Genomic DNA, 115,343 nt, shown 5'->3' on the forward strand with positions numbered 1-115,343 from the left:
AGCTGATCCGACCACTTCTTCAAAGAATTTGCGATCTTTCATCAGCTCACCATACGCCTTATAGCCAATTAATATTTTTTCAGGTGTTTGATTTTTTGAGACCATATCACCAATAAGTTTATCTAATTTTTTTACATTGATATTTGGCATTTGAATTGAACCCAAACATTAAAAAAACATCATACTTTAATTTTATGAATATCTCATATCAAAAAAGCCCACCATTTGGCGAGCCCTTAAATTTAACTCTTTGGCTTCCGTATATACACTTCAGCCTGATCTGTAGCATCGCACAACTTCATATCTTTGGATATCCAAAATCTGTACTCAGCATCACCAACAATATATCTCTGCTTATAGTATTCCGAGGTCTTATTTTCTTCGATTTCCTTCGCATTAAAGAATCGTTTGTCAAATTCAACTACTTGACCGGATAAGTCACCACCAATACATATGTTCAATTCAATTGCCTTATGAATTAATAAATCCGCCATAAAAAAACCCAGTCTGGATAGACTGGGCTATAAACTTTGAATCTTTTTCGTTGGTAGCGGGAGCTGGATTTGAACCAACGACCTTCGGGTTATGAGCCCGACGAGCTACCAGACTGCTCCATCCCGCATCAACGAGTTAGCTTTATACGCTTTAACAACCAGTAATGCAAACTTTATTAGAAATATAGTCACTTACAGAAGCAATTAGATTAATTAATACCTTAACCAATACTCGACTCAGTCTTAAACAGCGGATGAGAAGCCCTATAAAGGCTCAATCTTCTTCTCTCATCTTCTAAAAAAGCCGTTGGCTCTTCCAACCATGTTGATACTCGTGAATCAAAATCTGAATTACCTAACACCCAATCAGAAATTGAGCCATATATAAAAGTATTATCGGCAAATACCAATTTTGCTTTATTAGGAATGTTACTTATAAGCACTTTGTGTGTTGGTAATGAGCCAAATACACTTATTTGAGTGTATCGGTATTTATAAAATTCTGACATAAAAAAAATTACTGAGTTGGTAGCCCACTATACCATCTACAATATGAAAAAACCCCGCATTTGCGAGGCTTTTAAATCGATCTAGTGCTTTAACGTACACTTCGGTCACTATAGCTGAAATATGCCATATCCCTTGCGCAAGGTCAATATCTCCACATTGCCTTTAATTTCATCGTTGTATACTATTTTCACTAATAATTTAGGCATTTCCTTGTTTATGTCAGATTTACAGCTTTCGCTAAGTGATTACCTTGCAACAGTCCAGGAAGTTATACGAATAACTTTTGATGAACCGGTATGGGTCAAAGCTGAAATTCGCAACCTGAGTATAAAAGGTGGCCACTACTATTTAGAGCTGGCAGAAAAAGAAGAAGATACAGATAAAGTCATCGCCAGTTGTAAAGCGACAATCTGGAAATCTGCTGCAGCAAAAATGGTATTGAGGTTTGAGCGAGAAAGTGGGATTGAATTATCCCGAGACCTGAATGTTCTGATTAAGGTTAAAGCTACTTTCAGCCCTCAATACGGTTTCTCAGTCAATGTTGAAGATATTGATTCGAGTTATACCTTAGGGGATATTGCACGGCGTTATCAGCAGATACTAGAACGCCTTACTAAAGAAGGTCTAGCCAATAAAAATAAACTTCTCCCTACTCCATTTGATATTCAAAATGTCCTGGTGATTGCACCTGAAAATGCAGCGGGTCTTGGTGACTTCAAGAAAGATGCCGATGCTTTAGATAAAGCCGGTGTTTGCCATTTCGTTTATCACAACGCGACCTTTCAGGGAAATACAGCTGCAGTTTCTATCATTAGTTCTCTGGGTGATGGTTTACGTCAATGGGCTAAAGACTTTAAAGCTGCACCAGATCTGATTGTAATCATTCGTGGTGGCGGTGCCGTGAATGATCTGGCTTATTTAAATGACTATGAATTGGCAGCTCTACTATGCAAACGCTCAGTTCCAATCTGGGTCGGTATTGGCCATGAAAAGGATCGGACCATCCTGGATGAAGTTGCACACCGGTCGTTTGATACACCCAGTAAAGTGATCGGGGGTATTCGTAATCTGATTGTTGAGCGCACTCAGGAAGTACTCGAGTCTTTCCACACGATCAAGCTTTTATCTCAGCACCAGATCACATCGTATCAAAGCCAGAATGACCACTTAATCAAAGTGATTAAGACCCATGCTCAAAACCAGATTAATGAAGCCAGCCGGTCTATAGAACTGATTAAAGACACAACACGATATTTGGCTCATCAGCAAATTAAATTAGCCTCTAACCAGATTGAGTCATTGATGCGTGAAACCCTATTACAAAATCCCCGGAATGTGATGGCCAAAGGTTACGGTATTGTCCGCAGCCAGAGCAAAGCTATCCGTTCCATCCATCAAATTTCAGGTGACAGCATCCAGGTAGAATTACAGGATGGTACCATTGAAGCCAACGTGATCCAGGTATTAAGCAATGACTAAAAAAGAATTAACGTTTAAAGAAGGCTATGAGGTTCTTAAGAAGAATGCTGAATTGCTTGAGTCGCAAGAAGAACCTGATATTGATAATTTAATGAAAATCGTTGAAGAGTCTATGTCCGCCTACAAAGCCTGTAAGTCACGTGTAGATGCAGTGCAACAGGCTTTGAATGAGACATTTAAGGAATAAAAAGTTTCATTCAAAGCTTATACATTTTGCTTTATTTGAATTTTCATCGCACAAAGTGAAAACCCAGATTTTTCTTAGCGTTTTTTACAAACAAAATTAGCTAAATCACTTTTGCTCGAACCTGGAACCAAATCAAACCATTTTGTAGAATTTGGCTTTATATATTTAACTGAAACATCACTTCCGCCAATTTCGCGCATTTTCATTTTTGTGCAGTTCGTTTCTGTCTTGGTGTAATAAGTATCATTTGGTCCTACACGTTTATGAATAGCAGTCACAATATTTCCATTACGCATTGATGCGAGCAAATAGTATTGACCTTTATCGCCAGATACGCTTCTCGGTATTAGGGTGTCTGCATGGCTAGTATGCACAACACCACATAAAGCTAAACCTATTAAAATTAGTTTATTCATGACTTCACCCATCTTTTATGAATCTTTAAATAAACCATTTTAAAATACTCAAATTAAAGTTTTATGAAATAAATCATATACTAAACAAAAATAAATCCTGCTTATGATGATATTGGCATTTTAAAACAGACTGTTTTAAAACTTAAATGTATTCAATAAACCCATACCGACTATGCAACGCAGCCAACCCACACTTCACATCCATCCGGGCATCTAACTGACTGCGTTCATCTGTCACCATCTCCGACCATGAGCAGCTGTAAAAATAACGGCTAATGATGGCATCCATCCAATCATCCAGTACTTCTGATTGCCCCTGCAGATCCAGGACCAGACGCTGGACTGCCCGAGCTTCGTTATCATCAATTTCACAGGTCATTTTCGTTTTACGTGGTTTAGGCGGTAAATAGTCACCTGTAAGATAATCCGCAATAATTTGCAGCTGCTGATCGGTATTAAGCTTTTTAGATTTCTTCACCTTCACAGCATTGTCCATAGCCACGGCGATAGGATTCACAGTGCGACCGCTTGAACTTGTGTTCGTATATAACCATGCCCCAAACTGCTGTAACCAGCCTTCTAAATCAAAACGTGACCAATCCACCGACTGTAAAATATGTTGCTTTGCTACTGCAGTACTCATCGTTATAAATCCCCAACCATCTTCTCTATTTGCTGAACCGCTAAACCTGACTTCACTTGCTCTGTACTAAACCGTATTACCTGGTAACCCATCATTACTGCAGCGTTGTATTTCTCCATATCCCCAATGTATCCCTTACCTCTCGTATGCCTACCACCACTCCAGATCCCACCCTCAACTTCAACCAATATCTTTTTACCTATCAGGTGAAAATCAGCTCTCCATTTCCGTTTTGGATGAAACTGATATTCCTGTTCAAAGTTGATTTTTAAGGCCCTTAACTCTCTGGCCAACTTTGCTTCAAACTCATTCGGTACTTTCTCACCCTTGACCTTAGGATGCTTAGAGCCTCGTTTAGGTTTAGGTACCCCAATCATTTTCTTGTATTCAGCAATTGAGTAGCTGGTCATGCATCTGTCCCACTGGCCAACTCTGCAAAAAGCTGTTTTGCGTGATCAGTTAGAGTAAATCCCTGTGGTGTTTCACCATCCTTTGCCACCAATCCCCAGTGAACCAGGCCATTGAGATAACGCTGCAGGCTGCGAATTGAAATCCCCATGTTTGGCTCTATCGCTGCATGTATTTGCTTAACAGAGATACGGCCTTTGGTTGACGCCATGGTTTTGAAGATCATCAGGTTTGTGTAGGTGCGCTCTGCATCCGTCATGCTGCAGCTCCCGGGAGTGATCCATTGAACCCAACCTGTTTCAAATACGGTTCCCATTTTTTGGCTTGTGCTGGATCTTCAAGTTTCACGGCAATACGAGCAGCGAGTTTTTCATAGGACTCACCCGGTTCAGAGAACTTGCTTGAGAACTCAGGATGTTGTGAAAGTTTCTGAGCAAAGGTTTGAATCTGTTTTTCAGAAAGCTGCTGAGATTTACCGCCGGTACCTGCAGGTTTTCCAGAAGTTGGATTTTGAGTATTCGAATACTTGGTTCTGTAGGCGTTAATCAACCAGTCAGCAAAGTGATAAATCATCAGATCATCACTCATGGGTTTTTCAGCGTTGTAATTCTCGAATGCTCGTTTTTCACGTTCCGCCCATTTCGAATTCATGATGGATTCAAAATCGATGCTGTCATCAGCCAGATAAATTTCTTCACAAAGTTTTTTAAAACAAAACCAGTCTTTTTTATTTTTAGATTCTTCTGGTAGGTTCTTTGATAGATTCCGTGTCCCAACGTTGGGACCCTTTAACGGAATTGTTGGGACCCTTTCATGGAATTGTTGGAACTGTTCCGTTGTTGGTACTGTTCCATTGTTGGTACTCTTTAAATCGGCTTTTTGATCTTTTAAGGGTTCCATTGTTGGTACTGTTTCACGGCCATTTACCCCAACCAATTGATACACTTTGACCTGTTTGGTTTTCCCTTTTCGCTCACCAGTATCTGCAATTAATCCATCTTCAATCAGCTCATCGATGATCTTTAAAACCGTTTTGCGGTCCATTTCTGTATCATCCACCAATCTAGACATGCTTGGATAAGCACAGTGATCTTCACCAGCCCGGTCCGCAAGTGATAGCAGCACTAATTTCTTGAGCGGTTTCAAAGCCCCACCTTTTTTAGTGGGTACTTCTACACTCCATGCCCATTTGCTGGCATCTAAGCTCATATTTAAACCTCAACTGCTTTTGGCTTCACGTATCCACCAAATGATTCAACTGAATTCGACTTCACCAGGCTTGATATGATCTGATCAGCCAGAAAAATTGTGATGCGAAATCTCCGGGCCATTAACTGGGATAATTCAATTTTGGTAACGGCGGCGTTGTTTTCGTCATAGCCCTTTTTGCGAAGGCTTAATTTCTTTTGTTCATGGATTTCATTCAGCACACGTAAAGCAGGTTCATAAAATGATTGAATGCCCTGCTGTTGCTTAAAATCCGGTTGTTTCTGGAACTGTCTATTCATGGATCACTCCGAGACAAATAATGCAATGGGTTGATCCAGACGGCGTTTGGCCTTGAGTTCAGCTGGTGATGCGAGCTGAATGTCATCTTTGTGAATAATCTGCCCACCGTCCAATCTGTAGTATTCATCTAGGACAAAATCCTCTACGGTTTCCAGGCTGTTATCTGCAATTCGATGTGAATACACCACCACATCCCCTTTAATAAAATCGTATTGCACGTAGGCATCATCCGGTGCCAGTCCTAAATTGAATTCCCGTTTTTCAATTTGCTGGACTAAGCAGGTATTACACTGTTCTTCTTTGTAGTCAGTGCATTTACCAGCACATAGATGTTGTGTTAAATTTGATTCCATGTTCATTTTTCCTTCATAGACTTGTGAACACACTGAAAAGCCTGACCTTTCCCGTTAGGCTTTTTCTTTTTGTGGGTTTTCGATACATGCTTGAATCTCTGCATCAAGCTGCCCTAATTTGATATGCATCTGGTGAATGATCTTCGACATGTCTTTAGCCTCACCTGATGTAATACGGCCATCTGCCATCATTTCGCGAAACTTACTCATCACATCCCCACCTTTCGTGCCAATACATAAGATTGTGTCGGTAAGCGCCATATCACGACATTCAGGAATATCTGGCAGATCGATTGCTATCTTGTCGTGTTCAGCAGCTAATGCCTGCAAGATTCGATAGTCACCAGTTAAGGCCATAAGCTTTGATGCTTCAGCAAGTGTTAAGTGGTGAGTCTCTGTATTTGGATTCACTTTGCTGTTGAGTACAGCCGGACTTTTAATTCCCATACGGGTTGCTAAAGCACTTGAACCGCCTGGATAGTCATGAACCGTGTTATATGCAGCATCGATAATGTTCATGTGAAATTCCTTCGAACGTATTTATTAAACAGCTGCCTTATTACCATTATGGTTATTACCTTGCTGAGCAGGATATAACCCAAAATGCTGCAAAACTTCCATTTCAGAAACTTGTCCATCACTTGCAGATGCCAAAGCTTTTCTAAGATTTTTTCTTGGTTCTTTATAACCGTACAACAAATGAGACTTTAAATATCCCACTGTGGTACCAGCATTTTTTGCATATTTTGCTAAGTCCTCAGGACTTTGATTAAGTATGAAATCTCGAAAATTCATAGATTGATCCTCTCGTATCAATCTAAATATTACCTTTTAGGTAATGTAAATACAACCTTTTTTCTTGTTTACCTTTTTGGTGATAAAACTACAATTGATAAATGTGACTTGTCACAAAGAATTAGGAAAAATATGGACAGCAAATCAATCAGATATAAAAATACGCGCTTACTTGTTGATCAAGTTGGTGGAGTATCCAGTTTTGCTGAAAAAATTGGAAAAGGACAATCACAAACAAGTCAGTTTGCTGGTACCAATCCAATCAAAGGAATTGGAAATAAAGTTGCTCGTGAAATTGAAGAAGCTTTTGGCAAGCCCCATGGCTGGTTGGATATTCCACATGAGGCAGAAGTCCAAAAAATTGAACCAAACGTCACTGCACCCTTTCCTATTGCTGGTCGACTCGTTCCTGTCATTTCCTGGGTACAAGCTGGTTCATGGACTACTGTAGATGCTGTTCCAGCTGGAACACAATTTGATGAATGGTTACCACCAAATCCTAAATGTGGCAAAAATGGCTATGGTTTAGAAGTTGTTGGTGAATCAATGCTTCCAGACTTCCGCCCAAGTGACAAAATATATGTGAATCCAGACTTTCAACCAAGTGAGTTGAAAACTGGCGATCTGGTGATTGTGTCATGTGAAGGTGATGCTGAAGCTACGTTCAAGAAACTAATTGTTGAAAGCGGCAATATGTATTTACAACCACTTAATCCAAATTGGCCAGAACAAACCATTCCATTAATGGATGGATGTAAGTTGGTGGGTAAGGTTGTTGGGTTGTATCGGGATGTTTAAAAAGTAAGTTACCGGTGACTTGGGGCGTTATGAATGCAAACAATTGAAATAAATTCCCGCAAGATCAGCCATGTGCTTTATCAGCACTACTTATTAACAGTGGTGCTTAAAACCGGTGAAAGGTTTCTCTACCGACTTCTTGAATCAAGTACGTTTACTAAATTTATAGAAGCAGCTGATAGAGACAAATTTTATAAAATAGAAATTGAAGCGAATAAGAAGTTTAGGCGTATTCAGCTTTTTATTTAGTTGAATAGAAATTGGATCGGTAAAGTTTATGGGTTGTATAGGGGCGGTAAAAAGTAAGGAAAATTCACCCTTTAAAGAACCTTATTTTAAATTGTATAACAGGGAAAACATTTAAAAAATTCATTCTTAATGGGTTTTAATTATTTAGAATAGCTAAGATAAATTTTTAAAATTTCTAAATTTCACTTTAAATTTTCAAATAAAATTATTAAAATTAATCATTTAAATATAAAATATATTTAACATTAATTTAATTGAAAATTTCAGGGGTTAGTTTTGGATAGTAGTAATATTAAAGATATTTCACAAATGTTTTCCCAAGGCGTTTTTGAACCATATATTAAATTTATTGAATTCTCCAACTTTAAAAATTTTCAAGAAAAAACTAGATTGACATTAGATTTTCCTATTACTGTACTTGTTGGTGGAAATGGAACCAATAAAAGTTCAATACTAAAAGCGCTTGAATCTTGTTGTCCAGATAAAATTATTAGTAATCGATGGTTTTCTACAGACGTAGATGCTATTTCTCACGATCCAGTTCCTCAGTTTTGGTATGCACACAATTTAAAATCAGGTAAAGAAATTCAAGAAGCTCAAGTTTTAGTTGCAAAATATAAAAGAGACGGAAACCCCGATTATTGGGAAAAGGCTAGACCTCTTACAGGTTTAGGCATGGATAAACTACCTGATGATCCATCTTCTAAGAAGAAATGGGGGGTAACTACTAGATGGCCACAAATCGACAAAAAAGTTTCCTATCTTACATTTAGAGAAACTATTAGTGCTTTTGATAAGTTTTTTTATTATGGAGACACTGTTGAAAAATACAGTCAAACAGCTTCTAGAAAAAAACATATACGTAGATATTCAAAATATTTAAATAAAGTTATTGTTCAAAACTTACAAGAATATACTTTCCGAAATAAACAAAAAGTTATCTCAAATTATAATGTTAATAATATAGCTTTAAAATATATTTCTGAAATTCTTCAATCCAACTATACAAATATTCAAATTGTTGAGCATACCTTTTTTAATTGCACAGGTATAACTTGTAAAATTAAAAAAGATGAAGTCGAATATACCGAAGCTTTTGCAGGAAGTGGAGAGTTTGCGGTTATAAAAATTGTTCATGAAATCTTGAAAGCTGATCCAAAAAGTCTAATTTTATTAGATGAACCCGAAGTATCTTTACATCCTGGAGCTCAAACACGCTTAAAAAATTTTTTGCTCGAACAATGTAAACTTAAACAACTCCAAATTGTAATAGCTACTCACTCTCCAACATTTATTGAAGGATTACCTAATAAATCAATCAAAACATTACATTTAAATCCTTCAAGTAAGAAAATTGAAATTAATGATAAAGGCTGTAATGCTGAAGAGGCTTTTTTTCATTTAGGGCATATTACTAACAATAAAATTAGATTTATTGTTGAAGATAAACTTGCCAAATCTTTAATTGAATACGCTACAAATGAATTTACAGCAGCTCAAAAAAGTCTTTTTGAAGTTGAATTTTATAAAGGTGGAGCATTTGATATCCTTAATAATTTTGCAGTTGTATATGCTCTTGCAGAAAATTATCAAGTATTTCTTTATCTTGATGGGGATCAACGGCGTAATACCTTACCAGATTTAGCGGATTTAACAGAAAAAGATAAACTCCAACTTTCACATGATATTAATAAATTTTGTGATGGAAAATTAGAGATTCCACAAAATAGTAATATGTCTCAACAAGACAAGATCGAACTTAACATGAAAGTTATCAAATGGTTAAAAAGTCAGGTTATTTTTTTACCTACTAATGGAAATCCAGAAAGTTTGATTTGGGAAAAAATGATTTCCGATCATAAAGAACAAATTGATACTACTGTACATGATCCAAAACTTAAATTTAGAGAATTAGCAATTAAGACGTTGCCATTATCTACACTAGATAGTGATATGATTTATTTTACCCAGCTGCTCTCGCTTAAGACTATACCTCAAAATAATTCAGAACTAGAAGAAATTAGACAATCTATTTTAGAGAAGATAACAAGTTAAGTTGTTATCTTCTCTAATGAGTTTTTAATAGAAATTGCATGCTGTCTAATAAATTCTGGTGGAAGAGCATTACCAATCATTAAGGCAATTGCTCCTTGTGACACATTTGGAAATTTATAATCTTTAGGAAAGGTTTGCAAAAGGGAAGCCTCTCTTAAAGTAATACATCTATCCTCTTCAGGGTGCAAAAACCGCCCCTTTGAAGGTGAAGAACAGCCACCAGTAATTGTTGGAGAAACATCGTCCCATTTCATTCGACCATACACGTCAGCAAATTGATTTGGCTTTTTTTTATGGCATTCGAGGATCAAGTGATCTGGTAACTCCTTTCTACTTCCCCCATCTTTAGGTATAGCAGCGATTAATTCCATTACTTTTTTTGTTCTCTTTTGAGGATAATCATGAAGCCAATCACCTGATAGCCCTGCTGTACCTAAATTTGCTCTAGTAAAGCATTCTCTTAATGTAACTTTTTTATCTGATAAGGGGGTCTGTTCTATTTCTGTAATTCTTGATGATTTCACAATCATTCTTTTTCTGCGTTGTGGAACACCATAATCTGCCGCATTTTCTACTTGAACAGTTTTATCATTTACGATGTATCCTAAAGAAGATAATTTTTTAAGGAAAAACTCCATTCGATAATCGTTCACTAAGGCTGGAACATTTTCAAGCATAATAGCTTTAGGTTTAAGTCCTTCTATAAGTCTTAAAAATTCAAAAATAAGCTCATTTCTAACATCTTCTTGAGCTAACATTTTTTTTCGTGTTCTAAGTGTGGAAAATCCTTGACACGGTGGACAACCTGCAAGTAAGTCTAAGTCACCTTTTTTAATATTTAAATCTTTTAAAATTTTTTCGGCACTAAGCTCACGTATATCTGACTCAAAGCATATACTATCACTGTGATTTAGTCGGTATGTTTGAGCAGCTACTTTATTCAGCTCAATACCCGCCAATACATTAAATCCTGCCTGCTTCAAGCCTTCAGTCAACCCTCCAGCTCCACAAAATAAATCTATAGCAGTCAGTGATTTAAAAGCCATTTTCACATCCAAAAAAAAGATAAACCACCCGATAAAGGTGATTTAATATTAACCTAATACAGCTTATAATTGTATAGTGGTAAATCTAAAAGTGTTTTTTTTAAACACATCAATTGAATATATATGTAAATAATAAAAGAATAACTTAATGAAACAAATCACTACTCTTATTCCCCTACTCTTTTCCTTAGCCCTCATAGGCTGCCAAAAACAACCAGAGGAAGTAACTACAGCTGCTACGGGTAAAACTAATCTTGTAGCAAAAGCCGAATTTGAGAAGTCAGATGCAATTATAAATACCTACTTGGACAAGCTGGATAATGCTGAAACCCCACAAGCGGAAAGAACTCAAATACTCTGTAAGGACTACCCTACTGAATACAAAACCAATTACATGCCGGCCTTACTTAAGTTGTCACCCACTGAATATACGCGAGCACAACTATTGAAGGATCTGGACATAGCTTTGGACTACTACAAGAAAAAAGATAATATTGAATGCCAAAGTTAAGCCTATCTACATAAGCCAACTTCGGTGGGTTTCTTATTTCTGAAATATTAAATGGTTATTCTTTACTCAAGATCTCATACGAAGACGGGATCTGTAATGACAAAGCAATACCTATCTCGAACCCACTATATGTGGGTTTTCTTTTGTCTACTATAAAACAAAAACACCTTAAAGATAATAAAAAGATAATTTACCTATTGCAATAAATTACCTTTTAGGTAATATTTATATCACCAGATAACAAAAAAGTCCCAACACTTGCAGGCAGAGGGACTTTTACTCAAAGAGTGAGATAAGTATGAACCAAACACCTTCCCATAGTCAAACCCCAGAGTTTGGCCATATCCCGCAAACCGGGATTCTTTACCAGCAGCCGCCTTCTAGTGAGCAGATTGCTCGGGCAAATCGCTGGAACAAGTTCAAAGCTTTTATGCGTGATGCGATTGCAGTAGTGGTTTTTAGTTCGCCAATTTTAGCAACACCTTTCATGGTCCGCAGTTGTTCAGATGATGTGGATCGTCAGACCTTGCAGGCGGTTAAGTTTCAGATGGAGGTAAGCAAATGACTACTTCTACTCAAAAATTCTCTGAATACCTGGGCGGCTTTGAACAAAACAACATGTCCATGCGTCTTGGCCACACTGTTTATGTTGAACAAGGTAAAGACATCTTCGCTGAAGATCGTAAAACCGGTGAGCTTCAAAAAGTCACTCTTGAAGAACAAGTTGCCAAGCCTTGGATCCGTCAAAACTTTGACCGTGAACGTGCTTTCCAACGTCGTAAGGCTTTGGCCATGGGTTTGCAGAGTTCACATATTCCATTGCGTGAACGTCGTGCGTACAAAAAACGTATGGGCTGGGTTGGGGCTTAAGGGGAATTATCATGACTGTATTTTTTAAGAAAGCTGAACGCAAAAACGCGAAATTACGCCTTGCCCTTGCCGGTCCTACCGGTTCAGGTAAAACCTTAGGTGCACTCCTTTTAGCTAAAGGAATTGGGGGACGAATTGCTGTAGCTGATACAGAAAACAGTAGTGCTGAGCTGTATGAAGATGTTGTTGAATTTGAACATGCCAACATTCAACCGCCCTACACGCCTGAAAAATTTATTGATGCTATTCATGCTGCTGAGAAAGCAGGTTTTGATACCTTAATCCTGGACAGTATTACTCATGAATGGTCTGGCGTTGGCGGCTGTTTGGAGATTGTCGACAAACTTTCCGGTACCACTTTCAAAGGTAATAGCTGGGGTGCATGGAGTCAGGTTACACCACGTCATCGCAAGTTTATCGATGCAATGCTTCAGTCCAGCATCAATATCATTGTGACCATGCGCAGCAAAATGGATACCGTTCAGGTTGATGCAGGCAACGGTAAAAAGAAAGTCGAAAAAGTGGGCATGAAAGCTGAACAGCGCGATGGAATTGAATATGAATTCACTACCGTTCTGGATCTAACCCATGACAACTATGCGGTTAGAACAAAGGATCGTACCCGCATTTTTAGTGAGCCTATGGTTCTTTCTGAACAGGCTGGCATATTGCTCAAACAATGGCTTAGCTCTGGATCTGCTGATGCATGTATCAATGGTAATCAATTCTTAGAACTTGAAGCACTTATGCAACAAGCTGGGATTGATATTGAAAAGTATTGTGCCAAACGTGGACTAAATAGCCTTCACGATGTTCAACAGCAGAAGTTTGATGAGACATGTGCTGGTATTCACTCAATCATTCAACGTACTCAACAAGCACAACAAGCTAATGAACAGCAACTACATGCCGAGAATGAAGCACGTTTAGAAAATGATTATCAGGCTGCGTTAAAAGACATTCAAAATGCCAACCAGATTAATGATCTTAATCGTCCTGCTACCTACTTCAAAGGCACAAAGTACGAACAACAAATTTTAAATGCCTGCCAGGCTAAATCAGATATGGAGGGATGGTCAGCATGAATATCTTAAATAGTAATGAAGCTTTTGCAGCAATGATGGCGGGTCGGAATATCATGTGCCGCGCTATTGGTGAATTGATCGAATTCACTGATATCGATCAGTTCCCTGCCAACATCTTTGCTAAACCTGGTTATGAGTTTTGCATCAAAGTTGAAACCATGGAGTTGGCTGGTATTACATTCACCAAGCCTTTAACTCCTGATGATGTAGCGGAAGGTCAGGAAATATTCATTGTCTATCCCGACCATATTTCCCAGGTTAAATACAGCAAACAGTGCATGGAATACTTCGCATCTGTGCGTAATGGTTTCGCCCAGGCAGATAAAGGAAATGCAGAACTACAGCTGCAGGCAATTGGCGAGCTGTTTGGACGGAACATCTTTTATCCACCAACAATTGACAATACAGGTAAAACCAAAAAACGTCGTAGCCGTAAAACAGAAGAACCAGCTGCAAATGACCAAAACTCAACATCAAATGATGTAGAAGAAAAGACATTTGAAAGCCAGTCTAATATTCAGATTACCGAGCCAGGTCCAGTTACTGCAGTAGAAGAAAATTTAACAGAAGAATTTGTTGAAACTGATGTGGTGAAATTGGTTGAGAAGTTTACGGCTCAAATTGATGAATGCACAACAACACGGGATGTTTTGGCTCTACGCCATGTCTTTATGGCTAATGGCCATCTGGAGCGTGAAGATCAACAACACTTGTGCAAGCTGACTGAAGATAAATTACTTGAACTTGACCCTGAGCAATACACGCCTAAGGTTGAACTGGTTAATGATTTAAGCGTTGATGAACTTAAGCGACTGCAACAAGAGGCTGAAAGTCTCATTCAATCCCAAAAAGATGAGCATCTGGAACCGCCAGTTCAGGCCGATGTAGACAATATTCACCAGGTGTTACTAAATGAATTACTTGGAAATGTTGCCAATGCAGCTACACCAATAGAAGCCAATACTCAAATCAAGTACACCAAGCACTGGACCGAAGAACAGCGCAAGCCATTAATTAATGCAATCAATAAACGCCTGGTCGAGCTTAATCCCCCTAAGGCTCAATCATCACTCGCAGTTCGTATTCAGAAAGCTGAAGACCTGACTGAGTTGGATGCCCTAGAAATCGATGTATCGGCATGTGATCTGGAAATTCAACCAAGATTAATGGAACTGGTTGAGAAGCGTCGACTTGAATTGGATCCTTTTACTGCGGCAATTGGTGAGCCTTAATGAGCTACCAATATTCATCCATCACCCGTGTGCTGCTTGTGCAGCACAATGGCCGGGTTAAGACATACAAGAACATCAATCTTTTTGGTATTGAAGATTGTATTCAGGATTTTGTGAATAGTTGGGGGTATCGATGATCTTCCGTATCAAAAACAAACATGTAGCTGGCTTTAAATTATGGCTCGAAAAATTGGGCTACGTAAAGAAAGACCTTGCTGATGGTGGTGCAACTTTTAAAGGCAAAGGCACAAAACTGGATTATGTGCTGGTTGCAAAAGACTTAACTGGTAATCGAAATTGCCAGGTGCTTTATGAGGAATACCAGGTTCACCTGGTTAGTCCGTTAGATGTGAATTTAGAAAAGGTGGCGTGATGGGAGCTCTTAAGTACACCATTACTGTTGAGGCTGATGTAGAGCCTCAGCTTTATCTTGGTCAAAACATCTTTGGTGGGAAAATTGTTCAACTTAAGATGGAAGAATTGCCAGCTTTGGTTCCGGTATCTTGGCTGGTTGAAAAATACGGTTTAACCAAAACAACTATCATTAAAAAGCTTGAGGGCTACAATCAAGGTACTGATGGTAAGCATCTTTACGAAACCAAGACAGCTATGATGATTTTATCAAAGCCTCAGAAAAATAAACGCGGAGCAAAACGGGTCAATTAGACCCGTTCAGCATTTCACTTATTTCGCTTGCTGTAGGATTATAATAAGTATTAATCAAAATCCCTGCAGTCTTATGACCAGTAATTTTCATTAGAATCTCAATTGGTACCTTTCTTAATTTAACCAGTCTTGTAATTCCTTCATGCCGGGTATCATGGAAATGCAATTCTTTGATATTTGCTTTCTTTACCCTCTTACTGAACGTATTCTGAAAAGTGCTACTGCTTATCTCAAGCAAATTATCAGATCCGTTATCAGGTATGAGTTTTAATAGTTCTTTTGCACTATCCATTAATGGTACATCACGCGAATGACCATTCTTGGTGTCAGGCAAGTGAATATAGTCTTTATGGATATTCGACCTTTTAATGGAAAGTATCTCCCCTTGTCGCATTGTTGTCTCAATCGCAAAAAGAAAAGCCCAAGCTATAAAATGCTGTATCTCTGTTGGTACTTGTCCTCTCTCATAATTATGGGCTTTTAGTACCAGATCAATTTCAGCATCACTTATACGTCGATTTCTTGATTTTGGCTGAGATGGTTTGCTCACCATAGAAAACGGATTACTTTCAATGAGAAAAAGTTCTTTCTGTGCATAGGTAAAAATTGCTGAGAATAAAGATATGTCACGGAGTACAGTACCAATACTGACACTTTTTAATCTTGAGTTGCGCCAGTCCGTCAATATCTGAGGTGTAATATCGTGAACAGACATTTGCGAAATAACCGGATAGCTGTCAATAAACTGCTTGATTGAAATTCTAATAGTTCTGCTGGATTTCTTATGCCTGCCTATCTCTTCATAGTATTTATGCAGTAGTGCAGAAAATGGGTAGTGTTGCTTAACTTCGCTCTGATTCTTATTTTGCTCAGTCTTTAATTCTAGAAGTTTAAGCATAGCCCATTGCTCACACTCCTTTTCAGTATCTCGTGTAGCACTGATGCGTTTACCATTAAACATTAACTCAATACGGTATGATTCCCCACGCTTTCTTGCTTTTGGTAGTTTCATTTCTGGCGTAATCTTGGCGTAAATAATGTTTCATATTAACTTATTTTTTGTCAAAAACGTCCAATATGTTCAATTAAAAGAACTTTTAAGGGTGGTAATCTAAGGATTTAAAGCTAAATAAATTATCCTAATTAATTGTTTTATAATTATTTATTAATTATTTTTTAGAAAACCACTTATAATTCATCAATTTGGGATAGCACTTAACCATGGGGCTTTTTCATATCTAAAATAAAATATTTTAACTGCCTTTGCTTAAACTGCTTTCGTCTTTAAGGCATGCCATGAGCAATAATTCCATCAAATGATTCATTGCCATATCAACCACTGGTTCAAACATAATACCGTTTAAAAGGATATTTTCTGGCGTAATTAAATTCAATTTATCTGACACATTTGAAATAACGCCATCCAATCTGTTTTTTATACATAATTGATATAATTGACGATTTTTAAACTCGTCAATTAACAACAATACACCACCCACTTGTTGAATTGTGCAAGCTTTAAGGAACAATGGGAAGGAACAATGAGATAGCCAACTCACTGATATTATTCAGCAGCTTTTTCAAAATTATTCAATAATCATCTCTACATTGAAATAAATTTAACTATAATCATCATGATAATAAAAAAGGATATACTTTGTGCGCCATTCATATCATCTTGAAAAACATTATATCGAACGTGCCGGATGGTTACGTGCAGCTGTGCTGGGGGCAAATGACGGCATTATCTCCGTCACCAGTCTGGTGGTCGGAATCGCGGCCAGTGGCGCATCTACCCATACTTTACTTGTGACCTGTGTCGCCGGATTAATCTCTGGGGCGGCATCAATGGCTGCCGGCGAATATATCTCGGTTAAATCACAACAGGACATTGAAAAGAATGATCTGGAGATGGAACAGCGCGAACTGCAACGCCATCCTGAGCCAGAATTGCAAGAATTAAAGAACATTTATATACAACGCGGATTGCAACCCGCTTTAGCTGAAGAAGTTGCCCGCCAGCTGACTGTACACAATGCCTTAGATGCACATGCGCGTGATGAAATTGGCATTTCAGATCATACTTCTGCCCAGCCCTTTCGCGCGGCCTTCTCTTCAGCTGCTGCATTTACCATCGGCTCACTCTTTCCTTTAGTTTCAATTCTGCTGCTGCCCGAGCAATATTTAGAGAAAGGCGTGATGGTAATTGGGGTATTAAGTCTCGGCATTATGGGGGCATTAGCGAGTTATGCTGGTGGGGTCAGCATCTGGAGAGGCTCAATCCGGGTCATGCTTTGGGGGATTATCGCCATGTTATTCAGCGCCTGGATCGGATCATTATTTAATGTGAGTGTCGCATAAGACCGCTTTTGATATGTTTCCCAGTCTCTGCCCATGATGGACATAAATCCTCAGTCTATAGATAGAAATATGTGACATGCTTTATATTGATCAAGCATGTCATTTTAAGTTAAAAAGCATCTTTATTTTCAACGCATTCAGCTCCAGTGAAATCTTGCTCGTATCCCATCAGCATGAGGCCTGTCCAAGCAAAGCTATCTTTACGGGCCACTTAGCGCTATTTAAAAATACTGATATTTACCTGCCCCCCGGTTTTTCTTGCATATTCATATAAATGCTCAGGTCATGGTATGAATGGTATCTTTAAAGCGTTTCCAGGCCACATAGAAAAACAGCACGGCAATGCCAACCAGCCAGAGAAACGACGGCCAAACGATATTCAGTCCCGCATTTCGATACAGAATAGCCTGGGCCAGTTCAACAAAATGCGTGGTCGGGGCAATCAGCATCAGATACTGCAATACCTCCGGCATACTTTCACGCGGTGTCATCCCGCCTGAAAGCATTTCCATCGGGATCAGAATCAGCATCATCAATAAACCAAACTGCGGCATCGATTTCGACATGGTGGCCAGATAAATACCCATCGAAGTGGTGGCAAACAGGGTCAATAATGCCCCAAAGAAGAACAGCAGCAGGTTCCCTTCAACCGGAACCTGCAAGGCTAGCTGTACTACCAGTTTCAGCCCGGTAAAAGCTGCAATCAATACCACCAGGCTCATGGACCAGACCTTGGACATCATAATTTCAAACACCGTAACCGGCATCACCATCAGGTGTTCTACCGTACCGTGCTCACGCTCGCGGATTAACGCTGCTCCGGTCAGAATGATGGACAGCATCGCCACGTTATTGATGATTTCCATGACACTGCCGAACCATTTCTGGTCCAGCAACGGGTTAAAGCGGGCACGCATCTCCAGTTCAACCGGCATGCTGCTCACTTTCCTGTTGTGCAACACATATTCACTGACTTCCGACTGAATAATCTGCTGAATATAGCCAGCCCCGGTCATCGCCTGAGACATGCGCGTAGCATCGACATTGACCTGAACCGCAGCTGCTTTTCCTGCAAGCACATCTTCCTGAAAATTAACCGGAATATTCAGTGCGAAGGTAAATTCCCCGGCATCCATTCCGGCATCCATATAATTCAGCTCAGTGCTTTGCGGAATAAAATAAGGCGGGTAAAATGCCGAAGTGATTCGCTCGGACAAGGTCGAATGATCTTCATCCACAATCGCAATCGGCGCCATGTTCAGGCTGTCGGTCATGGCGGTCGCTGCCGTATAAATCGCCACGGTAAAGGTGTAGATGATCAGGATCAGCATGACCGGGTCACGCCATAGACTCCACAATTCCTTGCAACCGAGCTGGTAGATATTCTGTATTTTCTGACTGAACATCCTAAGACTCCTGTTTTTTTAGCGCAAGGATTGCCGCACACATAATGACCGGCACCGACAGCAAGATGACCCAAAGAGACTGATGCAAGTCCTGAAAACCTAAAGCCTTGTTAAACACGCCACGGCTGATGTTCACCATATGTGTAGCAGGATAAATCCCGCCAAACAAGCGGCCAAATCCTTCCAGTGAGGAAACCGGATTAATAATACCGGCAAACTGCATCACCGGAATCAGCGTACCCAGCATGACCAGAAACATCGAGGCAATCTGGCTTTTGGTCAGGGCGGAGGCCAGTAAACCCGTGCCCGTAGAAAAAATAATAAACAGGAATGAAGCCAGGGTCAGGGTCAGGAAACTGCCTTTGATCGGTACATCAAACATCAGCACAATAATCAGGCACATCAGGACATAGTTCAGCATGGCCAGCACCACGTAGGGAATCTGCTTGCCGATCAGGAATTCACTGCGGGTGACCGGAGTGACATACAGATTGACTATCGAACCCAGCTCTTTTTCCCGCACTACAGACAACGCCGTCAGCATGGCCGGAATCAGCAGGATGAGCAGCGGAAATAAGGCCGGTGCCATTGCCGGCAGGCTCTTGATATCCGGGTTATAGCGGAAGCGGGTTTCAACATTGACTGTACTTGATATTTTATACCCGCTTTGCTCCAGCGCCTGCTGCATCAACCAGTGTGCATGAATGCCCTGTACATAGCCCTGCACCGTTTCGGCACGCTGGGGCATGGCTCCATCAATCCAGGCGCCAATCTTGACATTTTCACCCCGGGCCACATCCCGGGCAAAACCCGGCGGAATCTCGATCGCTAAAGCAATATCGCCGCTGCGCATGCGCTGGTCCAGATCATCATAACTTTGCAAAGGTGCCTTTTCGACGAAATAAGGTGAACCGGCTATACTCATGTTGTAGTTCTGGCTCAGTCCGGTCTGATCCCGGTCCAGCACTGCAAAAGTCAGACCATCCACATCCATGGTAATGCCGTAACCCATCACAAACAGCAGGATAATCGAACCGACCAAGGCCATGGTGGCACGAATCGGATCACGGGCCAGCTCCAGTGATTCGCGCCAGGCATAACTGAGCAGCCGTTGCAGGCTGAATCGGCTGGATTTTCTTTGCTGCGTCTTGACGGGCGGATGATCGGCTGAACTGTTTTCCTCCTGCTCTTCCGCTGCAGCTTGGCTGCCCGCACCCGCATCTAATAGATAACCAATAAAGGCCTGTTCCAGAGTTTCGGCCTGCCGGTTCTGCATCAATTTGGCCGGTGCAGCACTGTCCAGCACCCGTCCGGCATGCATCAGCGACATGCGGTCACAGCGCTCGGCTTCATTCATAAAGTGGGTGGAAATAAAAATGGTAACCCCATCCTGTCGCGACAGGGTGATCAGATAATGCCAGAACTTGTCCCGGGCAATTGGGTCTACACCGGAAGTTGGCTCATCCAGAATCAGGATTTCAGGATTATGCACCAATGCTACCGCCAGTGACAGACGCTGCCTAATCCCCAGTGGCAAATCATCCGGCAATTTGTCTTTCAGCCCCATCAGGTCAAAACGCTGCAGCATTTCTTGCACACGTGACGCGATCTGCTCTGCCGGCACATGGAATAGTTTGGCATGTAGCACCAGGTTCTGAATGATGGTTAATTCACTATAAAGGGAAAAGGATTGCGACATGTAGCCGACACGCCGCCGCGTGGCAATATCACTGCCTTGCACCGATTGCCCAAACAGCCAGGCTTGCCCTTCCGAAGCCTCCAGCAATCCGGTCAAGACCTTCATGGTGGTCGATTTACCACAACCATTGGAGCCTAAGAATCCAAAAATTTCACCACGGCGAATCTGGAAATTGACATGATCTACTGCAGTAAAGTCGCCAAATTTAACCGTCAGGTTCTGGGCTTCCAGGGCATAGCCATCCGAACCATCATCCGCTAAAGGCGGAATCACCACCGGTTCATAGCCCTGTTTCTTTTCCTCCGGCAAAAGCTTGATGTAGGCTTCTTCCAGACTATGACTGTCAGTTTGTGCCAGCAACTCTTGCGGTGTACCCGTTTGCAGGATGCTGCCTGCATCCATCATCGCCAGCCAGTCAAAGCCCTGCGCTTCATCCATATACGCCGTGGCGACAATGACACTCATCTGTGGACGGACGCTACGGATACGGCGAATTAACTCCCAAAATTGCGCACGTGCCAAGGGGTCAACCCCGGTGGTGGGCTCATCCAGGATCAAAAAGTCCGGATCATGAATCAGAGAACAGCACAGGCCGAGCTTCTGTTTCATCCCACCAGAGAGTTTCCCGGCCGGACGATCCAAAAATTCATACAGTCCCGTACTTTTGGTCAGTGCATCAATACGTTTTCGGCTTTCTGCTGCATTGTGTCCGAATAAGCGGGCGACAAACTGCAGGTTTTCTTCAACCGAAAGAGTTTTGGACAGGTTTTTGCCGAGTCCCTGCGGCATATAGGCAATATGCGGACAGACTTTTCTACGATGCTTGGCATCGGCAATATCGCCACCAAGCACCATCAAGCGGCCTTGCTGAACCACCTTGGCACCGGCCAGTAATGCCAGCAGGCTGGATTTTCCCACGCCATCCGGACCGATCAGACCCATCATGCAACCCGCTGGCAACGACAGGGAAATGTCCTTTAAAGCCTGGGTCTTGCCGTATTTCAGACTGACCTGCTGAATGTCGGCAACAATCGTGCCCTGTGCAGATAAGGCTGTCATGATTTAACCAGATTGCTGAGAAAATCGGGCCAAGGAGCATTATCATCAATTTTGATATAGGCCACGCCCGGAAGGCCAGTTTTGACTTGCTGGATGTATTTTTGTAGCAGTATCGGGTCAATTTTTGCCTTGATCCGGAACATCAGCTTCTGACGTTCACTTTCAGTTTCCACCGTCTTTGGGGTGAACTGAGCTGTATCAGCGACAAAAGAAACGCGGGCGGGAATGACCACGTTTTTGGCTGCATCCAGCACAATACGGACTTCGCTGCCTATCGCAATCCGGCCGGCCACGGTTTCGGGCAAAAAGAACGTCATATAAACATCCGACAGATCGATCAGGTTCATGACCCGTCCGCCTGCGGCAATCATTTCACCCGGCTGTGCCACCAGAAACTGGACACGTGCCTTCAAGGGGGCCTTGAGCTGGGCATCTTCAATATCGAAATTGATCCGCTCTATGGTGGCCTTGATGGCGTCGACTTGCGAGCGTGCACTCGACACCTGACTGCGCGCTGCCACAATCGCACTTTGTGCACTGTCCACTTGTGCTCTTGCCGCACTCAGCACGGCTGCAACACTTTTGACATCGGCGCGCTCATCATCCAGCTGCTGTTTAGAGACTGCCCCGTCTTTGGCCAAAATTTCGGTTCGTGCCAGACGGTTCTTGGCAGCCACCAGTTCAGTTTCACGCTGCTCGACCATGGCTGTGGCTGCCGCTTTTTCACTGATGCGCATTGCCACCTGGGCTTCTGCGGTCGCAATGCCATCCTGGGCCTGACGCTGCTGGGCCTGAACTTCGCGCAGCTGTGCTTCCAGGGTAGAAACTTTAATCCGTGCCAAAACCTGACCAGCTTCGACAAAGTCACCTTCCTGCACAAGGATTTCTTCCAGCTGGCCAGACAATTTACTGGAGATATTGATTTCAGTCGCTTCAATCCGCCCATTGCCACTGACCAACGCCTGTGTATCCGGCTGATTCATGTTTTTCCAGACCATATAGGCCACCAACCCCAGCATCACAATTGCACCGACAACAGAGAGTTTCTTTATATTCATGTGCATTTACCCAAATTTTATTCTAAAGACATCTTTCAAAATTATTTTATAGCCATCAGGTCACCCTCAATATGCAGCACCAGGTGACCGTGGAACGGATGAAGCGACTTTGCGCTGTCAATCTACCGTGGTTTAACACTCAGTCTCTGAGGTTGTGTATCAAATACCTTCAAGATAAATTAAACAGGGTCCATATGAGTGATGACATCTATCACCTGATGCTTCTTCATCACCAAATTTCTCGCATTCACTGAAATATCGTGTCCTTGACGCACACTCAAATTACCATCGACCTCAATATGTGCATCCACAATAATCATATCGCCCATTTTGCGGGTCCGAATATTATGCACCCCCAGAATACCTTCAGTAGAGAGAAATGTCTTTTCGATTGCCTTGATTTCATGTTCATCTGCCGCCCGGTCCATGAGATCACTTAATGCTTGCCAGGCAAATTCCCAACCCATTTTTATAATCATCAAACCGACCACCAAGGCAGCAATCGGGTCAAGAATGGGATAACCCAACAGATTGCCGGCAATCCCGACCAGTACCACCAGAGATGAAGCGGCATCAGAACGGGCATGCCAGGCATTCGCGACCAGCATACTGGATTTGACTTTTTTGGCCACTTTCAGCATATAACGGAACAATAATTCCTTCCCTACCAGCGCCAGCATTGCGATATACAAGGCCACTGCCTGTACTTTTGGAATGTCTTCAGGGTTAAGAATTTTATTCGTTGCCATAATCAGCATGCTGATACCAACTCCCAATAACAGCAAGCCTAGAATAAAAGAGGCTGCTGTCTCGAAACGGTGATGACCAAAAGGATGATCTTCATCGGCTTCTTTTTTGCTATGATGGTTCGCAAACAGGACAATAAAGTCCGCCACCAAATCGCTGAGGGTATGAATACCGTCCGCAATCAGGCCCTGGGACTTGGCAAAAATGCCGACCACAATCTGAAAGATGGATAAAAACAGGTTAACAAATACACTCACCCAAGTGGTTTTACTTGCTGCCTGTGCCCGGTGTTCTGGATGAATTAAATCATCTTCATGGGTATCATCATCGAAATGCTGTACAGACATCGCTGCTCCAGTCGCTCAGTTCACTTGATTGTAATCAATTATATATCAATATGATGGATTCTAAATTTTTTCGAGTGCCTATTCTTCTTTAATGAGACATTCCATAATATTTTCGGGTGTAAAAATATGAGTAAGCCCATTTGCCTCAACAACCGGAGTGGCCAATTCATTTGAATAATCAATCAAAATGTTTTAAATGTTGCTATATGGAGCCTCAAATAAGCTGGATTAGATAAGCTCAAAAAACTCAGTGTTCCTTACGGGTATGCCTTTCACAGGTCGCTTTTTGCTCAGTTCTATAGCATAAATCCCGAAAATTGCACCGATTCTCAGCTCCAATCTTTGACCTCTGCTTCAATACCCTACAAGTCTATTCAATATTTTGAGTGTATTGAATGCCTGCTTAATCATTCTATTTCTATTATTGATGGTTCGATTACAGGTTCTACTCCGCCGGATACAATTTACAGCGTGTTTTGACTGTGAAGGACAATATACTGTTGCAATGCAACTGCGTGAATACACTGTTTAGCCTTAAAGACAAAATTCTACTTTCAGCCCCGATGATGTTTAGGATTAAATTAGCATCGTTTAGGCGAGTGGTTTAAATTAAAGCCTGATTATCTATAAGACTTTCTGATAATTATGTGTGAAGGTTATCGTATTTTTGTTATATTATTTATGTGAGATTAATAATCAACCTTTAGCTCTGATTTTACTAATTTCGCTTGAGAATCTATCAAAAATGCGCAATACAACTCAAGGACGGTATGCTATATGAGTCAAACAGCGAGTTATTTAGATACTCAATCCATCTTTAATTTAATTGGGCAACATGCAGACTTAGCAATCATCTTTCAGACCGTCAGTGAATGGTTAGAGGCCCGGATACCGGATTCAATGGTCTCCATCATGTTGTACTCAGAAACAAAACAAACTTTAAATTTAATTAGTGGTAGCCAGCATTTTTCCAACCGATATATAGAAACCGTTTCTGATTTAAAAATAGGTCCACATGTGGGAGCATGTGGTGCGGCAGCTTTTCACCGAAAACTGGTGATTTGTGAAAATTTAGCCACTGACCAAAACTGGGAAGCTTTCCATAGCCTGATTCAAGAAGAAAATCTGAACGCCTGCTGGTCAACACCTATTATTAATGCCCAGGGAACGCTCTATGGGACCTTTGCAACCTATTATCGTTCCCCTAAATGCCCCACCTCTACTCATATTAAGTTAATTTCTCATGCCGCATCTCTGATTGCCCTGAGTATGGACCTGCATGCAGAACGGCAACAGAGACTGGCGCTCAATGATAAATACCGTTCGTTCTTCACCTACCATCCCGATGCGATTTTTGAACATAATCCTGAAGGCATCATTATTGATGTCAATCTCGCCTCTGAAGAGATCACTAAATTTAATCTTGAACAGACTCGGGGCTCACATTTCTCAAAATTTATTTGTGCTGACTTTCAGTCAGTAGCTCAAACTGCATTTGAACAGGCCTTGCAAGGCCACAGTCAACACCTGGAAATCCAGGCACAGAATGCCTTGGGGAAATGTTACTGGCTAGACCTCACTTATTTACCTATTCAACAAGCCCAACAGGTGGTCGGTGTATTTGGGATTGCCCATGATATTACCGAACGGCATGAAACCGAAGAAATGTTACGGCTACTGAAACGTAGTGTCGATGCCAATCCTAATGGCATCGTGTTGACTAAGGCCACCGCGGACCAGGCCATTGAATATGTGAATCCTGCTTTTGAAAGCCTGACGGGTTATAAAAAAGAAGAAATCACCGGTAAAAATTGTCGCTTTCTGCAAGGTCCCGAAACAGATCCAGAGGCAGTGTATAAAATCCACAATGCACTTCAAGAACAGCAAGAAATCCAGGTGACCTTAAAAAACTATCGTAAAGATGGCAGCTGGTTCTGGAACCAGCTCATATTAGGACCCGTTTTTGATGATAAAAATTTTTGCACGCACTTTATCGGGATTCAGCAAGATATTACCCAACAGCGGGCGAATAGCGAATATATTGCCCGTCAGCAAACCCATGACAGTTTAACCGGATTAATTAACCATCATACTTTTGAAAAAATACTGGATGTTGCCTTCCACCTTCAGCATGACAATCCTCGCTCCCTGATTGTGATGTATGTTGATTTAGATGGATTCCAGCCTTTAAATCAAAGTTTGGGGCACATCATTGGTGATCAACTTCTGATTGCTGTAGCAAATCGCCTGCGTCAGGTCATTCAAGAAGAAGATATCATTTCCCATTTTTCAGCAGATGAATTTGGCATACTTCTGAATAAATGCCATGATTTAAAACAGGTCGCTGTTATTGCAGAGCAAATATTAAAAAGCCTGTCAGCTCCATTTGAGCTTGATGGCCATAAAATTCATATGAGTGCGAGTATTGGCATTGCAGATGATGACCCTCAAATAGAAAAATCGACTCAATTACTTCATCATGCGATACATGCCATGAATGAAGCGAAAAAAGAAGGCGGAAATGCCTGGCATTGGTATGCGTTTAATTCTATCGGCACACCGAAAATCGATTACGTGCTGATGCGCCACGAATTAATGGTTGCCATGCAAGAAAAGCAGTTCAGGTTGGTTTATCAACCCGTTATTGATGCTCGCTCAGGCCAATTAAAAAGTGTCGAAGCCTTAATCCGTTGGCAGCATCCACAAAGAGGCTTTATCTCTCCGGTAGAATTCATTCCGTTTGCTGAAAAAACCGGCCAGATTGTAGTTATTGGTCAATGGGTGTTACAGCAAGCCTGTCAGGATATTGTTGCGTGGAACAAGAAAAATGGGGCTAACCTGAGTGTAGCTGTCAATCTTTCCCCTTTACAATTTAAGCGCACAGGCTTTTTGCATGACTTACAGGAAACGTTATCTGATACTCAGTTACAACCCGACCTATTAAAAATTGAAGTCACCGAGACCATGTTAATTGCGGGTGCTGACCGTTCTTTAGAAATTCTAAAAGCTGTTCGTGATTTGGGTATCAAGGTTTCTGTCGATGACTTTGGCACAGGATACTCGAGTCTGAGTTATTTACGCACTTTACCTGTGGATGAGATAAAACTTGATCGCAGCTTTATTGAACATTTACCTCAAAATGAAAAAGATGGCGCGATTGTCGCAGCCATTATTGTTATGGCTCATCAACTAGGATTGCACGTGGTTGCTGAAGGAATAGAAAATCACGATCAAGCCCAGTTTCTAAAAAAATATGAATGTGATGATTTTCAGGGCTACTATTTTGCCAAACCAGCTGCTCTTAGGGAGCTTAAACTTAATTATAAGTAGATAGGATGAGTATGAAAATAAATACTGTTCCACTCTAATAACGAATACAGTTACGTCCGCTATTTTTAGCCTGATAAAGTTTATTATCCGCCATTTTAAAAACTTCGCTCACATCGGTTGAGCTTTTAGGCCAAAATGCGATTCCAATAGACAGGGTAATTGTGCCGATAGTATTGCTGTTGCTTGATTCCATTGTTTTTCTTAAGCGTTCCGCAGCATTGTAAGCAACCTTAGGGTCTGAAGTGGTCATTAATACAATAAACTCTTCGCCTCCTGTCCGACAACAGATGTCTTCGTCCCTGAAGTTATTTTTCATCAAACTGGCCAGGGTTTTTAAAACGGCATCGCCTTGATCATGACCATAGCTATCATTCACATTCTTAAAAAAATCGATATCAATTGCCAGCACAGCAAAACTTCTTCCTAAACTCACCAATTCTTTCAAGAAAATCTGCATACCGCGCCGATTATATAAACCCGTCAGTGGGTCAGTATTCACATGATGACGTAATTCAGTAATCTTTTCACTGAACGTTTGCGAGCTGAGTAATAATGACGTTCTAAACTTTAAAACTTCAAAATACCAGGGATCGACTTGTTTGATTTTATCTTGAATGTCTGGTTGATTAAGCATGCTGGCCATTTTTGCCAAACTGTTTAAAGGTGAAGAAATAAAGCGTGACATTCGCCAGACAATAAAAAAGATAAACAAATAAAAAATTAAAATTCCAACTGAAACTTTTAAAAGAATATCATTCGCCTGTTTGAACAACTCTTCCGTCGGTTGCTGGGAAACGATAATCCAGTTCACACTGGGAATATCTGCAAAACCTGCCAAATTTTCGACACCCCGACTATTGATTAACCGGACACTTCCCATTCGTGTACGTGTCATATAATCCAGGCCAGTATTATTAATAATTTTTTCTCCAATTCTGCTCGGATCAGGATGAAAAATAATTCGATTCTCCTGATCAATGACATACATATAACTTTTTTTAAAGTCATACTCGGTTGAAAGCATTTTCTGAATCAGATTATTTTTTTGTAAATAAATTGTGCCCCCCACCATACCCAGATAATTTTTATTCTGGTCATAAATAGGTTGAGACAGCAGCACAACAAGATTATGTCTAATTGACCAATAGGGAGGAGAAATATACGTGCTTTTATGCTTTAAAGATTCAACAATTCCCACTGATTTATATGAAATATGGGGGCTCAAATTTAAACTTTGCGGTGCAAAAGAGATGACTCTTCCCTGTTTATCAACAATTAATAAGCTATTAAATTTGTTGGACTGATTTTTAAGACGCTTTGCTTCTTGTTGTATTAATTGAGGATTAGAAAAATCCTGTCCTAACAGGTCAGCACTATACTTTAACTCTTTGAGCATATCATCGAAATGCTGATCTGCGCTGTTGGCAACTTTTGAAGCATATTTGACATTCACTAAAAGTGAATTCTGAATTAATTGGTCTTTAATGACATAATTGAGAATAAATACAGAAACAATAAACAAGCACGAAACACTGATAATAATTGAAATCAGGATCAGTTTGCGAAGATTTAATTTAAGTGCCAAAAGAATCTGTTTCAAAAACCTGATCCCGAACGAGTGTGACTTTATTTACATTCTATAACATATTTAATGATTAATTTAACAAATTTATTTGAAATAAACTAGATCATTTATGCTTTTAAGCTCTGGTCTTGAGTAACTGGAACCAGAGCTTAATGCGTAAATCACAGTATAAATTTAAAGCTGAAAAATTGAAAAACTAAATTATAAATTGGCTCAAAATTTACTATCAGCAGTCCATTTTACATTCGCATCAGCCCAAGGCTGCTATGAAAAAGCCATACCTAAAATCTCTGCATACGTTTGTTGTGGTGGATTGATATTTGACTTGGCTGTCGATGAATTCTGACTGTCGAAGTTTCCACCACATGTGGACAATAAAAATTCTGAAAGTACGGCTAATACCGCTTAGGATTCAAGGCTCAAATCATTTTTACGATATGAACATTTGTTTTAAAAAATATATTTACCGAATAATCTATTAGCTTGATTCGATGTCATACACCCAGTTTTTGGCTTGCTGGTCAGTGATACTTTCACAGACATAGTAGTCATGATCCCATGCATCTTGATGGAAGATTTCTTTTTTGCTGTAAGCCACCTGTTTACCATTTTCGACACAGACAAAGCTGTCGCCTTGGTCTTTGACTTGGGTTCCGTTAAGGAAACCACCAATACAGAGGAAGCGGGATTGTTTGGGCATGTGCTTAGATCAACTTTTTAAATCACTACAACTTGCGTGATTAAACGATGTATTGCTACAACTGTAAAGTGTATCCAACAACATGAATATAGAAACTTTTAATCAGACCAAGTACATCTTGATCTGATAATTTAAAATCATATTCAATACATATGAATCCGAGTAAAAAATACTAGAAGATGTTGATTTTCTAGCTATCCTAAAAATTCATCCGCTGTTAAAGCATGCTTTTCAATAAATTGTGTGTATTCTCTTAGTCTTGCAATTGTCTGGTCAATATTAACTAAGCCTGTTTCCTTATTCTTCACAAGATATTTTGTAGTGAGGATAGTCATTGTTTCTCCCTTCCCAAATCTTGCTGGTTTTTCGAAACTTAAACCTTCCTGCTTAGCTTTATTTAAATAGTGTTTATAACAAATATCTCTAAATTTTTTATCATTTTCAGCTTTATTACTATTAATTTTTAAAACCAAATCATCTTGTTGGATTTGTAAATATTGTAGACAAAATTCATTTCTTTGAAATGCCCACCAATAACCCATAAATCCACCATTAGGGTTAGATACATACCCCCAATCTCCACGCTTTAAGTCTTGTTGAAGATATTTGAAAAATCCAATCCAATTTTTATTATTCCACTTTTCTTTAACCGCAAATGCATTTACTTCATTTTCAATAGATTTAATATAATCTTTGAAGTCATTAAAAATGTCGCTTGATACATCTTCAAAGTTATCTAAAACTGCAATCAGCTTATTTCTAGAAAAGATTTTAAATCCATCATTGATTTCTTTTTTATAATTTGATTGATCATGGGTTTTAAAGAAGATAGCTAATACATTTTCCTCTCCAACTTCAGAGGCTATTATATTTTTATATCTAGTTAATTGATCACCATGTGCTTTTGTACCAGTCTTATCCTCAATAATGATAGAAAATTCATTTATTTTAAGTAGGATATCAATATTTTTATATTGTTTAGAAAGACTGAAGTTTTCAAATTTCTCAGGCATTTCTTTATTTTCTAATTTAAAAAATTCTGAGATTAAACTTAAAGCACAATTTTTTAGATCTTGATTAACATGCATATATTTAGGATTTGCATGATCTAATAACCAAAAAATAAAAGCATCTTGCGATAATTCTTTTGTTGCATATTTAAAAATATTTGGCTTATCCATTTTTATACTCAAAAAATAAGGGCTGATAAATCAGCCCTTATTTTTAACTCATTTTATCTTAATTTTCAATCAATTAAGACAATTGAGCAGCAGCAATTTTCTTGGTATCGATGTCTTTAGCAGCATCTGTATACTCGCCCATCTTGTCGAAGTTCAAGTATTGGTAGATTTCAGCAGACATGCTGTCGATTTGAGCTGCATATTGTTGGTATTCTTCTGGAGTTGGTAATTTACCAAGTACAGCAGCAACAGATGCAAGTTCAGCAGAAGCCAAGTAAACGTTAGCGCCTTGACCTAAACGGTTCGGGAAGTTACGAGTAGAAGTCGATACACAAGTCGTGTTCGGAGCTACACGTGCCTGGTTACCCATACATAATGAACAGCCTGGCATTTCAGTACGCGCGCCAGCTTTACCATAAATGTTATAGAAACCTTCTTCCATCAATTGGTGCTCGTCCATACGAGTTGGAGGAGCCAACCATAAACGAGTAGACAATGAACCACCAGGTACTTTATCAAGTAATTTACCAGCAGCACGGAAGTGACCGATGTTTGTCATACATGAACCAACGAATACTTCGTCAATTTTCACGCCTTGAACGTCAGAAAGAAGTTTAGCGTCATCTGGGTCGTTCGGGCAGCAAAGGATAGGTTCTTTGATGTCTGCAAGGTCAATTTCATACACTTTAGTGTATTCAGCATCAGCATCAGCTTTAAGAAGTGATGGGTTCGCTAACCATTTTTCCATGTTCTCAACACGGCGAGCCATAGTACGCGCATCGCCATAACCTTCAGAAATCATCCACTTAAGCATGGTGATGTTTGAACGAAGGTATTCAGCAACTTTCTCTTCAGAAAGCGTGATTGAACAGCCAGCAGCAGAACGTTCAGCAGAAGCATCAGAAAGTTCGAACGCTTGCTCTACAGTGAGGTCAGTTTCCATTTCTGTTAAGTCGATTTCTAATATACGACCAGAGAAGATGTTTTTCTTACCTTTCTTCTCTACAGTTAAGTCACCTTCTTTAATTGCGTAGTAAGGAATCGCATGTACAAGGTCACGTAAAGTGATACCAGGCTGCATTTTACCTTTGAACTTCACAAGTACAGACTCAGGCATGTCAAGTGGCATAACACCAGTTGCTGCAGCGAACGCTACAAGACCAGAACCCGCTGGGAATGAAATACCGATTGGGAAACGAGTATGCGAGTCACCACCAGTACCAACTGTATCTGGAAGAAGCATACGGTTTAACCAAGAGTGGATAATACCGTCACCTGGACGTAAAGACACACCGCCACGGTTCATGATGAAATCAGGAAGCGTGTGTTGCATTTGTACGTCAACTGGTTTTGGATACGCAGCTGTGTGACAGAAAGATTGCATAACGAGGTCAGCAGAGAAACCTAGGCAAGCCAAGTCTTTCAATTCGTCACGAGTCATTGGACCAGTTGTATCTTGAGAACCAACAGTCGTCATCTTAGGTTCGCAGTAAGTACCTGGACGAACACCTTGACCTTCTGGAAGACCACAAGCGCGACCTACCATTTTTTGAGCTTGAGTGAAGCCTTTACCAGTATTCTCAGGTTGAACCGGAGTACGGAATAAAGTTGAAGGTGCAAGACCTAAAGCTTCACGTGCTTTAGCTGTTAGACCACGACCAACGATCAGGTTGATACGGCCACCAGCACGCACTTCGTCTAGAAGCACTGGAGTTTTAAGTTCAGCTTCAGCGATTTGCTCGCCATTTTTAGAAGCAGTCACTTTTGCAGCGGCATGATCGATGTTAAGAACGATTTCGTCGCCCATGTTCATGTTAGCAACGTCGATCTCGATCGGTAATGCACCAGCATCTTCCATCGTGTTGAAGAAAATCGGAGCGATCTTAGAACCTAAGCAGTAACCACCGTCTTTTTTGTTCGGGATGTGAGCGATTTCGTCACCGAAGAACCAAAGTACAGAGTTAGTTGCAGATTTACGAGAAGAACCTGTACCAACAACGTCACCTACATAAGCAACCTGGTTGCCTTTCGCGATGAGTTCTTTGATTTGGTTTAACGGACCAACTTCACCAGGAACTTCCGGGTTAATACCGTCACGTACGTTTTTCAACATCGCATTTGCATGTAATGGGATGTCTGGACGGCTCCAAGCGTCTTGAGCTGGAGACAAGTCATCAGTGTTGGTTTCACCAGTAACTTTGAATACTGTTAATTTGATTTCTTCTGGAACATCTTTACGGCTTGTGAACCATTCAGCATCAGCCCAAGATTGAAGCACAGCTTTTGCATTTGCGTTACCTGCTTTCGCTTTATCAGCTACGTCGTGGAATGCATCAAATACAAGAAGAGTTTTTTTCAGCGCTTCAGCAGCAAGCTCACCAAGAGCAGCATCATCAAGTAAAGCAACTAAAGGCGCAACGTTATAACCACCAAGCATAGTACCTAGTAAGTAAACCGCACGTTCTTTAGAAACTAATGGAGAAGTTGTTTCACCTTTTGCCACGGCAGCCAAGAAAGCAGCTTTAACATAAGCAGCTTGATCAACACCTGCTGGAACACGGTTTTCAAGCAAGTCAACTAAAAATGCTTCTTCTCCAGCTGGGGGATTTTTTAATAGTTCAACCAAGTCAGCTGTTTGAGCATCGTCAAGTGGCTTCGGTGGGACTCCGAGTGCAGCACGTTCTGCAACGTGTTGGCGGTAAGCTTCTAGCACGGTGTTATTCCTCTTTTTTAAAAAATTATTTACGAATTCCAGCTTATTCAAAGCTTCGCAAATAATATGGACTGCTAAATTTTACTAAAATTCCAGTTAAAAGTTAATGCAAGTACAGTGTTTCTTTGTGATGCCCATTATTTTGTAGCTAAATGATGCGCATATCGATTACACAATAAGCAAATCCTTCACTTTTAAAGCTTTTTAATGATGAAAATTCACTTTTAATGGAACATTAAACATAAAAAAGACAACCTTATGTTGCCTTTTTTGCTTTTATAAAAATATTCAACCTTAGTGGACAGTGGTTGCTGTTAAATATTGAGCTAATTCCGCGCGATTCCCGGTAAATTTAACGGCACATTCATCTTCAAACAAGCCTTGATACTGATTACTGGCAAATGAAATATCAACCAGATAGCGTGGATAATGCTGATCTGGCAATTTTTTGCGCAGAAACACTTTATCTCCCACACTCAGGACATAATTTGCCCCACCAATAATCGCTACACCGTGCTCATCTTCCAAGAGCAAATCTTCATGATGCAAGTAGCCAATCACATCCATATTTCTACTCCAGTCGTTATAATTCTTCACCTCATTATTCAATAACAAGATAAGCTTTTCTATATTTTTGCTTAAGCAAATGTCACAATTTATTTTTTAATTTTGCTTAGGCTATTTTATACATGGTTATAAAAAACCGTTCATTAGAACGGTTTATAATTTGGCATCTTGTCATGCGGCGTGGCGATACATTTTTCGGTGATTTTCTGCTTGAACTGATTACGGCTGGCTTCCGGATCTTGAGTGATTTCCTGCAATGGAAATGCATAAACCTGTTCAATAATATCCAGAATAAAGGTTTTGGTGATTTGATCTTCAATCTTGTTGGCGTGTTCTATCGCTGCCTCTTTGGTAATGGTATTTTGACGGTCATACATAATATTGTTTGCCGCATTACCCATACTTGTACAATAGCCTTTCCACTGCTCTTCAGGTGTTAATGGCTTCTTTTCAGTACAGCCCACCAAAGCAACCAATGCCACCAAAGTGAATAACTTTTTCATCAATATCTCTCCTGTTGCCTCCTATCATAATCAAAGTTAGGCAAAATACGAAATCATGGAAACCGGATATCCAGAAAAATCATGAGCGAAATAAGATGAATGATACAAATAAGATAAACCCTATTTTAGGTTAAGGTGTTCAATAAATACGTGGAATGGAACCTGGGTATGTTTTAACTCATCTGCTTTAAATGATGCACGCCATTTCAAATAATCAGTCAGTTACAAATTTCAGTTATAAAAAACAGCGATAGGTAGTCTATTCATTTGCATAAGCTCAAACATAGCTGTATGCTTAAGGATAACTAGAAAAATAGTTTGTTCTGGTAAATCTTCTTGTATTTCGCAGTTTTAGTCATAATCCTTCGTTTTTCAGATTTAAAGTTCCATTCTTCTTTTCAAGTTAAATTATCTGGCTTTTCAATAAGCTAAAAACATTTTTATAGGATTGTATTATGTCTAACACTGTAAAAGGCACTGTTAAATGGTTTAACGAAACTAAAGGTTTCGGTTTTATTCAACAAGAAAATGGCCCGGACGTTTTCGCTCATTTCAGCGAAATCACAGGTTCTGGCTTCAAAACTTTAGCTGAAGGCCAACAAGTTGAATTCAGCATCGCTCAAGGTCAAAAAGGCCCGAATGCTGTAAACATCGTAGCACTATAATTTTAAAATCACGCTTGCCTGCTGCAAGCGTGATTTTTTTAAGAAGCGAGAGTCAAACTCTCGCTTTTTTTGTGCTTTATAAAATGCTTATGCGCTAACTTATGGCGTTTTATTTAACAATTGATCTACCAGTTCATTGATTTTAGTTTCGGTACTCCGCCATTTATTTAATGCAAATCCTCCATTGCCTTTTAATCTGAAGGATGCTTCAGACACCTGGCGGCCATTCTGAATCAAGTTAAACCGTGCAGACACCATATATGGCGCAAGATCCCATGCTCTTAAAGCAGTATAATGCAGTGTAGTCTGACAGAAACTTAAATTATCGGTTTCTTTGTAGGTTTGTGCCTGAATGTTGTAGCGTGCAAAACTCTTCACAACCAATTGATCAAAATTATTAATGATGACTTTTGGATTATGAACAATACATACCTGCTTAATCGACTCCGGATGAAATCCAGTGCTGTTATTCACCTGAATAGCCGTACAACCGGTCAAGCCACTCGCCACCATTCCCACAATCAATAATTTTTTCATTCTAACCCTTCTTATAATTAATAATAAAACAGTAAAAACAATATTTTATATCATAAAAAACCGCCCGAAGGCGGTTAATGATGAAAAGAAGATCACAACGCTAAATTTAGAAACGCCAGTTATAGAACACGTCGATCGCACGTTCCAGCGATTGGCTCGCTTCCAGATATAAACGCTTGTTCATTTGATAACGCAGGGTCAATTTGTTGACCGGTGTAAATACCCCTACACCATAACGGATAAACAGGTCCGGCGTAATATAGCCTGTCACGCTGACCTGAGTATCATCTCCCGTTCCCTGTGCATCCAGCGCCAGACCGCTCAGACCAAAAGTACGTCCAATCTGGTTGGTGAGAGCACGTGTACCACCTAAGCCCATACTGATTCCGGCAGCCGCAATGGTATTGTTGACATCGGACCTAAAGCCCGCCTCCTGACTGATACCACTAGCCCCCTCATTAATACGGCCGGTAATAATGGCATTTAAGGCTTCCTGTTCAGACAATCCGGCATCGTTATAGACCTGAATATTCGGACTGGTTGCAGTACCTGTTACGCGCACCCCAACCAGGCTGCCCTGTACGGTCTTATTGGCATCGATATCCAAAGTCGGGTTATATAAAGGACCGTTAAAACGTGCAATCGCACGATTCAAATCCAGGCTTTGCCCATACGCTTCAATTTTTACCCGTTGGCTGACCCCTATTGCACCATTGGCACGCATAGCGGTTTCAAGTCCACGTTGTGACAGATACAAACGCCCTGCCAGTGGAATACGGCTATCAAAGCCCTGGAAAATCACCTGATTACCTAAGTTAACCATAACATCGGCACGGATATCCCAAGGTCGGGCTGCTCTTAATATGGCCAGCTGATCTTGTCCTTCACGCACGATTCGTACATCTGAAGAGACATTGATTACCGGTGCAGAAGCTTCAGGCATCGAGATTAAGGCACGTGGCACATCCACCTTACCGCTTAAGCTTAATTTCTTCTTAAACGGCAGCACATCTAAAGACAAATCCGGAGTAACCACAGCGGTGATTAACGGCGCCTGACGCATAAGCAGGTTTTCACCTTTTAAATGCAACTGAATGCGGGGATCATCTTTCCAGTTTACACTGCCGGTTAATGCGCCTGCACCTTGACCACTGTTAAATGCCCCGTTAATGGTGGCATGATCCTGGCGAATGGAAGAATAGACCTGAATATTGGTTAAATTCACCGGCAGGGAAATCATGCTGATGGCACCATCTTTCAGGCGCATTTCACCATTAAATAAAGGCTGCGTTAAGGTGCCGCCAATTTTTCCCGCAAAAGACAGGTTGCCAGCCATTGAACGAACATCTTGAATAAAAGGCTTAAAGACTTTCAGTTGTACCTGATCGAAGGCGATCTCACCGCGCATCGGCATACTTTTTGTATAAGGATCTATAATGACATTGGCATAACCGGTACCAATTTCAGGGGTTTTAACATCTAAACGAAGCTGTAAACCCTCAGCGACACTTTTTGCCACCACTGCAATTTCATTATACTTCAGTGTAGAACCCACATCTTGGGGATCTTCAGCTGCCAGCCCGATCACGCCACTACGTGTCACCAGTCGTGCATCAATTTTTGGTTTAGCACCTTTTACCCAGGCGGCTTTGGCATAGCCATTCACCTTACCGGTAATTTCCAGACCTTCCGGCATAAAGGCAGCGAAATCGTTTAAATCGACATTTTGGGTAATGAATGAAACATTACCTCTGGTTTTACTGATCCGAATCGGTTGGTCAAAACACAACTGGCTTTGCTGACTCGACCAGCAATGTGCACCGACAAACAATTCGCTTTTGGCAGAACTATAAATCACAGAAGCATTTTGGCGTTGGACCAAACGTGCACGTAAAGAATCAAAATCACCGTTCTGGATTTGTCCCAACCAGTCATTCTGTGCATTAAACCCACCGGCCAATTGCACATAGAATTTGGAAATCCGGTTTTGCGCCTGTATTTTCAGGATATGGGCTTTACGTGTGCCCGCCAGTGAAATTTCACCATGCTGAATCTCACGCGCACCGCTACGTAAGTTATCCATTTTCGCAGTCATCAACGTCGGGGTGAGCTCTGAAGTCGGCAATTCACCTTGTATCCGTAACTTTTTAACACTGAATAACTGGTTAAACCCAAAATCATCAACTGCCAGATTGGCCGTCGCCTGCAAGCGTGGCTGTGATTGCACATTCAAATAGCCATAGGCACGACCACGCAGACCGCTGTAAATTTCATATAAGGCCGGTGCATTGATTTTCAGTCTTAAGTTCTGTGCATTGCCTGTGGCCTGAACCTGGTTTTTGGCATAGGAAAGATAAAGGTTATTGGCTTCAAACTGTTGTGGCAAAAAGCCTTTTTGATTTGAATTAATCACCATTGCCAAATTTCCTGTTCCGCGCACAGGTTTATTGTTGATAATACCGGCGATATTCAGTTTCTGGATATTAATACGTTTTAAGCTGTCCGACCAAACCCCTTCAGTTTTCACATTACCGGACAATTCACCGCGCACAGACGAGATAAAATAATGCGGTTTAAAACGTACCAGGGATGCATTGATATTCCAGCCCAAACCATTTTTAAGATGGAGCAGACCACTGGCATAAATTTTCCCGGCAATGCCTGAATGTTTCAGCTCATCGACTTTAACCAGTTCTGGCGTACCGGAGATTTTGAACTTGAGCATGCCCTCGCTGACAGGAATCTGACTGGCATTGAGTGCACCGTCATAATTGACCGCAAAACTTTTAAATGCGCCTCCTGCTTTCTGATCATTAAACAGAATCGCGACCGTACTACGACCAGTTAAACGTACCGTTTCGTTATTATTTTGCTGCGCCAGACGCCCGGTTAAATTAATTCCGTTCAGATGGATAATCTGCTGATTCGGTTTGGCAAAACCGTTGGCTTTGACCTGCCCATTGAGCAGATTCACCGGTGCAGCCGCTGCAACCGTTTGCGGATTAAAATCTTTGGCATTGAGAATGGCATTCCATTTCAATTGACGTTTTTTGGTTGGCAAATCTACTTTGGCACTGCCGCTTAAACTGCCTTTACCGGCCACATAACTAAAAGTCGGGATATTTAAATCATTATTTTTGAAATTGAGCTGTGCGGTATACAAGCCTTCAGGCAACCAGCCCTTATCATTTTTGCTCACCGCAGTGGCGACATGAATATTCTGCCTACCTTCAACCAGCGCCAATTTTGCGTCGCCCGATTTACTGCTTAACCAGCCCACATAAGGCACGGCGCGATCAATATTTTGCCAGGCCACATTCAGCAGCATCGGATTGGCTTTTTTGCCCTTTTGCTCGTCCTGATCGAGCTTTAAGTTCCAGGTTTCATAGCGGTCAAAATCAACCAGTGCAGTTAAATGCAGACCTTTTTCCAGACGGCCTTTAGAGGCAATTTTGGCATCCAGGCTAGGCGGCAAGAAATCCTGGATGATTTGCGGAATCAGTTTGTCTTTGGGATTAATTTTATCGACACGGCCATTCATGTCCCAGGTGACACGGTCTTTCCAGCTCACCACACCTTCAACATTCACCGCCCCATTCATCAGCTGGCCATTTAAATTGCTAATGTCGAGCTGATGTACCAGGTCGGTATGCATGCTGCCGTTATATTGGCCTTGCGGAATGTTCTTGCCACTTAAGTCCGTAATCGCGTCGATATTTAAACGCTGAATGTCCCCATTAAATTTAGCCACGCCTTTCTTGGTATACAGTTTTTGTTCCGTCAGCAAAGGCCAATGGTAATTTTTAAACTTTAACTCGCCAAACATCGGCACATGTTTGCGTACCGGATGCAGCACCACCCAACCGGTCAATAAATCTGGGGTATTGGTCGCCACACCGGCCTGAATCGTATCTAAAGAGCCGGTTGCCACCACCTTGATATCATGAATATTCAGGCTTTTATGCAGTGCAGGTATGTTCAGATCTCCCACGGCATCTAAAGGATATTTCCCTTCAAATTTCATGTTTCCGCTGGCATTTTTGACGGAAAGATAGCCCATATCCATCCGGGAATCTTCAAACTTCAATTCGGTACCGGACCATAGCGCATTATTCAGGTGGATATCGTGGAACTTTACACTGGAACTAGCAGTTTTAATCAACAGATGATCGACATCTGCCGTATCTAAACGCAAAACAAAGGGCAAACGGATTTCATTAAATTTAAAGGGTTTATCACTTGGTGGATGTTTGCTGATAATTTGCAGATTGCGCACATCGGCACGATTCAGATGAATTTCTTTTTTCAGGATGGCACGCCAGCCCAGAGTGACATCTGCGCGGTCGATTTTAACGTCGACAGGTTTGAGCGTGACTAAAATATTTTTTAAGATGATGCCACTGAGCAGATTACCGCCTTCATATTCATAATGAATAATCTGCTGACGCTCTAAAACTCGGTCCAGCAAGAATTTGCTGCCTTTATCGGTACTAAACATGACGGCGAAAGAAGCAATCAGCAACACAAACACGATAAGCAGCGTAAACAGTACACTCCTTAAAATACGACGCTTTTTCGGTCTAGGTGTTTCCGTTTCCGGTTGCTGTTCTACTTCAGCCATAATACTCTCTAAAAACTAAAATTTATAAAAACCAGCATTTATAATTGTGAACCAATAAAGAAATGCAGACGTATTGGATGATTGTCATCAGAAATACCTGAAGCCACATCTATACGGATAGGGCCAATTGGCGATGCCCAACGCAGCCCCAAGCCCACACTGTAGGCAGTTGGTGTATTAAAATCTTTATCGTAAGCATTGCCGACATCACTAAAAATGGCTGCACGCCAGCCTTCTTTAAATTGATAGTTATATTCAAGTGATCCAACAGCCAGGGCCTGACCACCGATTTTAAATCCATTTTCTTCCGGCGATAGACTTTTATAGTCAAAACCACGTACTGTCTGGTCACCCCCGGTAAAATAACGCAGGTTATAGGGCACCTTGTTAAAATCCTGGGTCAAGATATAACCTAAATCGCCCCGCCCGACAAACTGGTGACTATCATTTTCACCCAATGAATAAATAAAACGCCAGCCTGCGTTGAGAATGGCCATATCGGCATCAGACAATAATGACTCGCTGCCAAGTTCCACTTTATACGTCTGTTTAAAGCCCTTACCCGGGTTTACGCGTTTATCACTCGTGGTCAGTGATGCTTCATAACCCAACAATAAAGATTGCTGTTGGTCATTGGCATTTGCAATAAATGCATCCGGAATTTCATTGGCATTAATGGTTCCTTGCTGGGAAATCTGGTCCAAACGATAGCGAAGACCAAAAGTATGTTGCCAGCTACCACGCGGTCTTTTAATAATTCTGTCAGCACCTGCCACAGCAGATTCAATCATCAAGCTATTGCCCTGTGCCACGTCATCACGTTCTTCACGTTCATAACCACCCACGATACTGATATAGTCATTGATGGGATGGTGATAGGGAATATTATAACGTCCGTCTATAGACTGGCGAATTTGCGAAATTTCCATGTTGGCATCAAAAGAATGCCCACGACGGTTGACTATGGCACGGCGGTACTGAGCACGCAATCGTGCTCCGGTATCGGAACCATAACCCGCCCCCAGTTCTGCACTATTTAAACGGTCCGCATTCAAGGTCACGATTACCGGAATCTTTTTCTCTTCACGTGCCTGAACTTTTAAACGTTCTTCTTCAGATTGTTTGGTTTCCTGCTCTGCACGCATTTGACGCAGATTCTCGTCACCTTCAGTTTCATCTCTACCCGCAAACTGGGTTTCATCGGCTACAGATTGGGTCACTTCTCTGGCAGAAGCGACCTGTTTTTTATCCTGAACCGCAGCTTCACTTTCAGATATTTTCTGCTGATCGACCAGAGCCTGAATATCGGGTGGCAGTTCCAGCGGTTTTTCAACTGGGTCTGGGCGTATTGCATCCACCAACGTGTAATTAAAATAACGTGAGTTGGTGAGGTTATTGGCTAAGCCATTGACACGCCAAAAGGTGTAATCGGCACCATCTTCCCAAGAAACCATGCTTTGCAGAACATCCATGTCAATCGGAAATGGCTGTGACGGATCGCTCATGCGGAATTCGACCGGGCCTAACTTGTAGCGGTCTCCCGTTTCATAGCGCAGGTTTACATCGGCCGTATTTTGCGGCTGGGCTACTTTGACATCATGCAGGCGCCAATAGCTGTCAAAATAACCGTTATTGGTGGCGGCATCGCTAATGCGGGTTTTGGTTTCTTCATATAAACCATGATTGAAAATATCGCCTACATCCTGTTCAGGTAAAAGCCGGATTACCTGGAACTGGGGCTGATTTTGTCCTGCACCGCTAAATTCAATATTCTGTGCTTTAATTTGTACCGGTGCATTTGCCGTAACTCTGACCCGGACACGACTCTCACTGAGTTTCTCGAATTTAAATTCGGCATTATAAAAGCCGACTGCTTGTGCAGCCTGATTCGACAGCGTTCTCAGCTGCGGCAATGCCGAAGGAAAATCACTGAAGGATTCCCGGGTAAAGCTGGAAAGTTTGGCCCTGATATTTTCTTTCAGATTTTCCATAGCCTGCGCATAAGCCTTGGCGGACACATCGCTACTATTGGGTGTAGGGACAATAATCACATCGGCACTGATACGATCCAGTTTGGCGGTGTTGAGTTGTCGCGGCGGACGTATTTTATACAACCAGCGTTTAAAGAAATTCGGTTCTTCAATTTCATCAGTGGGTGCCAGTTCAGGCAAGGTTTTACCGGCTGCATTGGCTTCAACCACAATCTGGCTATCGGCCTGAATATTCGACATCAGCTGATCAATATTCACTGGTGCCTGATTAATTTCAACCAGTTCCTGTTGCGTGGCATCTGAAACCACCGCTTCGGTGCCCTGACCTGCACGGTATTGCTGAGCTTCCTGTTTCGCCTCTTCAGCCACCCGAAAAATTTCATTTGCCATTTCTGCACTGACAGGAGTAATCGGCAGCTCTTCCAGATCCTCAAATTCAATCGGCTTGAATTCTTCCAGCGGCTGTGTTTCCTGCTCTTGCTGCTCCAGCATTTGCAGGCTGTCAGGTTCAGGCGGGTTTTGTTGAAGGTTTTCCAGTTTTTTCAGTTCTGCACTGCTGCTCATACCCTGCTGAACAGCTTCATTCTTGAGCTGTTGCTGAAATTCTGCTTCAGTGAGAGGAGGATTTGGCTGATTGACTTGTGCAAAACTGTGCTGAGCCAGTAACATGATTACCAGACTGAGTCCGAATCGTTTATGCTCATTGTTCCACTGTAAAATGGAATTGACACTTAAAGTAAGTGCCGACTTTTTAAAATTCAGTTTTGAAAGCATAAAAAACTCTAAACTCATATAATATTTGTAATGGAAACGTCCGATGAAAGCTTGCTAACAAACTCAAATCTATTGGAATTTTCCCAAAAGTATAGGTTGAAAACATCATACATGATTTTTATTGTGTTTTACCAAATGCTCACATTTCTTAATAAAACTTAATGAAGCCCAGAAACCATGGAAAAAAATGAACATCTCTTAGGCACACGTCGATTTTTACCGATGTTTGTTACTCAATTTTTCGGGGCCTTGAATGACAACGTCTATAAACAAGCCTTGTTACTGGTCATTACCTATGGTTGGATCAATCAGCAAGCGGCCAGTGTCAGTACACTGAATAACCTTGCGGCCTTGTTGTTTATTTTACCCTATTTCATTTTCTCTGCGACAGCGGGACAGATTGCCGATAAATACGAACGCTCACAACTGGTACGGGGCATCAAGATTCTCGAAATCGTGATTATGCTGATTGGCTCTGCGGGCTTTCTACTGGGACATTTGTGGCTGTTATTGGTGGCTTTATTTTTAATGGGCACTCACTCGACCTTCTTCGGGCCAATCAAATATGCCATTTTGCCTGAGATTTTAAAGCCCAATGAACTGATGTCGGGCAATGCCTTATTTCAGTCGGGAACCTCGATTGCCATTTTGGTCGGGATGATTTTAGGCGGTGCAGTCATTTCCGCATCTGACGGTAATCTGATCTGGATTAGCCTCACCATCGTAACCATTGCCATTTTAGGTTATCTCTCCAGCCGTTTTGTATTAAAGCAAAAAGTGACTGCACCCGATGTTCAGATTGACTGGAACTTTTTTAGAACCAGTTTTCAGACGCTGGGCTATGCCAAAAGTTTACCGGTGGTGTTTCTGATTTTATTGGGCAATTCCTGGTACTGGTTTTATGGCGCGACCTATCTCACCCAGATTCCGCAGCTGACCCAACAAAACCTGCATGCCTCTGAAAATGTGGTGAGTTTACTACTGACCTTCTTTTCTGTAGGAATTGGCGTGGGTTCGTTATTGTGCCGCAGAATTGGCGGTACGGAAATCAATTTGAAGATGGTTCCCATTGGGGCAGTTGGCCTGACTGTGTTTGCTTTTTATCTGGCAGCAAGTTTGGCTTTTGTTCCTGAACGTACAGGCGAGATGCTCGGCTTAAAAGATGTCTTTACCCAAGGCTGGAGTTATTATCATGTCATGCTTGCTGTGACATTGCTCGGCATCAGTGGCGGTTTTTATATCGTACCGCTTTATGCCATGATGCAGGCCTTTTCGCCACAATCACACCGTGCCCGGGTGGTTGCTGCAAACAACATTCTCAATGCCGTATTCATGGTATCCTCTGCAATATTCTCCATTATCATCTTAAGTATATTTAAGATTGATATTAAAATACTTTTTAGTATCACAGCGATTCTAAGCGCCATTTTCACTACATGGCTCCTGTTCAAGCTCAAGCCCATGCTTGCTGCACAGCAACAAGATGCTTTAGAGGATTAATTTTATGCGCCAATATACCGGTATCGACAAATTTATTCATTCGTTTGACCAGGCGCTACGCAGTCTGGTTCCCGGAACAACCTCTGCACATCGTGAAAATCCAGGCCATGATGCAGAAACCAAATTAGGCGTTAGCGAAGCACGCCATGTCGCAGGTTTAATGCGAGTCAATCATAGTGGTGAGGTGTGTGCCCAGGCGCTTTATCATGGTCAGGCACTCACCGCCAAACTTCCCAATGTACGCCGTGAAATGGAACAGGCTGCAATTGAAGAACAGGATCATCTGGCCTGGTGTGAAGACCGTTTAAAAGAACTGGACAGCCATACCAGTTTGCTCAATCCGGTTTGGTATGGCCTGTCTTTTGGCATGGGTGCAATTGCCGGTATTGCCGGTGACAAATACAGCCTGGGTTTTGTGGCAGAAACCGAACGTCAGGTCAGCTTGCATTTACAGCATCACATCAGCCAGTTGCCTGAACAGGATGAACGTTCACGTAAAATACTGGTGCAAATGAATGAAGATGAACTGCACCACAGAGATACGGCATTGAATGCTGGCGGTGTAGATTTGCCAGTACCGGTCCGGATTACCATGACAGCCATTTCCAAACTGATGACCAAGACCAGTTATTATATTTAATCTGTTTTGGCATGATTGAGCTCACTTGAATGTGGGCTTTTTTATGCCTATTTAATTGAATGTTTATGCTGAATGAGCAACGTATAAATCATCCGCGCCAGTAAAATACAGCCCACCACAGCCAGCACAATATAAATATCATGATGATAAGGCAGTATTTTTGCCCAAAATGCATGTAACCAGTGACTGATCTGCAAACCTACACTCACAACAACAAAAGCCCAGATAAAACAGGCCAGCAGGTTAATCAGGATATATTTCCCTAGCGGATAAGCTTTAATTCCAATAGAAATGGGTAAAATGGTTCCAAGTCCCCATGCAAATCGCATCAATAAAATAGTCAGCACCGGATAATTGTCGATGACACTACTGGCCTGAGCAAATTTTTGCCCCAGTTGCGGCTTGCTTTGTATGATTTTCTGGCCATAACGTGCGCCAATCTGATAGTAAAATTGATCGCCAACAAAACTACCCGCCATCGCGACCATTATAAGCAGCCAAAAATGGATAATATGCTGATGCACCGCATAGGCACCGAGTATCAGGACGGTTTCACCTTCAAATAGGGTGCCAATAAAAATGGCAAAATAACCATAATGTTGTAACAGATCAGCCCAGTTCATTTTTTTAATGTGCCTGATGACAATTTTACTATCATCGCCAGATCACTCTTCATTGCAAAGATCAGTCTGGTTGCTTTATGAGGCATTTATATTTCATCAGTAAAATAAAGTGATTGCTTGGTTGACCTCATCAAGATGTGTTGCTTTTAGCTTCGTCATGGGCATGGCATTACTTATAGATCTTATTATCTTTAATAAACTGTTTTAAAAACGCTTTTTCACCCAAAAAAAATGAATCTAAAAATATCAGAAATAAACCTGTTTTCTTGTAAGTTTTAACTTACAACACGTGTCTAAAATCTAAGTGGGATAAACAGGCTTTTATAGCACCATTTAATGCTTATATTTTTGTAAAATTTATACAATACGATGACCAAAACATATAAAAAAATTCATCCGTATACTTTATAAAAATAAATACAAGCTGCACAAATAACAAAAAAACCAACAACAAAAATAATTTAAGGAGCAAGGTATGTCTACCCAGTTCAATTTTGTCTCTGTCAAAAAAAAATCTAATATCCATTTTGATGGTTGTTCTATCAGTCATGTGATTGAGTTGAAAGATGGAACCAAAAAGACCTTAGGCGTGATTCTTCCCACGGAACACCCTCTGGTTTTTGAAACTCAGGTTGCTGAGCGGATAGAAATTGTTTCAGGCAAGTGCTTGGTTCAAATTGGCAATAATCACGAGAGTCAAACCTATTATGCGGGCGAGTCTTTTTATGTTCCTAAAAACACTCAATTTAAAATTATCACGGATGACATTATCGATTATGTTTGCCATCTGGAAGACCGTTAAGGTTGATTGCACTAGATTACTCAGTCATTGATCAACCATAAAAAAGCCCGACATCCTGTCGGGCTTTTTCGTATTGGTTCGCTCGGTATAACTCCTGTCGTACCTAACGGTCCTTGTGTTTGTCTATTGTTATTCTTGTATGGAACTTCCTGTTCCTGATGAAATCATCATATGAAATTTCCAGTATTCCAACCATAAGCTATGAACTTGAATTCATGTGAGCAAATGCGTACAAAGTCGATTAAAAATTGTCCCAGATTTATCCGCAGAAATTGGGGATAACTTTTGCCGTGGAAAGACCGAAAACACTGAAAAAAGTTTCAGTTAGATTAAAAAATGACCGTTTTTATTGGTAAAAGATTCCACTTTTGACTAAAAAAAAACCGACTTGTTTCCAATCCGGTTTTATTAGAAATTTAATATTTACTCAAGTATTTGAAATTTAATATTTAAATTAATTTCTGTTATTCACCAATTAAAATGTCTATGTAATAAACCATTTAAAATGTCCAGTTTTTAACTGCAAGAGTCAAGAACAGGATTTAAATTCCTTTGTTCAATGATGGCTTTCTGAGCTTTACGACTCGGCATACTTTTCTTGAGACGGGAACGTTTATTCTGTTTTTCCAATTCCTCATGTTGCTGCTGGATATGGGCCAGAACCGAGCCTAATCGTTTATTCTCAACCACTGCATTTTGCTGTAGTCCAGCCAGTTTATTGAAGACGCTATAGTTGATCTTCCGTCCTTCATGCAGGATTGCCACAGTGCCATCTGGGTACTCCAGAAATGAAATGTATTGCCCAACCAGCTTATGATTCAGTACTGTTGGCTCAAGCATATAAATACATTTGTCATAAGTGATGGTCAGGTTCTTTGTGACCTTACGCGGTTCCTGCCAGGTAAAAATGTCATCCAGTGCAAGATGAGATTCCGTTAATGGCCGATGTAAATTCTTTGTATTTCTCGCACATTTGGCGAACTTCTGATTGAAGTGTTCAATAAAGCAGGGTAGCCAGGCATTGGCTTCGGCAATCGAACTGATGCCTTCCAGACGCATCTCCTTGATCAGACGATCCTGAAGTGTCCTGTTGGTACGTTCCACACGACCTTTGGCCTGTGGTGAGTTGGCAAAGATAATATCAATGTTTAACTCATTCAGAATCCGGCCAAATTGCGTGATCTGGCTGTCCTGACTGGATTTCTGGTTCACTCTGAATACCGAATGTTTGTCACTATAAAAGGCCAGCGGCTTGCCGTATTGCTCAATGTAGGCTCTGGTGGAAAGCATATAGTCAAAGGTGGTTTCAGCCTCACAAAAGCGCAGATGCAACAGCTTTCCAGTCGCGTCATCGATATAAACCAGCAAACAGCATTTGGCGGCTCGTCCTTCAAACCAGTCATGATATGAACCATCAATCTGGATCAACTCACCGAAGCAATCCCGGTTATATCGAGGCTGATATGGCCGTTTCAGACGCTTGGATCGAGGAATCCAGAGATCATTGGCAGTCATCCAGCGACGAAGCGTTTCTACAGGAATATTCAGGTCAAACATGCTGATGAGCTTCTCATGCGCCAAGGTTGGGCCAAAGCCCAGCAAATGTTCAGAAATAAGGGAAAGGCATTCAGACTTTACGGCTTCATCATGGCGACGATGACCCGGTTGACCACGACTGGCATGTGTCAGACCTGAAATACCGTCTTGCTTGAGCTTGTGCAATAACCGGGTAATTTGACGGGTTGAAAGATTCAGAATTTCAGCAGCACGGACTTGTGTAATACGTCGATCTCGAACATCTTGCAGCACTGCAATACGTTGTATTTCCTTGTCAGACATAGTGATCAGCATCTCAAATGTATATCCAGTCCATGATGTTGATGCGCATCATAGACCAGACATTTTTATTGGTGAGAATACAGACACTTTAAATGGTTTCTAACAAGAGCATTTCGTATAAGGTGTATTATGTTAATTTTAGGAAAGCTTAAAAAGGTAAAATCTAATGAACCTGTAACTCCTTAATTCGCTAGAACCCAAATCCTCCAAAGCCTTTACTTTTTCATACACGTATTATTTAGTTCTTCAGCTATAATCAGTTTCTTCATAATCTTTTGGCTTGTTATAGTCGTATTGAATATTAAACTTTCCAGTTGGATACAATGTAAAAGTTAGCCCCCAAATACGATCACCTGTCAAATCAAGCAAATGCTTTCTAAGGAAAAAAATTTTTTCTTTAGCCAATTTACTAACATCTCTAGGAATATCACTACCGAGTCGGTCTAATTCACTATTATATTTTGACCACCATGTACTACTAATCATTTTCCCAAAAATTTCGTAGGTTGCTCCAGCTTCATCCCAAGAATTTTCTCCAACAAAGGCTAGAATTTCTTCAGCAATTGCTTGGTAAGCCTCAATGACTAATGTATTTTCAATTTGTTGACTCATTGATCAAGTTCCTAAGTCTTTTTTGTACCATCAATATGCTGCCACATTAAATTCATTAGGTTTAGTTTGTAAAACCATTTATTTAACATAATAGAGCTTATACGAAATTCACAAATTGAAACATATAAAAATCAAAAACTTATGATATAAATTATTTGCTCGATGATGTTCAAAAGCCGACTTGGAAACAAGTCGGCTTTTTTATGAGCGGTTTTGGAGTGTTTTGCCAATAATTTTGACTAAAAATTACACCAATTGGGTTGAGTGATACAATTTTGTGATACATTATTGTATATACAAATTTGAATGTTTTTTATGAAACAGTATTTTGAATGGGATGAGGCTAAGAATCGAAAGAATCAGAAAAAGCATGATATCTCTTTCGAAACTGCAAGCCTTGTTTTTGAAGATCCATTACGGATCTCAATCCAAGACAGACATACCGATGGTGAAGAACGTTGGCAAACCATTGGACGAGTTAAAGGCGTACTAATGTTATTGGTGGCTCACACCATTTTTGATGAAGATGACTGTGAAATCATACGAATCATTAGTGCAAGGCAAGTGACTAAAGCGGAGCGAAACAAATATGAGCATGGTTAGATACTCACGCAAAGAGCTGAATGAGAAATTTGGTGAGAAGCAAGATGCTGAAATTCAACGCTTGCTTGCTAAAGGCACGGTTCCGGATGATCAGCTAGATCTATCAGATATTCCTGAAATTACCGATTGGAGCAGTGCTGTACGCCAAAATCAATTTTACCGCCCAGTGAAGCAACAAACTTCAATTCGGTTAGATGCTGATGTACTTGCTTGGTTCAAAGCTCAAGGCAAAGGTTATCAAACACGAATGAATGAAATTTTACGGGATGCTATGCTGAAAGAATTAAAAAATCATCAATAAAAATGGGAGCTTAAGCTCCCATTTTTGACTTCGCATAACGTGTATTATGTTAATTTTAGGAAATCTTCAAAATATGTATATTGATTTTTCAGCACCATTAACTCAATATAATTTAAAAAATGGGAATATTATTAATGAATATCAAATAGATGAAACTTTAATATATATTGAATTTCATGCGGATAATCAAATTTTAAAATTTCATGAAAATATCAAAAAAAGTTATTTATCTGATTATAAAAATATTTATAAAGTCAATGAGTTTGCCCATAATTTATTTTTGGCTAAAAATATGAAATATAAAGATATTTTTAAAAATATCGATAAAAAAATTACTTGCTTAAAAGTTTATAGTTTTCGTTATTTTATGGATAAAGATTATATTGAATATGATTGCTTTATTAATCATGATTTTATAGAGCTAATAGAAGATAATCTTCTATATGAAGATCTATATGATACGTTAGACAATACTCAAATTTGTTTAAAATTTAGGGATGAAATAATTACAGAAAGCACAAACTCCTCCATTTAACATAATGGGCGTTATACGAAATGCATTTTTAAAATTTTTTATTTATCAAATATTTATATCAATAAAGAGCAAACCAAAAAGATCAAAAAACACACGTTTTAACAACTCGTGTGTTTTTTAAGCAAATTTGTAATGTTTAGCCAATAGAATCGTCTAAAAAACGCTCAATTTTGGCATTTTTGCCCGGTTATCAAAGTTCCAGGATATGAAATTATCCCCAATTTCTGCGGATAAACCTGGGACGTTTTTTAGCCGACCTTGTACGCATATGCTCACAACAATTCCGGCCCTTTGCGGCTGTCCAAGCACCTGGAATTTTTCTATGATGGATTCATCAGGAACAGGAAGTTCTACACAATAATAAGAACCACGATACGCACAAGGACTGTAAGGTATGATAGGAGTTATACCGAGCGAACCCATACGAAAAACCCCGGCAGGATGCCGGGGTTTTTTATTGCCGATCATTTCTCATTTGCAAAACAAGCATAATGCTCCTAAAATATAGACTATAATCTATATTTTGGTTGTGGTATGTGGACAGTCATTACGACAGATCTATTTAATCAGTGGCTTGAACAGCAAGACGAATCAACACAAGAGAAGGTTCTGGCTGCCCTGGTTGTTCTACAGCAGCAAGGACCAAGTTTAGGCCGCCCTTTAGTAGATACCGTCTATGACTCTAAATTTACCAACATGAAAGAGCTTCGTGTTCAACATCGAGGTAAACCACTGAGAGCTTTCTTCGCATTTGATCCATTACGTCAGGCCATTGTGCTATGTATTGCTGATAAAGGCGGTAAAAAACGATTCTATACAGAGATGCTGGCAATTGCAGACCAACAATATGAACTTCATCTCTCAACATTAGGAGAACAATCTAATGGCTAAAACTTTGCAAGAATTATTAGCTAATCGCTCTCCAGAGAGCCAAGCCCGTATTCAAAAAATGGCAGATGAATTACTGCTAGAAAATCAGCTTCATCTTATTCGTGAAGAACTCGAAATTTCTCAAAAAGAGCTTGCTGAAACTTTGGGAATAAAACAGCCATCGCTTTCAGCAATAGAAAATCGTGGCAATGATCTTAAGATTTCAACCATGAAAAAGTATGTTGAGGCAATGGGCGGGAAGCTCCGTATTGATGTAGAGCTTCCAACAGGAAAACATATAGGATTCAATGTTTAACAATAAAAATGGGAGCTAAAGGCTCCCATTTTTAGATTCGTATAACGTGTATTATGTTAATTTTAGGAAATCTTAATTAGTACTTGAATTTTTTAGAAAAAAAATTGATCTTAAAATTAAAAAGCATAAATTAGTGCCTTTACTCATAGAATGGAAGTAAAGATGACTAATTACATTATTGATAACATTAGACTAAGTGAGCTAATGATTATCACTCAACAAAATAAAGCTTACTATGAAGAGTTTGAAAAATTTCTGACTCAGTATGGATACGCATCAATCTATAATTTCATTCAAGAACAGTCACCTCTTAATCTACATAATGTATTAACAGCTTACTTTTCTCTTCCATTTACATCTTATTTATATGATGGAATAGGAAATGCTTACAAAGCAGATAAAGCGAAATGGTTATTTATCTGTTGGTTATTAAGAGATGCACCAGAACAAAGGTTACGTCCTATTGTTTCTAGCCTTAGTCAAGGTAATAAAACTGCAAATCAAATTTATCTAATTACTCAGTTAATTGATTATATTAGACCGATTTTTCCTAGTCCTCTATCTTGGACGTGGGAAGCATTTATGGAAGTCATGTTAGATAGATTAGAGGGAAGCCGTCGCGCCTTAAAAGGTGGATTTATCGAGGGAATTGTAAGGTCTATTTTATTTAGTGTTTTTTCTGAACAGAAATTATCAACTTTAAATATTTCTCCAAAGCAGATTGCTCTTGGTGGTGAGACCTATGATGTGAGTATTACAGGTCCCAATGGGACTATTTTAATGCCCGTGAAATCTAGAGAAACCATGGGTGGAGGACATGCTCAATTATTCACAAGAGATATTCACAAATCAATTTCTGTAGCAGAAGATCATGGCTTTATCTGTATACCCGTAATTTTTGCTGAAAGTTGGCAAGGTAATTTACAATCTTTACCTTGCCAAAACTACATTTACTTACCGATTAATCCCAATCAAATTGCGACTAATATGAATACTTTAGAAGCTGAGATCAAAAAGATCATATCGGTTTTCACTTCTATCAGTTAAGTCATTCAAGCGTTTTTGAGCAATCTGGATATATTCAGGATTTAATTCAATACCTAAATAATGTTTACCTTGCTGTTTGGCAACAAGACCTGTTGTTCCTGATCCGAAAAATGGGTCTAAAACAATTCCTTCGGGTGGGCAAGATGCCATTATGCAAGGTGAAATTAATTTTTCTGGATACACAGCGAAATGGGCTTCTTTACATTTCGATAAAGGCACTTGCCATACTGTTCTCTTGTTTCGACCTTTCGGGTGAAACGCTTGATCCCATCTAGCATCATGAAGGTTGGAACTGCCTCCATTTTTTCCATTTTCAGGTGTGCTACCATTTTTTCCAAAGTGGTTTCTTCCACCCTTCATCTTGCTAGTCTCTGAAAATGTTACATGAGGTTCCCTAATAGAATCTTGATCAAAATAATAATCTGAGGAGTTCTTAGTAAAGAAAAATAAATACTCATGATCGGTAGTTAATCTACTTTTTACAGAGCTAGGCATCGCATTGGGCTTATGCCAAATCACATCATTTCTAAGTATCCAGCCTCTATCTTGAAGAGCAATAGCAACTCTCCAAGGCATTCCAAGTAGACTACCTTTTAAATATTTGTCACCTAAATTGAGCCAAAGACTACCTTCTTTCTTTAAAACACGAAAACACTCATCAAACACTTTAGACAAACTTTCAACATATTGTTGAGGAGTTTTTTCACTACCAATCTGTTCTACAGCGTTATAGTCTCTTTGAGCATAATAAGGTGGGCTAGTAACAATACAATCAACAGATTCATCGGGAAGCGTCTTTAGAATATTAAGGCAATTTCCTTCTAAAATAATGTCTTTTTTTATCATTACTTAGTCTTCTTTGCTTCTTCAGCAACGTAATCCTCAATTAATTTAGATACTAAATCTTGAAGACTAATACCTTGTAAAACTGCATTCATTTTTAGCTGTTTATGTATTTCATCAGCTAATTTTATGTGAATTTGCTTAACAGTCATCTACCTTAAACTCTAAATGTAAATATGGCTTAATATACCAGAGGTACATTTGAGATGTATAGATACTTGGGATCTAAAATTCAAAAATATTTAACATAAAATCTCTTATACGAAACTGGCTTTAGTCTGCCTAGACAGCTCATATGCTTGAATTGAACGTTTCAATTCGTCAATAGGAAGATAGAACTTGTCCTTAAAGCCTAATTTTTTCATAAAAGCTTGGCAATCAGGATTTGGGCGTTCTATTTCTAAATGTCCATATCCAAATTGCGTTCCAAAATGGCAAAGTTCCTTTAGCAGAGCTGTTCCATAACCGTGTTTCTTTTTACGAAATCCAATTCGAGCAACAACAATGATTTTCTGATCATTAAGATCAGCCAAATCATACTTTCCGAATCGTAAATAGAGATCATTTTGGCTCTTATTAAATGCAATAGTCACTACTGATTGAGGCTTCTTTTGCATTAGCTCAAAAGATGAAACTTTCACCTTTGAATATCCTAATTTTTCTATAGCAAATTTTTGGACTAAACATGAGATCTCGTGCTGTTCTTCAAGTCCAATAAGTTCATCTTTTTTTGGTTCTTGGAATGATTCTGTATTCATTTTTTTACCTAGGAATAAAAATACTAAAAATTAAGGCAAGATGGTCAATATACCATTAGAAAACAGTAGTCATGAGTATTCGATTAGACCCAAACAAACTGTATTTAGTTTTAGATCCTGATGACACAAAACGATGGTGTAAAGGAATGTCTAAAGATCCTCAATTTGCATATTTATCTGCTTATATTGGAGAGCCTCCAGAACTTCTAGCTGGACGGCTTTACATGAAGTTCATGCTAAATCCAGATGAGTTAAAACCAATTCTCCCCAAAATATTAAAGAAGAGTTATTACAAATAATTCCGTCGTTTTTAAACATCAAAACCGTCTACTTAAAGACGGTTTTTTTCTAATTTTAGAAAGAAAAATTCCGTTTCTATTTGAGAAACGCGGAAGCGTGCATTCCCTCCTGCTGTCGGAAAATGATAAACCTCTGCCTGTTCAGAATTTCACTCATTTTTAAGTGTCAAAGTTATGTGACAATACTGCTGATTGAACCGCTGTTGCCTATCCTATGTTAGAAAAAGTAATCGCTTTTCACCTTAATTTTTCTTCGTCATAACTAAGTCAAATCAGACAATTAAAATCCGCTATTTCAGTTTCTCTGGGAGAAACGCGTAAGCGTGCATTCCGATCTGCTGACCAGAAATGAAAAATCCCAAAATGCCAAATCAAGGCTATCGATTGAAATCAGAATCCTGGGATTTTCTACATAGCTATAAAACTGCCTAGAATCGCCCTGAAGCGCATTTCTTCAAAAAAGAGGGGAATCTCTGTAAACAAGGTTAAAAAGCCCAATAAACGCAAAATAGGCCTATTTAGAATGAGAAATGCAACTAGGCTGTAAAACGAATGACAATTTTTATAAAGCAGTTTTCCATATCAGACTGATATTGAAAAAAACCGAACGAGTGTCTACGAGTGATTAAGCCTAATTAAAATTTCGCGCTGCTTTTTCTTTGATTACAGGCTCCCTATCCATTAATCACTTTTATTTCAGAGCATCCCGAATGGGTGCGAACAATCAATATTGGCTGCTCGTTCGAGCGTAGCGAGCATAAAAAAACTTATGAGCGAAGCGAATTCCGAGTTGCTTTTGATTTTTCTTAAAGTCACAACGAGATTAGCTAAAAAATTGCCCCTCGAATTGAGCGAAAGCGAGATTCAATAGAGTTTGAGCGTAGCGAAAACCAAGGGCAATTTTTCCTTTGAAAGGCTTTTAATTATTTTTAAGTTTTTAAATGCTTTTAAGTAAGCTGAATCTCTTTGTTTATAAGGCTTTCAACGACTATAAAGCTAGGTTTATCGACCCTTAAAGCTAGGTTTATCGACCCTTAAAGCTAGGTTTATCGACCCTTAAAGCTAGGTTTATCGACCTTAAAACTAGGTTTATCGACCCTTAAAGCTAGGTTAATTTACAAGCCAATTAAAATAGTCTATTGTATGACCTAGTTTAATTATAAATTTATTATTAGAAATGAGTGAATTAATCGTAAAGGATAATGCTTTAATTCAAGCCAGCTATACTCTAGACACAGTTGAACAAAGACTGATCTTATTAGCAATTGCTGAAGCTCGAGAAACAGGACATGGAATAACTGAAAATAGCCTTTTAGAAGTACATGCTAGTAGTTATATAAATACTTTTAATGTTGAAAAGCACACTGCTTACACCGTACTTAGAGATGCTTCTAGAAGTTTATTTGATCGCTATGTGACTTATCATGACATCAATCCTAAGACAGGCAAGGATCGTAGCTTTCATTGTCGTTGGGTAGATAAAATTGGATATGAACCCCAATCTGGAATCGTTTTCTTAAGGTTTACACAAGATATTGTTCCGCTAATAACAAGACTAGAAGAAAACTTTACTAAATATGAACTACAACAAGTTTCGAGATTAACAAGCTCTTATGCTATTCGGCTATATGAACTATTAATCCAATGGCGATCTGTAGGTAAAACTCCTATTTTTGATCTCTCCATTTTTAGACAGCAACTAGGGGTCGAAACTCAACAATATAAAACTATGAGTAACTTTAAAACATACGTTTTAGATTTCGCACTCAACCAAGTTAATGAGCTAACAGATATAACTGCTAAATATGAGCAGCATAAAAAAGGACGTACTATTTCAGGTTTTTCTTTTACCCTTAAACAAAAGAAAGCTTCTTCTACCAAGGTAGTTAAAGAGCAAAACCCAACTGATTTATTCTCAAAAATGAGCGATAAACAACGCTACTTATTTGCCAATAAACTTTCTGAGTTACCTGAAATGGGACACTATTCAGAAGGTTCTGAGAGCTTTCAACAATTTGCTATCCGCATTGCCGAAATGCTTCAAGACCCTAAAAAATTTGAAGAGTTACTCCCTTATCTGCAAAAAACTGGCTTTCAATGTGCCTAAAATTTAAACTTGCTCATTTGTCTATTTGACAGTCTAATAGACAATATTTTTTTACAAGTTTAGGCATAGGTTTACAGTATGAAAACCCTTACAGTTCTTGAACTTTCCAAGCTGTACAACATCAATAGACAAACAATTTACAACAACATAAAGAAAGGAATTTTAAGTAAAAATTCTGATAATAAGATTGATCTAGCAGAAGCCATACGCGTTTTGGGGGAACCAGTTAAAAAACAGGATGTAAAAGAACCTGTAAAAATAGACAGTCCAAATTCGGCAGAAGTTTTACTGCTTAGACAACAGATAGACATGCTGAAAAATCAGCTTGATGATGCAAAAGATCGGGAATCTTTCTATCAAAACCAAATTGAAATGATGCAACGCCTATTAGAAGCCCCAAAACCTAATATGACTACGTTTACCGATCAAGAACCGGTGCAATCAAGCATGGCCAAAACAGATCCCGAACCGGACACAGCAGAAGCTAAACATGACGGATTGACTACTCCGGAGCAGACGGAAAATAAGCGTATTCCAGTGCCGGAACACGTTGAACCGGAACAGCCGAAAAGAGGGTGGTTAAGCCGGTTTTTCCTGCCGAATGGGTAGGGGCATTGTTTATGCTGGCTAATGAAACGAATCTCAAATTGCTGAATAAATCGGCATATTGCGTGAATGATCCACTAAAAAGCCCAGTTTGTTCAAACTGGGCTTTTTAGTGGATCTCAATATCTTGATTTAATTCAATTTATAGAGAGCTGTTATTCACCAATTAAAATGTCTATGTAATAAACCATTTAAAATGTCCAGTTTTTAACTGCAAGAGTCAAGAACAGGATTTAAATTCCTTTGTTCAATGATGGCTTTCTGAGCTTTACGACTCGGCATACTTTTCTTGAGACGGGAACGTTTATTCTGTTTTTCCAATTCCTCATGTTGCTGCTGGATATGGGCCAGAACCGAGCCTAATCGTTTATTCTCAACCACTGCATTTTGCTGTAGTCCAGCCAGTTTATTGAAGACGCTATAGTTGATCTTCCGTCCTTCATGCAGGATTGCCACAGTGCCATCTGGGTACTCCAGAAATGAAATGTATTGCCCAACCAGCTTATGATTCAGTACTGTTGGCTCAAGCATATAAATACATTTGTCATAAGTGATGGTCAGGTTCTTTGTGACCTTACGCGGTTCCTGCCAGGTAAAAATGTCATCCAGTGCAAGATGAGATTCCGTTAATGGCCGATGTAAATTCTTTGTATTTCTCGCACATTTGGCGAACTTCTGATTGAAGTGTTCAATAAAGCAGGGTAGCCAGGCATTGGCTTCGGCAATCGAACTGATGCCTTCCAGACGCATCTCCTTGATCAGACGATCCTGAAGTGTCCTGTTGGTACGTTCCACACGACCTTTGGCCTGTGGTGAGTTGGCAAAGATAATATCAATGTTTAACTCATTCAGAATCCGGCCAAATTGCGTGATCTGGCTGTCCTGACTGGATTTCTGGTTCACTCTGAATACCGAATGTTTGTCACTATAAAAGGCCAGCGGCTTGCCGTATTGCTCAATGTAGGCTCTGGTGGAAAGCATATAGTCAAAGGTGGTTTCAGCCTCACAAAAGCGCAGATGCAACAGCTTTCCAGTCGCGTCATCGATATAAACCAGCAAACAGCATTTGGCGGCTCGTCCTTCAAACCAGTCATGATATGAACCATCAATCTGGATCAACTCACCGAAGCAATCCCGGTTATATCGAGGCTGATATGGCCGTTTCAGACGCTTGGATCGAGGAATCCAGAGATCATTGGCAGTCATCCAGCGACGAAGCGTTTCTACAGGAATATTCAGGTCAAACATGCTGATGAGCTTCTCATGCGCCAAGGTTGGGCCAAAGCCCAGCAAATGTTCAGAAATAAGGGAAAGGCATTCAGACTTTACGGCTTCATCATGGCGACGATGACCCGGTTGACCACGACTGGCATGTGTCAGACCTGAAATACCGTCTTGCTTGAGCTTGTGCAATAACCGGGTAATTTGACGGGTTGAAAGATTCAGAATTTCAGCAGCACGGACTTGTGTAATACGTCGATCTCGAACATCTTGCAGCACTGCAATACGTTGTATTTCCTTGTCAGACATAGTGATCAGCATCTCAAATGTATATCCAGTCCATGATGTTGATGCGCATCATAGACCAGACATTTTTATTGGTGAGAATACAGACACTTTAAATGGTTTCTAACATTAAAATTTATTTTATATAAATCATTAATTTAATTCCAATCAAAAAGCTTAATCCTTGCATATTAGGCTTTTTGATTGATTTTTCATGTTCCACGCCTAATATTTGATCATTTTTTCATAATTTAAATAACTTAGACTTTATAAGCACTCACCTTTTGTCCAATGTTTATTGCTTGATTAAACAAATCAAATGTTCAGGTTAATCTCATCTCACTTAGGCTATTTTTATAACTTAATTCGCTTATCCGTGAGAACTGAATTTTAATTTGTCCAATTCACCACTGGAAATTGATGATTTTCGTGCTGAAAATCAGTGCTCTGCCAAATATCGAGCATTGGAATTTTGACATCTAGAGCCAAAGGTAATTTTTTGGGGTTAAACCGCATATGCTCTAAGTCCTGTCCCCATGCAATTAAGTCCACATCCAAAGAAATTTGATGTGAAGGACGTACACGCCCCGAATCTGTTTCCATTTTTTTCAATAATGCGATGATGTCATCCGCCGACATGGCTGCTTTCAATAAACAGGCTGCATTCCAGTAATCCGCCCCTACAGCATCGCGGCATGGAATCACATAAATTTTAGAAAATTGAGCCTCTCCCAAACCGGAGATTTGTTTCATAGCGTTTTGAAAATGCTGTTGGGGATGACAATTACTCGCCAGAGCTAAGGCGAATATCGTTTCGGTGGCGTTCAAGACGAATTCCTACAGAATTTGCTTGCGCGATAATGGCAGGCTTACGGATAGTAATCATAATCGATTCTACTGCAGGAAAGGTAGTAAAAAGCGCATTGAGCACAAGTTTTGCTGCATGTTCAATCAGTTCTGGCTTGGCATCCTGAATAACTTTGGCAGAAATCTCGCAAATTTCAGCGTAATTTAAAGTATGTTCCAGTTTGTCCGAATTGGAAGCCTGTTCCAGACTGGTCTGAATGGTCATATCCAGCATTAAAGGCTGCATGATTTGGCGTTCCCAGTTGAAACAGCCCACCACGGTTTCAACCTTTAAACCTTCAATGATAATTGCGTCCATTTGATCACTCGAGCATATGATATTTATAAATAATCTCCCTAAATCCCTCTTTATAAAAGAGGGACTTTTCATCGCTTATATTTTTCCAGCAATGAGACACTCCTCCCTTTATGAAAGCGAGTTAAGGAGGGATTAAATTAATGTTTTAACAACACATTTGGATCCAGAGTTTGCACCATTTGCAGGCGCTGGTCTGCATAAATATCGGTATATGGCGCGAGGATGCGCATAAAGCGATCGAAATACAGCATTTGCTTAAACAGCAAGGCAAAGTCACGCGGGAAACGAATGCCATGACGCTCGCCCACGCCCACCATATCCATCATGATGTCGTTTAAATCGGCCGGATTGGAAGTCAGTAATTCCTGAGGATCGGCCAAAAGTACCCCACTGAACAGACGTTCCAAATCGGCAGCAAGGACTTTGGTGTCAATTGCAACAGCGGTCATGCCCATTTTCAGCATGTTTTCTGCCATCAAGTTGTAGTCGGTTTTTTGCAGTGCATCCATAAAGGCAATACAGGCCGTCCAGACTTCAGGTTTCAGTTGACCGACGATGCCAAAATCGATAAAACCGACCCGGCCATCTTCAAGCAGCATCAGGTTTCCGGCATGCAGGTCTGCATGGAAGCTGTTACACATCATCAAGCTGCCAAACCAGGTATTCATGGCGGTAATAAGCACCTGAGACGGGTCTTTCGCCACCTTTTTCACTACATCAAAATCGGTCAATGGTACGCCATATAAGCGCTGCATGGTCAATACACGGCGGGTTGAATATTGATGATAAACCTTCGGTGCAGTGGCTTTCTGGTTTTGCGTTATATTTAGGTAATTAACAAAATCATCCAGGTTTTGCGCTTCTTCAATAAAGTCGACTTCGCGCACCATACGGGTTTTAATTTCATCGACTATGTCAGCAAGTGAGGCAAATTTCACTTTCGGTACGGCTTTTTCCAGAACCTTGGTGGCCCAGTGCAAGACATTCAAGTCAGTATACAGGATGGTTTCTACACCCGGTTTTTGCACTTTAATCACAACATCTTCACCAGTCACCAGTTTGGCTGCGTGAACCTGTGCAATAGAGGCTGAAGCTAAAGGCTTTTCATCAATGGACGCAAAAATTTCATCCAGATTTCTGCCTGCAAATTCAGAAGCCAATACGCCTTGCACATAACTAAAAGGCAAAGATGGGGTCTGATCTAAACAGCCCTGAAATTCTTCCACATATTCACGTGGAAATAATGACGGTGTGCTGGCAATAAACTGTCCGAGCTTGATATAAGTTGAACCGAGTGATTCAAAAGTTTCACGCATGAGCTTGGCGTTACTTGGTTTTTCTGTGGCGTATTTAAAGCCGGCTTTTGCTGCAATTACAGCCGTTTCCCCAACACGGGCAACTGAACGCAGACCATCTAACCAGATATTGTTTTTCATAATGTCAGCTTAGAATTAAATTGTAGTGAGTGTAGCAAAAAAATATGCGCTTGCAGGTTTATCTTGCCTGACAGATTGGACAATCTGTATCTTTTTCGAAAGCAAGCAAACGCTGTTTCATGCTTAAGCCATCCCAAAGCATCAGTTTCTGCTTCAGTGCTGTTTTGCCCAGTCCCAAATAGAGTAAAGCATGATGGGCTTGCAAGCTGGCCATCACATTCGGGGTTGTGGCTAATACGCCAGAATCGGCGCAGCGCAGGTTTTCATTAGCATGCTGTTCTTTGGGAAACAGACATTCATAGCAGGCAGATTCGCCTTCTACCATAAACAGCTGTCCCTGAAAACCAATCGCGGAAGCACTGATTAAAGGGACATTGAATTGCTTGCAGACTTGGTTAACCAGGTAACGCGAGGTGAAATTATCGCAGCCATCCAAAACCAGATCTTGCGCTGCAATGAATGCTTCTGCATTGCCCTCATCCAGTTTTACTGTTTGAGATTCAACACGGATATGCGGATTGATCTGCTGTAATCGCTTGGCCAGTATTTCAGCTTTATAGAAGCCAATATTTTCTTCTACATAGGCGATTTGCCGTTGCAAATTACTCATTTCAATGGTATCAGCATCAATTAAGGTGATTTTCCCCACACCTGCCCGAGCAAGCAGTTCAGCTGTGGTACAGCCAATTCCACCACAACCGACAATCAGGACATTGGCAAGTTTCAGTTTTTCCTGTGCTTCAATGTCCCAGCCCTCCAGCAGAATTTGACGGCTATAGAGATGCATTTCTTCATCAGTTAACTCTAGGTCCATATCTACATCAGTCACTTGCCAATCCCTATCCGTACAATCGCTTTATCTAAATTCAGCATGAATTATAGTTCAAAATAATGACTAAAGAAGACTAAATAAAAAAAGCACCCTTTCGGGTGCAAGAGCATGAAACTTTAAAAAACAAAAAAGGGTTTAACTGACTTTCTGGATTCCCTGCATGTTGGCAATTTCCTGCTGCTTGAGTAAATTGCGCTGAATTTTACCACTCGAGGTTTTAGGCAAGCCTTCGACAAATTCAATTTCTTTAGGATAGGCATGCTTCGATAAACGCGAACGGACATATTCCTGAAGTTTATGGCTTAACTCATCCGAAGCTGAGAATTGCGGTTTCAGCACCACAAAAGCTTTCACCACTTCGGTACGTTCCGGGTCTGGTTTGCCAATGACTGCAGACTCCAAGACTTCGGCACATTCCAGCAGCGTGCTTTCCACATCGAAAGGCCCCACACGATAGCCTGACGTTGTAATGACATCGTCTGCACGACCAATGAAATCTACACCTCCGAGTTCATTTAATTTCACCGTATCACCGGTTAAATAATAATGCCCAACAAATGATTTACGGTTATTGCCGCCATAACCTTTAAACCAGGTTAAAGGCGATTGGGAAAAGTCGATCGCCAAGGTGCCAATGCCGCCTTTTTCAACTTCTTCATGGTTTTGATTCAATACTGCAAAACGATGTCCCGGGTTGGCAAAACCTGCGGAACCGACTTTCTTTTCATGTTGCAAAGCATGATGGTTGGCAATCACCATGCCCAGTTCAGTCTGGCCATATTGATCATAAATATTGACATTCAGGTCATGATTAAACCAGTGAATCACTTCCGGGGTTAATGGCTCGCCTGCGCTACTGACCGCTCGTAAATGCTCTTTAATGGAAGGATCAAATTTTTCCTTGAATCCAAAGAACATCCGGAAAGCAGTTGGTGAACCGGTCAAATTGCTGACTTTATATTTCTTAATGATCTGCACGGCGTTATCTACACTAAAGGCACGTTCATCCATAATGATGCTGTGCCCCAGACTTAAAGGTCCGGTAATGCAATAATACAAGCCATACGCCCAACCCGGATCGGCCAGATTCCAGAAAGAGTCTTCTTCACGCAAATCCACCGCATGGATCATATAGCCTTTAAATGCCAGCAGCGCCTTTAAAGGAACCTGCACCGATTTTGCCAAACCTGTGGTACCTGAAGTGAACATCATCAGGAAATCATCTACAAAAGTCTGCATCACCGGTTCAAAAGATTCTGACTGCCCAGCCAGTTCTGTCCAGAAATCGGCGTCTAGGTGACTTGAAGCATCACCTGGATGGACTGTTAAAATATGCGGTACGGTCACACCGTTCAGTTTTGAGCGTTGTTCTGCATTGGTCACAATCAATTGGGTTTTGGCGGTATTGATCCGGTGCTCAATGGCTTTGGACTCAAAAGCAGTAAACAATGGCTGGTAAATTGCACCCATGCGCCAGGTGGCTAAAATGGTAATCAGCAGTTCAGGCGTACGCGGCAATAAACCGGCAATGCAATCCCCTGACTTTAAGCCAATCGAGCTGAAATAATTAGCCAGTTTTCCAGAGGCTTCTGCCAGCTGTTCAAATGTCCATTCCGCAGATTCGCCATTTTTGCCTTCCCAGATTAAAGCCGTTTTATTTAAACCGAGATAACGATCACAGCATTCCACATAGGCATTGACTGACTCGGCGGTACCGACCAGTTGCTCTGCAAGAAAATCATCAAAATTAAACTCTTGATATGCTTGTTGTAGTGTCTTCATGACGACCACCTCTCATCCGTTATTTTATAAGCAAAGCTCCTGCTTTGCTGATCCATTTTGCTTATTGTTCTTACTCTAAACATGCCAAACCTGATTCAGCATCTTTAAGCTTTTTTACTTCACATTTGACTTAGATAAACATGATTTCCAGGCTCCTGCAATTTCCTTATCCATCAGAAAATGTGCAGGATTTGAACACCGACTAAAGTCTAAAATTTAGCCATTTGAAGCTTTAGCCGGTTTAGATTTTAGTCACCTCGCGTGCAATGACCAGGCGTTGAATATCCGAAGCCCCTTCATAAATCTGGCTGACCCGTACATCGCGGTAAATCCGCTCTACCGGAAAATCCGACACATAGCCATAACCGCCATGAATCTGAATGGCATCGGAGCACACCCGCTCTGCTATGGTGGATGCGAACAGCTTGGCCATAGAGGCTTCTTTTAAACAAGGCAGCCCTGCATCTTTTAAGGTTGCCGCATGGAAAATCAGTTGCCGTGCCGCTTCAATCTGGGTGGCCATATCTGCCAGACGGAATGCGACCGCCTGATGCTGCACAATCTCTACCCCAAAAGCTTTGCGTTCATTGGCATATTCCACCGCAGCATCCAGTGCAGCACGCGCCATGCCGACGGATTGTGCTGCAATGCCGATACGACCGGATTCTAGGTTAGATAAAGCGATCTTGTAGCCTTCTCCTTCCTTGCCAAGTAGGTTTTCAGCAGGAATACGGCAATTTTCAAAAATGATGGTGGCGGTATCTGAGCAATGCTGTCCCATTTTTTCTTCCAGACGAGACACGATATAGCCTTCTGTGTCTGTAGGAACCAGGAAACAGGAAATGCCTTTTTTCCCGGCAGCTTTATCGGTCACGGCAAATACAATCGCCACTTGGGCATGTTTGCCTGTGGTAATAAACTGTTTGGTGCCATTCAATACCCATTCATCTCCATCACGTTCTGCCTTACATTCCAGTGCACCGGCATCGGAACCGGCTTGCGGTTCGGTAAGACAGAAACATCCAAGCCATTCACCTGTAGCCAGTTTGGTAAGATATTTCTGTTTCTGCTCTTCTGTACCATAACGCTGGGTAATGCCACACGGCAATGAATTTTGTACGCTGACAATGGTTGAAATCGCGCCATCACCTGCGGCAATTTCTTCCAAGGCAACGACTAAGGACACATAATCCAGACCTGCACCGCCCCATTGTTCAGACACAGTCATGCCCAAAGCACCCAGCTCACCCAGTTCTTTCAGTTCTTGTGCAGGAAATTGCGCAGTTTTATCACGTTCTGCCGCAGTTGGTTTCAGTTTGTTTTGCGAATAATTGCGCAACATGTCCTGAACCATCTTTTGTTCGTCATTTAAAATCATTGAGCTTCCCTCTCATGTTTCACATTCAGTTTTTAAAATTCTTTATTTATAAAAATTTAAGAAATATTTGATACACGACAATCCCATTCGCAACCTGACATACATCTAAAAGATAATGTTTCTGCGAGACAAGGGACTGTAATTTTGATTAAACAGGTTTTGCGAATGGGGATGGTTTTGCCTACTTTTCCCGAAAGAAAAGTAGGTCGAACCGAAGGTTAAACAGAGTTTTATTACATATTGAAAAGACTCCATCATGCCGCCGCAATTATCAATAATTACTTAGGCTGCATACGTATCGCGCCATCCAGACGAATCACTTCACCATTCAAATACGTATTTTCAAAAATATGCCCAACCAGATGTGCAAACTCTTCCGGTTTCGCCAAACGCGATGGAAACGGCACCATTTGTCCCAAAGCATCCTGCACATTCTGCGGCATGGCTTTCAGCATCGGCGTTTCCATAATGCCTGGTGCAATAGTCATCACACGAATCGCCTCACGTGCCAGCTCACGTGCCAACGGTAAAGTCATAGATACCACAGCACCTTTAGAAGCAGCATAAGCCGCTTGCCCGAGCTGTCCTTCAAATGCAGCCACTGAAGCGGTATTAACAATGACACCGCGCTCTTCTTCACCTGCCTGCAATTGATATTTCGCCATCAAACTTGCCGCAAAACGGATCATGTTAAAGGTGCCACTGACATTAATATTCAGTACTTTCTGGAACATGCCCAAATCATGAATGCCATCACGACCCAGTACTTTGGCAGACGGTGCAATTCCTGCGCAGTTCACCAGGCCATTTAACTGACCATACTGCTGTTCAATATTTTCAAAGAAGACTTTGACTGCATGCTCATCGGTCACATCCAGTTTTACAAAGACCGAATGTTCGCCCAAACGCTGCTGCATTTCCTGACCCAGTTCCTGGTTCATATCCACCATAATCACCTGAGCACCCTGACCCACCAGATAAGTGGCTGTGGCTGCACCCAAACCCGATGCACCGCCTGTCACGACAAATACTTTTCCTTGAATTTTCATTTTCTGTTCCTGTTAATTCTTTGAATAAACACTCGACTTAAGATGCAGAGTAAATGCAGTTCAGCTAGAGTACAATTTCCAAACCTTGCATCCTTTATGATGGATTTGGACAATCCAGATCACGGCAGCAAAAATACGGAATACGGATATCTGTACATGAATGAACAAGAGCTAAATTACAGTAAAGGTACAATCTCGATCAGTCTGGTGCATGAAGCGCTTTTATCTGCCCAACATCAGGGATTAAACACACAAAACATCCTGATCAAATCCGGTATTCCTGTTGAGCTGCTGCACTCCAGTAAAGCCCGTGTATCTGTTTCTCAATATGCCCAGCTCTGGACCGAACTGGCCGATGCCATGAACGACGAATTTTTTGGGATGGACAGCCACCCCATGCGTCGCGGCAGTTTTAAACTGTTATCCCAATCGGTCATGCATGCCGAAACCCTGGAAAAAGCCTTACAGCAAATTTTGCAGTTTTTAAATCTGGTTCTGGATGATTTTATCAGTCAATTATTTGTACAGGAAAACTATGCCTATATTGTGATTTATGAAAAGAAACAGACCAAAAGAATGTTTAGCTATGCCACCTATTTAATGCTGATTCATGCTTTGATGTGCTGGCTCAGCGGACAAAGGGTTTTACTCAACCAGATTCAGCTCAAATGTGATGCACCGCTGGATGATCAGGACTATAAAGTCCGCTTTTGTGAAAACATTCAATACAATAGCAATGAAAACTATATCCAGTTCGATGCCAATTATTTAAATATTCAAATTAAACAAGATAAACAGTCCTGGTATCAATTTATCAGGCAGACCCCGCACAACCTTTTGATCCGTTTTAAAAATCCGCATGCCATTAGTTCTCAAATCCGTAAACATTTAATGAATGTTCCACCTGCCGAATGGCTTGAACTTAATGAAATTGCCCAGCGTTTAAATATGTCTGATGCCACGATGCAACGACGTTTAAAAAGCGAAGGCGTCAGTTATCAACAGCTGAAAAATGATATCCGACGTGATACAGCCATTGAATTCCTGACTAAAACTGAAAAAACCTTGCAGGAAATTAGCGATGAATTAAGTTTTCACGATCCAAGTGCATTTCATCGTGCTTTCAAGAAATGGACGGGTGTCAGCCCAGGTGCTTATCGCCAAAACAAGGATCTATGAATTAATCTAATTAATAAAACAGTGTTTCCTTTCTCATGATTTAATAATTCTTTGCTTTTCATGAGTTTAAAAAATTGATCTATTTTTCGTCGGAATTTATTTGCAAAAAGTGACAAAATAGATTATTTTTCAACCAATTTAAAGGCATATCTTTATGTCTTTCTGCTGTACTCTCCCTGTTAAATCACCTTATATTAAAGGTTCTGACATGCTTAAGATGATTGATGTACTAGAGCAAAGCCTGGTGCAAAATTTTACTCATTCTCTCAACTCTCACACCGGTCAATTTGATGAGTTATTCAAGCAAGGCATTTTAAATACTTCTGATTCTGCACTTCAAAATGTAGTGGTCAATTTCTTCAATCGTGCAGATGCGATTGAAGCAGCGAAAGCACTGGATATCAGTGCTGAACGCATTGCCGCGCTGCAATCCGCTACAGCATTAAAGGATGATCAATATGTTGCAGATACGGCAAAAATTGTGGCGCTTTGTTTAGCCCTTGAAACCGATGCTCTGGCACAGGTTGAAGTTTCAGACTGCTTACAAGATTATCCGATGTAATCTTGCAGAATACAAAAAACGGCTTTTAGGAGCCGTTTTTAATGCCTATTATTCCTCAATCTTTAACCTGCATGAATATCCATGCTTCAATCTTGAACAACTTGCTGCGGTCCTGGGACTAATTCTGATCTTTTTTGTTTGTGTACCTGTTTAAGTTTTCCGGTGTAATATCTTCTTGGAAAAACAGAGCTCCATCATCGTTCAACCGCATTAAAATGTCAGGATCATTCACATCTCCAACGAGTCATCAATTTATCGGTATTTTTATTATTTCAGCTGTCTCCGCCTAGAACTATTTGTCATTACATTGAAATGACCATGCAATAACAAAAATCTTTTACACCTTAAACTTTTCTTTATTTCCTTTTATTCATGTTGATGTATGTTTTTTATATAAAATGAAAAAATAGAAATATTAAAAATAAATTTAATTACATTTCAAAAACTTAATATAAATTCATCAGCATATCTGGAATTAAGATAATTTTATAAAAATTACTTTTTTGTCTTCTGTCTTCACTCACTGGCACTATTCGCCGCATCTCATTCAAATCATTTAATTGGGGCGTTTATGCAAAATTCCGGCTTTAAAACCAAAATACTCACAGCGATCGCATTCGGCTTGGTCAGTCAATATAGCCTGGCAGCCCTCCCGGATACACTGAAGCTCGATTATGCCTATTACACTCCGACCAGTTTGGTCGTTAAAGAGCAGAAATTATTGGAAAAGGCTTTACCCAATACCCAGATTAAATGGGTATTTAGCCAAGGCAGTAACCGTTCACTCGAGTATTTAAATAGTGGCAGTGTGGATTTTTCCTCTACGGCAGGCTTGGCTGCTGTACTCAGCCGTGCCAATGGTAGCCCGATTAAAACCGTTTATATCCAGAGTCAGCCTGAATGGACGGCTTTATTGGTCGCAAAAAATTCTCCAATTAAAAGCCTAAAAGATTTAAAAGGGAAAAAAATTGCCGCCACCAAAGGTACAGACCCTTTCCTGTTTACTCTGCAAGCACTGGAAACTGCGGGTTTGAATAAAAAGGATGTTCAGCTTGTCCATCTGCAACATCCGGATGGTAAAACCGCACTTGAACGTGGACAAGTCGATGCATGGGCCGGTTTAGATCCGCTGATGGCTTCTGCTCAAGTGCAGTCAGGTGCAAAATTGCTGTATCGAAATGTCGGTTTTAATAGTTATAGCGTATTAAGCACCAAGGAACAATTTGCCAGCCAAAGTCCGGAAGCGATTGAAGCGGTCATTAAAGCCTATGAACAGGCACGTAAATGGGCCAAAGCCAATCCTGCTAAACTGGCCGAATTGCTGGCACGTGAATCGAAACTGCCTATTGCTGTAGCCAAACTGCAACTCAGCCGTACCAATTTTGAACAAAACATCCCAACAGTCAAACATATCAATGCATTGAAAAAATCTGGAACCATTTTGACTGAAGAGGATTTGGTGCGTAAAGGAACCAATGTCAATCAGGTGATTGATCAGCTGTTTGATGCCAAATATGCGAACAAGGTTGTGAAAAAATAATGAGTTCGTCTCTAACAACGAATAAATCACCGATTCAACCTGAAGTTGATAAAGTCCCAGCGCTTGGCTTGCTTAAGTTATTAAGCAAGCTGAAGGGCTTGGTCATCCCAGTTTTTGCGTTAATCCTGTGTGAAGTATTCGTGAGAAATGGGGTGATTGAACCTTACCTGCTTCCTGCCCCAAGCAGCTTATGGCAGTCACTCCTGGAACTGTCTTCAGGCGATTTGTGGCTACATATCTGGACCAGTACCTGGCGGGTATTTCTTGGTTTCTTTATCGGTAGCGGACTTGCACTGATTTTCGCAATTTTTGTAGGTTTAAATAAACAGGCGGAAGAATTTCTAGAACCTTCTTTTTCAGCGATTAAGTCGATTCCAAGCCTGGCCTGGATTCCACTATTATTGTTGTGGTTAGGCATTGATGAAGCCTCTAAAATTATCCTGATTGCCATCGGTGCATTTTTCCCGACCTATACCAATACCGTTGCCGCCATTCACGGCGTAGACCGCAAGCTAATTGAAGTGGCGCAAGTCTATCGGTTGAAATACTTTCAACAGATTAAGGAGATTGTACTTCCTGCAGCATCCCCGGGTATTTTAACCGGTCTACGCAACAGCCTGAGCTTGTCCTGGATGTTTATGATTGCAGCTGAACTGATTGCCGCAACCCAAGGGATCGGTTATTTGCTCAGTGATGGCCGGGAAACCTCCCGACCCGACATTGTGATTATTGCCATTATCTTACTGGCCATTTTAGGCAAAATGACCGATAGCTTAATGAAAATTGCTGAAAGCTGGCTGTTACGCTGGCGTGATGTGGTCAAAAAATAAAGCGCATGCTGCGCTTTATTTTTTATCTTTTTTAAGATTAATGTGGCCACTGCCCTAAAGTCACACGGTCATTACCGCCATAGTCTTTTACGGTACGCACCTGCTTATAACCGGCTTGAGTAAAGATATGCCGTACCGCATCCCCCTGATCATAACCATGTTCCAGCACCACCCAGCCATTGACGGTTAAATGCTTTTTGCCTTGTACGATAATCTGCTCCAAATCTGCCAGACCTTGTTTGTCTGCCACCAAAGCACGCTCCGGTTCAGTCGCCAGATCCTGCATATGGATATCCTCCGCATCGATATACGGCGGATTGGAAACAATGACATCAAAGAACTCACGTCCCAAAGGTTTAAACCAGGAACCACAGACAAAGCGCACATGTTCAAGGTCATGCTTTTCGGCATTAAACTGAGCAACTTCTAGAGTCGGTGCATAAATATCGGTTGCCGTAATAGACCAATCTGGACGTTCGCTGGCAAGAGATAAAGCAATGGCTCCGGTTCCAGTACCTAAATCGACAATTCGGGCATCTTCAGGCAAGTCAAGTTTCAGTACCGTTTCCACCAGTACTTCTGTATCTGGACGTGGCACCAAGGTATCTTTAGTGACTTTTAAATCCAGTGTCCAGAATGGCTGTGACCCCGTGACATAAGCCAGGGGTTCACCTGCTGCAATACGTGCCAGGCCATTACGATATGCCTGTTCTTGCTCTGCTGTTAATTCCAGAGTTTTTTTCAACGGCAAATCAAAAGCATCTATTTGGGTAATGTGCTCAAGCAACCAGGCATTTTCCTGGCGTTCATAACTTTCTGCATCACCACGTAAGGCCAAGGCCTGTGCAATATTCATTAGCCACCATTCTGCTGTGCAAGAAGTGCCAGCTGGTCGGCCTGATATTCACGATGCAAGCTGTCCAGCAATTCGGTCAAATCACCTTCCATAACGGCATCCAGCTTATATAAGGTCAGGTTAATACGATGATCGGTCATGCGGCCTTGCGGATAGTTATAGGTACGGATACGTTCCGAACGGTCGCCCGAACCGACCAGATCACGGCGCATTTCCGAGGTTGCCGCATCGGCTGCCGCACGTTTGGCATTTTCCAGGCGTGAAACCAGCAGTGCCATGGCTTTGGCCTTGTTCTTATGCTGTGAACGTTCATCCTGACATTCCACCACCGTACCGGTTGGAATGTGGGTAATACGGACTGCCGAATCGGTTTTGTTAATGTGCTGACCACCGGCACCGGATGCACGGTAAGTATCAATACGCAAGTCTGCCGGGTTAATCTCTACCGAGGTATCGACATCGACTTCAGGCAAAATGGCCACCGTACAGGCTGAGGTATGCACACGGCCTTGTGATTCGGTTGCAGGAACGCGCTGTACGCGGTGAGCACCACTTTCAAATTTCAGGCGACCATATACCCCTTCACCATTAATCAGGCAGATGACTTCTTTATAACCGCCATGCTCCCCTTCATTTTCAGACAGGATTTCTATGCGCCAGCCTTGGCTTTCTGCATATTTGCTATACATGCGGAATAAGTCACCCGAGAAAATTGCAGCTTCATCGCCACCGGTTCCAGCACGAATTTCAAGATAGGCAGAGTTGGCATCATTTGGATCTTTCGGAATCATCAGGATATTTAAGTCTGCTTCCAGTTGCTCCAGCAGCGCCTTATTGTCTTTTATTTCTTCCTGCGCCATTTCCTTAAAGTCAGGATCGCTTAACATGGCTTCAGCAGTTTGTATATCTTCTTCTGCCTGACGGAATTTGCTCCAGACTTCAGTAATTTCAGATAAATCACTATGCTCACGAGACAATTGGCGGAAGCGTTTGTTATCTGAAATCACTTCAACGTCGGCAAGTAATGCGTTTAATTCTTCGTGACGGTCAGAAAGTTGATCTAATCGTAAACGTAACGATTCTTTCATTTTGCTAAATATCTCAATACAAAGGCTATCTCCATGCCTTATAGGACATAGAGCAGCTCAAAAAAATTGTGCCTAGTGTAACGATTCTAAGGGTTAAATGACATAGATATTGTGGGGACAAAACCACATATAAAAAGGGATTGGTTCACGATGAAACATCAAATCACGTCGGTTTTACGCAGATTTGCCTGATAAACGTGCGTTTTATGAGCAATTTCCAACTTTGTTAAAGAAACTTTACAAAGCAGACACTAAACGCCACAACTCTAGTTGATCCTCTCCACATTGTTGGAAAAAATTTTTGTTACATTTGCCGACATCGAAAGAACTTACTTACAACGTTCACTTTTGGACATGGAGTTAACTATGAAATTTAATGCATTATTACTCAGCGCAACAATGGCAACTGCATCAATGTTTACCGTTTCTGCTCATGCCGACAACTCTACTCGTATTGCGGCAACCTCTGCATTAGGTAGCGTAGCAGGTACCGCAATTGGCAAACAAATGGGCGGCAATACCGGTGCAATGATTGGCTCTGCTATTGGTGGTGCGGGTGGTGCAGCAGTTTCTGCAGACCGACGCAATCGTACCGGTGCTGCCATCGGTGGCGGCCTAGGTGGTGTAGGCGGTTATGCAGTCGGTAAAAACATGGGTGGAACGACGGGTGGCTATATCGGTTCTGCACTAGGTGCTGCAGGTGGTTCGGTTCTGGGTAAAAAAGTATCGGAAGACCGTCGTGCTGACCAACGCAAATACAAAAAACATTCTAAAAAATATTATCGCAGCCACCGTTAATGCACGAGCTGCACATAGTAAAAAAGCACCTTCGGGTGCTTTTTTACTTTTATTTGCCTTATCCGCTGTTAATTTTGGATAAATTTGGCAGAAAAAAACACACACCTTTAACACGCCATTCATCTTCAATGCCAGGTCTTGTTCTATTCTTATTTCAAGAGATAACAAACGCTTTCCACTGGAGTCTACCATGAAATTTAATTCAGTTTTATTTGCTACAGTCATTGCCACTTCTGCTATTGCGACCACAAGCACTTATGCAGGCAATACGACCAATGTTGCTTTAACTTCTGCACTTGGTAGTGTTGTAGGAACAGCGGTAGGTAAACAAATGGGCGGTAACACTGGTGCAATGATTGGTTCTGTCATTGGTGGTGCGGGCGGTGCTGCGGTTTCAGCAAATAAACGTGACCGTACTGGCGCTGCAATCGGGGCTGGTTTAGGTGGCGTAGGCGGTTATACCCTCGGTAAAAACATGGGTGGTTCTACGGGTGGCTATATCGGTTCTGCCTTAGGTGCTGCAGGTGGCTCGGTACTGGGAAAAAAAGTTTCAGAAGACCGCCGTTATGATGACCGTTATGATCGCCGTTATAATAGCTATGACAACCGTCGTTACAGTCGCCGTTAATTCGCCATTAATGATCGAACTCTTTAAAGCACCTTCGGGTGCTTTTTATTATTCATATTAATTATGAACAAATCTGGAAGATAAAAAATACAAATAATCAACAACTCATCCATTTTCATTTCTAAATCTTTGCTTACATTTAACTCAAGAAATAACAAAAGCCTCCAAAAGGAGTTTTGCCATGAAATTTAATTCCATCATTCTTGCTGCTGTAGTGACTTCATCTGCTTTAACCATGACTACAGCCTATGCAGGCAATACAACAAATACAGCCTTAACTTCTGCCCTAGGCGGTGTCGTAGGTGCCGCAGTGGGTAAACAAATGGGTGGCACCACTGGTGCAATGATCGGTTCTGCAATCGGTGGTGGTGCAGGTGCAGGTGTGGCTGCCAACAAACGTGACCGTACGGGTGCCGTAATTGGCGGTGCTTTGGGCGGTGCTGGCGGTTATACCGTAGGTAAAAATATGGGTGGTACCAACGGCGGCTATATCGGTGCTGGCTTAGGTTCTGCCGGTGGTGCAGTACTGGGTAAAAAAGTAAGCGAAGACCGTCGCTACGATGACCGTTATGATCGTGATGAGCGTCGTTATAATGATCGCTATGATCGCCGTTATGACAGCTACCGTTACAGTGACCGCCATGACAATGGTCGTCACTTAGGTTGGTACAAAAACGGTAAACGTTAATTCATCGCGATATCAAATGACATTAAAGCACCTTCGGGTGCTTTTTTCATACTTGTACTTCACCTAAACATATTTACACAACATTTATATCGAAAAAAAACGATATACAAATCCGGTCAGGCAACGTATGCTTTTCTTTGCCTTGATATCAGAGAAAACAAATGCGTTCTTTAAAAGATACCCAATTTTCAATTCTCGAACTTGCTCCTGTTCGGGATGATAAAAGCATTCAATTTTCACTCCATCATGCATTGGCACTGGCACAAAAAGCGGAACTGTTAGGTTATCGCCGCTTGTGGCTGGCAGAACATCATAATATGGATGGTATTGCCAGTTCAGCCACTGCCGTATTACTGGGTTATATCCTCGCCAATACCCACACTTTAACGGTGGGTTCAGGCGGCATCATGTTACCGAACCACGCCCCTCTGTTGGTTGCAGAACAATTTGGTACCTTGGCTACCCTGTATCCGAATCGTGTTGAACTCGGTCTGGGACGTGCGCCAGGTACCGACCAGGTCACCATGCGTGCCTTGCGTCGTGGTCGCCAGGAAACTGAAGACCAGTTTCCGCAAGATGTGCTGGAAATTCTGCAATATTTTAAAGCGCCTGTTCCACATCAACGTATCGTTGCCACACCTGGACAGAATACGCATGTTCCGGTCTGGTTACTCGGTTCAAGTTTATTCAGTGCACAGCTGGCCGCAAAATTGGGACTTCCCTATTCTTTTGCATCACATTTTGCACCACGTATGCTGGATCAAGCCATCAAGCTTTATCGGGAAAACTTTGAACCCTCTGAATATCTGGATCGGCCTTATGTTTCAATGGGTGTTCCTACGGTGGTGGCCCAAACAGATGCAGAAGCGGAATATCTGGCAACCAGTGCCTACCAGCGTGTTTTGGGCTTAATGCGCGGCCAAAGCTTGAAACTGAAAGCACCGGTTAAAACCATGGAAGGACTTTGGTCACCCGCAGAAAAAATGTCGGTCGATAATTTCTATGCCATGGCACAAATTGGCTCTCCTGAAACGGTCAAAGCCGGTTTAGAAAAGCTGTTAGAGAAATATAATGTAGATGAATTTATCTTTACCTGTGACATCTATGACACAGATAAACGAATTGAAAACTTTGAATTATTGATGAATATTAAAAATTCTTAATACTTTCTTAGATGAGCATTTAAAATAGCATCTTATTGAGGTGCTATTTTTTATCTCCAATGCCCATTCTGTTTATCATTTAATCGACTTTTGCCGACAAGATAAAACTGCACTTACGCGCTTGGTTCGCATAGACATCATTATATAAAACAATACATTTTAATGATAAAATCTGGCCCCTAATGATACGTCTTTATTTTTTATTATCAAATAGTTGAACAAATTAACGTAATAAATCAGCAGCCTAAATGATTAACAAAAATGCTCATATTATTTTAAGCACTTAGGCAAATTACATTGCCAGTCTTTCTCATACACTTGTAGCGAAATAATGATTTTACAGGTGTGCAGGATGGCTTCAATCGACTTGGAAAAAATGCTGGATAAAGTCAAAAATACCCAATGGACTTTATCTGATATTGACTGGGATGCCCCAGGAAAGGAATTGATCACCGCTGAACAATGGCCAAATCTTAAAGAATTTATGGCCGATTTAATGTGGATTGAGCATGTCGGTGCACGCGCATTTGCAGCAATGTCAAAAAAGGCGCCCAATCCTGTATTGGCAGAAATGTATGCCATTTTTCATGCTGAAGAACAACGGCATGCCAACGCAGAAATGGCACTCATGAAACGCTGGGACATGCTCGAACATGACATACCCAAGCCCAATAAAAATCTGCGTCTGATTATTCAATGGCTAGATCGCTATGCAGATGATATGCCCTTCTATATCTTGGGTGCCGTCATTCCAATGCTGGAAGTTGCCCTGGATGGCGCTTTATGTACTTTTTTGCTGGACAGCGTCGATGATCCGGTTTGTCACCAGGCATTTAAATTGATCAATGGCGATGAAGCACGTCATCTTGGTGTGGGTTTTAGTGTCATGGAAGCCCAAGGCTATAATAAAACCTTGATTCAACTTGCCCAGATGGCTGCCCGAGCCATAGACCCTCGCATACTGCTCGGTATTTTGGCTTATTTACCGCTCATCAATAAAATGCGTGACAATGTGATCAAACTGGGGCTTGCAGAGGAAAAACTCTATGCCGCAATGAGCAAATTTTCCAGAATTGGCGGCCGAACTGCTGCGGGTCGCCGTAATCCCTGGTATCAGATTATCCAGTTCCATGCCTACAAGGTAATCGACCGCAAACAGAAATGGTTTCATATTCCTGTTGATGCCATGGTGACGATGACTGACAAGATTCCAGAAAAATCTTTACCTAAAGTTCCATCTTGGATATACCAGTTAACTACAGAACCAACTGCAACAAAGTAAAAAATAAGAAAGGATATAAAAATGGTTAACAAGAAAAAGAATCCACAGGATGGGTTCTTTCAGAATTCACCCGATTTTTTTCAGAAATTTCAGGGAAAAATCGTCGCTTCTGAAGATATTAAAAACTTTGATTTTACAGATTTAAATGTGGCTGTGGTTGGGGGCAATCAAATGACAGTCATGCACCTGGAACAGATCTGTAATACTGCAAAATTTGTAAAAGTATTTCAAATTACGCCACTTTTTATCTTGCCTCAAACTGAAAAAGGCATTCACAAACTGCTTTCGCATCCTTTAATTATTAAAAATCGCCGCTTATTTAATACCCGCATCAAATCTTTACTGGCTATTCGCTATCTGGAGTCGCAAGTTCAGGATACCTGGTTAAAACGCCAGCTGATGCCCAACTCAGCATCTGGGAACAAGGTTTTTCTGAAATCGGATCGTTATTACACTGCGCTGCAACGGGAGAATTGCAAGCTGATTACCTGGCCTGTGGTAAAAATCACTGAACATGCTGTACAAAGCATGGAAGGTGTTGAACATCTAGTGAATGTCATCATTACTACCTATTGAGGGTGGCAATATAAAAAGAGGCATATCAGCCTCTTTTCATTCTGTTTATTTTACTATGCCAATGTATTGATAATGATTTTTAGTCTTTTGATAACGCAAATAACTGGATGTTAATTCACCAGATGGCTTAATGACTAAAATATCAATATTTTTAAGATCATTCGCAACACGAATATAGTGCCGATTCATATCGAAAGGCTGAATATGCTTCGGATAATAATTGCAGTCATAATCGACATCGATATGGTTCATGGTTTGAGTTCTGGTTTTAAACACATCGGCAGCTTGATATTTCGCATTTCTAATTTGTGCCGCCTGAATATCGTATGCGCCTACACAACTGCTGCCAATATAGGTACTTGATATAAAATAAGTGGGGACTTTATTCAGCTCGGTTTGCTGAATGAATCGTATAAATCCCCCATCATTCACCGCCTGAGTAACGACTTTATTGCCCTGTTTAAACTGCACATAGGATTCAAATTCACGCATCGTACCGCCAGATGAAATATCAAATGTATAAAATTTCAGCTTTCGGTCAGGGCTATAATTCACAAAAACCATGTTTTTGCTGGTTAATTTTTTAAAATCATAAGCAAAACTTTGCGGATTCTGTTCAATAAATGCAGCAATTTTCGAAGCCACTTCCTGATTCACAGCCTCCATTTCATAGCGATCAGTTAAACGGATTTGAGCATATCGCTTGACCATTTGAGTTTCAAAATCAGTCAGCGGTTCTGCCAAAGCATGCGTACCTATCAGACTAAATCCAACAAAACCAAGAGCAATTTCATTTATTTTTAATAGTTTATTCATATAATTAAGCTCTTTATTTTCGATTATAAAAAATGGAGTTAAATTGGTATTTAACTCCATTTTCAAATTAGCCAATACGACGTTTTAAACCTGTCATCTGTAAGACACGGGTTGAAATTTCTTCAATCGACATTTCAGAAACGTTCAGATATTTAATCCCTTCTGAAATATAAATGCCTTCTACGGCACGCAGTTCCATCTGGCATTGATTAAAACTTGCATAACGGCTATTGGCTTTACGTTCGCTCCGAATCGCTACAAGTCGGTCTGCATCAATCATCAAGCCAAACAGCTTATGCTTGTGTGCCTTTAATACTGCAGGTAAACGGTTATCATCCAGGTCTTCTTCGGTCAGCGGATAATTTGCCACACGAATTCCAAACTGTAATGACAGATAAATTGAAGTCGGTGTTTTACCAGAACGGGAAACCCCAATCAGGATCAGATCGGCCTTGTCATAATGACGCGTGCGTGCGCCATCATCGTTATCCAAGGCAAAATGTACCGCATCAATACGTGCTTTATAAGACTCAGAATCGGTCACGGCATGGGTTTGTCCGACTAAAGTCGTAGGCGCAGTACCCAAAACTTCCGACAATTTACCAATAAGACCTTCAAAAACATCAAGATTTACTGCATTTGCGGTATTGATAATATCACGCACATACGGGTCTACTAGGGTATCAAACACCAAAGGTTGTTGCCCGTCCTGATCGGCACGCTGGTTGATTTCAGCCACCACATTCATCGCAGCTTCTTCTGAGGTGATATAAGGAATAATATGAATGTCAAAATCTACATGAGGAAACTGTGCTAACAGTGAATGTCCAAGGGTTTCAGCAGTAATTGCAGTCCCATCGGAGATAAAAAACACACTGCGCTTAATCTGTTTACCTTCTGACATTAAAATTCTCCTTAAATATTTGTCTAAGTGCTGTAAAATCTTTATAGTAAACCGATCTTACATGAGTGTCGCCGAGTAAATCAAAAAGCTGGGCGATTTGTTATAATTTCATGCCAAGATAGTGATTAATACTGCATAAGTGGAGTAACAACTTTGGAAGCGCGCGTAATTGGTCTAGAAAAATTAGGGAAACACGACGTTGAACTCGTTGGTGGGAAAAACTCATCACTGGGTGAAATGATCAGCCATTTGTCTAATGCTGGTGTATCAGTACCGGGTGGTTTTGCAACCACAGCTGCTGCGTATCGTGAATTCCTCGAGCAAAGTGGCCTAAACGCTAAAATCAACGCCGAGCTTGCAGCGCTTAATGTTGATGACGTAAAAGCTCTGGCAGAAACAGGCGCAAAAATCCGTCAATGGATTGTCGAAACTCCGCTTACAGCAGAACTCGAAAAGGAAATTCGCGAATCTTTCGCTGCTCTTTCAAACGGCAACCCTGACATCGCGGTTGCCGTTCGTTCATCTGCAACAGCAGAAGACTTACCAGATGCATCATTTGCAGGACAACAAGAAACCTTCCTGAACATCCGTGGCATCGACAACGTTCTTGTCGCCATTAAGGAAGTATTTGCTTCACTTTATAACGACCGCGCAATTTCTTACCGTGTACACCAAAACTTTGCTCACGACATCGTAGCGTTGTCAGCTGGCGTGCAACGCATGGTCCGCTCTGAAACTGGTGCAGCTGGTGTAATGTTCACACTGGACACAGAATCTGGTTTCCGTGATGCAGTGTTTATTACCGCTTCTTATGGCTTGGGTGAAATGGTCGTTCAAGGTGCAGTTAACCCTGACGAATTCTATATTTCCAAACCGCTTCTTAAAAACGGCAAACATTCTATCCTGCGCCGCAACCTGGGCTCTAAACACCAAAAAATGATTTATGGTGAAGAAGGTGCAGCAGGCAAATCTGTCGTTGTTGTCGATGTTGAAAAACAAGAGCGTCAACAATTTGCTTTAAATGATCATGAACTGCAAGAACTTGCAAAACAGGCTTTGATCATTGAAGAACATTACGGTGCTCCAATGGACATCGAATGGGCCAAAGATGGTGATGACGGTCAGCTTTATATCGTTCAGGCACGTCCAGAAACCGTAAAAAGCCGTGAAAATGTCGGCACTATGGAACGCTACCTGTTAAAACAAAAAGGGACTGTAGTCTGTGAAGGCCGTTCAATCGGTCAACGTATCGGTTCTGGTAAAGTCCGCATCGTCACTTCGATTAAAGAAATGGACAAAGTTCAAGACGGTGATGTGCTTGTATCTGACATGACTGACCCGGATTGGGAACCAGTGATGAAACGTGCTGCTGCCATTGTCACTAACCGTGGTGGCCGTACCTGTCACGCTGCCATCATTGCACGTGAACTGGGTGTTCCAGCGATTGTAGGTTGTGGTAATGCAACTGAAGTCCTTACTGATGGTCAGGAAGTAACAGTTTCTTGTGCTGAAGGTGATACAGGCTTTATCTATGAAGGTGCTTTAGATTTCGAAGTTCAACGAAACTCTATCGAATCTATGCCTGCGCTTCCATTTAAAGTCATGATGAACGTGGGTAACCCTGACCGTGCATTTGACTTTGCGCAAATTCCAAACGCAGGTATTGGTCTGGCACGTCTTGAATTCATCATCAACCGTATGATTGGCGTGCATCCTAAAGCATTGCTCAACATTGACAGCCTTCCACGCGAAACTCGCGCAGCTGTAATGGCACGTACTGCAGGTTACGCTTCTCCAATCGAGTTCTATGTCGAAAAACTGGTTGAAGGTATTTCTACCCTTGCTGCTGCATTCGCTGACAAACCAGTGATCGTGCGTATGTCTGACTTTAAGTCAAACGAATATGCCAACCTGATCGGTGGTAAGTTATATGAGCCGGAAGAAGAAAACCCAATGCTTGGCTTCCGTGGTGCAAGCCGCTACGTTTCTGACAACTTCCGTGACTGCTTCGAGCTTGAATGCCGTGCGTTGAAAAAAGTTCGTGACGAAATGGGCTTAACCAACATTCAAATCATGATTCCATTCGTACGTACAGTAAACGAAGCGAAACGTGTCATTGAATTATTGGCACTGAATGGTCTTAAACGCGGTGAAAATGGTCTGAAAGTGATCATGATGTGCGAGTTGCCAACCAACGCATTGTTAGCTGAACAGTTCCTTGAGCACTTCGATGGTTTCTCTATCGGTTCTAACGACTTAACTCAGTTAACGCTTGGTCTAGACCGTGACTCTGGTATCGTTTCACATCTATTTGATGAACGCGACCCAGCGGTTAAAGCCCTTCTTTCTATGGCAATCCATGCATGCCGTAAAGCCGGCAAATATGTAGGTATTTGTGGTCAAGGCCCTTCTGACCACCCTGACCTGGCTAAATGGTTGATGGAACAAGGTATTGAGTCTGTTTCTTTAAACCCGGACTCTGTTTTAGACACTTGGTTCTTCCTTGCAGAAGAAAAAGCTCAACAAGCGTAATAAAACATGTTAAAAAAGACCCATTCGTGGGTCTTTTTTTTCTTCTACGATTTTTATATTTTTAGATTTATTTTGAGAATTGAGTTTTATGCAAATTTACTTGGCGAGAAATAATCAACAAGCCGGTCCCTACACCTTAGAGCAGCTTAATCAAATGCTCGCTAGCCAACAAGTGCTGCTTACAGATTTGGCTTGGCATCAAGGCATGACCGAATGGAAGGCTTTAGGTGAATTAACCCAAGGTAAACTTGTATATACACCTGAAGGCTATACTGCACCTACGGCTTTTCCAGAACACAATCCTTCACAGAATGCAGCTATTCGTAAAGTTCAGGTGGGAAAAAAAGCCACTGCCCAACAGGAACTTGCTTCAATTTCAACCCGTATTTTGGCAAAAATTATTGACTTGCTACTCTGGCTACCTGCCGCCGCAATTCCGTCATTTTTCCTGAAACCGGAGCAATTTAACCAGTTGTCCGAGATCCAGCAAAAAATGCAGACGGCCGAGACTTCTACTCAAGCCATGCAATTACAACAGGAATTATTTACCCTTATTCCCCCTGAAGCCTGGCAGACCATGTTTATTTACCTCATCATCATGCTAGGTATACAGGCATTCATGTTGGCAAAATCCGGGCAAAGCATCGGTAAAAAACTGACTAAAATTAAAATTGTAGATGCTGACAGTGGTGAAAAAGTCAGCCTGATGCGTGCTTTCACTTTACGCAGCTTTATTTTTATCGTATTAAATTTGCTCTTTATGCCATTTATTACAATTATTGATCATGTTTTTGCACTTGGCGAAAAGCGCCAAACCTTGCATGATAAATTAGCTAAAACCAAAGTGGTCAAACAGTAACCACTCAATTCAACAGGGATTGTTTTATATCCCTGTTTTTCCCCATAATATTGATATTAAAATAAAATTCATATAATTAAAGTTCAATTCCGACTAAAAAAATCAGTTTTTATAACAGGTATTTAAAGCCACTTTACATATAGCTTAGTTTCTCGATATAAGGCATAATGCCCTACAACGTAGCGGTGTCTCATGATTGGGAAGGATTTTCTATGTTTAGAATGTCTAAGCGAAAATAAAACATTTCCAATCATGCGACACTTTAATCGCTATCCCATATTAAATTAGGGAATGGGACTCTTCACCGAGGTTGTAAAATGAGACAAACAATTTTAGCTGTATTGTCTTTATCTGCGATGGCTGCACTCTTGACTGGGTGTGGTGGTGATATGGTACTTCTGAACTCTAAAGGTCCAGTTGCTGAAGGTCAATCAAACCTCATGTTGACTGCGATTTACTTAATGCTATTGGTGGTTATTCCATCAGCGATTATGGCATTATGGTTCGGATGGAAATATCGCGCGTCGAATAAAGATGCAGACTATAAACCTACATGGGCACACTCTACTGCAATTGAAATTGTAGTCTGGGGTATTCCTGTTATTATTATTGGTATTTTAGCTTGGTTAACTTGGTGGGGTTCCCACAAGTATGACCCATACCGTCCGCTAGAATCAGATAAAGCACCTTTAAACGTTCAGGTTATTGCTGAACAATTTAAATGGATCTTTATCTATCCAGAACAAAACATTGCGACTGTTAACGAAATTCGTTTCCCAGAAAAAACTCCGGTTAGCCTGCGTTTAACTTCTAACTTCACAATGAACTCGTTCTTTATCCCTGCATTGTCTGGTCAGATTTATGCTATGGCGGGTATGCAAACTCACCTGAACTTCTTGGCAAATGAAACCAGTCCTGCTGAAGGCTACCGCGGTTTCTCTTCTAACTATTCAGGTTATGGTTTCTCGCAAATGCGTTTCCGTGCACACTCTGTGACTGATGCTCAGTTTGCTGAATGGGTGGCTGCAGTTAAAGCTGGTAATGGTAATACCATTAATCCTCAAGCTGTTCAAAAAACAGTTTTAGACCAGGCTGAATTTGCAACCCTACGTGACGGTAACCGTTCTAAGTACCAAATCGAAGCAATCGTTGCGAATGCCCAAACTCCTGAAGAGAAGGCTGCTGCTGAAGCGTTGAAGCCTTATCCGACTAAGCCACATCCAGTGACTTATTATTCTTCAGTAGAACCTAAACTGTTCGAATCTGTGATTAACAAATACATGAGTAATTACCACGGTGCTGATCACTCGGCAACTGCTGGTCATGAAGCTGCTGCTTCTGAAGCTCATGCAAATGTTGAACATGCGACTGCTTCTGTAGAGGAATAAGACATGAGCTTCTTAGGTAAGTTAGGTCCGGATGCAATCCCTCACGATCCAATCGTGTTGGTGACAGTTGCCATGATGGTCCTAGGCGGTCTTGCAATGGTTGCAGGTATCACCTATTTCAAAAAATGGGGCTATTTGTGGAACGAATGGTTCACATCTGTAGACCATAAAAAAATTGGTATCATGTATATCCTAGTGTCTATTGTCATGCTTGTGCGTGGCTTTGCCGATGCGATCATGATGCGTCTTCAGCAGTTCCTTGCAAAAGGTGGTGGTGAAGGTTACTTGCACCCAGAACATTACGATCAGATCTTTACTGCGCATGGCGTAATCATGATCTTCTTCGTAGCGATGGGTCTTGTCGTTGGCTTAATGAACATTTCTGTACCACTTCAAATTGGTGCACGTGACGTTGCCTTCCCGTTATTAAACTCTTTAAGTTTCTGGCTGTTTGCCGGTGCTGCGGGTCTAATGATGGTATCTCTTGCTTTAGGTGAGTTCGCCGCAACAGGTTGGATGGCTTATCCTCCTCTTTCAGGTATCGAATATTCTCCTGGCGTAGGTGTAGACTACTACATTTGGGCACTTCAGGTTTCAGGTCTGGGTACGCTTTTAACAGGTGTTAACTTCTTCGTTACCATCATTAAAATGCGTGCGCCTGGCATGACCCTTATGGATATGCCTATTTTCACCTGGACATCTTTGGTCACTGTTGTACTTATCATTGCGACTTTCCCAGTATTGACTGCGACTCTTGCAATGTTGACGCTTGACCGTTACTTCGACTTCCACTTCTTTACAAATGACTTGGGTGGTAGCCCAATGTTATATGTAAACTTGATCTGGACTTGGGGTCACCCGGAAGTATACATCCTGGTATTACCAGCTTTTGGTATTTACTCGGAAGTTACTGCCGTATTCTGCCGCAAAGCTTTGTTCGGTTACAAATCAATGGTGTACGCTACTGTAGCAATTGGTGTTTTATCACTTGTTGTTTGGGTTCACCACTTCTTTACCATGGGTGCAGGTGCCAACGTTAACGCGTTCTTCGGTATCATGACCATGATTATTGCGATCCCGACTGGTGTGAAAATCTTCTCTTGGTTATTCACCATGTACAAGGGCCGCATTACCTATACAACCCCAATGCTTTGGACACTTGGCTTCCTTGTGACTTTCGGTATCGGTGGTTTGACAGGCGTATTAATGGCAGTTCCACCAGCGGACTTCCTGGTACACAACTCTTTATTCCTTATCGCTCACTTCCATAACGTAATTATTGGTGGTGTAGTATTTGCGATGTTCGCAGGTATCATTTTCTACTGGCCTAAAATGTTTGGCTGGCAGTTAAATGAAGCTTGGGGTAAAGCAGCGTTCTGGTTCTGGTTCATCGGTTTCTATTTTGCGTTCATGCCACTTTATATCCTTGGTTTCATGGGTATGACTCGTCGTTTGAATACATTTGACAACCCTGAATGGGATCCATATGTAAATATTGCTATGTTCGGTGCGGTTCTGATTGCACTTGGTATTGCATGTTTCGTTATGCAAATCGTGGTTGGTTTCTTGCAACGCGAGAAAAACATGGACGTTACTGGCGATATCTGGGATGGCCGTACGCTTGAATGGTCTACTTCATCTCCTGCTCCGTTCTATAACTTTGCTTATATTCCAAAGATCAATGGTATTGATACTTTCTGGACTGACAAAGAAAACGGTATTGCATACGCTAAACCAACCAAGTATGAAGACATTCATATGCCAACCAACCGTGCGGCTGGTTTTGTTATCGCAATGTTCATTACTACCATGGGCTTTGCTTTAATCTGGCACATCTGGTGGTTAGTAGCGATTACATTCGTTTCTGCGATCATTAGCTTCATCGTGTCTTCTTTCACGAAGAAAGTGGACTACTATGTCCCTGCTGCTGAAGTTGAACGCATCGAAAACGAACGTTATGCACAACTTGAAAAACACTTGAAGAAGGACTAAGACTATGGCTGAAGTACTTCATCACGATAACCACGGACACGATGAACATCATCATCACGATGATACTGACATCACGGTCTTTGGTTTCTGGTCTTACTTGATGAGTGACTTGATCCTATTCGGTACACTCTTCATCGCGTTTGCTGTATTAAGCAGTCACGTTCCAGTTGGTACTCCAAGTGCACGAGATCTTTTTGGTGAATCTCTCGGTTTCGTATTAACTGAAACATTCGCTCTCTTGATTTCGTCTGTAACGTTCGGCTTTGCTGTTCTTGCTGCCTACAAGAAAGACGTATCTAAAGTTCTGACTTGGCTTGCAATTACTTGGGTATTTGGTGCTGCCTTCATCGGCATGGAATTATATGAGTTCAATCATTTAGTTCATGCTGGTCACGGTCCTAGCACAAGTGCATTCTTATCTGCGTTCTTTACGCTGGTAGGTACACACGGTATTCACGTAACTTCTGGTTTGGTATGGATGATCGTGTTAATGGTTCAAATCAAGAAATATGGTTTGACACTTCCAAACACTCGTCGTCTTGCATGCTTAAGCTTGTTCTGGCACTTCCTTGACATCGTTTGGATCTGTGTATTCAGCGTAGTTTACTTGATGGGAGTTCTCTAATGAGTCACGATCACAATTCAGCTGGTGCAGCACACGGTAACGTTAAGCAATATACTGTTGGCTTTATCCTATCTATCATCCTGACCATCATTCCTTTCGGAATGGTGATGGCTGGTGGTTTTGGCCGCGGTATCTTGATTACCGTGATTGCGATTACTGCAGTTGCTCAGATTCTTGTACAGTTAATTTATTTCCTGCACATGAACTCTTCTTCAGAGCAACGCTGGAACGTTATTGCATTCGTTTATACGATTCTGACCATTGCCATCCTTCTGGTTGGTTCTGTATGGATCATGAACTACCTTCACTACAACATGATGATCTAAACTGGTTGTCATGCTGAAAAAGTATTTATTCCTGACTAAACCAGGAATTCTCTTTGGTAACTTCGTTACCACTTTGGGTGGCTACTTTGTAGCTGCCCAAGGTTCTGTAGATTTCCTTCTTCTTCTCATTACCCTTCTCGGTACCACTTTAGTAGTGGCATCAGGTTGTGTGGTCAATAACGTCATTGACCAGGACATCGACCAAAAGATGCAACGTACGCAAAATCGTGCGATGGTAAAAAAATCAGTTTCCGTTCCTGTTGCCTTGGTTTATTCCCTGGTACTCGGAGTCACCGGTTTTAGCATCTTGTGGTTTTGGGTCAATGCGTACGCTTTTTTATTCGCTGTCATTGGTTTTGTCGTATACGTTGGTTTCTACAGCTTATGGACAAAACGGACAACCATTCACCAAACCATTGTCGGTAGTATTTCTGGTGCAGCTCCCCCTGTAATTGGTTATACCGCTGTTGCAAACCAGTTTGACATGGGTGCCTTACTTATTTTTCTTGGGTATGCACTTTGGCAAATGCCTCACTCTTGGGGAATTGCAGTTTACCGCTTTGAAGATTACAAAAATGCAGGGATTCCAATTTTACCTGTAGCACGTTCAATTCATCGTACCAAGATCGAGTCGCTCATCTACGTTGTATTGTTCTGTATCACCATGAATGGATTATTTGTTTATGGTTATACAAATTGGATTTATGTGGTCGTACTGAACCTTTTGTGTCTGTACTGGGTGTATTTGAGTATTCAAGGCTTTAAAGCTGAAAATGATCAGTTATGGGCAAAGCAATATTTCATGTTCTCTGTCAAATTAATCACCGTCATCAGCCTGTTGTTTAGTTTCACTTCAACAGCACCACAATTACCCATCATATTTTTTTAAAAGATAGAGTCCTGCTCTATCTTTTAATTAGATATTCCATCCGCTTTTTCATTTTCCTTGTCATGCTTTGCTTACTTTCCTTATCTCCACAAACAAACTTTTAGTAAGTGAATACCTTTTAAGTATTCATGACGAGCAAAATCTAGCCCAGCACTATTTTCAGTATTTTTGCTTTTTGCTCTTCCCAAACCTTGTATTTAACCTGCAAAGGCTCTAAAATTCACGCTTCGCAATTTATGCGACACAACTTTGGTTGTGACTCCTTGCCTCTGCTTTTATTGGCAGAGGCTGTATAAACCGTAAGGAGCTGACAATGCGTCACTACGAAATCGTACTTTTGGTACATCCAGACCAAAGCGATCAAGTTGTGGGTATGGTAGAACGTTACCTAACCCACATCAAAGAAGCTGAAGGTCAAATTCACCGTTTAGAAGATTGGGGCCGTCGTCAATTGGCTTACCCAATTAACAAAATTCACAAAGCTCACTACATTTTAATGAACGTTGAATGTGGTCAAGCTACGCTTAATGAATTAGAAGAATTGTTCCGTTATAACGACGCAATCCTTCGTAATGTTATTATTCGTCGTGAAAACGCAATCACTGAAGAGTCTTTACTTGCTAAGAGTGCTGAAGAAAAACGTGCGCGTAAAGCTCAACGTGAAGAAGCACAACAAGCTCAAGACTCTGCTGAAGCATAAGGAGAACATCAATGGCACGTTTTTACCGTCGTCGCAAGTTCTGCCGCTTTACAGCTGAGAACGTTACGTACATCGACTACAAAGATATCGATACTTTGAAACAGTACATCACTGAAAACGGCAAGATTGTTCCTAGCCGTATTACAGGTACTAAAGCTCGTTACCAACGTCAATTGGCGCTTGCTATCAAACAAGCTCGCTACTTAGCGTTGATCCCTTACACTGACAATCATAAGTGAGGTTGAGCTGTGGATATTATCTTATTACAACGCATTAAAAACCTTGGTAAATTAGGCGATAAAGTATCAGTTAAAGCTGGTTACGGCCGTAACTTCCTTATCCCTCAAGGTAAAGCAGTTGCAGCAACCGAAGCGAACACTGCTGCTTTTGAAGCTCGTCGTGCTGAACTTGAGAAAGCTGAAGCTGACGTTTTAGCTGCTGCTCAAGCACGTGCTGACCAATTGAACGAAGTGAATATCGTAATCACTGCGAAAGCTGGTGACGAAGGTAAACTATTCGGTTCTATCGGTACTCGTGACATCGCTGACGCTTTAACCAATGCTGGTCTTACTGTTGACCGTGCAGAAGTTCGTTTACCAAATGGTGCGCTTCGTAACACTGGTGAATTCAACATCGCAATCCAATTGCATCATGATGTTGTTGCTGAAGTTCTCGTTACTATCGTATCTGAGTAATTTTCTGCAAGAAAAAGAGCATGCTTTTGCATGCTCTTTTTTTATCTCTAAAAACAGTCAAAATAGTTGAATTAATGTATATAAACCTTGTTCAGTTCATTTATTTTGACTGTTTTTAATGACTTAAATAAATGAAATTTTCGATTCGCATTTTTTTTAAGAGCGCGTATCATCTGCTTATACGAAGATAATACCTTTTTTATTCTTCGGCACTTTTTTCAAATTACTCATTTATTGCATTTAAAATTAGGGTTTTATATGTCACAGGCGAATGCCAGCGCTATGCTTAACTCAGCGAAAGTAGATAATAAAGCAAATGAGTCAGGCCAACTTAAAGAGTTTCGTACTCCTCCGCACAACTTGGCAATTGAACAAGCCGTTCTTGCCGCGCTGATGACGGTCGCCGAATCTTTTGAGCAAGTCGGTGATGTATTAAATGAAAATGATTTCTATGCCACACGTCATAAATATATTTTCCGTGCCATTGAAAAATTAGCCCAGGAAAACTCGCCTTATGATGCGGTTTTGGTCAACGACTGGCTGATCAAACAAAATCTGCTCGAGGCTGTGGGTGGCGAAGAATATTTAATGCAGCTGATGGCAGACTCCCCTTCCAGTTTTTATAACCTGGAAACCTACGGCAATAAAATTAAAGAATTTTCAACCTTACGCAGCATGATCAAGGTGAGTTCTGAAATTCTGCAGAACGCGTATGACACCAAGGGTCGTACGGTCAGTGAAATTCTGGATTTAGCTGAAACCAATATCTTCTCGATTGCTGAACAGCATAACAACAATGCCAAGGCCCAAGGCCCGAAACCGATCAATGCGGTAGTCGCCGATGTTTTTGACAAGTTGAATGAACTTTCCCAAATGGAAGGCAACATTACCGGTTTAACATCAGGTTTCGTGGAACTGGATAACAAAACTTCAGGCATGCAAGCCGGAGATTTGATTATTGTGGCTGCACGTCCATCCATGGGTAAAACCACCTTCGCCATGAACCTGGTCGAAAGTGTGCTGTTTAACTGTGACTTGCCTGCCCTGGTTTTCTCTATGGAGATGCCCGCAGATTCGATTGCCATGCGTCTGATTTCTGCTTACGGTAAAGTCCATCAGGGTCATCTGCGTGCCGGCAAACTGGATGGTGATGAATGGTCCAAAGTCACTGGCACCATTTTACAGCTGCAGGAAAAGCATCTGTACATTGATGATTCTTCCGCTCTTCCACCAACCGAAGTCCGGGCACGGGCACGTCGTATTGCCAAACAGCATGGAGGGAAAATTGGCTGTATCATGGTCGACTATTTGCAGCTGATGAAAGTACCGGGCATGGGCGATAACCGTGTTGGCGAGATTTCGGAAATTTCCCGCAGCTTAAAAGCCTTGGCTAAAGAGATGAACTGCCCTGTGATTGCACTTTCCCAGCTGAACCGCTCGCTGGAAAACCGTCCAAACAAGCGTCCAGTGATGTCCGACTTGCGTGAATCCGGTGCGATCGAGCAGGATGCCGACTTGATCATGTTCATTTACCGCGACGAAGTGTATAACAAGGAATCTAAAGAAGCCGGTACTGCCGAAATTATTATCGGCAAGCAGCGTAATGGTCCAATTGGTACGGTACGTCTGGCTTTCGAAGGTCAATACACGCGCTTTAGCAATCTCTCGCCTGAGTTCTATGCCCAGTACGATGATGAAGAATAAGCCATAAAAAACGAGGTGCTGACCCACTGCTGTCCCATAGTTAAATTGCAGGTGTTAGATTTGTGAGTGTGGCAAGGATGCCACACATTCCCCCATCACGACAGGACGTCGTGTATGGGGAATAAAGACTTTTGCCTACTTTTGGTCTGTCAAAAGTAGGGTTCAGCCTACACAAAGTGACTTAAACTTTTAAAGAAAAGATAAGGCTGTGAAAAAATTAAATATAAACGAATATCAAGTGCTTAAATGTAAAATATTATCATGTTGATTTGGTGCGGAAATAAAATTTAAATTATGGGACAGCAGTGGGTGCTGACCTCGTTTTTTACTCTTTGGCCTATACTCCCCCGCATTTTTTTAAAGTTCACTTAATCGCGCTATTGCTTTAATTCATCACCGCTTAATATTGCATAAATTTTTTCTGTCTAAAATTTGGTGAAAAATACACTTTAACTTAGTGTTTATTTTCAGTCAGAGGACTACAATACCCTTCTTCATTTTGTTTAAGTTCCTCATTTTCAAGACTGAGGAATGAGCATATCTATAATATTCTTACGTAGCTTATAAGCAATTTGATCTCATAAATTGCTGTAATGTTTTATTGTAACCCCAAGGAGTAACGAGGGTGCGCCAAGCAACAGTTTATATTGATAGAGAAGCCCTTCAATATAATTTAAACCGTGTCAAACAACTTGCACCGACTGCCCAAATTGTCAGTATGGTTAAAGCCAATGCTTATGGACATGGAGTCAAAGACTGTTTAGCAGCCTTAGGTGAAACGGACGCTTTTGGTGTCGCCTGCCTGGAAGAAGCCTTAGAAATTCGTGAACTTGGCTATCAACAACCGATTACCCTGATTGAAGGCATTTTTTCGGAAGATGAAATGCAAGTGGTAATAGAGAACAATATTGAATGTGTAGTCCATCATCAGCAGCAATTAGACTGGTTACGTGCACACAAAGCAGCCTACATTGGTAAAAACTTAAAAGTGTGGGTCAAACTCAACAGCGGCATGAACCGCTTGGGTTTTAAGGTACCCGAAATCATTAAAGTGATTAATTCGCTTAAAGCTGAAGGTTTTAGCTGTGTACTGGCCATGCACTTTGCCAATGCCGATGCCGAACATCCTTTAAATGAACAGCAAAAAAATCAGTTCCTGCAAGTAAAACAAGCCTGCGCCCCAGTGATGGGCTCTTGCTGCAATTCGGCTGCCATTTATAAGTGGCCTGAATTGAATTTCGATTTTGTCCGTCCAGGAATCATGCTTTATGGTGCATCGCCATTTGCAGATCAATCTGTCCATGATTTAGACCTTAAACCGGTGATGACTTTTACGGCCGAGATTATTGCCCTAAACCATATTCAGGCAGGTGAACATGTCGGTTATGGATCCACCTTTACCGCTGACCAAGACATGGACCTCGCTATTGTTTCAATTGGTTATGGAGATGGCTACCCTCGCGCCTTCCCTAAACAAAATTATGTGGCAATTAACGGTCAAGCGACCCGTGTGATTGGCCGCGTGGCCATGGATATGATTGCGATTGATGTGACCGGTATCGATGCGCCACTTGGAACTGAAGTTGAGCTATGGGGTAAAAACCGCCTGGTTGATGATGTTGCCGAAGCCAATGGCACCATTGGCTATGAACTACTATGTCGTTTAAGTGCACGTCCTATAAGAAAGTAAGATTTAAAATCCGAATAAAAAAACCCAAGCTTGTGCTTGGGTTTTTACAATCTCATAACTGTTTATTACTCTAGATAATCATCAGTCGGGATGGGCAATTCTTGCAAGCCACGGCGCAAAGTATCTGACCACTGTTTACTGAGCTTCCAGAAATAGGGATCTTCTTCATAAATTCGTTTGCCATTTGGAATATGTAAAGAATCTTTTTTATACACCACCGTATCAAGCGGCATCCCCACAGAAACATTGGAACGCAAAGTAGAATCAAAAGAAATTAAACAGCAGCGCACAGCTTCATCCAGAGGCATTTCATAAATTAAGGCCCGGTCGAGTATGGGTTTGCCATATTTACTTTCGCCAATCTGAAAATAAGGGGTATCTTCTGTGGCACAAATAAAATTGCCTTGCGGATAAATATTATACAGTTGCATTTCTGCCCCCTGAATTTGCCCGCCCAGCAAAATGCTGCAGTAATAATTACTTTGTTCATGCGTGTGAGCATCTTCCACTACATCGGCAATCACTTTTTTCAGGGTATGCCCCACCAGTTCGGCCATTTCAAACATGGTGTTGACACTATATAGGTTCGGTTCCTGCTTAAGTTCCAGATGGTTATTTAAATGACCAATGACTGCTTGGGTTGTGGCTAAATTCCCTGATGTCTGGATCGTTAAAAACCGTTCGCCTTCTATACCAAAAATATAAAGCTTGCGAAATACCGATATGTGATCCACCCCGGCATTGGTACGGGTATCACTGACAAAAACCAGGCCGTCTTTTAACCGTAGCGCACAACAATAAGTCATGAGAAACTCCTTATGACTTTAAAATTTTCAGCAAGCGAGCACTTGAACGATAGAATTCATGGATTCAACACCTCCACGCTCCCGTATTCCTCGCACTGGCGCAACATCCCAGTAATCACGACCTATGGCGACATATATATGTGCATTAGGCGTAAATAACTGGTTGCTGGTATCAAAACAATACCACGAATTTTCAAAAAAAACCTCTGCCCAAGCGTGACTGGCAAGATGAGAGGTATGGGGTACAAATAAATACCCGGATACATAACGTGCCGGCAGGCCTAAATATTTACACATGGCAATAAAGACATGGCTATGGTCCTGACATACCCCTTGCCGGCATTGAAAAGCCTCCATTGCAGAGGTGTGCACCGAAGTACGGTCAGGTGTATAGGGAACATAATTCAGGATGGCCTCGGACAGTACTATCAGGTTAGCCCGATTGATACGGGGAACATAGCAATCTGCAAAACTTTTCATCTCTGCATTGCACAGGGTACTTGATGTCGGTTGCAAAAATATTTGTGGATTGAGCTCCGTACCAATTCCAAATTGCGTATCAGGGTTAATCTCGACAATGCCCTGCGCCATGATAGTCATTTGGCTGTAGGGCTGTCGCTGCGAACTGGTAATCCAGATGTTGTTAAAGGCATCGTTTTTTGTTTCCTTAAGCCCGGGCACACTGACATCCCAACAATGAACCTGCTGATGAGCATTGCTGCCTGGCGTCATTTTAATGTACTGGATACTGTTGCAAGCCGGATCACTATATTGATAATGCGTTTGGTGATTGATCATCAACTTCATACATCCACCTCAAACAGGTTTTGAATATGATCACTAAAGTGATAAAAATTCATACTATCCGGGCTTAATTTAAGCTGCTGCCAGGCCTCATCCAGCTTATCCCAGCCAATCTGCGCCAGCAGGTCAACAATTTGATCCATATTGTCCAAAGTAGAGCTCTGGTCCTGTTTTAGACGGATTTGCCGGTCCAGCTGCTCAATATTCTGTCCCAGGCTAAAAAACAGGAACACATCTTCCGATTCAGCCTCGACAACATCATAGCAATCTGCCGCCACGTCACAAATATAGCTCGCATTCGTATGGGCATTTTTAATCAGCTGATTTAATTCTGCATAGGCTTTTGCTGAAAGTACGCCACGCAAGTCCTGTATGTTGTCTTTGGCGTGTAGAAATTGTTGATGAAAAGACGACGGCTGTTCAATATCCAGCAATAATGCATTGAGTGAACTTGCATCAAAAGCAGGCAAGCAAAAAGCATGGGCATATTGCAATGCATCCTGATCTTCCACAAACGGAAACTGGCTACAGGTATATTGAATCCGGGTTAAATACCGCCCCAACCAAAAAATATGCTGAGCATTGCTATTTAATAAAATCATAATTCCTTCCCATGGTTAGATATTTATGAATGCAGGTTATCGACAACCCAGGTGTCTTTAACGCCACCCCCTTGTGAAGAATTCACCACCAGCGACCCGGCCTGCATGGCGACCCTTGTCAAACCACCCGGAACAATCTCGGTGCGGTATGGTGAGCTGAGGACAAAAGGCCGTAAATCGATATGACGCTCTGCCACGCCAAAATCAGTCAAGGTCGGGCAAACCGATAAATCCAGCGTCGGCTGTGCAATATACAAATGCGGAGCCGCACTAATTTTGTCTCTAAAAGCTTCAATCTGGCGGCTTGAGGCATGCGGACCAATCAACATGCCATAACCGCCTGAGCCTTGGGCTTCTTTCACCACCAGTTGTTCCAGATTGGCCAGGACGTATTCCAGATCTTCACTTTCCCGGCACAGATAAGTCGGCACATTTTTTAAGATGGCCTGCTCGCCCAGATAAAAATGAATCATTTTATCCACATACGGATAGATTGATTTATCATCAGCCACTCCGGTGCCCGGCGCGTTGGCAATCACCACATTGTGATTTAAATAAGCTGACATTAAGCCGGGTACACCCAAGGTGCTATCCGGCAAAAAGCATAAAGGATCGAGATATGCGTCATCGACTCGACGATAAATTACATCAACCCGCTGTCTGCCCCGAATCGTTTTGACATAAACCTTATCGTTCTCTACAAAAAGGTCACGTGATGTCACTAAAGGCACATCCATCTCCCTTGCCAGGAAGGAATGTTCATAATATGCGCTGTTGTAGCGACCTGGCGTCAGGACCACAATAAAAGGCTTATCGACATAAGCATTTTCAGCCAGAATCTCTTTGAGTAACTGAGGATATTGCTCGATACCCAAAACGTTATTTTGCTGGAACAGCTGTGGCATTAATTTCTGGCTAATTTTTCGGCTTTCCAGCATATAAGACACACCGGATGGTGTTCTTAAATTATCTTCCAGCACATAAAATTCACCATGACGGTCACGGATAATATCAATCCCACCGATTTGGCTGTAAATTTTTCCTTTCAGGTCATGTGCATACATATGTGGCTGATAAGCTTCATGCGCCAATACCTGCAACTCAGGCACAATATTGGCTTTCAAAATGTCCTGTTGATGATAAATATCATGTAAAAATAAATTCAGTGCACGCACCCTTTGCGCACAGCCAAGCGACACCTTGTTCCATTGCTTTTTCTCCATCACCCGTGGAATCAGGTCATAGGGAATGGTTCGTTCAATTCCTTTAGATTCGCCATAGACAGTAAAAGTAATACCATCATATAAAAAATGCTCCTTGGCGGTCTGGTTAAGCGACTTTAACTCTTCCAGAGTATGCTGTGATAACCAATGTTCTATCTTTTGGCAGGTTTCACCCGTCATTCCCTGTTCATCAACCAATTCATTAAAAAAATGTGATTTAAATTGTTGAAATAAAGAATTCAATTTAGTTTGAGGTCTAAATGAGGTTGTTAAAGACTCATTGCCCTTCTCTACCACTTCATTGTGGGAAAACGTCTCCATTGACGCCATCGAATTTGTATCTTGATTTTCTTTAAGCATACAAACCTCGTAAGTATTTTCTATTGTCAACAGAATCAAGCAACAAGCATGCCAATTATTATTTAGGTTCTTGATTTATTATAGTTTTATTCATTTCAAGGAATTTCCGGATAAATCCAGGTCAAAATATGCACAGTTTCTAGCAACCATACTTACGAAAATAATTCAGTTTTTTTATTGTGTTCATCATTTAATGGATATATAAACACTCTACCCGATCTTTAATTTTAGTTATGTCTTCACAAGAAAAAGAAACGTCAAATAGCCTGTATCGTCAGTGGCAAATTTTATCTCGTCTTTCTACCGGGAAATGGATGGGTACCCGTGAATTGCAGGAAATTTTGCAGCGTGAAGGGATTGATATCAGCCTGCGTACTATTCAACGTGATTTAAATCAGATCTCGCTACGTTTTCCGATTGAAAGCAGTAAAACCGTGCCTCAGGGCTGGCGCTGGCGTTCAGATGCGCCTATTCAAAGTTTGCCGCATATGACCAGCTCACAGGCGGTCACTTTTATGATGGTCGAGGAACATTTAAAACACCTGTTGCCGCCTAGCCTGATTGAAGAGATGAATCCGTGGTTCGATCTGGCGCGTCGCAGCTTGTCGACCCAAAACAATGTACGCCAATGGATTAACCGCGTGCGGATTGTCCCGGCGACTCAACCGCTGATTCCCCCTGTCGTCGACAAACTGGCGCAGCAGTCCATTTATGAAGGTTTGCTGCAAGACAAACAGCTGGAATGTGTCTATCAGGGACGCAGCCATTCTGGTGAAGAAAAAACCTATATTTTGAATCCTTTAGCATTGGTACAAAAAGGTGCAATTATTTATCTCATTTGTACCCGCCATGATAAAACCGATATTCAAACCTTTGCCCTGCATCGTTTTAAATCGGCTGTGGTGCTCAATTCGCGTGCAATGCACCCGGTGAACTTTGATATTGATGCCTATATTGAATCCGGTGCCTTAGGCTTTAGGGTCGACTACAACAAACCGACCCATAATGTGGCCTTAAAACTGACCATGACAGAAGAAGATGCACATTATTTTGATGAAAGCCAGCTCAGCACTGACCAGGTGATTGAAAAATTAGCAAACGGTTTGGCCCAAGTCACTGCAAGCGTGCCTTTTACTTCACAACTAGCATGGTGGCTAAGGAGTTTTGGCAACAAGATTCAGCACATCGAACCGCTTGAAGTTTCCAATGCAGTTCGCCAAATCGCAGATGAATAAAAGCCCTGAAAATAAACAATAAAAAAGTCCCAATCTTTGGGACTATAGAATATTTCTGCTTGGATCTATTTTTAGTATGGTCTGGTGGGCTTCTAGAACATCAAGCTTTATTTTCTCACCCCGACACAAAGCTTGATAGTGACTGATTTTACACATGGAGAAAAACCTATTGTGCTTTAGCACGCCAGTTCTCCACTATTATAGCGAATGGATTTCATGGTCATATCAATTACCTCTTGTGGCTTGGATAAAACCAATCTAATCTATAATCTCTGCTTTGTGAAAGCATAAGATCTGAAGTTTTAAGCTGATTATTTATTAAGCATTTATTCTGAATTTCTATTTCCCTGTGTTTATATGCCGCTCATCTGTAGTGCGCATTCCAACTTTGATTAAATTCAAGGATCATTAAAATCAATAATGCCTGCACTCAACCCTAAGCCGAGATTTACCCTTACTTCCCCTTAGCGGTTTTACAAATCAGAACTTGTACCGTGTATATAAAATAGGCAAATTCATGTTATGAACCATTTGATGGAAAACATGAAAATGCCAGTTCCAGCCCAAGCCATCAGACATAGATTTTTAAATACTTTTTTCTCACGATATTCGGTCTGGTTTAGCTGTATTTTCATTACCTTAACTATTAGCTGGTTTCGGATTATCTATGAACCCCAATCTATTCATTATTTTCTTTCCGATCCCTTTCTGAATTCTTTATGGCTGATCTCAGGAATCCTGACGCTGGTTGGCGTATATGATATCTTGCAAAATCAGCATTCAATCCTGAAAAATTATCCCCTCATTGGACATTTTCGCTTTATTTTTGAAGAGTTTCGTCCTGAAATCCGGCAATATTTTATTGAAAACGATCAGGATGCCCTGCCATTTTCACGGATGCAACGCAGTCTGGTTTACCGACGTGCCAAGAATAAAAATGCCGATAAACCGTTTGGTTCCCTGATTGATGTCTATCAGCAAGATTACCGTTTTATCACCCATTCCATTACGCCATGCAAACCTGCCGATCCTGAAAGCTTCCGTATTCAAATCGGCAATCATCAATGCAGGCAACCCTATAGCGCCTCCATCATGAATATCTCCGCCCTGAGTTTTGGCAGCCTGAGCGCCAATGCGATTCGGGCGTTGAATCTAGGGGCGAAAATGGGCAATTTTTATCATGACACCGGTGAAGGAAGTATCAGTCCATATCATCTGGAAAATGGCGGAGATATTGTCTGGGAACTCGGCAGCGCCTACTTTGGCTGCCGCACGTTGGAGGGTCAGTTCGATCCGGAAAAATTTTCCCGCCAAGCCCGATTACCGCAAATCAAGATGATAGAAATCAAGCTGTCTCAAGGCGCAAAACCCGGTCATGGCGGAATTTTGCCTAAAAGCAAAATTTCAGAAGAGATTGCCCAGATACGCGGAGTGAGCCGCGAACATGATTGTGTTTCTCCGGCCCAGCACTCTACATTTAGCACCCCAATTGAAATGATGCATTTTATCCAGCAACTGCGTGAACTGTCTGACGGTAAACCGGTGGGCTTTAAACTCTGTATTGGTCAGCCCTGGCAATTCATGAGTATTGTCAAAGCCATGCTTGAAACTCACATTGTGCCGGACTTTATTGTGGTAGATGGCTCTGAAGGCGGTAGTGGTGCCGCCCCGATTGAACTGATTGACCACGTAGGTACGCCTTTAAGGGAAGGTTTACTGTTTGTGCATAACACCCTGGTCGGTGCAGGTTTAAGAGATCAAATCAAGATCGGAGCCAGCGGCAAAATTATCAGTGCTTTTGACATTTCCAGCACCATGGCGATTGGGGCAGACTGGGTCAATTCGGCGCGTGGCTTTATGTTTGCCATCGGCTGTATTCAGGCGCAAAGTTGTCATACCAACCAATGCCCGGTGGGTGTTACCACCCAGGATCAGGAACGGCAAAAAGCCCTGCATGTTCCCAGCAAGGCCGTTCGTGTGTTGAATTTTCAAAAAAATACCCTGCGTGCCTTATCCGAAATGATTGCAGTCGCCGGCTTGAAACATCCGGCGGATATCAAGCCACATCATTTAGCCCAGCGCATTAATGACCGGGAAATCAAGAATTATGCCCAGTTACACTTCTGGTTAAAAGAAGGTGAATTACTCAACTGCAAAGCGGGAGATGATGAAAACTTCTATTATCGTATCTGGAATTTAGCCCATGCGGATAGATTTTAATCATGGCACCAATTCAGAGAGACTCATTTTAAATGCTAATCTAAGAATAATAAAAAAGAGGCCATGTGGCCTCTTTTAAGTGTGGATGCAATAGAGAATATCAATAATAACCAGACGAGCTTTGGGCATGTAAAAAAGCTGGAATCAAACCAGTTAAGGCTGCACGAATATCGGCACGTTCGTTAATCAACTGGTGTGACCCTTCTTCCAGCATCAATAAGGTCTGCAAACGGAACTTGCGACGAATAAACTCGATATTATAACGCCAGTCCACAGTCTGATCCTGCGCTCCCTGTGCCAGCCAGACAGGAATGCGGCAAGCAGGACGCGCTTCCATTTCCTGCATCCATTTTGACATGGCCAGAATCCAGTCCATTCCCATCATACGGGGCTGTAACGGATCTTTTAAACGAACAAAACGCAGAAATTCAGGATTGTGGTTATTACGTCTAAAATGCCGTGGTACCTGACGCTTAATACGCCGGATAATACCCAGACCGACCGAATTATGCCACCACGCCGTCTTGGCCGGTCGAATCAGGGGTGAAAGCAATAAAACACGGTCTACATAGGGATTTTCACGACGTTGGGCAAATTCCAGCAAATGATGCATCCAGATGGCACCACCCGTACTCTGCCCGATGCCTAACCAGGGTTTCGGTAATTGTTCGGCATTTTTAATGTAGTGATAAACCGCATGCAATACCTGCTGGTAATGGTCAAAATTCTTGATGTTTGCCGGAGAACCGTCACTGAGGCCATGACCGGGCAAATCATAAGTAATGACACTAAACCCCTGTTCCAGCAATTCACGAATAATCGGCTGGTAAATTCCGCTATGTTCCAGATAGCCATGCAGTAAAAATACCGTACCGCGTATTTTCGCCAAGGCAATTTTTTCCAGATGTGGTTGAAACACCTGTACATGCAATTTAAACAAGGGCATTTGTACATAGCCTTGCCAGTGCTCACAATCCAGCAGATGCAAACCATATAACTGGCGATAGGCCTGAATTTCGACTGAAGGCTGATAAGGCTTTTTCAGATTTAATGCTTCAAGTAACTGAGGTGTAGTTTCACGGCTTGGAACGGGTAAATCCAGCTGTTTTAAAATGGCAGGATTTAAGAATGGAATATCGGGCATTAAGGTACCTCTCGGCAATCACTGGAACCAAACCAGATATCACGGATAGTGGCTAACATTTCATAATTGGCACGGCGACTATGATCATAATTCTGTTCACTTGGACGCCACCTGGTCAATTGAGTCGGCATGGGTGCTTCTACGGGTACAGTTTCAATACCATTTAAGGCAAATAAACGACGGGTACGCGGCATATGATAACGGTCAGTAATCAAAATCACCCGTGGAGCTCCACCTTTTTTCTGCAACAATAACGAGCTAAAGCGTGAATTCTCACACGTATTCATACTGCGGTCTTCCAGCAGTTTTGCATCGACATCATGCGCTTTTAACCAGCGCTGCATATACGGCGCTTCTACACCACTCAGCACAATAGGTAAGCGATACTGCTGCTCTATGGCTAAAGTTTTTTCCAGGCGCAGGCGGGTATATTTGTTTACTACTATATCTTTTCTGTTTTTATCCAGTGTCAACCCTCCACCCAGCACCACAATCGCATAAGGTTTAGAAGTTTGTGACTGTGATTGTTCATTTTGCTCATGAATCAAGGCAATATCCTGATAGATGGTTTCATCGACCGCTTCGCTGGCCACCTTTTCCTGTTCTATTTCATGAGTCCGCAGAAAATCCAGATATTTTTCCATTAACGCTTTATTTTCAGTACTGTTCAAATCCAGCAAATCTTTTACCGTTTGGGCAGGATCTTCTGCTTCAGATGCAGCATCAACCGGCTTTGCCAGCAGCGGAACTTGCGGTTTGTCCTGTTGTTCTTTCTCCTGGAGCTGGGCATCTTCAATGGTTTGTTGCAAGGCTTTGTAACGCGCCTGAATCAATACCAGATCCTGTGAATTATGCGATTTGATTGCCTCTTCCATCAATTTGAGATAGGCCTGACGGGCAATCCAGACTCTGGAACCAGGCTCCAGATTTTCATGTTCACTCAAGGCTGCCATTTGCTGGCTTTTTGCCGCCACCTGATTCACTTCGACAGGTACGAAACTGTTCAGCGCACTCACTACCCAACCAGAATAAAAGGGTGAATAAAGCAAAACCATGAAACAGCCGAACAGTACAAATAGCACTGAAGCTATTTGTACCAGTCGTACCATCCAATGCGATTTCGCCATCATTTTTATTCCATGTGTGAACGAATTAAACCGGTTTCATCAAACAGCACCGGTTCAGGCTCTAACAAAATATCAAATTTTTGCTGTACATCATGCTGTACAGCTTGGTAGGTAGCTTGAACATCCGCCAGATCGGCCTGATCATAATTCACCAGCACCAGGGCTTGCTTATGAAACATGCCCACCATGCCCAGTTTTTTACCCTTCCAGCCCGATTGATCGATCAACCAGCCTGCTGCAATTTTAACGCCACCTTTGGCCTGAGGATAATGGGGTAATTGTGGAAATGTCTGTGCTAAATGGTCAAAAAGCTGTTCAGAAATAATCGGATTTTTAAAGAAACTTCCCACATTAGGATATTCTTTTGGATCTGGCAATTTGCTTTGACGAATCTGAATCACTTGTTTTTGCAGGTTTTCAGCCGTCTGATCTTCACCTACCGCCTGCTTAAGATCACCATAATTCAGCATTAAATGTGCTTGCTTAAGCAATTTAAAAGTCACATGAGTAATCACAAAACGATTTGGATCGTCTTTAAAAATACTATACCGATAGGAAAAGTGACAATCTTGAGCCAGAATCGTGCTGAATTGTTCCAGCTGACGATCATAGACTTGAACCGACTCGATAAACTCGCCCACTTCTACTCCATAAGCACCAATATTCTGTACCGGAGACGCACCCACCAGACCTGGAATGAGCGCCAGATTTTGCAGGCCATATAAATGATTTTCTGTGGTCCATAGCACAAAGTCATGCCAGACTTGCCCAGCCCCGACACGAATGGTCTTGCTGTCATCATCTTCGGCAATATCTTCAATACCCTGAATGTCCATATGCATCACAAGCGCATGGATTTTTTCAGGCAATAGCATGTTGCTGCCACCCGACAAAATCAAAACATTTAACTGCTGTTGCTTGGCATAATTTAAGGCATCTACCAATTCAGCGGTAGATTGTACTTTGCAGTAATGCGATGCGGTTGCATCAAGACTCAAGGTATTAAAAGGCTTAAGTTGAATTTGAGTTTGAATATTCATGTGCTTAAACCTTTATTTCACATCAATCTGTTGTTTGAACTGCTGTTCAAAAATAGCCACCCACGCCAAGCTGCTCGATTCACACTGATCGAGTACACGCTCAAAGCCATCCGCCCCGCCATAATATGGATCCGGCAAGGCCTGTTTGGGATAATTCTGATCGTATTCACTCATCAATGCAATTTTTGCCCGAATTTGACTGGCAGCATAGGCCTTTTCAGCCTGTTGTAGAAGCGCTTGAATATTGAATAAATTTTCATGATCCATCGCCAGAATAAGATCAAATTCAAGAAAATCTTGCGCTTTTAACTGGCGCGCCCGTAACGATGATAAATCATAACCGCGCTTTAAGGCATGTTTCTGGCTACGCTCATCTGGTGCTTTTCCAGGATGGTAATTACTGGTTCCTGCGGAGTCGATCATAATATTCAGTTGCTGTTTATCACAAAAATGCCTAAGAACAACTTCTGCCGTGGGAGAGCGGCAAATATTTCCTAAACATACACATAACACCTTATAGGGCGTTTTGGATGACATAACAACCTCAATTACTGCTTTATTTTCAGGTGTCTTATGTTAAGTTATTTAGAGGATGAATCCTATAGAACACTAAAACAATAATCTTGAATTTGATATCAAAAAGGAAGCAATAGATGAGCCATTTTCAATTTCAAACCGTCTCGAATATTATTTCTGGACTGGGCTCGATCTATGAGTTAAAGCCATTATTACAACAACACGCTTATAAAAAACTGCTGCTGGTCACCGATGCCGGCATCATTCAGCAGCAACTGCATGTGCCGATTATAGAAATTTTAGAAACCATTCGACTGCCCTATGCGATTTATTCCAACGTTCAGGCCGATCCTCCTGAGCAGATTGTATTGGATGCCGTACACTTCGCCAAAAATGAACAAGCGGATATCATATTGGGGTTCGGTGGTGGCAGTTCACTGGATGTTGCCAAAGTAATTGCAGTTCTGGCCCATCCGCAGCAACAACAGCGCTTGCAGGATTTATATGGCATCAATAATGCCAAACACCCTAGATTACCGCTGTTTCTGGTTCCCACCACGGCAGGTACAGGTTCCGAAGTTACCCCCATCTCGATTGTCACTACAGGTGAAACCAGCAAAACCGGTATTGTTGCTCCAGTTTTATTTGCCGATGTCGCCATTTTAGATGCGACCTTTACCCAGAACCTGCCTATGCATATTACAGCGGCAACCGGCATCGATGCGATGGTACATGCAATTGAAGCCTATACTTCAAAAATCAAAAAGAATCCCTATGCCGACATGTTAGCCAAACAGGCATTAAGATTACTCAATAAAAATCTAAGTTTGGTCCTGGCAGATGGGCAGAATTTAGAAGCACGGCAAAATATGCTGGTTGGCTCCATGCTCGCCGGACAGGCCTTTGCCAATGCTCCAGTGGCAGCAGTTCATGCGCTGGCTTATCCCTTAGGTGGACATTTTCATATTTCACATGGGCATAGCAATGCTCTGGTGTTGACCGAAGTGTTAAAATTCAACGCCCCGAATGCCAAACAGTACTATGCCGAACTGATGTGCTGGCTTGACCCGAAAAGCAACGGCAGTACAGACGGTTTATGCGATTTATTTATTGACCACATGCAGAATCATCTGGACAAAAGCGGCCTGATTTTAAGGCTGAAAGATTTGAATGTACCTGAAAATATGCTGGATCAACTGGCCAATGATGCGATGCTGCAAACCCGGCTGTTGCAAAATAACCCGCGTGATCTCAGCCAACATGACGCACGGGAAATTTATCAAGCCATTTATGCATAAATCAAACTTATACTGCTGATAAAAATCAAGATTTAAGTAATATCCAAATTGCTTTTACAGTTATTACAGGTCATCCAGTTTTATTGAGATGAGCTATTTTTAACTTGTATTTTCATAGGCTTTCCAGAAAAAAATGAAATCATTAAAGTGACTATAGCAATGAAACAGATTCCCAAACATCGTGCCGATTTTTCATATTTTTTACCGATTCAAACCCGCTGGTCGGATAATGATATTTATGGACACGTCAACAATGTGACTTATTACAGTTATTTTGATACCGCTGCCAATGCCCTGCTGATTGAAAAAGCAGACTTTGACATTCGCTATTCACCAGTCATTGGCCTGGTGGTCGATTCGGCATGCAGCTTTTTTCAGGAACTGTCTTACCCTGAAATCATTGATGTCGGAGTAGCAATTTCTAAACTGGGCAATTCATCCGTACAATATGATTTGGCCATTTTTAAACAGGGTCATGAGGTGGCTTCTGCACAAGGTCATTTCGTGCATGTATTTGTAGACCGGCAAACACGAAAAAGCACCCCGATTCCAATTAAAATACGGGATGCGCTATACCAATATAGTGTGAATGAATAAGCTTATTTGAGCTGAATATTCTGTATTTCACCGTCAAAGTTTTGCAGAAGCTCCTTGACTGCTGGTTCTGCATGCAGCAGCTCTGCCGCACGTGCATAGGCTTTTTCTTTACGCTCACTTTGCATGCTATACGGCGTTGTGGTTTCTACATCTGCATAATGAACCTGAAAATGTGTACCCGGCCATTCGGTTTTTAATGCCTGCTCCAAGGCATGCTGCAACTGGGTCAACAACGCTTCATATTGCTTTGGAATATGGAAAATCGTTTCACCATTGATTTGCCCCGTCATTACACCCTGTTGTGCCAACTCTTGAACTGCAGGTGATAACTCACTGTTTCGGAACCAGTACTCCCATTTATCCACCGTCCATTCGCCTTCAAGCACTTGAGGCTTTAATTTTAGAATATCCTGTGGCATCAGTTTCGATGAGGTATCTGTCAGATTGTCTTGTACCTCTCGATGTGCCGAAACAGCCGGTTCAGGTGCCAAATCAAATAATGAATCTTGGGCTGTTTCCTCTACAGCTTGCTGAGCTTGCACCGGAACTTCAGCTTGAGATTCGGTCGGTGTGGCTTCACCGGTTGCTAAAGGTGCTATTTCATCAAACAGGAAATCATCGCTGCTGCCTTCATCAGCTGTAGTGCTTACTGCTGCAGGCTCATCGTCAAAGCCAAATAATGCATCGTCACTGGAGGGATCAAAGACAATTTTTTCCGACTGTGCTTGAGCCGGATTCAATGGCGTATTTGATGCTGGAGATAGAACTTCATCTTCTACCGTATCCTGTTCCAGGAAATCATCCGAACTGGGTTCATCTATAGAAGATTGAGCTGCAACTTCATTAAATGGGTCATCATCATACTGAGACTCATCAAAATCATCATATACAGCTGTTGATTCAACAGGGTCCGGCTCTACCGCTACATGCTGCGATGCTTGCTGCTGTAAAACCTCTGAATGAACCGGCTGTGGTACCACGGACTGAACGTTTTGTGTAACGACCGATGCTTGTGATACCGGAATTTCATTGGGCTGTAATGGACGGAACGCCAATAAGCGTAAAACGCACATTTCAAAGCCCTGCTCTTGCGTCACCGCCAGTTGCAGGTCAGCACGGCCTTTACAGGCCACCTGATAATACAATTGTAAATCTTGTGCTGAAATGCATTGAGATAACTGCATAATCTTTTGATTGATTTCAGCACTGTATTTCAAGCTCAGCTCAGGCAAATACTGCAATAATGCCAGCTCATGCAAGGTTGAAATCAACTGATCCAGAACCAGTGACACATCCAGCGCCTGCTGGCGGAATTGCATCAGCAATTCACTGACACGGGCTTTCTGGTTTTGGTGAATGGCTAAAATCAGATCATAAATGATGGTACGATCAATCAGGCCCAGCATGTCTTTGACATCTTGATGCTGAATTTCACCCTGACCATAGGCAATGGCCTGATCGGTTAATGATAGCGCATCACGCAGTGAACCCTGGGCAGATTCGGCAATTTGCCAGATCGCGTCCTGTTCGGCCTGAATCTGTTCCTGCTTGAGAATATTGCTCAGATGTTCGGTAATTTCATCGACTGCCAGCGGACGCAAGGTAAATTGCAGGCAGCGCGAAATCACGGTAATCGGTAATTTTTGTGGATCGGTTGTAGCGAACAGGAATTTTACATGTTCTGGCGGTTCTTCTAATGTTTTGAGTAAGGCATTGAAGGAATGCGTCGAGAGCATATGCACTTCATCGATCAGATAAACCTTAAAACGACCTTGTGTAGGTGCATAGGGAACGTTATCCAACAATTCACGTGTATCTTCTACTTTTGTACGTGATGCTGCATCAATTTCGATTAAATCGATAAAACGGCCTTCATTCACTGCCTTACAGGTTGGGCATACTTCGCAAGGCGTTGAGGTCACGCCAGTTTCACAGTTCAGACATTTCGCCAAAATACGGGCAATGGTAGTTTTACCTACCCCACGAGTCCCGGTAAACAAATACGCATGATGTAACCGACCACGTTCCAAGGCACTCGTCAGTGCGCGTGACACATGGTTTTGCCCCACCAATTCATTGAAATTACGTGGACGGTATTTTCGTGCAAGTACTTGATACATGTATGCTCCTTTTTACAGGTCTAAGCATACTGTTTTTTTATAAAATAGTGAAATAAATGGCGGAGGTATGAACAATAAAAATCCTGTATTCCATCCAAACGAAGACGAAATTTTTATTTATACATTCAACACAATTAGCTCAGTTTTCCCAAAAGAAAATCACTTTGCATCTGGTAGCTTTTACCGCTTTGATCTTCACGAATTTCAAGGACTTTTTCATCTAAATCCACATAGAGTAAATTACGCGTTGCCACATTGATCAGCTCAATTCTCTGCTTAGATTCATCTTTAAAACGCAGCTTACCCTTCAAGGTTTCGACTTCATTATGACCACTTAAACTTTCGCGGGTTAAAGTATAGGTTTGATCCTCATGCAATGCCAAAGTCACAGCCATGCCCGGACAATCATCACAACGTGAAAGACAGCCCATGCACGGCGTTGTACCTTCATATTCTCCTGCCCAGGCGGCCAGTTGCTTTTGCGATTCTATAGATGCCTTGCCTTGCGTATCAGATTGGTTGGCATCCTGACATCCCAATAACGCAGCACTTGCCAATAAAGGAATTAACACGACATTTTTCATAAAATATCAACAGCAGCTAGAATCGCAGGCAAAGTAGCATATTTTGCCGTTATTTTCCTTAACAACATGTTGCAAATTAAAACCAGCCCTTACGACCCGCCAAGACCCGATCCGTGCAGCGTAGCGTCTCTTGGGTCAAGCCCCACAGCCGATAATCACCTGTGATGGAAGCTGTGGAAAAATTATGGGTATAAGCGAAACTTAAACTACGCTCAGGGTCACACCATGCGCCAGAGCCATTAAAGCCCATATGCCCAAATCCTGAAGATGATTTTCCTAAAGTTAAAATCCGGTGATAACCCAAACGCCAATGCATCGGTAACGGCATGATGCGGTCACGTCGGGTATATTGAATTTGACTTAATTGCTTAAAGATTTCAGGGCGAATCAACTGCTGCCCTTGCCACTCCCCAGCATTGGCAAGCATGGCATAAATTCGCGCCAGGCTATTGGCACTAAACACCCCTGTTGCCGCAGGAATGATGGCCTGTAGTCCTGCATCACTAAAGAAGCTGAAATTTTTCATCCCTTTGGGAATCATCGCATCCTGAAAGTCTTGAGGGTTTTGGCCGGAAAGTTCTAACAGTTTATCCAAGGGAGATGCTTTGCGTGCCTGTTGAGGTTTGACTTTAGCCTTGGCCTTTTGCGGTTTATCTGTTGAATTTTTTTGCTGAGGCACAATCCGGGCAACGTCAGCCAGTTTTTCCTTCGGCACGCCAAAATAGGCAGCATCTAATTGCAATGGATCAATCAGATAGTGTTGCATCAGTTCTGCCAATGTCTTCCCTGTAGCTTTTTCCAATACCCCGCCCACTTGCCAACCAAAGGTTAAGGGCTGATATGCTGCATCTGTCGCGACTTCAAAACGGGGTTTGGCCTGGGCCAAGACGTCCAGCATGTGCGGCCAATCCGCCATTTCCGAAGCATCAGCAACAAGATGGCGAATATCATATAAACCGCTTTGGTGACTCAGCATATGCCTTAAGCTAATTTTATCTTTACCCTGTTGGGCAAATTCAGGCCAGTACCGTGCTACTGGAATGTCATAGTCAAGAAAACCTTCACTGACCAAAATATGCGCCAAGGTAGATAAAACCCCTTTACCGGTGGAATAGCAGAGCGACAAGGTATCCGCTTGCCAGCTTTCGGTTTCAGACTTTTTCCCGGTCCAGATATCAACAACCTTGCGTCCCTGAAAATAAACCACCAGAGCAGCGCCACCTAAATTCGTCCGCGCATCCTGCATCCGGCTGAATTGTGTAGCAAGGTCCATAAATCGTTCATCGACATGACCTTGATAATTTGCTGTATTGGCGAAGAGATATGCTTTGATTTCTTTCATTCAACTGTGCTTTCCATAGACCAGTAAGACATTCTATCGAGCTTAAAACAAAAAAGCCTAAATCTACAGTGACTTAGGCTTTGGTCTTAAAGTTCTTTCACACTTCCCGTAACATGTGGCTTTTTATTTTTACTGTTCCGGATGACAAACTCGGTATCCTTTCCTTCCTGAGCAGTCAAGAACTCCACTTTTGAAGGGAGATACATCGGCAGTTTAAACCACACGTCAGCGTCATAAGCATCTGGCAAAGTTAAGCTGGCTAATGCTTTCGCCTTGCTCCACATCCCATGGGCAATCGCCTGTTTAAAACCGAAGGCTTTTGCCGTGATGGCATGGATATGAATCAGGTTAAAGTCACCAGACGTTAAAGCATAACGACGCCCGATATTTTCAGAGACATTCCATTCTGCATTCAATTCATAGGCTGGCGTTTTATTGTCGACCAGTTTAGGCGCAGCCTTGACACTGGTTTTTTGACGGGCCAAATAGGTAGTTGTCCCTTCCATTACCACTTCATTGCCCACTTTCGCCGTGGTAATGAAATCAAATTGCACGCCCTTGTCATGCGGTTGCAACTCACCAAACTTGCAGGACAAGGTTAATGGCTCATTGGTCCCCACTTTGCGGCTTTGTTTAATCTGGTTACGAATATGTACCAGACCTAAAATTGCAAACGGGAAAGCTTCCGTCGTCATCATATGCATTTGCAGGCTTTGCGATAGCACCGCCAGATAAATGGCAGGAATATAACCATTATTCTTGAAGCCACAGACTTCGTTATAAGCTTTAAGATGCTTTTGATCAACCTTGAATGAATCCACCACATATTCCACTTGCGGCAGCACTTTTTCACCTTTAGGCTTTTTAAAAATCAAGCCTTGAATCACTTTAGGATAGGCTAAATAAGGTTTTGGAAGTTGGCTAAAATGGCGAGTATTCATACAGAACCTTTGAGAAGTTTTTCTAATTTATTTAATGGAGTTCTCTCTCCCTCTGGGAGAGAGCTAGAGAGAGGGTTAATAATATATCCCCTTATCTCCCTCTCCTAAATCCTCTCCCCAAGGGAGAGGACTTTAATGTGTTAAGCCCCTAGCAAGCTTTGACCACACACACGAACCACGTTGCCATTTAAACCTGTAGACGCTGAAGATGCAAATAATGCAATCGTTTCAGCAACATCGACAGGTAAACCACCTTGACTCATTGAATTCATACGGCGGCCTGCTTCACGAATTGCAAATGGAATCGCTGCGGTCATTTGAGTTTCAATGAAGCCCGGTGCCACCGCATTAATGGTCACGCCATTTTTCAAAATCGGTGCCGTGAATTTCACTACACCAATCACGCCTGCTTTAGACGCCGCATAGTTGGTTTGCCCCAAATTGCCTGCAATACCTGAAATTGAAGACACACACACAATGCGGCCATTCGCATTGAAGCCATCATTTTCCAGCAAGTAATCATTTACTCGTTCTATTGCAGACAGGTTAATGTTGATCACCAGATCCCAAAGCTCAGGCTTCATATTGGCCAAAGTTTTGTCACGGGTAATTCCGGCGTTGTGCACGATAATATCCAGACCGCCCTGCGCCGCTGCAGCAGCCTTGATTTTTTCACCCGCATCCGCAGCAGTGATATCAATCGCAAGCGTAGAACCGCCAATTTCACCGGCAACACGGTCCAGATCCGCCTGCTGTTGTGGAACGTCCAGGCAAATGACATGTGCGCCATCACGTGACAGTACATGGGCAATCGCTTCACCAATACCACGGCTGGCACCGGTGACTACAGCAGTTTTACCCGCCAGCGGTTTGGCCCAGTCTACATCGACAACCTCTGCCTTGGAAACACGAATGACTTGACCAGACACATAAGCAGAACGTGGAGAAAGTGCGAAACGTAATGTAGATTCAAGGTTTGCTTCTGCACCTTCATCGACATAAACCAATTGTGCTGCAATCCCTTTCTTGAATTCTTTACCTACAGATTTTACAAAACCTTCAAGCGCACGTTGGGCAATCGCCTGTTTTACCGTTTTTGCAGTTTCAGGGCTAATCCCTACAACGACGACACGGCCTGAAGACTGAATCTGGCGCGCAATCGGGTTAAAGAATTTATAAAGTTCTTTCAGCTGTTCTGAGTTTTGAATCCCTGAGGCATCAAAAATAACTGCTTTAAATTTAGACTCTTTATCGCCTTCGTTGAAGGCACTCAGGTTTAAGCCCACTTTTGCAGCAGCCTGTTGCAGTTCTGCATTATTACCGGCATAGCCATTGGCATGAATATTGGCCAAAACCTGTGCAATTGCACCCGACAATGTACTTGAAGATGCAGCACCAAATAACACCGCACCTTTCACTACAGGTGTAGCGGATTCAAAACGCTCTAATGAAGTTGGCGATGGCAAACCTAAATTTTTGATGACAAATTTACCAATAGGAGATTTTGCAAAGGTTTGGTATTGGTCAGTCATGTTTATTATCTCTCTTACAAATTAATTTTTGATGGTTTTGAACATATCCTTTTAACTTCAATATGATGTCAGGCACTTATATTTCAATACATCCATCAGTTTCCATAGAATCATACTTGAGTTAAATCATGGATGACTTGACCTGAATGCTTTGCCGAATGTCATTTTAGTCAATTCAGCTGTTTTTAGATTGTGTTAATGTACGGGGCAAGAATACTGTAAAATGCTTGGAAAAGCCTGATGAGCAAAACAACTCAAGAAAATCCGGCAGTCGAAAATTCTGCTATGGAAACTGTGTCAAAACCATCAAAAAGTACTGCGCGTACAGCTAAAACTTCTGGCACTGCAGCCAAGCCAGCAAACAATACGACTAAAACGACCCGTACCCGTTCCACATCTGCACGTAGTAAAACTACAGCTTCAACGAAAACAACACCTGAATCTACACCTCAAACGTCTGTTCAACAGGATAAAACCATGAGCCAAAACACAGTTCGCCGCGTTGCTATTATCGGTGGTAACCGTATTCCTTTCGCCCGTTCAAACGGCGCTTATTTTACTGCTTCTAACAGCGACATGTTTACTGCAGCATTAAATGGTCTGATTGAGCGTTTCAATTTACAGGGTCAACGTTTAGGTGAAGTCGTTGCCGGTGCGGTTTTAAAACACAGCCGTGACTTTAACATGACCCGTGAGTGCGTGTTAAATACTGAACTTGCTCCAGAAACACCTGCTTACGATATTCAGCAAGCATGTGGTACGGGTTTACAGGCTGCGTTCCTGGTGGCCAACAAAATTGCGCTGGGTCAAATTGAAGTGGGTATTGCCGGTGGTGTAGATACGACTTCTGATGCGCCAATCGCTTTAGGTGACGGTTTACGTAAAGCGTTACTGGAGCTTAACATCGCAAAAACTGCGAAAGACCGTTTAAAAGCGTTAACCAAAATCAATGTGAAAGACTTGATGGATGCCCCTAAAAATGGTGAGCCGCGTACCGGTCTGTCTATGGGCGACCACCAGGCGATTACCACACTTGAATGGGGCATTTCACGCGAAGCCCAAGATGAACTGGCTGCATCGTCACATCAAAAAATGGCAGCTGCGTACGAAGAAGGTTTCTTCGATGACCTGATCACGCCATTCCTCGGTTTAGAACGTGACAACAACTTACGTGCTGATTCATCTGTAGAAAAACTTGCAAAACTTAAACCGGCATTTGGTAAAGGCGATGCACGTACCATGACTGCGGGTAACTCTACTCCACTCACTGATGGTGCATCATGTGTACTCTTGGCTTCTGAAGAATGGGCTAAAGCCAATGGTCACGAAGTTCTCGCTTACCTGACTTTCCAGGAAACTGCAGCAGTAGATTTTGTAGAGAAAAAAGAAGGCTTGTTGATGGCTCCTGCTTATGCGGTTCCGCGTATGCTTGAACGTGCTGGCCTTAAACTTCAAGATTTCGACTACTATGAAATTCATGAAGCATTCGCATCACAGGTGCTTTCTACATTGAAAGCCTGGGAAGATCCTAAATTCTGTAAAGAACGTTTAGGCTTGGATGCTCCACTGGGTTCAATTGACCGTTCTAAATTAAATGTTAAAGGTTCATCACTTGCAGCGGGTCACCCATTTGCAGCTACTGGCGGCCGTATCATTGCAACTGCTGCCAAACTGCTTAACCAGAAAGGTTCAGGCCGTGTGCTTGTATCGATCTGTGCTGCGGGTGGTCAAGGTGTGACAGCGATTATTGAAAAATAATCTGGCTGCTTTCACTTTGTAGTCAAAGAACCCTCAGAAAAGTTTAACTTCTGAGGGTTCTTTAATTTTTTTTGGTTGATGAAACTTTAAATTTTATCGCGTAGCACGATCCCAAGCTTCTTTAACTGCAATTCTCGCCTCACTCCAGGTTAAACGCGACAATCCTTTCTCATGATCCCATTTAATTTTTAGATCACTTTCTACATCTTCAAAACGTGTGCTTGCCTCATAGTGAGAGCGGTTTTCATAACCAATTCTATAGGCATTTTGATAATCGCGCTCATAGTCAAGGTCTGAATAGGTGCTAAGTGTTTCTGCATAATACGGTGTGCTAGGTGCAGTTTCTCGCCAATAGGCTTCTTCTTCTGTCGGGTTTACTGCCTCAGCAGCACCTTTACCTGCCAAACCACCGACTACAGCACCTACTGCACCACCCACCAAGGCTCCAACTGGACCGCCGATTGCTCCAACTGCTGCCCCTGCTGTGGCACCACCTACTGCCCCTACACCTGTTCCGACCGGATGTGCGCCAGGTTCACCTGTAATTGGATCTGCATTTAAATCATCTCGAGCATCTTTAGGAAGGTTTTTTACAACGTCACGATCAAAATTATCATTCATATTGGTCTTATCCTTTTATCATGCTTTTAAAATCAGGTTTAAAACAGCGGGTAAAAAAATTATGCACTTTTCACACATTAAAGCAGTGCAGATTTTAATATAAAGGAGATCAAGCCGTAGTAATTGCAGTAAACTGTCAGTTTTAGGTTAAGGAATGTACGTTGAAAGATAAAAATCTTTTCTTAAAAAAGAAATCAAAATATTAATTGATTTTTAACTCATGCTTGATAGGTACGATTTATCTCTAAATGATTTTCTATAGCGTCATAACACCATTGGAAAATAAAAGTGTATATCAAAATGCACAAGGTCATGCTGAGGTCAGTCAAAATTGCCTGCCAAATTGACATGTCCAAGGCATACGCCACCATGGGAATGGTCGCCAGCATCAAGCCACCTTCAAAACCAATGGCATGTAGAATACGCACCCCGGCTGTTCTTTTCAGTTGACGTTTGGCTTCAAACTTTTCAAAAAAATGATTAAAAACCATATTCCAAATCACTGAAGTCACGGCCATTGCAATGCCTAGCGTACCGGTCACTTCCATAGGCATATCAAAAATA

General features: G+C 41.6%; 115 protein-coding genes and 1 tRNA gene (2 of these 116 running past the window's edge). 54 read left to right on the plus strand and 62 right to left on the minus strand.

The annotated features are described in order from the left end of the window. The 4 genes from BLP85_RS00575 to BLP85_RS00590 form a co-directional block, all read right to left on the minus strand. Positions 1-150 carry the 5' portion of a hypothetical protein gene (locus BLP85_RS00575; protein WP_092818208.1) on the minus strand. 87 nt of this gene lie to the left of the window's left edge, so the window shows 150 of its 237 coding nt (coding positions 1-150); the start codon lies at positions 148-150; the stop codon falls past the left edge of the window. Positions 151-242: 92 nt separating this feature from the next. Next, positions 243-494, minus strand: a complete 252-nt coding sequence (locus BLP85_RS00580; protein ID WP_228143233.1) for a hypothetical protein — start codon at positions 492-494, stop codon at positions 243-245. Between the two features lie 51 nt (positions 495-545). Beyond that, positions 546-622, minus strand: a tRNA-Met gene (locus BLP85_RS00585). 93 nt (positions 623-715) lie between these two features. Further along, the gene (locus tag BLP85_RS00590; RefSeq protein ID WP_092818210.1) at positions 716-1,003 is read right to left on the minus strand and encodes a hypothetical protein; all 288 of its coding nucleotides are present in this window, start codon (positions 1,001-1,003) and stop codon (positions 716-718) included. Between the two features lie 217 nt (positions 1,004-1,220). Here BLP85_RS00590 and xseA point away from each other — a divergent pair, with 217 nt between their 5' ends. Together xseA and xseB are read left to right on the plus strand one after the other, a co-directional pair. After that, on the plus strand, positions 1,221-2,483 hold the full coding sequence (xseA, locus tag BLP85_RS00595) for an exodeoxyribonuclease VII large subunit (RefSeq protein ID WP_092818211.1): 1,263 nt from the start codon (positions 1,221-1,223) through the stop codon (positions 2,481-2,483). Continuing rightward, positions 2,476-2,670 (plus strand): exodeoxyribonuclease VII small subunit, encoded by a 195-nt coding sequence (xseB, locus tag BLP85_RS00600; protein WP_009586282.1) that lies wholly within the window; start codon positions 2,476-2,478, stop codon positions 2,668-2,670. The genes xseA and xseB overlap by 8 nt, the downstream gene beginning before the upstream one ends. 74 nt (positions 2,671-2,744) lie before the next feature. On the opposite strand, the gene BLP85_RS00605 is transcribed toward xseB, so the two are convergent. From BLP85_RS00605 to BLP85_RS00645, 9 genes are all read right to left on the minus strand, one after another. Further along, the gene (locus tag BLP85_RS00605) at positions 2,745-3,086 is read right to left on the minus strand and encodes a hypothetical protein (RefSeq protein ID WP_092818938.1); all 342 of its coding nucleotides are present in this window, start codon (positions 3,084-3,086) and stop codon (positions 2,745-2,747) included. A gap of 142 nt (positions 3,087-3,228) precedes the next feature. Beyond that, positions 3,229-3,729 (minus strand): hypothetical protein, encoded by a 501-nt coding sequence (locus BLP85_RS00610; protein ID WP_092818212.1) that lies wholly within the window; start codon positions 3,727-3,729, stop codon positions 3,229-3,231. Between the two features lie 2 nt (positions 3,730-3,731). Then, entirely contained in the window at positions 3,732-4,139 is a 408-nt protein-coding gene (locus BLP85_RS00615) for a DUF559 domain-containing protein (protein WP_092818213.1), read from the minus strand. Then, entirely contained in the window at positions 4,136-4,396 is a 261-nt protein-coding gene (locus BLP85_RS00620) for a helix-turn-helix domain-containing protein (RefSeq protein WP_092818214.1), read from the minus strand. Before BLP85_RS00620 ends, BLP85_RS00615 begins: the two co-directional genes overlap by 4 nt. Beyond that, positions 4,393-5,346: a helix-turn-helix domain-containing protein gene (locus BLP85_RS00625; RefSeq protein ID WP_092818215.1), complete on the minus strand. Its 954-nt coding sequence runs from the start codon at positions 5,344-5,346 to the stop codon at positions 4,393-4,395. Before BLP85_RS00625 ends, BLP85_RS00620 begins: the two co-directional genes overlap by 4 nt. A gap of 2 nt (positions 5,347-5,348) precedes the next feature. Beyond that, positions 5,349-5,645, minus strand: a complete 297-nt coding sequence (locus BLP85_RS00630; protein WP_092818216.1) for a hypothetical protein — start codon at positions 5,643-5,645, stop codon at positions 5,349-5,351. Between the two features lie 3 nt (positions 5,646-5,648). Next, the gene (locus BLP85_RS00635; RefSeq protein WP_228143234.1) at positions 5,649-5,999 is read right to left on the minus strand and encodes a hypothetical protein; all 351 of its coding nucleotides are present in this window, start codon (positions 5,997-5,999) and stop codon (positions 5,649-5,651) included. 54 nt (positions 6,000-6,053) lie between these two features. Continuing rightward, complete coding sequence (locus BLP85_RS00640) at positions 6,054-6,518, minus strand: phage regulatory CII family protein (RefSeq protein WP_092818219.1); 465 nt, start codon at positions 6,516-6,518, stop codon at positions 6,054-6,056. Positions 6,519-6,542: 24 nt separating this feature from the next. After that, entirely contained in the window at positions 6,543-6,794 is a 252-nt protein-coding gene (locus tag BLP85_RS00645) for a hypothetical protein (RefSeq protein ID WP_092818221.1), read from the minus strand. 132 nt (positions 6,795-6,926) lie between these two features. Between BLP85_RS00645 and BLP85_RS00650 the strand changes: the two genes are divergently transcribed. The 3 genes from BLP85_RS00650 (at position 6,927) to BLP85_RS00660 (ending at position 9,896) form a co-directional block, all read left to right on the plus strand. Beyond that, the gene (locus BLP85_RS00650) at positions 6,927-7,592 is read left to right on the plus strand and encodes a LexA family protein (RefSeq protein ID WP_092818223.1); all 666 of its coding nucleotides are present in this window, start codon (positions 6,927-6,929) and stop codon (positions 7,590-7,592) included. A gap of 33 nt (positions 7,593-7,625) precedes the next feature. Then, entirely contained in the window at positions 7,626-7,841 is a 216-nt protein-coding gene (locus BLP85_RS00655; protein ID WP_092818225.1) for a hypothetical protein, read from the plus strand. Between the two features lie 276 nt (positions 7,842-8,117). Further along, positions 8,118-9,896, plus strand: a complete 1,779-nt coding sequence (locus BLP85_RS00660) for an ATP-dependent nuclease (RefSeq protein WP_143002173.1) — start codon at positions 8,118-8,120, stop codon at positions 9,894-9,896. Here the strand turns inward: BLP85_RS00660 and BLP85_RS00665 are convergent. After that, positions 9,893-10,942, minus strand: a complete 1,050-nt coding sequence (locus tag BLP85_RS00665; protein ID WP_092818227.1) for a DNA cytosine methyltransferase — start codon at positions 10,940-10,942, stop codon at positions 9,893-9,895. The two genes, BLP85_RS00660 and BLP85_RS00665, sit on opposite strands and share 4 nt — an antisense overlap. A 148-nt stretch (positions 10,943-11,090) precedes the next feature. Here BLP85_RS00665 and BLP85_RS00670 point away from each other — a divergent pair, with 148 nt between their 5' ends. The 7 genes from BLP85_RS00670 to BLP85_RS00700 all read left to right on the plus strand — a co-directional run bounded on the left by BLP85_RS00670 (position 11,091) and on the right by BLP85_RS00700 (position 15,306). Next, a complete protein-coding gene (locus BLP85_RS00670; protein ID WP_092818228.1) occupies positions 11,091-11,453 on the plus strand; it encodes a hypothetical protein in 363 nt (120 codons plus the stop codon). Positions 11,454-11,751: 298 nt separating this feature from the next. Beyond that, positions 11,752-12,018: a hypothetical protein gene (locus BLP85_RS00675; RefSeq protein ID WP_092818230.1), complete on the plus strand. Its 267-nt coding sequence runs from the start codon at positions 11,752-11,754 to the stop codon at positions 12,016-12,018. Next, positions 12,015-12,323 carry a hypothetical protein gene (locus BLP85_RS00680; RefSeq protein ID WP_092818231.1) on the plus strand — a complete coding sequence of 103 codons (309 nt, stop codon included), beginning with the start codon at positions 12,015-12,017 and terminating at the stop codon, positions 12,321-12,323. The genes BLP85_RS00675 and BLP85_RS00680 overlap by 4 nt, the downstream gene beginning before the upstream one ends. Positions 12,324-12,334: 11 nt before the next feature. Continuing rightward, positions 12,335-13,408 (plus strand): ATP-binding protein, encoded by a 1,074-nt coding sequence (locus BLP85_RS00685; RefSeq protein WP_092818233.1) that lies wholly within the window; start codon positions 12,335-12,337, stop codon positions 13,406-13,408. Beyond that, entirely contained in the window at positions 13,405-14,640 is a 1,236-nt protein-coding gene (locus BLP85_RS00690; RefSeq protein ID WP_092818235.1) for a hypothetical protein, read from the plus strand. Before BLP85_RS00685 ends, BLP85_RS00690 begins: the two co-directional genes overlap by 4 nt. 133 nt (positions 14,641-14,773) lie before the next feature. Further along, positions 14,774-15,013: a hypothetical protein gene (locus BLP85_RS00695; RefSeq protein ID WP_086197304.1), complete on the plus strand. Its 240-nt coding sequence runs from the start codon at positions 14,774-14,776 to the stop codon at positions 15,011-15,013. Continuing rightward, complete coding sequence (locus tag BLP85_RS00700; protein ID WP_086175083.1) at positions 15,013-15,306, plus strand: hypothetical protein; 294 nt, start codon at positions 15,013-15,015, stop codon at positions 15,304-15,306. The genes BLP85_RS00695 and BLP85_RS00700 overlap by 1 nt, the downstream gene beginning before the upstream one ends. Here BLP85_RS00700 and BLP85_RS00705 read toward each other — a convergent pair. Together BLP85_RS00705 and BLP85_RS00710 are read right to left on the minus strand one after the other, a co-directional pair. After that, positions 15,299-16,318, minus strand: a complete 1,020-nt coding sequence (locus tag BLP85_RS00705) for a tyrosine-type recombinase/integrase (RefSeq protein WP_092818236.1) — start codon at positions 16,316-16,318, stop codon at positions 15,299-15,301. The genes BLP85_RS00700 and BLP85_RS00705 overlap by 8 nt on opposite strands. A 241-nt stretch (positions 16,319-16,559) precedes the next feature. Beyond that, the gene (locus BLP85_RS00710) at positions 16,560-16,865 is read right to left on the minus strand and encodes a hypothetical protein (protein WP_143002174.1); all 306 of its coding nucleotides are present in this window, start codon (positions 16,863-16,865) and stop codon (positions 16,560-16,562) included. 100 nt (positions 16,866-16,965) lie between these two features. On the opposite strand from BLP85_RS00710, the gene BLP85_RS00715 reads away from it, so the two are divergent. Further along, positions 16,966-17,667, plus strand: a complete 702-nt coding sequence (locus tag BLP85_RS00715) for a VIT1/CCC1 transporter family protein (RefSeq protein WP_092818240.1) — start codon at positions 16,966-16,968, stop codon at positions 17,665-17,667. A gap of 278 nt (positions 17,668-17,945) precedes the next feature. On the opposite strand, the gene BLP85_RS00720 is transcribed toward BLP85_RS00715, so the two are convergent. The 4 genes from BLP85_RS00720 to BLP85_RS00735 form a co-directional block, all read right to left on the minus strand. Then, complete coding sequence (locus BLP85_RS00720) at positions 17,946-19,073, minus strand: ABC transporter permease (RefSeq protein ID WP_092818241.1); 1,128 nt, start codon at positions 19,071-19,073, stop codon at positions 17,946-17,948. 1 nt (position 19,074) lies between these two features. Next, positions 19,075-21,831, minus strand: a complete 2,757-nt coding sequence (gene rbbA, locus BLP85_RS00725) for a ribosome-associated ATPase/putative transporter RbbA (protein ID WP_092818242.1) — start codon at positions 21,829-21,831, stop codon at positions 19,075-19,077. Next, on the minus strand, positions 21,828-22,889 hold the full coding sequence (locus BLP85_RS00730; RefSeq protein WP_092818244.1) for an HlyD family secretion protein: 1,062 nt from the start codon (positions 22,887-22,889) through the stop codon (positions 21,828-21,830). Before BLP85_RS00730 ends, rbbA begins: the two co-directional genes overlap by 4 nt. Positions 22,890-23,068: 179 nt before the next feature. Further along, positions 23,069-23,983, minus strand: coding sequence for a cation diffusion facilitator family transporter (locus tag BLP85_RS00735; RefSeq protein WP_092818246.1), 915 nt, complete (start codon positions 23,981-23,983; stop codon positions 23,069-23,071). Positions 23,984-24,760: 777 nt separating this feature from the next. Here BLP85_RS00735 and BLP85_RS00740 point away from each other — a divergent pair. Beyond that, positions 24,761-27,313 (plus strand): bifunctional diguanylate cyclase/phosphodiesterase, encoded by a 2,553-nt coding sequence (locus BLP85_RS00740; RefSeq protein ID WP_092818247.1) that lies wholly within the window; start codon positions 24,761-24,763, stop codon positions 27,311-27,313. Positions 27,314-27,347: 34 nt separating this feature from the next. Here BLP85_RS00740 and BLP85_RS00745 read toward each other — a convergent pair whose 3' ends face one another. From BLP85_RS00745 to BLP85_RS00770, 6 genes are all read right to left on the minus strand, one after another. Then, positions 27,348-28,913, minus strand: a complete 1,566-nt coding sequence (locus BLP85_RS00745) for a sensor domain-containing diguanylate cyclase (protein WP_092818249.1) — start codon at positions 28,911-28,913, stop codon at positions 27,348-27,350. 463 nt (positions 28,914-29,376) lie between these two features. Then, positions 29,377-29,598 (minus strand): hypothetical protein, encoded by a 222-nt coding sequence (locus BLP85_RS00750; RefSeq protein WP_092818251.1) that lies wholly within the window; start codon positions 29,596-29,598, stop codon positions 29,377-29,379. 194 nt (positions 29,599-29,792) lie between these two features. Continuing rightward, complete coding sequence (locus tag BLP85_RS00755) at positions 29,793-30,779, minus strand: PD-(D/E)XK nuclease family protein (RefSeq protein WP_092818253.1); 987 nt, start codon at positions 30,777-30,779, stop codon at positions 29,793-29,795. Between the two features lie 73 nt (positions 30,780-30,852). Then, positions 30,853-33,492, minus strand: a complete 2,640-nt coding sequence (locus BLP85_RS00760) for a bifunctional aconitate hydratase 2/2-methylisocitrate dehydratase (protein ID WP_092818255.1) — start codon at positions 33,490-33,492, stop codon at positions 30,853-30,855. A 294-nt stretch (positions 33,493-33,786) separates the two neighbouring features. After that, positions 33,787-34,059, minus strand: coding sequence for a hypothetical protein (locus BLP85_RS00765; RefSeq protein WP_092818256.1), 273 nt, complete (start codon positions 34,057-34,059; stop codon positions 33,787-33,789). A 143-nt stretch (positions 34,060-34,202) separates the two neighbouring features. After that, the gene (locus BLP85_RS00770) at positions 34,203-34,562 is read right to left on the minus strand and encodes a hypothetical protein (protein WP_092818257.1); all 360 of its coding nucleotides are present in this window, start codon (positions 34,560-34,562) and stop codon (positions 34,203-34,205) included. A 455-nt stretch (positions 34,563-35,017) separates the two neighbouring features. On the opposite strand from BLP85_RS00770, the gene BLP85_RS00775 reads away from it, so the two are divergent. After that, the gene (locus BLP85_RS00775) at positions 35,018-35,227 is read left to right on the plus strand and encodes a cold-shock protein (RefSeq protein ID WP_092818258.1); all 210 of its coding nucleotides are present in this window, start codon (positions 35,018-35,020) and stop codon (positions 35,225-35,227) included. 99 nt (positions 35,228-35,326) lie between these two features. Here the strand turns inward: BLP85_RS00775 and BLP85_RS00780 are convergent, their stop codons facing one another. The 3 genes from BLP85_RS00780 to BLP85_RS00790 all read right to left on the minus strand — a co-directional run bounded on the left by BLP85_RS00780 (position 35,327) and on the right by BLP85_RS00790 (position 43,150). After that, positions 35,327-35,764 carry an Sbal_3080 family lipoprotein gene (locus BLP85_RS00780; RefSeq protein WP_092818259.1) on the minus strand — a complete coding sequence of 146 codons (438 nt, stop codon included), beginning with the start codon at positions 35,762-35,764 and terminating at the stop codon, positions 35,327-35,329. Between the two features lie 106 nt (positions 35,765-35,870). Further along, the gene (locus tag BLP85_RS00785; protein ID WP_092818260.1) at positions 35,871-40,385 is read right to left on the minus strand and encodes a translocation/assembly module TamB domain-containing protein; all 4,515 of its coding nucleotides are present in this window, start codon (positions 40,383-40,385) and stop codon (positions 35,871-35,873) included. A gap of 38 nt (positions 40,386-40,423) precedes the next feature. Further along, on the minus strand, positions 40,424-43,150 hold the full coding sequence (locus BLP85_RS00790) for an autotransporter assembly complex protein TamA (RefSeq protein ID WP_092818261.1): 2,727 nt from the start codon (positions 43,148-43,150) through the stop codon (positions 40,424-40,426). Between the two features lie 177 nt (positions 43,151-43,327). Here BLP85_RS00790 and BLP85_RS00795 point away from each other — a divergent pair, with 177 nt between their 5' ends. Beyond that, positions 43,328-44,650 (plus strand): MFS transporter, encoded by a 1,323-nt coding sequence (locus tag BLP85_RS00795; RefSeq protein ID WP_092818262.1) that lies wholly within the window; start codon positions 43,328-43,330, stop codon positions 44,648-44,650. Positions 44,651-44,654: 4 nt separating this feature from the next. Beyond that, the gene (coq7, locus tag BLP85_RS00800; RefSeq protein WP_092818263.1) at positions 44,655-45,290 is read left to right on the plus strand and encodes a 2-polyprenyl-3-methyl-6-methoxy-1,4-benzoquinone monooxygenase; all 636 of its coding nucleotides are present in this window, start codon (positions 44,655-44,657) and stop codon (positions 45,288-45,290) included. 47 nt (positions 45,291-45,337) lie between these two features. Here coq7 and BLP85_RS00805 read toward each other — a convergent pair whose 3' ends face one another. Further along, on the minus strand, positions 45,338-45,913 hold the full coding sequence (locus BLP85_RS00805) for a DedA family protein (RefSeq protein ID WP_092818264.1): 576 nt from the start codon (positions 45,911-45,913) through the stop codon (positions 45,338-45,340). 475 nt (positions 45,914-46,388) lie between these two features. On the opposite strand from BLP85_RS00805, the gene BLP85_RS00810 reads away from it, so the two are divergent. After that, positions 46,389-46,715 (plus strand): pyrimidine/purine nucleoside phosphorylase, encoded by a 327-nt coding sequence (locus BLP85_RS00810; RefSeq protein WP_092818265.1) that lies wholly within the window; start codon positions 46,389-46,391, stop codon positions 46,713-46,715. A 516-nt stretch (positions 46,716-47,231) separates the two neighbouring features. Here BLP85_RS00810 and BLP85_RS00815 read toward each other — a convergent pair. Both BLP85_RS00815 and BLP85_RS00820 read right to left on the minus strand, forming a co-directional pair. Then, positions 47,232-48,566, minus strand: a complete 1,335-nt coding sequence (locus tag BLP85_RS00815; RefSeq protein WP_092818266.1) for an ISNCY family transposase — start codon at positions 48,564-48,566, stop codon at positions 47,232-47,234. A 234-nt stretch (positions 48,567-48,800) separates the two neighbouring features. After that, positions 48,801-49,166: a hypothetical protein gene (locus tag BLP85_RS00820; protein ID WP_092818267.1), complete on the minus strand. Its 366-nt coding sequence runs from the start codon at positions 49,164-49,166 to the stop codon at positions 48,801-48,803. A gap of 315 nt (positions 49,167-49,481) precedes the next feature. Here BLP85_RS00820 and BLP85_RS00825 point away from each other — a divergent pair, with 315 nt between their 5' ends. The 6 genes from BLP85_RS00825 (at position 49,482) to BLP85_RS00855 (ending at position 52,838) form a co-directional block, all read left to right on the plus strand. After that, positions 49,482-49,769 carry a BrnT family toxin gene (locus tag BLP85_RS00825; RefSeq protein WP_092818268.1) on the plus strand — a complete coding sequence of 96 codons (288 nt, stop codon included), beginning with the start codon at positions 49,482-49,484 and terminating at the stop codon, positions 49,767-49,769. Then, positions 49,756-50,070 (plus strand): BrnA antitoxin family protein, encoded by a 315-nt coding sequence (locus BLP85_RS00830; protein WP_004728120.1) that lies wholly within the window; start codon positions 49,756-49,758, stop codon positions 50,068-50,070. The genes BLP85_RS00825 and BLP85_RS00830 overlap by 14 nt, the downstream gene beginning before the upstream one ends. Positions 50,071-50,143: 73 nt before the next feature. Next, positions 50,144-50,605, plus strand: a complete 462-nt coding sequence (locus tag BLP85_RS00835) for a hypothetical protein (RefSeq protein WP_092818269.1) — start codon at positions 50,144-50,146, stop codon at positions 50,603-50,605. Between the two features lie 534 nt (positions 50,606-51,139). Continuing rightward, positions 51,140-51,496, plus strand: coding sequence for a type II toxin-antitoxin system RelE/ParE family toxin (locus BLP85_RS00845; RefSeq protein WP_092818271.1), 357 nt, complete (start codon positions 51,140-51,142; stop codon positions 51,494-51,496). After that, the gene (locus BLP85_RS00850; protein ID WP_092818272.1) at positions 51,489-51,791 is read left to right on the plus strand and encodes a helix-turn-helix domain-containing protein; all 303 of its coding nucleotides are present in this window, start codon (positions 51,489-51,491) and stop codon (positions 51,789-51,791) included. The genes BLP85_RS00845 and BLP85_RS00850 overlap by 8 nt, the downstream gene beginning before the upstream one ends. 162 nt (positions 51,792-51,953) lie before the next feature. Beyond that, positions 51,954-52,838 carry a hypothetical protein gene (locus BLP85_RS00855; protein ID WP_092818273.1) on the plus strand — a complete coding sequence of 295 codons (885 nt, stop codon included), beginning with the start codon at positions 51,954-51,956 and terminating at the stop codon, positions 52,836-52,838. Here BLP85_RS00855 and BLP85_RS00860 read toward each other — a convergent pair. The 3 genes from BLP85_RS00860 to BLP85_RS00865 all read right to left on the minus strand — a co-directional run bounded on the left by BLP85_RS00860 (position 52,788) and on the right by BLP85_RS00865 (position 54,439). Continuing rightward, entirely contained in the window at positions 52,788-53,684 is an 897-nt protein-coding gene (locus tag BLP85_RS00860) for a DNA-methyltransferase (RefSeq protein WP_092818274.1), read from the minus strand. The two genes, BLP85_RS00855 and BLP85_RS00860, sit on opposite strands and share 51 nt — an antisense overlap. Continuing rightward, positions 53,684-53,833, minus strand: a complete 150-nt coding sequence (locus tag BLP85_RS14800; protein ID WP_143002175.1) for a toxin-antitoxin system HicB family antitoxin — start codon at positions 53,831-53,833, stop codon at positions 53,684-53,686. The genes BLP85_RS00860 and BLP85_RS14800 overlap by 1 nt, the downstream gene beginning before the upstream one ends. Before the next feature lie 105 nt (positions 53,834-53,938). After that, positions 53,939-54,439: a GNAT family N-acetyltransferase gene (locus tag BLP85_RS00865; protein ID WP_092818275.1), complete on the minus strand. Its 501-nt coding sequence runs from the start codon at positions 54,437-54,439 to the stop codon at positions 53,939-53,941. Between the two features lie 146 nt (positions 54,440-54,585). On the opposite strand from BLP85_RS00865, the gene BLP85_RS00870 reads away from it, so the two are divergent. The 3 genes from BLP85_RS00870 to BLP85_RS00885 all read left to right on the plus strand — a co-directional run bounded on the left by BLP85_RS00870 (position 54,586) and on the right by BLP85_RS00885 (position 57,454). Next, positions 54,586-54,738 (plus strand): hypothetical protein, encoded by a 153-nt coding sequence (locus BLP85_RS00870; RefSeq protein ID WP_228143235.1) that lies wholly within the window; start codon positions 54,586-54,588, stop codon positions 54,736-54,738. 1,177 nt (positions 54,739-55,915) lie between these two features. After that, positions 55,916-56,845, plus strand: a complete 930-nt coding sequence (repM, locus tag BLP85_RS00880; protein WP_092818277.1) for a replication initiation protein RepM — start codon at positions 55,916-55,918, stop codon at positions 56,843-56,845. A 78-nt stretch (positions 56,846-56,923) separates the two neighbouring features. Further along, positions 56,924-57,454 (plus strand): plasmid replication DNA-binding protein, encoded by a 531-nt coding sequence (locus BLP85_RS00885; protein WP_092818278.1) that lies wholly within the window; start codon positions 56,924-56,926, stop codon positions 57,452-57,454. 204 nt (positions 57,455-57,658) lie between these two features. Here BLP85_RS00885 and BLP85_RS00890 read toward each other — a convergent pair whose 3' ends face one another. From BLP85_RS00890 to BLP85_RS00925, 8 genes are all read right to left on the minus strand, one after another. Continuing rightward, positions 57,659-58,993, minus strand: a complete 1,335-nt coding sequence (locus BLP85_RS00890; RefSeq protein WP_092818266.1) for an ISNCY family transposase — start codon at positions 58,991-58,993, stop codon at positions 57,659-57,661. A gap of 354 nt (positions 58,994-59,347) precedes the next feature. Then, positions 59,348-59,785 carry a 2-amino-4-hydroxy-6-hydroxymethyldihydropteridine diphosphokinase gene (locus BLP85_RS00895; protein ID WP_092818279.1) on the minus strand — a complete coding sequence of 146 codons (438 nt, stop codon included), beginning with the start codon at positions 59,783-59,785 and terminating at the stop codon, positions 59,348-59,350. Beyond that, on the minus strand, positions 59,742-60,122 hold the full coding sequence (gene folB / locus BLP85_RS00900) for a dihydroneopterin aldolase (protein WP_092818280.1): 381 nt from the start codon (positions 60,120-60,122) through the stop codon (positions 59,742-59,744). The genes BLP85_RS00895 and folB overlap by 44 nt, the downstream gene beginning before the upstream one ends. Positions 60,123-60,259: 137 nt before the next feature. Further along, entirely contained in the window at positions 60,260-61,558 is a 1,299-nt protein-coding gene (locus tag BLP85_RS00905; protein WP_092818281.1) for an ABC1 kinase family protein, read from the minus strand. A gap of 58 nt (positions 61,559-61,616) precedes the next feature. Further along, a complete protein-coding gene (locus BLP85_RS00910; RefSeq protein WP_092818939.1) occupies positions 61,617-62,372 on the minus strand; it encodes a HesA/MoeB/ThiF family protein in 756 nt (251 codons plus the stop codon). Between the two features lie 153 nt (positions 62,373-62,525). Beyond that, positions 62,526-64,172, minus strand: a complete 1,647-nt coding sequence (locus BLP85_RS00915; protein WP_092818282.1) for an AMP-binding protein — start codon at positions 64,170-64,172, stop codon at positions 62,526-62,528. Between the two features lie 241 nt (positions 64,173-64,413). Further along, on the minus strand, positions 64,414-65,550 hold the full coding sequence (locus BLP85_RS00920; protein ID WP_092818283.1) for an acyl-CoA dehydrogenase: 1,137 nt from the start codon (positions 65,548-65,550) through the stop codon (positions 64,414-64,416). 278 nt (positions 65,551-65,828) lie between these two features. After that, a complete protein-coding gene (locus BLP85_RS00925; protein ID WP_092818284.1) occupies positions 65,829-66,599 on the minus strand; it encodes a 3-hydroxyacyl-CoA dehydrogenase in 771 nt (256 codons plus the stop codon). Positions 66,600-66,755: 156 nt separating this feature from the next. Between BLP85_RS00925 and BLP85_RS00930 the strand changes: the two genes are divergently transcribed. The 4 genes from BLP85_RS00930 (at position 66,756) to BLP85_RS00945 (ending at position 70,710) form a co-directional block, all read left to right on the plus strand. Further along, positions 66,756-67,778 carry an AraC family transcriptional regulator gene (locus BLP85_RS00930; protein WP_213031965.1) on the plus strand — a complete coding sequence of 341 codons (1,023 nt, stop codon included), beginning with the start codon at positions 66,756-66,758 and terminating at the stop codon, positions 67,776-67,778. A gap of 208 nt (positions 67,779-67,986) precedes the next feature. Further along, positions 67,987-68,340 carry a hypothetical protein gene (locus BLP85_RS00935; RefSeq protein ID WP_092818940.1) on the plus strand — a complete coding sequence of 118 codons (354 nt, stop codon included), beginning with the start codon at positions 67,987-67,989 and terminating at the stop codon, positions 68,338-68,340. 571 nt (positions 68,341-68,911) lie between these two features. Next, positions 68,912-69,880: an aliphatic sulfonate ABC transporter substrate-binding protein gene (locus tag BLP85_RS00940; RefSeq protein WP_092818286.1), complete on the plus strand. Its 969-nt coding sequence runs from the start codon at positions 68,912-68,914 to the stop codon at positions 69,878-69,880. Next, a complete protein-coding gene (locus BLP85_RS00945) occupies positions 69,880-70,710 on the plus strand; it encodes an ABC transporter permease (RefSeq protein WP_092818287.1) in 831 nt (276 codons plus the stop codon). The genes BLP85_RS00940 and BLP85_RS00945 overlap by 1 nt, the downstream gene beginning before the upstream one ends. 37 nt (positions 70,711-70,747) lie before the next feature. On the opposite strand, the gene prmC is transcribed toward BLP85_RS00945, so the two are convergent. Both prmC and prfA read right to left on the minus strand, forming a co-directional pair. Further along, positions 70,748-71,566 carry a peptide chain release factor N(5)-glutamine methyltransferase gene (prmC, locus tag BLP85_RS00950; RefSeq protein WP_092818288.1) on the minus strand — a complete coding sequence of 273 codons (819 nt, stop codon included), beginning with the start codon at positions 71,564-71,566 and terminating at the stop codon, positions 70,748-70,750. After that, complete coding sequence (gene prfA, locus BLP85_RS00955; RefSeq protein WP_092818289.1) at positions 71,566-72,654, minus strand: peptide chain release factor 1; 1,089 nt, start codon at positions 72,652-72,654, stop codon at positions 71,566-71,568. Before prfA ends, prmC begins: the two co-directional genes overlap by 1 nt. Positions 72,655-73,020: 366 nt before the next feature. Here prfA and BLP85_RS00960 point away from each other — a divergent pair, with 366 nt between their 5' ends. The 6 genes from BLP85_RS00960 (at position 73,021) to BLP85_RS00985 (ending at position 77,789) form a co-directional block, all read left to right on the plus strand. Next, the gene (locus tag BLP85_RS00960; RefSeq protein WP_092818290.1) at positions 73,021-73,452 is read left to right on the plus strand and encodes a hypothetical protein; all 432 of its coding nucleotides are present in this window, start codon (positions 73,021-73,023) and stop codon (positions 73,450-73,452) included. Between the two features lie 190 nt (positions 73,453-73,642). Continuing rightward, the gene (locus tag BLP85_RS00965; protein WP_092818291.1) at positions 73,643-74,080 is read left to right on the plus strand and encodes a hypothetical protein; all 438 of its coding nucleotides are present in this window, start codon (positions 73,643-73,645) and stop codon (positions 74,078-74,080) included. 181 nt (positions 74,081-74,261) lie between these two features. Next, positions 74,262-74,768 (plus strand): hypothetical protein, encoded by a 507-nt coding sequence (locus BLP85_RS00970; protein ID WP_092818292.1) that lies wholly within the window; start codon positions 74,262-74,264, stop codon positions 74,766-74,768. Between the two features lie 161 nt (positions 74,769-74,929). Beyond that, the gene (locus BLP85_RS00975) at positions 74,930-75,931 is read left to right on the plus strand and encodes an LLM class flavin-dependent oxidoreductase (protein ID WP_092818293.1); all 1,002 of its coding nucleotides are present in this window, start codon (positions 74,930-74,932) and stop codon (positions 75,929-75,931) included. 352 nt (positions 75,932-76,283) lie between these two features. After that, positions 76,284-77,213, plus strand: a complete 930-nt coding sequence (locus BLP85_RS00980) for a reductase (protein ID WP_092818294.1) — start codon at positions 76,284-76,286, stop codon at positions 77,211-77,213. 21 nt (positions 77,214-77,234) lie between these two features. Next, complete coding sequence (locus BLP85_RS00985; protein ID WP_092818295.1) at positions 77,235-77,789, plus strand: NAD(P)/FAD-dependent oxidoreductase; 555 nt, start codon at positions 77,235-77,237, stop codon at positions 77,787-77,789. A 45-nt stretch (positions 77,790-77,834) separates the two neighbouring features. Here the strand turns inward: BLP85_RS00985 and BLP85_RS00990 are convergent, their stop codons facing one another. Beyond that, complete coding sequence (locus BLP85_RS00990) at positions 77,835-78,605, minus strand: hypothetical protein (RefSeq protein ID WP_143002176.1); 771 nt, start codon at positions 78,603-78,605, stop codon at positions 77,835-77,837. Between the two features lie 67 nt (positions 78,606-78,672). After that, on the minus strand, positions 78,673-79,509 hold the full coding sequence (gene ppsR, locus BLP85_RS00995; RefSeq protein ID WP_092818297.1) for a posphoenolpyruvate synthetase regulatory kinase/phosphorylase PpsR: 837 nt from the start codon (positions 79,507-79,509) through the stop codon (positions 78,673-78,675). A 153-nt stretch (positions 79,510-79,662) separates the two neighbouring features. Between ppsR and ppsA the strand changes: the two genes are divergently transcribed. The 12 genes from ppsA to alr all read left to right on the plus strand — a co-directional run bounded on the left by ppsA (position 79,663) and on the right by alr (position 92,909). Continuing rightward, on the plus strand, positions 79,663-82,041 hold the full coding sequence (gene ppsA / locus BLP85_RS01000; protein ID WP_086197274.1) for a phosphoenolpyruvate synthase: 2,379 nt from the start codon (positions 79,663-79,665) through the stop codon (positions 82,039-82,041). A gap of 88 nt (positions 82,042-82,129) precedes the next feature. Next, entirely contained in the window at positions 82,130-82,900 is a 771-nt protein-coding gene (locus BLP85_RS01005; protein WP_092818298.1) for an RDD family protein, read from the plus strand. Between the two features lie 317 nt (positions 82,901-83,217). After that, the gene (cyoA, locus tag BLP85_RS01010) at positions 83,218-84,288 is read left to right on the plus strand and encodes a ubiquinol oxidase subunit II (RefSeq protein ID WP_092818299.1); all 1,071 of its coding nucleotides are present in this window, start codon (positions 83,218-83,220) and stop codon (positions 84,286-84,288) included. Between the two features lie 3 nt (positions 84,289-84,291). Next, positions 84,292-86,280, plus strand: a complete 1,989-nt coding sequence (gene cyoB, locus BLP85_RS01015; protein WP_092818300.1) for a cytochrome o ubiquinol oxidase subunit I — start codon at positions 84,292-84,294, stop codon at positions 86,278-86,280. 4 nt (positions 86,281-86,284) lie between these two features. Continuing rightward, positions 86,285-86,905 (plus strand): cytochrome o ubiquinol oxidase subunit III, encoded by a 621-nt coding sequence (cyoC, locus tag BLP85_RS01020; RefSeq protein ID WP_092818301.1) that lies wholly within the window; start codon positions 86,285-86,287, stop codon positions 86,903-86,905. Then, on the plus strand, positions 86,905-87,231 hold the full coding sequence (locus BLP85_RS01025) for a cytochrome o ubiquinol oxidase subunit IV (protein ID WP_086197269.1): 327 nt from the start codon (positions 86,905-86,907) through the stop codon (positions 87,229-87,231). The genes cyoC and BLP85_RS01025 overlap by 1 nt, the downstream gene beginning before the upstream one ends. A 10-nt stretch (positions 87,232-87,241) precedes the next feature. Then, positions 87,242-88,120 carry a heme o synthase gene (cyoE, locus tag BLP85_RS01030; protein ID WP_092818302.1) on the plus strand — a complete coding sequence of 293 codons (879 nt, stop codon included), beginning with the start codon at positions 87,242-87,244 and terminating at the stop codon, positions 88,118-88,120. 313 nt (positions 88,121-88,433) lie between these two features. Then, positions 88,434-88,820, plus strand: coding sequence for a 30S ribosomal protein S6 (gene rpsF, locus BLP85_RS01035; RefSeq protein WP_092818303.1), 387 nt, complete (start codon positions 88,434-88,436; stop codon positions 88,818-88,820). 11 nt (positions 88,821-88,831) lie between these two features. Then, a complete protein-coding gene (gene rpsR / locus BLP85_RS01040; RefSeq protein WP_004719336.1) occupies positions 88,832-89,059 on the plus strand; it encodes a 30S ribosomal protein S18 in 228 nt (75 codons plus the stop codon). A gap of 9 nt (positions 89,060-89,068) precedes the next feature. Beyond that, a complete protein-coding gene (rplI, locus tag BLP85_RS01045; RefSeq protein ID WP_086200293.1) occupies positions 89,069-89,515 on the plus strand; it encodes a 50S ribosomal protein L9 in 447 nt (148 codons plus the stop codon). A gap of 258 nt (positions 89,516-89,773) precedes the next feature. Next, a complete protein-coding gene (gene dnaB / locus BLP85_RS01050) occupies positions 89,774-91,219 on the plus strand; it encodes a replicative DNA helicase (RefSeq protein WP_092818304.1) in 1,446 nt (481 codons plus the stop codon). A 625-nt stretch (positions 91,220-91,844) separates the two neighbouring features. Then, positions 91,845-92,909: an alanine racemase gene (gene alr / locus BLP85_RS01055; protein WP_092818305.1), complete on the plus strand. Its 1,065-nt coding sequence runs from the start codon at positions 91,845-91,847 to the stop codon at positions 92,907-92,909. Positions 92,910-92,974: 65 nt separating this feature from the next. Here the strand turns inward: alr and BLP85_RS01060 are convergent, their stop codons facing one another. The 4 genes from BLP85_RS01060 to BLP85_RS01075 are packed head-to-tail and all read right to left on the minus strand — an operon-like array spanning position 92,975 to position 96,674. Beyond that, on the minus strand, positions 92,975-93,715 hold the full coding sequence (locus tag BLP85_RS01060; protein WP_092818306.1) for a proteasome-type protease: 741 nt from the start codon (positions 93,713-93,715) through the stop codon (positions 92,975-92,977). A gap of 27 nt (positions 93,716-93,742) precedes the next feature. Next, positions 93,743-94,522 (minus strand): transglutaminase family protein, encoded by a 780-nt coding sequence (locus tag BLP85_RS01065; protein WP_092818307.1) that lies wholly within the window; start codon positions 94,520-94,522, stop codon positions 93,743-93,745. Then, the gene (locus BLP85_RS01070) at positions 94,519-95,121 is read right to left on the minus strand and encodes an alpha-E domain-containing protein (protein ID WP_092818308.1); all 603 of its coding nucleotides are present in this window, start codon (positions 95,119-95,121) and stop codon (positions 94,519-94,521) included. The genes BLP85_RS01065 and BLP85_RS01070 overlap by 4 nt, the downstream gene beginning before the upstream one ends. Before the next feature lie 23 nt (positions 95,122-95,144). Then, entirely contained in the window at positions 95,145-96,674 is a 1,530-nt protein-coding gene (locus BLP85_RS01075; RefSeq protein WP_409449173.1) for a circularly permuted type 2 ATP-grasp protein, read from the minus strand. A 263-nt stretch (positions 96,675-96,937) separates the two neighbouring features. Here BLP85_RS01075 and BLP85_RS01080 point away from each other — a divergent pair, with 263 nt between their 5' ends. Both BLP85_RS01080 and BLP85_RS01085 read left to right on the plus strand, forming a co-directional pair. Then, a complete protein-coding gene (locus BLP85_RS01080) occupies positions 96,938-97,939 on the plus strand; it encodes a helix-turn-helix transcriptional regulator (RefSeq protein ID WP_092818310.1) in 1,002 nt (333 codons plus the stop codon). A gap of 549 nt (positions 97,940-98,488) precedes the next feature. Next, entirely contained in the window at positions 98,489-100,159 is a 1,671-nt protein-coding gene (locus BLP85_RS01085; RefSeq protein WP_092818941.1) for an FMN-binding glutamate synthase family protein, read from the plus strand. Positions 100,160-100,259: 100 nt separating this feature from the next. Here the strand turns inward: BLP85_RS01085 and BLP85_RS01090 are convergent, their stop codons facing one another. The 4 genes from BLP85_RS01090 to BLP85_RS01105 are packed head-to-tail and all read right to left on the minus strand — an operon-like array spanning position 100,260 to position 104,007. After that, positions 100,260-101,303 (minus strand): alpha/beta hydrolase, encoded by a 1,044-nt coding sequence (locus tag BLP85_RS01090; RefSeq protein ID WP_092818311.1) that lies wholly within the window; start codon positions 101,301-101,303, stop codon positions 100,260-100,262. Next, positions 101,303-102,430, minus strand: a complete 1,128-nt coding sequence (locus BLP85_RS01095) for a YdcF family protein (protein ID WP_092818942.1) — start codon at positions 102,428-102,430, stop codon at positions 101,303-101,305. Before BLP85_RS01095 ends, BLP85_RS01090 begins: the two co-directional genes overlap by 1 nt. A gap of 5 nt (positions 102,431-102,435) precedes the next feature. Continuing rightward, positions 102,436-103,470 (minus strand): UDP-N-acetylmuramate dehydrogenase, encoded by a 1,035-nt coding sequence (gene murB, locus BLP85_RS01100; RefSeq protein WP_092818312.1) that lies wholly within the window; start codon positions 103,468-103,470, stop codon positions 102,436-102,438. Positions 103,471-103,482: 12 nt separating this feature from the next. Then, on the minus strand, positions 103,483-104,007 hold the full coding sequence (locus tag BLP85_RS01105) for a low molecular weight protein-tyrosine-phosphatase (protein WP_092818313.1): 525 nt from the start codon (positions 104,005-104,007) through the stop codon (positions 103,483-103,485). Positions 104,008-104,123: 116 nt separating this feature from the next. Between BLP85_RS01105 and BLP85_RS01110 the strand changes: the two genes are divergently transcribed. Both BLP85_RS01110 and BLP85_RS01115 read left to right on the plus strand, forming a co-directional pair. Next, entirely contained in the window at positions 104,124-105,284 is a 1,161-nt protein-coding gene (locus tag BLP85_RS01110) for an iron-containing alcohol dehydrogenase (protein ID WP_092818314.1), read from the plus strand. Between the two features lie 159 nt (positions 105,285-105,443). Next, on the plus strand, positions 105,444-105,881 hold the full coding sequence (locus BLP85_RS01115; protein WP_092818315.1) for an acyl-CoA thioesterase: 438 nt from the start codon (positions 105,444-105,446) through the stop codon (positions 105,879-105,881). Positions 105,882-105,883: 2 nt separating this feature from the next. Here the strand turns inward: BLP85_RS01115 and dnaX are convergent, their stop codons facing one another. From dnaX to BLP85_RS01140, 5 genes are all read right to left on the minus strand, one after another. Then, positions 105,884-108,001, minus strand: coding sequence for a DNA polymerase III subunit gamma/tau (gene dnaX, locus BLP85_RS01120; RefSeq protein WP_092818316.1), 2,118 nt, complete (start codon positions 107,999-108,001; stop codon positions 105,884-105,886). A gap of 134 nt (positions 108,002-108,135) precedes the next feature. Further along, positions 108,136-108,585, minus strand: coding sequence for a copper resistance protein NlpE N-terminal domain-containing protein (locus tag BLP85_RS01125; protein WP_092818317.1), 450 nt, complete (start codon positions 108,583-108,585; stop codon positions 108,136-108,138). A 76-nt stretch (positions 108,586-108,661) separates the two neighbouring features. After that, positions 108,662-109,927, minus strand: a complete 1,266-nt coding sequence (locus tag BLP85_RS01130; protein WP_092818318.1) for a serine hydrolase domain-containing protein — start codon at positions 109,925-109,927, stop codon at positions 108,662-108,664. Positions 109,928-110,013: 86 nt separating this feature from the next. After that, positions 110,014-110,868 (minus strand): MaoC/PaaZ C-terminal domain-containing protein, encoded by an 855-nt coding sequence (locus BLP85_RS01135; protein ID WP_092818319.1) that lies wholly within the window; start codon positions 110,866-110,868, stop codon positions 110,014-110,016. Positions 110,869-111,008: 140 nt separating this feature from the next. Then, on the minus strand, positions 111,009-112,400 hold the full coding sequence (locus tag BLP85_RS01140) for a 3-oxoacyl-ACP reductase (protein ID WP_092818320.1): 1,392 nt from the start codon (positions 112,398-112,400) through the stop codon (positions 111,009-111,011). Positions 112,401-112,640: 240 nt separating this feature from the next. Here BLP85_RS01140 and BLP85_RS01145 point away from each other — a divergent pair, with 240 nt between their 5' ends. Then, a complete protein-coding gene (locus BLP85_RS01145; protein WP_092818321.1) occupies positions 112,641-114,158 on the plus strand; it encodes an acetyl-CoA C-acetyltransferase in 1,518 nt (505 codons plus the stop codon). A gap of 93 nt (positions 114,159-114,251) precedes the next feature. Here BLP85_RS01145 and BLP85_RS01150 read toward each other — a convergent pair whose 3' ends face one another. Both BLP85_RS01150 and aceI read right to left on the minus strand, forming a co-directional pair. After that, complete coding sequence (locus BLP85_RS01150; protein ID WP_092818322.1) at positions 114,252-114,779, minus strand: hypothetical protein; 528 nt, start codon at positions 114,777-114,779, stop codon at positions 114,252-114,254. Positions 114,780-114,997: 218 nt separating this feature from the next. Continuing rightward, positions 114,998-115,343 carry the 3' portion of a chlorhexidine efflux PACE transporter AceI gene (gene aceI, locus BLP85_RS01155; RefSeq protein ID WP_092818323.1) on the minus strand. Its footprint extends 83 nt past the window's final position, so 346 of the gene's 429 nt are visible here — the last part of the coding sequence; its start codon lies beyond the right edge, outside the window; its stop codon occupies positions 114,998-115,000.

Source organism: Acinetobacter kookii, assembly GCF_900096895.1.
GTDB classification, from domain to species: Bacteria; Pseudomonadota; Gammaproteobacteria; order Pseudomonadales; family Moraxellaceae; genus Acinetobacter; species Acinetobacter kookii.

What these genes read in the sequence shown, in the direction of transcription:
- BLP85_RS00580 (WP_228143233.1), bottom strand. Translation starts at nt 494, where the DNA reads ATGGCGGATTTATTAATTCATAAGGCAATTGAATTGAACATATGTATT.
- BLP85_RS00590 (WP_092818210.1), bottom strand. Translation starts at nt 1,003, where the DNA reads ATGTCAGAATTTTATAAATACCGATACACTCAAATAAGTGTATTTGGC.
- xseA (WP_092818211.1), top strand. Translation starts at nt 1,221, where the DNA reads ATGTCAGATTTACAGCTTTCGCTAAGTGATTACCTTGCAACAGTCCAG.
- xseB (WP_009586282.1), top strand. Translation starts at nt 2,476, where the DNA reads ATGACTAAAAAAGAATTAACGTTTAAAGAAGGCTATGAGGTTCTTAAG.
- BLP85_RS00605 (WP_092818938.1), bottom strand. Translation starts at nt 3,086, where the DNA reads ATGAATAAACTAATTTTAATAGGTTTAGCTTTATGTGGTGTTGTGCAT.
- BLP85_RS00610 (WP_092818212.1), bottom strand. Translation starts at nt 3,729, where the DNA reads ATGAGTACTGCAGTAGCAAAGCAACATATTTTACAGTCGGTGGATTGG.
- BLP85_RS00615 (WP_092818213.1), bottom strand. Translation starts at nt 4,139, where the DNA reads ATGACCAGCTACTCAATTGCTGAATACAAGAAAATGATTGGGGTACCT.
- BLP85_RS00620 (WP_092818214.1), bottom strand. Translation starts at nt 4,396, where the DNA reads ATGACGGATGCAGAGCGCACCTACACAAACCTGATGATCTTCAAAACC.
- BLP85_RS00625 (WP_092818215.1), bottom strand. Translation starts at nt 5,346, where the DNA reads ATGAGCTTAGATGCCAGCAAATGGGCATGGAGTGTAGAAGTACCCACT.
- BLP85_RS00630 (WP_092818216.1), bottom strand. Translation starts at nt 5,645, where the DNA reads ATGAATAGACAGTTCCAGAAACAACCGGATTTTAAGCAACAGCAGGGC.
- BLP85_RS00635 (WP_228143234.1), bottom strand. Translation starts at nt 5,999, where the DNA reads ATGGAATCAAATTTAACACAACATCTATGTGCTGGTAAATGCACTGAC.
- BLP85_RS00640 (WP_092818219.1), bottom strand. Translation starts at nt 6,518, where the DNA reads ATGAACATTATCGATGCTGCATATAACACGGTTCATGACTATCCAGGC.
- BLP85_RS00645 (WP_092818221.1), bottom strand. Translation starts at nt 6,794, where the DNA reads ATGAATTTTCGAGATTTCATACTTAATCAAAGTCCTGAGGACTTAGCA.
- BLP85_RS00650 (WP_092818223.1), top strand. Translation starts at nt 6,927, where the DNA reads ATGGACAGCAAATCAATCAGATATAAAAATACGCGCTTACTTGTTGAT.
- BLP85_RS00655 (WP_092818225.1), top strand. Translation starts at nt 7,626, where the DNA reads ATGCAAACAATTGAAATAAATTCCCGCAAGATCAGCCATGTGCTTTAT.
- BLP85_RS00665 (WP_092818227.1), bottom strand. Translation starts at nt 10,942, where the DNA reads ATGGCTTTTAAATCACTGACTGCTATAGATTTATTTTGTGGAGCTGGA.
- BLP85_RS00670 (WP_092818228.1), top strand. Translation starts at nt 11,091, where the DNA reads ATGAAACAAATCACTACTCTTATTCCCCTACTCTTTTCCTTAGCCCTC.
- BLP85_RS00675 (WP_092818230.1), top strand. Translation starts at nt 11,752, where the DNA reads ATGAACCAAACACCTTCCCATAGTCAAACCCCAGAGTTTGGCCATATC.
- BLP85_RS00680 (WP_092818231.1), top strand. Translation starts at nt 12,015, where the DNA reads ATGACTACTTCTACTCAAAAATTCTCTGAATACCTGGGCGGCTTTGAA.
- BLP85_RS00685 (WP_092818233.1), top strand. Translation starts at nt 12,335, where the DNA reads ATGACTGTATTTTTTAAGAAAGCTGAACGCAAAAACGCGAAATTACGC.
- BLP85_RS00690 (WP_092818235.1), top strand. Translation starts at nt 13,405, where the DNA reads ATGAATATCTTAAATAGTAATGAAGCTTTTGCAGCAATGATGGCGGGT.
- BLP85_RS00695 (WP_086197304.1), top strand. Translation starts at nt 14,774, where the DNA reads ATGATCTTCCGTATCAAAAACAAACATGTAGCTGGCTTTAAATTATGG.
- BLP85_RS00700 (WP_086175083.1), top strand. Translation starts at nt 15,013, where the DNA reads ATGGGAGCTCTTAAGTACACCATTACTGTTGAGGCTGATGTAGAGCCT.
- BLP85_RS00705 (WP_092818236.1), bottom strand. Translation starts at nt 16,318, where the DNA reads ATGAAACTACCAAAAGCAAGAAAGCGTGGGGAATCATACCGTATTGAG.
- BLP85_RS00720 (WP_092818241.1), bottom strand. Translation starts at nt 19,073, where the DNA reads ATGTTCAGTCAGAAAATACAGAATATCTACCAGCTCGGTTGCAAGGAA.
- rbbA (WP_092818242.1), bottom strand. Translation starts at nt 21,831, where the DNA reads ATGACAGCCTTATCTGCACAGGGCACGATTGTTGCCGACATTCAGCAG.
- BLP85_RS00730 (WP_092818244.1), bottom strand. Translation starts at nt 22,889, where the DNA reads ATGAATATAAAGAAACTCTCTGTTGTCGGTGCAATTGTGATGCTGGGG.
- BLP85_RS00735 (WP_092818246.1), bottom strand. Translation starts at nt 23,983, where the DNA reads ATGTCTGTACAGCATTTCGATGATGATACCCATGAAGATGATTTAATT.
- BLP85_RS00740 (WP_092818247.1), top strand. Translation starts at nt 24,761, where the DNA reads ATGAGTCAAACAGCGAGTTATTTAGATACTCAATCCATCTTTAATTTA.
- BLP85_RS00750 (WP_092818251.1), bottom strand. Translation starts at nt 29,598, where the DNA reads ATGCCCAAACAATCCCGCTTCCTCTGTATTGGTGGTTTCCTTAACGGA.
- BLP85_RS00755 (WP_092818253.1), bottom strand. Translation starts at nt 30,779, where the DNA reads ATGGATAAGCCAAATATTTTTAAATATGCAACAAAAGAATTATCGCAA.
- BLP85_RS00765 (WP_092818256.1), bottom strand. Translation starts at nt 34,059, where the DNA reads ATGGATGTGATTGGCTACTTGCATCATGAAGATTTGCTCTTGGAAGAT.
- BLP85_RS00770 (WP_092818257.1), bottom strand. Translation starts at nt 34,562, where the DNA reads ATGAAAAAGTTATTCACTTTGGTGGCATTGGTTGCTTTGGTGGGCTGT.
- BLP85_RS00775 (WP_092818258.1), top strand. Translation starts at nt 35,018, where the DNA reads ATGTCTAACACTGTAAAAGGCACTGTTAAATGGTTTAACGAAACTAAA.
- BLP85_RS00780 (WP_092818259.1), bottom strand. Translation starts at nt 35,764, where the DNA reads ATGAAAAAATTATTGATTGTGGGAATGGTGGCGAGTGGCTTGACCGGT.
- BLP85_RS00785 (WP_092818260.1), bottom strand. Translation starts at nt 40,385, where the DNA reads ATGGCTGAAGTAGAACAGCAACCGGAAACGGAAACACCTAGACCGAAA.
- BLP85_RS00790 (WP_092818261.1), bottom strand. Translation starts at nt 43,150, where the DNA reads ATGCTTTCAAAACTGAATTTTAAAAAGTCGGCACTTACTTTAAGTGTC.
- BLP85_RS00795 (WP_092818262.1), top strand. Translation starts at nt 43,328, where the DNA reads ATGGAAAAAAATGAACATCTCTTAGGCACACGTCGATTTTTACCGATG.
- coq7 (WP_092818263.1), top strand. Translation starts at nt 44,655, where the DNA reads ATGCGCCAATATACCGGTATCGACAAATTTATTCATTCGTTTGACCAG.
- BLP85_RS00805 (WP_092818264.1), bottom strand. Translation starts at nt 45,913, where the DNA reads ATGAACTGGGCTGATCTGTTACAACATTATGGTTATTTTGCCATTTTT.
- BLP85_RS00810 (WP_092818265.1), top strand. Translation starts at nt 46,389, where the DNA reads ATGTCTACCCAGTTCAATTTTGTCTCTGTCAAAAAAAAATCTAATATC.
- BLP85_RS00815 (WP_092818266.1), bottom strand. Translation starts at nt 48,566, where the DNA reads ATGCTGATCACTATGTCTGACAAGGAAATACAACGTATTGCAGTGCTG.
- BLP85_RS00820 (WP_092818267.1), bottom strand. Translation starts at nt 49,166, where the DNA reads ATGAGTCAACAAATTGAAAATACATTAGTCATTGAGGCTTACCAAGCA.
- BLP85_RS00825 (WP_092818268.1), top strand. Translation starts at nt 49,482, where the DNA reads ATGAAACAGTATTTTGAATGGGATGAGGCTAAGAATCGAAAGAATCAG.
- BLP85_RS00830 (WP_004728120.1), top strand. Translation starts at nt 49,756, where the DNA reads ATGAGCATGGTTAGATACTCACGCAAAGAGCTGAATGAGAAATTTGGT.
- BLP85_RS00835 (WP_092818269.1), top strand. Translation starts at nt 50,144, where the DNA reads ATGTATATTGATTTTTCAGCACCATTAACTCAATATAATTTAAAAAAT.
- BLP85_RS00845 (WP_092818271.1), top strand. Translation starts at nt 51,140, where the DNA reads ATGTGGACAGTCATTACGACAGATCTATTTAATCAGTGGCTTGAACAG.
- BLP85_RS00850 (WP_092818272.1), top strand. Translation starts at nt 51,489, where the DNA reads ATGGCTAAAACTTTGCAAGAATTATTAGCTAATCGCTCTCCAGAGAGC.
- BLP85_RS00855 (WP_092818273.1), top strand. Translation starts at nt 51,954, where the DNA reads ATGACTAATTACATTATTGATAACATTAGACTAAGTGAGCTAATGATT.
- BLP85_RS00860 (WP_092818274.1), bottom strand. Translation starts at nt 53,684, where the DNA reads ATGATAAAAAAAGACATTATTTTAGAAGGAAATTGCCTTAATATTCTA.
- BLP85_RS14800 (WP_143002175.1), bottom strand. Translation starts at nt 53,833, where the DNA reads ATGACTGTTAAGCAAATTCACATAAAATTAGCTGATGAAATACATAAA.
- BLP85_RS00865 (WP_092818275.1), bottom strand. Translation starts at nt 54,439, where the DNA reads ATGAATACAGAATCATTCCAAGAACCAAAAAAAGATGAACTTATTGGA.
- BLP85_RS00870 (WP_228143235.1), top strand. Translation starts at nt 54,586, where the DNA reads ATGTCTAAAGATCCTCAATTTGCATATTTATCTGCTTATATTGGAGAG.
- repM (WP_092818277.1), top strand. Translation starts at nt 55,916, where the DNA reads ATGAGTGAATTAATCGTAAAGGATAATGCTTTAATTCAAGCCAGCTAT.
- BLP85_RS00885 (WP_092818278.1), top strand. Translation starts at nt 56,924, where the DNA reads ATGAAAACCCTTACAGTTCTTGAACTTTCCAAGCTGTACAACATCAAT.
- BLP85_RS00890 (WP_092818266.1), bottom strand. Translation starts at nt 58,993, where the DNA reads ATGCTGATCACTATGTCTGACAAGGAAATACAACGTATTGCAGTGCTG.
- folB (WP_092818280.1), bottom strand. Translation starts at nt 60,122, where the DNA reads ATGGACGCAATTATCATTGAAGGTTTAAAGGTTGAAACCGTGGTGGGC.
- BLP85_RS00905 (WP_092818281.1), bottom strand. Translation starts at nt 61,558, where the DNA reads ATGAAAAACAATATCTGGTTAGATGGTCTGCGTTCAGTTGCCCGTGTT.
- BLP85_RS00910 (WP_092818939.1), bottom strand. Translation starts at nt 62,372, where the DNA reads ATGGACCTAGAGTTAACTGATGAAGAAATGCATCTCTATAGCCGTCAA.
- BLP85_RS00915 (WP_092818282.1), bottom strand. Translation starts at nt 64,172, where the DNA reads ATGAAGACACTACAACAAGCATATCAAGAGTTTAATTTTGATGATTTT.
- BLP85_RS00920 (WP_092818283.1), bottom strand. Translation starts at nt 65,550, where the DNA reads ATGATTTTAAATGACGAACAAAAGATGGTTCAGGACATGTTGCGCAAT.
- BLP85_RS00925 (WP_092818284.1), bottom strand. Translation starts at nt 66,599, where the DNA reads ATGAAAATTCAAGGAAAAGTATTTGTCGTGACAGGCGGTGCATCGGGT.
- BLP85_RS00930 (WP_213031965.1), top strand. Translation starts at nt 66,756, where the DNA reads ATGAATGAACAAGAGCTAAATTACAGTAAAGGTACAATCTCGATCAGT.
- BLP85_RS00935 (WP_092818940.1), top strand. Translation starts at nt 67,987, where the DNA reads ATGCTTAAGATGATTGATGTACTAGAGCAAAGCCTGGTGCAAAATTTT.
- BLP85_RS00940 (WP_092818286.1), top strand. Translation starts at nt 68,912, where the DNA reads ATGCAAAATTCCGGCTTTAAAACCAAAATACTCACAGCGATCGCATTC.
- BLP85_RS00945 (WP_092818287.1), top strand. Translation starts at nt 69,880, where the DNA reads ATGAGTTCGTCTCTAACAACGAATAAATCACCGATTCAACCTGAAGTT.
- prmC (WP_092818288.1), bottom strand. Translation starts at nt 71,566, where the DNA reads ATGAATATTGCACAGGCCTTGGCCTTACGTGGTGATGCAGAAAGTTAT.
- prfA (WP_092818289.1), bottom strand. Translation starts at nt 72,654, where the DNA reads ATGAAAGAATCGTTACGTTTACGATTAGATCAACTTTCTGACCGTCAC.
- BLP85_RS00960 (WP_092818290.1), top strand. Translation starts at nt 73,021, where the DNA reads ATGAAATTTAATGCATTATTACTCAGCGCAACAATGGCAACTGCATCA.
- BLP85_RS00965 (WP_092818291.1), top strand. Translation starts at nt 73,643, where the DNA reads ATGAAATTTAATTCAGTTTTATTTGCTACAGTCATTGCCACTTCTGCT.
- BLP85_RS00970 (WP_092818292.1), top strand. Translation starts at nt 74,262, where the DNA reads ATGAAATTTAATTCCATCATTCTTGCTGCTGTAGTGACTTCATCTGCT.
- BLP85_RS00975 (WP_092818293.1), top strand. Translation starts at nt 74,930, where the DNA reads ATGCGTTCTTTAAAAGATACCCAATTTTCAATTCTCGAACTTGCTCCT.
- BLP85_RS00980 (WP_092818294.1), top strand. Translation starts at nt 76,284, where the DNA reads ATGGCTTCAATCGACTTGGAAAAAATGCTGGATAAAGTCAAAAATACC.
- BLP85_RS00985 (WP_092818295.1), top strand. Translation starts at nt 77,235, where the DNA reads ATGGTTAACAAGAAAAAGAATCCACAGGATGGGTTCTTTCAGAATTCA.
- BLP85_RS00990 (WP_143002176.1), bottom strand. Translation starts at nt 78,605, where the DNA reads ATGAATAAACTATTAAAAATAAATGAAATTGCTCTTGGTTTTGTTGGA.
- ppsR (WP_092818297.1), bottom strand. Translation starts at nt 79,509, where the DNA reads ATGTCAGAAGGTAAACAGATTAAGCGCAGTGTGTTTTTTATCTCCGAT.
- BLP85_RS01005 (WP_092818298.1), top strand. Translation starts at nt 82,130, where the DNA reads ATGCAAATTTACTTGGCGAGAAATAATCAACAAGCCGGTCCCTACACC.
- cyoA (WP_092818299.1), top strand. Translation starts at nt 83,218, where the DNA reads ATGAGACAAACAATTTTAGCTGTATTGTCTTTATCTGCGATGGCTGCA.
- cyoB (WP_092818300.1), top strand. Translation starts at nt 84,292, where the DNA reads ATGAGCTTCTTAGGTAAGTTAGGTCCGGATGCAATCCCTCACGATCCA.
- cyoC (WP_092818301.1), top strand. Translation starts at nt 86,285, where the DNA reads ATGGCTGAAGTACTTCATCACGATAACCACGGACACGATGAACATCAT.
- BLP85_RS01025 (WP_086197269.1), top strand. Translation starts at nt 86,905, where the DNA reads ATGAGTCACGATCACAATTCAGCTGGTGCAGCACACGGTAACGTTAAG.
- cyoE (WP_092818302.1), top strand. Translation starts at nt 87,242, where the DNA reads ATGCTGAAAAAGTATTTATTCCTGACTAAACCAGGAATTCTCTTTGGT.
- rpsF (WP_092818303.1), top strand. Translation starts at nt 88,434, where the DNA reads ATGCGTCACTACGAAATCGTACTTTTGGTACATCCAGACCAAAGCGAT.
- rpsR (WP_004719336.1), top strand. Translation starts at nt 88,832, where the DNA reads ATGGCACGTTTTTACCGTCGTCGCAAGTTCTGCCGCTTTACAGCTGAG.
- dnaB (WP_092818304.1), top strand. Translation starts at nt 89,774, where the DNA reads ATGTCACAGGCGAATGCCAGCGCTATGCTTAACTCAGCGAAAGTAGAT.
- BLP85_RS01060 (WP_092818306.1), bottom strand. Translation starts at nt 93,715, where the DNA reads ATGACTTATTGTTGTGCGCTACGGTTAAAAGACGGCCTGGTTTTTGTC.
- BLP85_RS01065 (WP_092818307.1), bottom strand. Translation starts at nt 94,522, where the DNA reads ATGAAGTTGATGATCAATCACCAAACGCATTATCAATATAGTGATCCG.
- BLP85_RS01070 (WP_092818308.1), bottom strand. Translation starts at nt 95,121, where the DNA reads ATGATTTTATTAAATAGCAATGCTCAGCATATTTTTTGGTTGGGGCGG.
- BLP85_RS01075 (WP_409449173.1), bottom strand. Translation starts at nt 96,674, where the DNA reads ATGGCGTCAATGGAGACGTTTTCCCACAATGAAGTGGTAGAGAAGGGC.
- BLP85_RS01080 (WP_092818310.1), top strand. Translation starts at nt 96,938, where the DNA reads ATGTCTTCACAAGAAAAAGAAACGTCAAATAGCCTGTATCGTCAGTGG.
- BLP85_RS01085 (WP_092818941.1), top strand. Translation starts at nt 98,489, where the DNA reads ATGCCAGTTCCAGCCCAAGCCATCAGACATAGATTTTTAAATACTTTT.
- BLP85_RS01090 (WP_092818311.1), bottom strand. Translation starts at nt 101,303, where the DNA reads ATGCCCGATATTCCATTCTTAAATCCTGCCATTTTAAAACAGCTGGAT.
- BLP85_RS01095 (WP_092818942.1), bottom strand. Translation starts at nt 102,430, where the DNA reads ATGGCGAAATCGCATTGGATGGTACGACTGGTACAAATAGCTTCAGTG.
- murB (WP_092818312.1), bottom strand. Translation starts at nt 103,470, where the DNA reads ATGAATATTCAAACTCAAATTCAACTTAAGCCTTTTAATACCTTGAGT.
- BLP85_RS01105 (WP_092818313.1), bottom strand. Translation starts at nt 104,007, where the DNA reads ATGTCATCCAAAACGCCCTATAAGGTGTTATGTGTATGTTTAGGAAAT.
- BLP85_RS01110 (WP_092818314.1), top strand. Translation starts at nt 104,124, where the DNA reads ATGAGCCATTTTCAATTTCAAACCGTCTCGAATATTATTTCTGGACTG.
- BLP85_RS01115 (WP_092818315.1), top strand. Translation starts at nt 105,444, where the DNA reads ATGAAACAGATTCCCAAACATCGTGCCGATTTTTCATATTTTTTACCG.
- dnaX (WP_092818316.1), bottom strand. Translation starts at nt 108,001, where the DNA reads ATGTATCAAGTACTTGCACGAAAATACCGTCCACGTAATTTCAATGAA.
- BLP85_RS01125 (WP_092818317.1), bottom strand. Translation starts at nt 108,585, where the DNA reads ATGAAAAATGTCGTGTTAATTCCTTTATTGGCAAGTGCTGCGTTATTG.
- BLP85_RS01130 (WP_092818318.1), bottom strand. Translation starts at nt 109,927, where the DNA reads ATGAAAGAAATCAAAGCATATCTCTTCGCCAATACAGCAAATTATCAA.
- BLP85_RS01135 (WP_092818319.1), bottom strand. Translation starts at nt 110,868, where the DNA reads ATGAATACTCGCCATTTTAGCCAACTTCCAAAACCTTATTTAGCCTAT.
- BLP85_RS01140 (WP_092818320.1), bottom strand. Translation starts at nt 112,400, where the DNA reads ATGACTGACCAATACCAAACCTTTGCAAAATCTCCTATTGGTAAATTT.
- BLP85_RS01145 (WP_092818321.1), top strand. Translation starts at nt 112,641, where the DNA reads ATGAGCAAAACAACTCAAGAAAATCCGGCAGTCGAAAATTCTGCTATG.
- BLP85_RS01150 (WP_092818322.1), bottom strand. Translation starts at nt 114,779, where the DNA reads ATGAATGATAATTTTGATCGTGACGTTGTAAAAAACCTTCCTAAAGAT.